Source organism: Flavobacterium sp. CS20 (assembly GCF_018080005.1).
Classification (GTDB): Bacteria; Bacteroidota; Bacteroidia; order Flavobacteriales; family Flavobacteriaceae; genus Psychroflexus.
Map to the genome: position 1 here is coordinate 2,589,213 of NZ_CP073015.1, position 115,343 is coordinate 2,704,555.

The following is a 115,343-nucleotide window of genomic DNA, read 5'->3' on the forward strand; positions in this document are numbered from 1 at the left end:
TTGGAAATGCTAAGGCGTCACTCATCGCAAAATAAGGACGGACATCGTCTTGAAAGCCTGTGGTGATGATGTTGGGATTAACTTCTATTTCTTTAAGCGTTTCGGGTAATAACGGGTCGAGTTCGGATTCTAAGGGACCAACCAGTAGGAGCCTCTCCCTAAATCCCTCTCCAAAGGAAAGGGACTTAAACGCACTGACTAATTCATTAATGCCTTTATCGCTGACTAAACGACCGACGAAAATGAAAACAAAATCTTCTTTTTGAATGCCTAATTGCTGTCTTAAGTCTTGGCTTTGTTGTTCTGAAAAATGGGCTGGACTGAAATAGGTAGTGTCGATGCCGTTGGAACTGCCATTGGCGATGAGTTTTAGTTTTTGATCTTTACAATAACCTTGATTTAGAATGATTTTATAAAGCCCTTTAGAGTTGGGATATACTTTGGTAGAGCATTTGTAAGTCAGTTTTTCTACCGCATCAAGCAACATACGTTTTAAGCCTGATGCTTCTAATAAGGGTAAACCAGCTACGGTGTGTAAACGGATTGGAACTCGTGCCATTATAGCGGCAAGCATTCCCAGAGTACCAGCTTTGGGAGTGTGTGTATGCACGATGTGTGGTTTTTCTTTGATAAAGAGCTTGTAAAGTCGCCAAACTGCTTTTAAGTCTTTCAACGGTGTAATGGCTCGGGTCATTTCCAATTGGTAAGTGGCAACTCTTTCTCTGTTTTTGACTTCCTTTAATTCACTTTCAGAGCTCGAGGATACGGCCAGTATCTCATAATGATTTTTCATAAACTTTAACTGCCCTTTTAATAGGACGTTTAAGGATATTGGCACCGTGGTGATGCGGAGGAGTTTAGCAGTCATTAATCTTTTTAATTAATTTTGCTGGTAATCCACCAATTAATGATTTTTCTGTAAACGATTTATTCACAACTGCACCTCTTGCAACTACAGAACGTTTGCTTATTTTTACACCTGATAATATTCTCACACCACATCCAATCCAAACATCATCTTCAATTATAATTTTATCAAAAGTTTCTGGATTATACTTTATTGGAAGACTTTCATTATCCCATGTATGGTTTGTAGATATTAATGATGTTGAATGAGCAATAGAAACATTATTACCAATTTTTATGCCACCTGCACCTTCTATGTAGCACATTGGGTGAATACTAACATTATTTCCTATTTCTATATTTTTAATATTTAATAAAAATACTCCAGGGTGAATAGCAACGTTTAAGCCTAATTTTTTTATAATATTCTTTAAAAAAATATATCTTAGTATTAGACCACTATAACCACCTGTCCATCTAAATAAATTAAAAAATAATAAGTTAAGTTTCTTTCCAAATATTCCAAAAAATAATACTAAAATATTTATAACACTATTGTATTTTTTAAATTTTTGTCTACCTGTCATACTACCCCTTTTTTATTTGTAAGTTCTAAGTATATATAAAAAATAACACTAAACGGGAAAACCAATAATGTAAGGGTCTTTGACGTATTAACTTTAAATGGATTAACTTTTGCGTAAAAACAAGTGTAAACCAAGTGGAAATAGTTTTTAAGAAGATCTTTATTATCCCTAGCTAACTTTATTCTCTCTTTTCTGTAAAAAATAAATGAATTAGGATTATTCCTAAGCTGATTAAATTTATTACTTGAAATACCATCATCTAAATATTCCACTACACAAAGGGCTTCATTAATTAATTTCAATTTATAATTTATATCTATTAGCCTATAGATATATCCAGGTGCTGGAAATTTTTCTTTCTTAATTTGAGGATATTTATATTTTTTAATAATTTCAGTTTTATATACAAATTTTTTATCTCCATATATGTTATTTTTTTTAAAATCAGAGAAGCAAAGTATATCTATATTGTCGGGAAATTTACTCCCAACAATACTTCCATCTTTATAAACATCAAGACCTACAATTCCTGCAATTTCAGTTGAGTCTATTTTATACCATTCATTAAGAATAATTTCAACAGCGTTATCTAGGAGAAAATCATCTGAATCAACGCAAGTATTTAGAACTGTATCTATTAAGGCGTGAGCTACATTTACTGTTGCTTGTTTACCTATATTAGCATGATAAACATACTTGATATTTATTTTTCTCTCATCAATCCATTTTTTAACCAGTTCACTGGTATCATCAGTAGAGCCATCATCTAAAACTAGCCATTTGAAGTTTTTATTTGTCTGCCTTAGTAAACTTTTATATAAATGGGGCAAACGATAAGCTCGATTATAAGTTGGTGTATAAATAGTAAGTTTCATCTAAAACTTAATTTTATTAAATGCATTACATTGGTTTTCTTCAGTATAGTTATATTTAATTAAGTTTCTTGAGTTGTTTGATAAATAGTTATACAAGTGTTTATCATTCATTATTTTATAGATATAAAACAAATAGTCATCAACGTCATTAAAATTGGTTATATATCCTGTGAAATCGTTAACAATAAAATCTGTCATTCCACCTGCGGGGTTACCAATTACAGGTTTCCCTAACATCATTGCTTCCATAACAACTCTTGGCAACCCTTCTGTGTGGGTTGGATGCACTAAAACATCCGCTTGTTTGAAATAATCCAACACTTCTGTTTCATTTAGAATAATTTCAATATCATTATTTAATTTATTTTCATTTATAAAGTTTTTTATTGATGCGTAATATTTCTGTGAAACACCACCTTCATATAATATACCTACTAGAATAACTTTAAAATCAAGTTCTTGTTCTTTAAGTTTTTTTGCGATTTCAACAACCACATGTTGCCCTTTCGTCTCCAGAAAACCTCCACAATGTAAAATTGTAAAGGGTTTGTTATGTTCTTTTTTTAAGGAGCTATTTGCCTCATCCACAGCTTGGTCTTTAACAGCATTTGGTATCACATAGATTTTATCTAAACTTGCAAAACCACCAGAAAAAATTGCTTGTCGAGTAGATTGTGAAACTGCTAAAAAAATATCAACCTTTTTTCTTATCAAAAGCTTGTTTATTAAAGGAATTGTATTAGGCAAAAACCAACCTCTAGCAAAGTAAGCAATTTTGTAATTATTTGAATTTGAGAGTATAGATAAAGTCTTAGCATTATTTACAATGACAAGATCAGCTTTAAAATCATTTATCTTTTTTTTAATGATGCTCCTATATTTTAGCCACATAAAATAATACTGAATGTAATTAAAAAACATTCGAATTTTATTTTGATTGTACAATATAAAAGGTGTATCTCTTTTATCAATTAAATCAACAGGAACTTTATATTGTTTTGCTTTATTAACAAAAGGAGTACAGCTACCCCAAAAATCAACCACCAATACTTCATTGCCAGTATTTGATAGACGCATGGCAAGCTCCAAGGTGCTTTTTCTTGCTCCTCCAAAATTTTGTACAGCTTCTAAAAAGAGAATTTTCATTATAAACGAATATGAATTATCTAAATTTAGTTTTACTAAAATAGACTCCTAATAAAATAAATAATGATATATACACAGTCTTATTTAAAGAATATAGTATAGTTGCTCTGGGTATATATATACTATAAGACAAAACACAAAAACAACAAACAATAAGAAAAATTGAAGGAATTGATTTTTTAAATGATACTATTTCTAAGTATCTCGTTACAAAACCAAATATGGAGAATATTATTAATACACCTAAAGTGCCAAAATCTAAGTAAACATCTGCCACGCAGGATGTTCCTACTCCCTAACTAGCATAACTGCCTAAGTTGTAAAATGTTAAAAATTGAGCAGAACTCGTAAGAGGTTTAGGAATATCATAAAAATTTATAAATGTTCCCTTAAGCATAGGAATTAAAAGCATTAAATCTTGTAGTGCAAATAAACCATAAAATCTCTGTTCAGATTCAACAGCTAAATTTAGAGTCCTTGCAGTAGAAGCTAACTCTCTAGTATTACTAGAAAAAGATTCTGGGTAATAATGATTTTTTTCTTCAACATTATTGGCTTGTTGTATTTTTGTTATAAAATTTGATTCTTCTTTAAATCTTCTGGCAATTCCTAAGATTGTTATAATAAAAGCACTTAAGACAAGCAAAACACTTAATTTAACAACTGAAATTTTCTTTTTAGTTACATATATATATCCAAATAATACAAATACACTATTATAAATCAATGGTCCTCTATCTCCACTTATCATAACACTAATTAAGTAAATAATTAAAAGGAATAATGTAAATTTTATGCCGTATATATATTGCATTATGGTTTCAACTTTTTGGTTGCTGATTATGATGTTTCTACAGTTTAAAATAATAATTGCATTAATTAAAGATTCAAAAAGTAATGAAAAATAACCAGCTTCATGTTCTATATTACTATTCCCATAACCTCCAAATAAGTAAGCTTTGTTAACAAATATTAGATATAAAAGCAATAAGATTGAAGCTATAACATTAAGTAACTTTATATTAACATTTTTTAAACCTTTTCTTTCTCTTTGTTTTAAATTCACGTCAAAGTTAGGTCTTATATCATAAAAAAAGATGTACGAAATCAGTGCCAATGATGACAAGCTTAAAGCTTTGCTAACAACTCTATTGTTTATCCACAGAAAAGTATGTGAAGAATTAACATTACCTAATAAATAGTCTATATATATTTGAAAATGTGCTATACAAAAAGTGATTATAAAAATCACAGATATTTTGAAATATTGTTTTTTTATATTTAAGTTTTTTTCCTTCCTTATAAAAAAATGTGATAGTAGGGATACAAACGTAAGAAATAGAATTAACTGAAAAAATGAACTATCAAAACCAACAGGTATATTACCTAAATGAATTAAAATAGATATTAACAAAACTATTAATTGAATTATCCTATTCATTCTTAGTTAAGCTTTTATCTTTTGAATGAAGAATTAATATTTTTATTAATTTAAACTCTTTAGGTTTTAGCATATAAACTATAAAAATATATAAAATAAGCGAGATACTGAGAAATATAAGTAAATCAATAAGAATATAGTTTGTAGAAAAAAATACTAAAAATTTTGACATAATAATTGCAATTAAAGAAACAAATAAAGGAAATATAATATCTCTTAATTGATTTTTAATCAAATAAATATTTGAATTATTAACATAATAGATAGCCAACAAACAGGAAATAAGGTTAGTTAACACAACTCCCCAAAGTAAAACAGTTAAACTAAAATTTATGGTAACACCTAAAATTATAAACCCAACAATAGTTCTAATAACACCAACCTTAAGGTAAAGCTTAGCATTTCCAAATGATTTAAGAGTATTTAAATTTGCCATTTCAACAAGTAATATGAGGACTGCAATACTTAGAATCTTTAAAATCGGGGTGGCTTCTATCCATTGTTCCCCTAAAACAATTTCAATTATTAAATCAGCTTTAAAAGGTATAAGTAAAAGCAAAGGGAACGACAACATATAGACCGATCTACTAATTTTTGAGCACATTGAGCTAAACTCTTCATTATCATCAATTTTGGATAAAATTGGAAAAGCGACTCCATCATAAATTGATCTAAAAATATTTAACGGGAAACTAATTAATTTTTGAGATTGTGTATAAAGACCTGTTATGTTAATAGAATAGACCTTTGAAATAATTAATGCAAAAATGTCATTATAGGCGGTTTGTAAAAATGAGGATAATATAATACGTCCGCCAAAACTAAAGAGTTTTTTAAATTCTATAAAAGAAAAAATCAGTTTTGGAAAAAATCTTACTTTAATAAAAACTAACAATGAATATATAAAGGTATAAAGTAAACGTTGTGCTACAAGTGCCCAAACACCAAAATCTAGTAAAGCTAATCCAATAGAAAGCACAACAGAAAATAGAAAAGATATTAAACTTATGTAGGTTTGGATTTTGAACTTTAACTCTCTAATTAAATGAACGCGTTGTGTTAAGGTGAATGCATTAAAAAAAAACATTAATGACATTATTCTTATAATGTTTTTTAATATTGGTTCTCCATAAAAAGTGGATATAGGTATTGCTCCATAAAAAATAACAACATACAAGAGACTGCAAATGAGTAGGTTAAAAATAAAAACAGTTGAATAATCAATTTCAGTTACATTTTTTTTCTTAACTAATGCAACACCAAAGCCTGATTCAATCATCATTGTAGAAATAGAAATAAAAATAGCTATAGTGCCTACTAAACCAAAATCATAAGGAGTAAGCAACCTTGCCAGGATGATTACTGAAATAAAGTTAAGAATACTATATCCAAACTTTTCTATCAATACCCATAAAATACTACTTGCGACTTTTGAATTAGATACAGTTTTGGACATTTAAATATATTATTTTTTTATTTTCACTACTTTCCCAGGTATTCCTACTACAACTGCTTTTGGTGGGATATTGTCTATAACTACACTATTAGCACCAATAACTGCATCATCCCCAATAATGATACCACCTAACACACAAGCACCAGCACCTATGAAAACCCTTTTGCCAATTATTGGTGTACCTCTATTATTTCTACCTGCAATAGATACGTTTTGATAAATTTGTGTATTATCACCTATAATTGCTTTCGGATGAATAACGACACCTAAACCATTATGCTTTAATTTGACACCTTGACCTAAATTACATTTATAGGGTAAATCACAAGAATAAATTATTCTTATCAGTCTCATAATTAAACCTGGTAAAAATGGTATTTTTTTTATATATAGATATCTCATTATTCTATATGTCCTCATCAGTGAGTTTTTTTCCTTAAATATCATATAAATTTACTTATTGAATTATACACTTAAGTCCTATTTTACTTGACATTGATATTTAGGTTTGCTTTCCATCGTGCCAAGATTTAACTTGTATGATCACTGGGTGTAGTTGTTTGAAATTAGCTGCATTGTTTTTTGGGGTTTGCTTGATATTATATAGTTGTTTTAACGGTCTGTTCCCGCTCCATTTATCCAACATTATTTTGGCAGATTTACTGATGTTCTTCAAATATTGGAGTTAAGGCTTTAGCCAAATATTCATCAGTTGATTTAATATAAACACTTTTTACTTTATTGACATTGGTCAATTCTGTAGCAATTACAGTCTTTTTCGTTTCATCCAACAGTAAACTTGTCTATGCAAATCAGGATTTCTATCGGATACTTTTCATTGCTTTTTTGACTTTATGAAAAAGCGTGTTTGCAGTAGCATTTTTAAGGTGACGATGGTTATAACAGTGATTTGTGCAATTAGATGTAACACTGGCTTTTGTATATTTGTTATAGCTAACTCAACTTATTTCTTTTGTCATCTACCATCTTTTCAGAATATTCTCAAACCCTCTTGCTTCCTTATCTTTACCCGAAATAATAGCTTCCTCTGCTGAAACACCCCAATTGATGTTTAAGGTTTTATCTAAAGGATTGACGCCTGTTTCGGCGACTTTGTGATAATAGTTATCGCATTTATAAGAAAATATGGCTGTTTCACTTAACACAGAAAAGCCATGCAAAAAGCCTTTTGGCACGTAGAGTTGTGTTTTGTTGTCTTCAGACAATTCAATTTCAAATTTTTGTTTAAACGTCGGTGAATCTTTTCTCATATCTATCACCACATCTTTAACTTTCCCTTTGATGACTCTGATGAGTTTGGCTTGAGACCACTTGCCAGTTTGCATGTGTAAGCCTCTTATGGTGCCGTATTGCGATTGAGATTCGTTGTCTTGAACAAAATGAGGTGATATGCCTGTAGCTTCTTCAAACCTTTGCTGATTGAAACTTTCAAAAAAATAGCCCCTTTCATCTTTAAAAATATCGGGCTGAATAATTAGGCAATTGTTCAAGTTGGTTTTAGTAATATGCATTGTTAAATAAAATGATTTATGTTTTCTCTATTTCACCAGTATTTGGCAAGGCTCAAATATTTCTGATTACAAAATTATTGTGTAATTTATTTAAAATTTTGCACTACGACAGTGTGTTTTTAATTTTTTAAGGAAAATCATACTTTTTAAAACAGGCTAACATTTTATCTCGCTACTTGGCACGGCTTCGCCAAAGCGAGTCCCATTTGAAATCGCTAAAATTTTGATTATAAGATGATTAAGATGCTACCGTTTGACCTTAATCAAATAACCAAGCCGATTTAAATATATATAATAATGCGACTTGGTTTTGTATTTTATTTGTCCATCTTTCTCTTCTATCCCAAATCCTTTTAATTTGACTTCAGAGCTATTAGGACTAATCTGTTTTATATCAATGCCTTTGTAATTGCTTGACAAGGCTTTTTTAAGATTATCAATTTCGGTTTCTGTTACTTTTGCGGGTTGGTTCAACCAAAATAAATATCGCATCACTGTTGTGACTTGAAACACACTGTTTCTCTCTTTTTCATTGATGTAAACCAAAACCATAGAAGGCAAGACAGGGATGTTTATCTTCTTTTTTCTATCGCTCCATTGTCTTACAACAGTTTGGGTAGGGCAATAGTTTTTTATGCCTATTTCCGATAGGTGCTGAGCGGTTTTTTTCTCTGTATTGGGTTTGCAATAAATCACAAACCAATGTTTTGAAGATGATACTTTTGGGTTTGCCTTTATATACTGTGGCTTAGATTGAGCCATATAAACAATAATTGATACTAAGATTAATATTGAACTTCAAAAGGATTGGATTAGTTAGTGCAAAATTAATAAAAATTAAATAAACTTTAAACTTTAATATTAAAGGCTTTTGAGGGAGTCTTGCCAGTGTAAAATTTCTATCCCAAAAACCGTTTTGAATTTATTTTTATCCATAACCGAATAGTGAGGACGTTTAGCTTTTGTTGGATAATCTTTTGACAATATAGGAATTAATTTACAGTCAATAGCTTCCTTATCAAAAATAGCTTTAGCAAAATCATACCATGAGGCAACGCCTTCGTTGGCATAGTGATAAATACTTTGTTTATTTTGCCAAATCATATATTGGCTTACACAAGTCATCATGGCTTTTGCCAAATCTCGTGCATGTGTTGGCGTGCCGATTTGATCATAAACGATTTGAAGCTGATCACGCTCTTGCCCCAAACGCAACATTGATTTCATAAAATTATGACCATATTTTGAATACAACCAAGAAGTACGAACAATTAAACTGCTCGCTTTTGAATTTAAAATAGCCTCTTCACCTGCACGTTTAGATTGTCCGTAAACACCAAGAGGGCTAACCGCATCATCTTCTGTGTAGGGTTTGTAATTTTGACCATCAAACACATAATCTGTTGAAAAATGGATTAAGGCTATTTGATGTTTTTCACAAATATTAACCAAGTTATATATAGCATCGCGATTGATACTCAATGCCTTTTCAACATCGTCTTCTGCTTGATCTACAGCGGTATATCTGCACAATTGATAATCAAATCAATATGATTTTTGTTAAAATAAAAATTTAATGCCTCGATATCTGTAATATCTAAAGTTTTGGAATCTGTAAATTGAAAATGATGTTCACTATCTTCTTCAAGACATTTGAATTCTGAACCCAATTGACCTTTTGAGCCTGTAACAAGTATATTCAATGCTTAAGTTTTTGCGAATTTAATGATTTTTAAAAATAAATGATGTTTATCGAATAGTAATTTTTTTTATGGTTAAAGCTATATCGCAATTTTATAAAACCGTCAAATTGAGTGATTTTTCGAAGTAAAACAAAGAATCCCGAAATTTGTTGGAATTATCGAAACTATGCTTTATGATGAAAATATTCTTTATCTTATATGTTAAAAAGTCATTATATGTTGTTTGTCAAACTCACGTTTATAAGAATTTTTTTTAAGCCACTAATTCATTAATGACTACAAGATTTTTAATGCATTAGTGGCAAAAGAGAAAAATATTGAATAATTATATAAACGAAAACGATATAGTTTGATACTTTTGCAAAAAAAAATCTATTATGCCTACATTACAACACATCGATATTCAATTGTCAGAGCAAGCCAAAATGAGCAAAACAGTTGCTCAACTCATCAAAATTGTGCAAGATTTATGGTTTGACCGAGCGGTTGAACTCGTTCTTTTTAGAAATTCACTTATCAACAAAAGTGTTGCTGAGGTTTTAGATTTGCACCATTACACACGTGCATTTGTAGAAAAACCCATCAGTGTCTTTGAATCTTTAAACATAGCTGAAGCACTGCTTGAAATGGAAACGCCACCAGCTAAAATAGATTTGGGCAAACTTACCCACGAATTTCAACATGAAAGTCAAGACTACGAAGATGTCAACGATTTTTTAGTCTCTAAACTTATAGGCATTGAATACCATTCTGATATCACACCAAAAGATGTTATTCTCTATGGTTTTGGAAGAATTGGTCGGCTTTTAGCTCGTGAACTCATGACCAAAACGGGAAGTGGCAACCAACTTAGGTTAAGAGCCATTGTAACTCGAGGAAATATCACCGATGAGATTATTGACAAACGCTTGTCTTTGTTAAAAAACGACTCCATTCACGGCGAATTTCACGGCAATGTGGTTGCAGATTATGAAAATCAAGCTTTGGTTATAAACGGTACTACAGTTTATTTGATCACCTCAAATTCGCCAGAAAATATCGATTATACACAATATAGCATTCAAGATGCCTTGGTTTTAGACAATACCGGAGCATTTCGAGATAAAGAAGCTTTGAGCCGACATCTCAAAGCCAAAGGCGTGTCAAAAGTTTTGCTTACCGCACCTGGCAAAGGCGTGCCTAATATCGTTCACGGTGTCAACCAAAACCAATTTGATTTAGACCAACACGATATCTTTTCGGCGACCTCTTGCACAACCAATGCTATTACGCCTATTTTAAAAGCCATTGAAGATACATTTGGCATCGAAAACGGTCATCTTGAAACCATTCATGCCTATACCAACGACCAAAACTTGGTTGATAATATGCATAAAAAATACAGACGTGGTCGTGCTCTTGCCATCAATATGGTGATTACCGAAACAGGTGCGGGCAAAGCGGTTGCCAAAGCACTTCCTCAATTAGAAGGCAAATTAACTTCTAATGCTATTCGGGTTCCTGTGCCAAATGGCTCTTTGGCAATTTTAAATCTCAACCTAAAATCTGAAGTGAGCCTTGAAAACATAAACAAGTGTATCAAAACTTATGCACTTGAAGGCGAATTGGTTGAACAAATTAAATATGCCATCAACAATGAAATGGTGTCAAGCGATATTATTGGCAACGCAAAACCATCTATTTTTGACAGCAATGCAACAATATCAGAACATCCAAAAAACTGCATACTTTATGTTTGGTATGATAATGAATACGGCTACAGCCATCAAGTTATCCGTCTGGCTAAACACATAGCGAAAGTCAGGCGGTTTACGTATTATTAATGATAAACAAAATTTTTTAGAAGCAGAAAAACTTTAGTCTTGTTTGCTAAGGTCGGTTCCCGCTTTCCGCTATAGTTGTTTGTCTTTTGTTTTTTTTTGTCTGTGCGTTTCGTGGCTTCCGTTGGTCGCCACGCCTCGTCCACAAAAAATAACTATTAAAAACCGTTGAAACGCTTAGGATTGTGCATTTTCCATAGCCCACGGTTTAAACCGTGGGCTATGGATTGCAAATATTCGATGGTGAATGGATTTATCCATTTTCTATGATTTCAATTTCTTCCCTGTAAGTCATTCGAATAAATTTTAACACATTCATCCCAAGGAAAATGACAGGCTAATTTTATCCATCTATTATTTTGACTTAAATTCATTTGGCAAAAATCACCAAATTCTTCAAGTTTAATAACTGAAATTTAGTGGTTTATAGAAGAATGAGGATTCCCTATTTAAGGTGAGTTCGATATAAATTCCAATAAAATATAGATATTTAATCATTTGTCAAGTCGATAGAGCGAAGCACGAGCGATGAGACATCTCAGTAGGATGAGATTTCTCCTCATTCTTCGTTCGAAATGACAAAATTTGCTAACAAAAAGATGTTATCATCTGATTTACAGCTTTCAATAAATCGAACTCACGTTACTTAACCTTTAACCATTGACTAAAATTACCCTGATTTATAATTTAACAAAATACCGTCAGATATTTGACGGTATTTATATAATTAAAGTTACAATTAAGACGGAATTACATCTTATTAAAAACCTTAGCAACCTTTTCAGCCAAAGCCTTAAACTCATCATCAGACATTTTGACTTTGTGCTGAAACGTCATATCTTTCATAGCATTGATGGGAATCAGGTGCACGTGTACGTGTGGCACTTCTAATCCTACAACTGACATACCAATTCGCTTGCAGTCAACAACTTGTCGTAAAGCCAAAGCCACTTGTCTTGAAAAGGACATCAATTTGATGTAAGTCACTTCATCTAAATCAAATAGTTTATTGACTTCTTTTTTTGGCACGCAAAGCGTATGGACTTTGGCATTAGGGTTAATGTCTAAAAATGCAATGAATTCTTCATTTTCAGCAACTTTGTAGGACGGGATTTCGCCATTGATAATTTTTGTGAAAATTGTAGCCATAATTTTATTCTTTTTGTTGTTGTTGAGCTTCAAGTTCGGCTTGAAATTCTTCTAAAACAGGTTTGACGGTGCTTTCGGGCAAATCTTTAATTCGGATATACATCAAACCATCAACCGAGTTGTTAAATAAAGGATCAACGTTGAAAGCCACAACTTTAGCGTTTTGTTTGATGTATTTTTTTATCAAAACAGGTAAACGCAAGTTGTCAGATTCTAATTCGTCAATGAGTTTGTCAAATTTATTTAAATCGGCTTGAGTGGCATCAAATACAAAATCTTTATCCACATCTTTGAGTTTGACTTTAAATTCTTTTTTTGGATGAACATATTGTGCTAAATACGGGTCGTAATAATTAGATTTCATAAATTCAATCATAATCGATTTAGAGAAATTCGAAAACTTATTGCTAATGCTCACACCACCGATTAAATATTTATGCTCTGGAAATCTCAACGTGCAATGCACAATACCTTTCCATAGCAAAAACAACGGCATGGGTTTTTGTTGATATTCTTGTATGATAAATGCTCGACCCATTTCAATAGCTTCACTCATCAAGCGATGAGATTCGGGTTCAAACCTAAAGAGTTCGCTGAGATAAAACCCTTCTATACCGTATTGTTTATAGATTTCTTTACCCAAACCCATACGATATGAACCCACAATTTTTTGGGCATCGTGATCCCATAAAAACATATGGTGGTAATAGTTGTCGTAATCATCTAAATCTATAGGTTTGTTTGTTCCTTCGCCAATCGATCTAAATGTGATTTCTCTTAACCGCCCTATTTCTCTGACCACATTAGGAATTAATGCTCGCTTTGCAAAAAAAACTTCGTAATTTTTACTTTTTAGCAAACATTTTTTCTGCGTTCTGCACACTTCAATTTCTTTTAAAATAAGCTGTTGAGAACCTTCTGAAACAATTTTTTTAACTTTGTTTTGAATTGGAAATTTGATTTGTCTTGGAAAGCTTTTGATTAAACTTGTTTTTTCAAAACTGCTTGACATCATATAAGTTTTCTTTCGTAAAAAAGCCTTGTAATCTTGTAAGTTCTCAAATTGGTTTTGATCATTGAGATTTATAGGATAACCTATTCTGACTTTTATATTTCTGTGGCTTTGAGTAAGCATTTCACTTGGTAGTTTGGCTGTTCTTAAGCTATCACTAATTTTAGCTAAGTTGTAAAACGCCAAGCTGTTTTTAGCGTGAAAATATACAGGCAAAACAGGAACTTCTGCTTTTTTAATCAATTTTATGGCTTCATCAGTCCAAGGTTTATCAACAATATCATTATCTACTTTGTAAGTTGAGACTTCACCAGCAGGAAAAATACCTAAGGGATATCCGTTTTTAAGATGTTGTAGAGCTTGCTTGAGACCTATAACACTTGATTTGACTTCTTGTCGTGTTTCAAACGGATTAACCGGCATGACTTTATCTTCGATAGGCTTTAAACGTTGCAATAAGAAATTGGCAATAATTTTGTAATCTTCACGTGCTTCAAGCATAAGTTTGAGCAAAATCAAGCCATCAATGCCACCAAGTGGATGATTTGAAATACTGATAAAGGCTCCATTTTTAGGGATACGTTTTAAATCTTTTTCAGGAATTTCAAAAGCAACACCTAACTCAATCAACACCGCATCTATAAAATCTACAGCATCTAAATGCTTATAACGATCATAGACGGTATTGAGTTTGTTTAACTTAGAAAGTCTTAGGAAAATATGACCAAAAAAAACACCAAAAGCACCAAATTTATTTAAATTTAAGCCTTTAGACACTTCTGTTGCAGTTACAATTGGCATCGTTGGTTTGGTTTTTTTGTTAGTGTAAATATAAACAACTTTATTGAGAAGACTTTACCACAAGCTGAACCGTTTGTTGTGTATATTGTTTGAGTAAGATTTTCTTTTGTTTAGTCATCTCTTTTAATGTTTTGTCTGTATAATGACGAATAGTGAGTAAAGTTACATCTTTTTCATATTTAACCTTAAATTTAGCTTTGAGATGCTCAATCAATTTCTCGGCATTTTTAAATTTATTATCAATACAAACCGAAAAGCTTATTGCTGAATTTTGGATCAAATCTACTTTAATTTGATATTTATGGAACAAGGCAAAAATTTCACTGATATTATCTTCCACAAAAAACGAAAAATCTAAAGTTGACAGCGACAACATAATCAAATTGTTTTTGACAATATAACACGGCACTTTTGGTTCAATAGCTTTACCTTTAGAGACACAAGTTCCAGGCGATTTGGGGTTGTAAAAAGATTTGACAAACAAAGGAATTTCCTTTTGTTGTAATGGTTGCAAAGTTTTAGGATGAATGACAGAAGCACCATAAAATGCCAATTCAATAGCTTCTTCGTAAGAAATTTGATTGAGCAATTGTGTATTGTTGAATACATTTGGATCGCCGTTTAAAACCCCAGGAACGTCTTTCCAAATAGTTACGCTTTCGGCGTTAAGGCAATAGGCAATAATACCTGCTGTATAGTCACTACCTTCTCGACCTAAAGTGGTTGTGAAATTGTTTTCATCTGAGCCGATAAAACCTTGGGTGATGCTGAGCTCTTCAGGATTGATATGTGCTTTAATTTTGGTTTGGGTTTGCTCCCAATTCACTTCGGCATCACGATGTGTGCTGTTGGTGTCGATAAGATTTCTGCAATCGTGCCAAGCATTATCAATGCCTTTATGGTTTAAAAATTGACTGACAATGCTCGTGCTGATCAACTCGCCAAACGCCACGACTTGGTCATAAACAAAGTCGTAATTCGGCGATTTATTTCGACTTAAAAAAATCTCTAATTCGTCAAAAAAGTAATTGGTTTTGGTGTAAGCTGGATGTTGGTTGGTTTCAAATAAATCATCTAAAATGTTATGATGATATTGTTTTAATTTCTCAATTTCAGATTTTAAGGCTTTATTTTGAGAAAAATACAGATCGATGATGTGTTCAAGTGCATTTGTGGTTTTACCCATAGCTGAAACCACAACCACCTTATGAGTTTTGCCTGTAAGCTCAATAACCTTAGCTACATTTCGTACGCCTTTGGCATCCTTTACCGATGCACCACCAAATTTAAACACTTGTATCATTTTATTTTAAAAATTTTGAATAGTCTCTTTATCCATTTGAACCGTTCGCCATTCTTGAAACACTTTAGCACCATAAGATTCATAGAATTTAATGGCATCAATATTCCAATCTAAAACCACCCATTCTAATCGGTTGATATTTTCTGTTTTGGCGTGTTTGATTAAAGCTTCAAAAAGTGCTTTGCCAATGCCTTTTTTTCTGTGTTTTTGCTTTACTATCAAGTCTTCAAGATGAATGCTAAGTCCTTTCCAAGTTGAAAATCGATTGTAAAACAAAGCCATACCTAAAATTTCATCATCTTCACTTTCAGCGACTAAGCAATCAAAAGCTTTGTGTTTGCCAAACCCGTATTTCAAAACATAATTCTCGTCTATTTCTACAGCATCAGGTTCGTTTTCATAGACTGCCAATTCGTGTATAAGTTGCATAACACTTTTGACATCTTCGGGTTTTGCAAATCGGATTTTAAAATTCATAGTTAACACAATATTATTTAAAAAACAAATGTATTTAAAAAACCAACTTCAATAAGTTGTTAATGAAATGATTTTATATTTTTGCACAAACTACAACGTTTTCGTTATGACTCAACCACATCAAACGCTAGGTGAATTTATCATTGAGCATCAAAAATCTTTTAAGTATTCCTCAGGCGAGCTTTCAAGATTGATCAACTCCATTCGCTTGGCGGCTAAAGTTGTTAATCACGAAGTCAATAAAGCAGGTTTGGTCGATATTCTTGGTCAACATGGAGAAACCAATATACAAGGTGAAGAACAACAAAAACTGGATGTTTATGCTAACAATTTATTTATAGAAACCTTGACCAATCGTGAAATTGTTTGTGGGATTGCTTCTGAAGAAGAAGACAGTTTTATAACCGTTCAAGGTCATAACAAAGCTCATGACAACAAGTATGTGGTGCTAATGGATCCGTTAGATGGCAGTTCAAATATTGATGTTAATGTATCTGTTGGAACAATTTTTTCAATTTATAGACGCGTTACACCAATCGGACAACCTGTTGAGATGCGAGATTTTCTTCAGCCTGGTCATCAACAAGTGGTCGCGGGTTATATCATTTACGGCACTTCGACAATGTTGGTTTACACCACAGGTTATGGTGTGAATGGGTTTACACTTAATCCGGCTATCGGAACTTATTATTTGTCTCATCCTAATATGAAATTTCCTGAAACTGGACAGATTTATTCAATTAACGAAGGAAATTATGTGCATTTTCCACAAGGCGTTAAAGATTACATTAAATACTGTCAAGAAGAAAAAGACAACAGACCTTACACTTCTCGATATATCGGCTCATTAGTGTCTGATATTCATAGAAATATGATAAAAGGAGGCATTTATATTTATCCTAAAAGTTCAAAGGTAACTGATGGTAAATTGCGCCTGTTATATGAGTGCAATCCAATGGCATTTATAGTTGAACAAGCTGGCGGAAAAGCCAGCGATGGCAAACAACGCATTATGGATATCCAACCTACTGAACTTCATCAGCGTGTGCCGTTTTTTTGTGGGAGCAAAAAAATGGTGGAAAAGGCTGAAGCGTTTATGGCTAAAGAGGTTTAATCTTTTCTGTGGATTTTATAAAATTTGGATAGAGTATTTCTATTTTACACCTTTCATATTTAGCTCTATACTGTACAATGAAGTTTGAGCGGTAATAAAAAGTTTATTCCTATTTTTTCCGCCAAAGCAAACATTTGTAGGTACTCAGGGATTTTTAAAGTTTTAAGATGTTGTCCATTTTTAGAAAAAACATCAATTTGAGACTTATCTTTAGTTGTGATATAAATATGATTAGCTTGATCTATAGTCATGCCATCACTACCCAAATTGACAAAAAGGGTTTTATTGATTAGTGAGCCGTCTTTTTTTATGTGATATTGATAAGTTTTGCCAGCACCACGGTCAGAGACAAAAAGGGTTTTTCCGTCAGGGGTGCCAATTATTCCATTAGGTCGGGTTAAGTCTTCACAAACTTTAATGACTTTGCCATATGGAGTGATATAAAACACGTGCATTCCACCTTGAGGTAAAATATTTATATTACCATCATATTTTGGGTCTGTAAAATAAACGCCACCTTTTTTGTCAGACCAGAGGTCGTTGGTTTGGTTAAAGGGCTTGCCTTGATATTGTGATGCTAAAGTTTTATAATCTCCAACAGGGTTGGTAGAAGTAATACGAGCCTTTAGACCTTCACAGGCTAAAAGATTTTGGTTGTTATCAAAAAACAAACCATTTGAGCCATGACTGTTTTCTCGATAAAGTTTAAGGCTATCGGCAGTAGTCCAGATCCAAATTTTAGAGTTTGGAATATCAGAAAAATAAACATTGCCTTTGGCATCAACAGCTGGACCTTCTGTAAATTTAAAGCCTGAAACCAATTTTTTAACAGGTTTGACCATCTCTATTTTTACATTTAGCTCTTTGGATTTATTTTGGTTTTTAGATTGCTTTTTGCAAGCTATTAGCGATAGTATTAAAAATAAAGCTATTTGTTTCATAAGATTTTATTTTTCCATATCGGATAATTGAATATTGAGAGCTTTGACGCTGATTTGAATTTCAATAATAGACAAAGCTAGGGAAACCATGAGCAAAACAAGAGATAGCCCAAAAACTAAGTTTCCATAAAGGCTTACTTCTTCAAAAATCAAAAACATACTTAAGACGCATAAAAATAGGGAAAGAATACCAAAAATTTGCATATTTTTAATCAAAACCACCCGTTTTTTTAAATTTGAGATTTGAGCTCTAATACTGTCTTTAGGGTCAGATTTATAGCCATTGTATAGATTTCTTATCAGTCCAGCGATAGTCAAAAACCTATTGGTATAAGCTAAAAGCAAGAGAGATATGGCAGGGAAAAGTAGTGCTGGTGTAGTTAATGAAATATTCATTAATCAAATTTTTGTAAATTTAAGATATTATGATTACAAATAAGGCATCAAGTTTTAAAATAAGTCTTAACAATTTAATAATAAGTTTTAGAAAGTTATCAACAAAGATTGTTTGACTTTTGCAGATTATTTTGTCAAAATTGATATGGAAACATTTTACAGCATTATTATTATACTGATTTTTGGTCTGGCCATAGCAGATTTAATAGTTGGTGTAAGTAATGATGCGGTTAATTTTTTAAACTCTGCTATAGGGTCAAAGGCAATTCCAATGCGAACCATATTGACGGTTGCAGGTATAGGTGTTTTGGTTGGTGCTGTGTTTTCTAGCGGTTTAATGGAAGTAGCTAGAAAAGGTATTTTTATGCCTGAGCTTTATTTTTTTGATGAAATTATAATAATTTTTTTAGCGGTATTGGTCACCGATATTTTACTTCTTGATGTTTTTAACTCGTATGGGATTCCGATATCAACAACGGTTTTAGTTGTATTTGAGTTATTAGGAGCATCGGTATGTTTAGCTTTATTAAAAATTAATAGTCGATCTGAAGTCGATAAGGTGTTGAGTGAATACATCAATGTTGGTAAATGCACAGACATTACCTTAGGTATTTTGTTATCAGTAGTTTTGGCTTTTGTTGTTGGAGCTATTATACAATATATAAGCAGATTGATTTTTACTTTTGAGTTTAAACAGAAGCCCATTTGGCTAAAAGCTTTATTTGGTGGCGTTTCGTTTAGTGCTATCACCTATTTTATACTCATCAAAGGGATTAATACCATACAATTTATAGATGATGATTTTGTAAATATTGTTAAAAGCAATGCTAGGGTTATCATTTTGTTTAGCTTGTTGATATGGACAATATTGTCTTGGATTGTTGAACAAATTTTAAAAATCAATCTTTTTAAATTTATTATTGTGTTTGGCACATTTGCATTAGCATTGGCTTTTGCGGGTAATGATATGGTCAATTTTATTGGCGTGAGTGTTGCTGCTTGGCAATCTTTTGAATTATGGAGTGAAGCTTATCAACTTACAGGTGTTTTGCCATCAGATTTTAGCATGAAAGCTCTCTCTGGCGAAGTAGAAACCCCTGAATATATTTTAATTATTGCAGGTTTAGTGATGGTTTTTACGCTTTGGTTTTCAAGTAAAGCACAATATGTGGTTCAAACTGGGGTAAACTTGAGTCGTCAGGGAGAAGGCGAAGAGCGTTTTAAAGCCAACACATTATCTCGAAAAGTTGTTAGACTATTTTATCATGTTGGTGTAGGTGTAAAATCTATCATACCAAAATCTTTTAATGAATTTGCCAAGGCAAGATTTGAAAAGGGGCAAACTCAAAAGCTAAACCAAGGTATTACAAAACCATCTTTTGATATGCTTCGGGCATCAATTAACTTGGTGTTAGCCAGTATTTTAATTTCTATCGCAACTAATTTTACTTTACCGTTATCAACAACTTACATCACATTTATGGTTGCTATGGGAACATCATTTGGCGACAAAGCTTGGGGAAGAGAAAGTGCGGTCTATCGTGTTTCTGGAGTGCTTAACGTGATAGGGTCTTGGATGATTACGGCTATAATTGCTTTTAGTCTGCTGCAGTGATGGCTCTTATTATTTATTATGGTAGATTTATGCTATGGTTTTTTAACGGCTTTTGTTGTATTTTCTTTAATAAGAAGCGGAATTAAACATTCAAAACGCATAAAATCTCAAAAACAAAATAAGCGTTTTAAAAGAAGTGATATTATAACCATTAATGATATTACAGCAGAATCTTCTCAAAACATTGTTTCTGTTATAGAAGGCATAGACGCGAGATATACTGAAATGGTGAATGGCTTAGGTTATCATGACTTATCTAAACTCAAAAAAATACTTAAAGATTTACCCGAACTTGAAACCGAAATTGACGATTTAAAGGATAACGTGTTTTACTATATCAAATCTCTTGAAGATGATACCGTTGAAGCAAGCAAGTTTTACATTCTTACTTTAGATTACTTACAAGAGATGGTCCAATCTATGGCTTATATGATACGGACAAGTTTCAAATATGTGAATAATACCCATAGGAATTTAAAATTTAATCAAATACGAGAACTGAAAGGCATCAGCCGTGATTTGTCAGCTGTTTTTGCTCATATCAAATCGGTTTTTAATAAAAACGAGTTTGATGATATCGAGTTTTTGATAGAACAGAAAAAAGAACTCCAAGAAAAAGTATCAGATTTGATACAAAAACAAATTGAACGCATACGAACCACTGATATGGGTCAACAAAATACCAAATTTTATTTCGGGTTGCTTTTAGAAACTAAAGATATGATTACAGCTGGAATTAATATTCTCAGCCTTTTTTACGATTATTACTCAGAAGCCAAAGAAGAATTTTAAATTAATCTCAACATAAAGTTTTTGATAATTTAAAATTAGTTTATATTTGCATCCGCATTTTGGGGTGCGTAGCTCAGTTGGTTTAGAGCATCTGGTTTACACCCAGAAGGTCAGGGGTTCGAATCCCTTCGCACCCACAAGCCCAAACTTAGTTTGGGTTTTTTTATCTCGGGTCATTAACTCAGTTGGTTTAGAGTGTTACCTTGACAGGGTAGAAGTCACTGGTTCGAATCCAGTATGACCCACGGCAAGCAGAATCTCAACATCGTCGGTGTTGGGATTTTTAATTTAATCAACGCAAGGCTCAAAACATAGCTTTAAACCTTTTAACAAGACCTTTCTGTATTTGTCTTCAGCAAAACCACAAATCAAGCAAAAAAGTTGTGGGATTAAAATAAGCTATTGATACTAAAAGAAAAATTATTCCCTTAAAATATCTCCCAAAGCTTGCTCAACATGAACAAATTCAAATACAAATCCATGATCTTGAATTTTTTGAGCACTGACCAATTGGTCGCCGAGCACAATTTGAGCCATTTCACCAAGCAACAACTTTAAAGCAAATTTTGGCACGGGTGGAAGTAGTATGGGTTGATCCAAAACTTTAGCAATAGCTTGGGTTAATTTTTTATTGTTCATTGGATTGGGTGCAACGGCATTGTAAACGCCCGTTAATTCTTCATCCATAACGTAACAAAACATAGACGCCAAATCTTTAATATGTATCCAAGATTGCCATTGTTTGCCAGAACCTAAAACTGCACCAACATAATTTTTAATCGGTTTAACCATTTGTTCTAAAGCACCACCATCACCAGAAAGCACAACACCAATGCGAAGTTGAGCTACATTTATATTTAAGTCTTCAAATTGGTTTGAAGCTTTTTCCCATTCTTGAACCACTTGACCTAAAAAATCATCACTTAACTCTGTCTCAGTTTCATCGTAAAGCTTGGTTAATGAACTGGGATAAACCCCAACAGCACTCGCTGAAACTAAATGCTTGATATTGTGCTTAATTTCTGATAGGCTTTTATGTAAAAGATTTAATGTATCAATCCTGCTATCTAAAATGGCTTTTTTGTGCTCCTTTGTCCAACGTTTTGCGACACTTGCACCAGCTAAATTGACAATACAATCAACGTCTTCAAAACAGGCTTTATCAATCTTTTGTTTATGAGGATTCCATTGAAAACCTTTTAAATTATCCTTATTTTCGACTTTTGATTCTCGTGTTGTAAGGTAATTCACTTCATCACCGCGTTCTAAGAGTTGTGCGGTCAAGGCTTTCCCCACCAATCCTGTTGCCCCTGTTATCAATACCTTCATTTTCTTTTTTATCTAAATGTAAAGCATATTTCTTTGGCACTTTCCTAAGGAATGATTAAAGTTTTTTAAACACGAAGGTTTAAACGCTTTAAAATCATAGGCAACAGACTAATTTTCAATTGATTTTTAACAAGTTAAAGTCAAGAAAAAACTATTTTTAACTTTTAACCAGACCTTAACAAGCTCAATACAAATATTTTATCAATTTGCGTTGCTAAATAAAATAGTAAACACATCGCCTATGGATGCTCAAAATACCAATGTTGATATTGCACAAATCAATGAAAAAATTGAAAAAGAAAGTGCCTTTGTCGAAATTCTCACCCAAGAAATGAACAAAGTCATTATCGGGCAAAAACAAATGCTTGAACGTTTGCTTATCGGACTCATCGGTCGCGGTCATATTTTGCTTGAAGGAGTTCCTGGTTTGGCTAAAACCCTTGCTATCAACACCTTGTCAAACGCTGTTGACGGGTCTTTTAGTCGTATTCAATTCACGCCAGACTTATTACCAGCAGATGTTGTAGGGACGATGATTTACAATATGAAAGTCAATGATTTTAGCATTAAAAAAGGACCGATTTTCGCCAACTTTGTCTTGGCAGATGAGATCAACCGTGCACCTGCTAAAGTGCAATCCGCATTGCTGGAAGCTATGCAAGAAAAGCAAGTTACTATTGGCGATGAAACCTTTATTTTAGATAAACCTTTCTTAGTTATGGCGACTCAAAACCCCGTTGAACAAGAAGGAACTTACCCACTGCCTGAAGCACAAGTGGACAGATTTATGCTTAAAACCGTAATTGATTATCCAAAAATAGAAGAAGAACAACAAGTGGTTAGAGCTAATTTGGCTGGCGATTACAACAAGGTCAAATCCGTTGTTTCTATCGATCAAATCCTAAAAGCACAAGAAGCTGTTAAGCATGTTTATATGGACGAAAAAATTGAGAAATACATTTTAGATTTGATTTTTGCAACCCGATATCCAGACCAATACAAACTCAGTGAAATCAAACCCCTCATAAGTTTTGGAGCTTCTCCACGTGGTAGCATCAACTTGGCAATTTGTGCCAAATGCTACGCCTTTATCAAACGCCGTGGTTATGTGATTCCTGAAGATGTCAGAGCTGTTGTGATGGATGTATTAAGACACCGTGTTGGCATTACCTACGAAGCCGAAGCCGAAAATGTAACCTCAGAAGACATCATCGCCAAAATTGTCAACGAAGTCGAAGTGCCATAACCAATCACTTTTTACTTTATCAAAAAACAAATTTAGTATGAACATAAACCAATTTTTAACAAGTTAAAAATTAAAGTCTTTCCACTTGGCGTCGCACTGAGCGAATTCGAAATGAAGGATTTAGGACAAGTAATTTATAGTTTTTTAATGATAAAAACATTTAAAAAATAATCAAAATTAAAGTCCTTCCCTCTGGGAAGGATTTAGGATGGGCTACTATGGATACCAAAGAACTTCTTAAAAAAGTTAGAAAAATCGAAATCAAAACCCGTCGTTTGAGCAATCACGTGTTTGGTGGCGAGTATCATTCGGCTTTTAAAGGACGTGGAATGACGTTTAGCGAAGTTCGCAGTTATCAATTTGGCGATGATGTGCGTGCAATTGATTGGAATGTTACGGCACGTTACAACGAGCCGTTTGTCAAGGTTTTTGAAGAAGAACGCGAACTGACTATGATGCTTTTAATAGATATTTCGGCTTCAGAAACTTTTGGCACACAAACCACCTATAAGCGAAATATTTTGGTAGAAATTGCGACAACTCTTGCCTTTTCTGCTATTCAAAATAATGATAAAGTGGGTTTGATGCTCTTTACAGACCAAATTGAACTTTACATTCCTCCTAAAAAAGGACGTATGCACGTCTTGAGAATTATTCGTGAACTCATTGAATTTAAACCTCAAAACAAAAAAACTGATATTTCTTTGGCACTAAAATCTTTAAGTAATATGATTAAAAAAAGAGCAATTGCCTTTGTGATGTCAGATTTTATGGACGATGATTATGAGCGAAGTTTAAAAATTGTAGCACAACGCCACGATGTGACTGGGATTAGAATTTATGATAAACGCGAAACCGAATTGCCCAATGTCGGGCTTATCCAAGCTCAAGATGCCGAAAGTGGGAAGTTGGTATGGCTCAATTCTGCTTTAAAAAGCACAAGACAAGCCTATAGAAAACAGTATTTAGACCGTGTAGAATATTTTGATAAAACTTTTAAACTGAGCGGTGCTGGTCGCATTTCTACTCAAGTAGAAGAAAGTTACGTCAAAAAATTATTAAGTTATTTTAAAGCCAGATAAGCCATTAATGAGATTAGATCAACTTACATATCAATTAATTTTAACACTAGTTCTACTGATATCTAATTTTGAAATTAATGCACAAGAAGTCTCGGCAGAAATAGACCGCGATACTATTAAAATTGGCGAACAAATTAAATATAAAATTACAGCAAAGGTTCAACCTGAAGATGTTATTGTTTTTCCTGAAGGACAAACTTTTACGCCATTAGAAATGGTAGAAGCTTACAAAATTGACACCACACAGCTCGAACCACTTAAAATTTTATCTAAAACTTATGCTCTAACTCAATTTGATTCAGGAAGTTATACCATTGGGAAACAAACCTTAAAGCTCAACGACAGTTTTATTGAAACCGACAGTATCAAAGTTCGTGTCAACGATGTGGTGGTTGATACGACTAAGCAAAAACTTTACCCCATTAAAACTTATATCGATTTTGAGAAGCCTTTCGAAATTCAATCCTGGATTTGGTGGACTTTGTTGGCTATTGTTGTGGTCTTATGTTTAATTTTTCTCATTTTTAAATTTAAAAAGAAAAAAGACGAGAAGAAAAAACGCATTCCGCCGTATCAACGCGCCATTCAATCTTTGCAAGAATTAGACAATTCTAAATTGATTGACGATAGAAATTTAAAAGAATATTATTCTCAACTCACCGACATCAGCCGAAGATATCTTGAAGAAAAAGTTGAAATCAAGGCTTTAGAATATACCAGTAATGAGTTGGTAGATGAGCTTGAAAACAGACGCCAAAATCAAAAACTCAACATCAGTCAAGACCTGATTGAAGACTTTAAAAAAGTTTTGCGACGGGCTGACCTTGCTAAGTTTGCCAAATCTGCACCTGATGTTTTGACGGCAAAAACGGATCGTAAAAACGTTGAAACATTCACCAACAGTATGCAAACGGCAATTCCTGAGCCAACCGACGAAGAGAAAAAACGCGATGAAGCCTATCAAGCCATTTTGAAAAAGCGACGTCAACGTCGAAAAATCGCTTTTGCTATTTTGGCTGTATTGGCTAATGTGACAATTTCTACCGTTGCTTTAGTCGCCACCAAAGGTTACGACTATGTCAAAGATGCTTATTTCGGCAATGCTTCAAAAGAGCTCTTAGAACAAGATTGGATCACCAGCACTTACGGCTATCCGCCAGTTCAAATTTCTACACCTGAAGTTCTCGTGAGAAAGCCCATTGATAGCCTCAATCAAAACATCAAACAAAATGATATGGTTCTCGATACCGAAACTTTTGTTGACGGTTCATTATTTTCAAACCTTTATGTGGTGTTGAGCACCGTAGAATTTAAAAAAGAAACCAAATTTGATCTCAATCAAGCCATTGACGGCATTTATAAAAATTTAGAACAAAAAGGTGCTATTAATATTTTGAGTAAAGACGAAGAAATTGAAACTTTAGATGGCACCAAAGGCATCAAAGTCTATGGAAGTTTCAAAATTAAAAACCCAATTACTGGCAATGAAATCGACAAATCTTATCATATTTTAAATTTTGGCGTAGGTGGCAATTATCAACAAATCACTATTGTTCATAATGAAAAAGATAAGTTTGCAGACGAAATAGCCAATAGAATTATAAATACAGTAGAATTTAAATTGGAAAACAACTAAGTATGTTCAACAACTTGACTTTTGAAAATCCCGCTTGGTTTTGGCTTTTGTTAGCCATTCCATTGTTTGTGGTTTGGTATTTAATCAAGCGTAAGGAAAGTCAAGTGCCAGTCAAATTCACTTCAACGCAGGCTTTTTCAGGCTCATCATTTTGGGGCTACATTAAACATACGATGTTTGCCTTTAAAATTTTGGCTTGGGTGTTTTTAACTATTGCAATGGCAAGACCAAGAACCGTTGACGTGACTACAGATATCAAAAAAACACGCGGTATTGATATTGTGATGTCTATTGATATTTCTGCCAGTATGTTGGCTAAAGATTTTGAGCCTAATCGGATGGAAGTCGTCAAAGAAGTGGCTTCAGAATTTGTTAAAAATCGTCCAAACGACCGTGTGGGTTTGGTGGTGTTTTCTGGCGAAAGCTATACCAAAACCCCTGTAACATCAGACAAAAGTATTGTTCTGAACACCCTTAAAGACATTTCATATTCCAGTCAAATAGAAGGTGGCACTGCCATTGGAATGGGACTGGCTACAGCTGTTAACCGACTTAAAGACAGCAAAGCCAAAAGCAAAGTCATTATTTTGTTGACTGATGGGGTCAATAATTCTGGTTTTATTGAGCCAAATACCGCGACCGATTTAGCTTTAGAATACGACATAAAAGTTTATGCCATTGGCGTTGGTAGTATGGGCACTGCACTTTCGCCTGTTGCGATTGATAGAAATGGACAATTTCAATACCGCAATACTAAAGTTGAAATTGATGAAGCACTTCTCCAAGATATTTCTACTAAAACTGGTGGACAATATTTCAGAGCGACCAATGAAGATAAGTTGAAATCAATTTATGAAGAAATCAACAAATTAGAAAAAACAGAAATCAAAGAGACCAAATACTATAATTATGATGAAAAATATCCCATTTTCGTCATTATTGCAGGTTTATTAATGGCATTGGTTGCTTTGATGAAATATACCATAATGAGAAGTTTAGTATAAATGATACAGTTTGAACACCCATATTACTTTTGGTATTTCGCCCTTGTCGGTGTGATTGTTTTATTGTTTATTTTTTATAGACTTTGGCAAATCCGTGCACAAAAACGTTTTGCCGACCCAAAATTGTTTAAGTTTTTAGCACCGCAACGCTCGGTTTTTAAGCTTTGGATAAAATTTATCTTCTTTATTTTGGCTTTGTCCTGTTTCATAATTGCTTTAGCTAATCCTAAAATGGGCACAAAAATGGAAACGGTAAAACGACAAGGCGTTGACATCGTGTTTGCACTTGACGTGTCAAAAAGTATGTTAGCCGAAGATATTGCACCCAACCGTTTAGAAAAAGCCAAACAAATAATTTCTCAAACACTAAACGCCTTAGTATCTGACCGTGTGGGCATTATTGGCTATGCTGGTAGTGCTTTTCCGCAATTACCCATAACAACTGATTACGGAGCCGCCAAGACGTTTCTACAAGCAATGAATACCGATATGGTATCCAGCCAAGGCACAGCCGTTGCCGATGCTATTGATTTGGTCGCCACTTATTACGACCGCGATGAGACTACCAATCGGGTTTTGATTATAGTCGGTGATGGCGAAGACCACGGCAATAAAGCTGATGCGACCATTGAGCGTGCTGTAGAAAATAATATCAGAATTTTTACCATTGCCGTTGGCACTTCAAAAGGTGGTCCAATTCCTATCAAACAAAATCGCGGTATAACTTATAAAAAAGACAATCAAGGTCAAACGGTAATTACTCGGGCTGACAAAATGACTTTAAAAAATATCGCCGAAAAAGGCAATGGTGTATTTATTGATGAAATGAGAACCGACGAAATTGTTAAAACTTTATTAGAAAATTTACAAAAAATTGAAAAATCGGAGTTCGAAACCAAACAATTTTCAGATTTTAAGACCCAATATCAATGGTTTGTTGGTTTTGGCATGCTTTTTATACTATTAGATATATTGATTTTAGAAAGAAAAACCCAATGGTTGCGACGACTTAACTTGTTTAATGAAAAAGACTATGATGATGAAATTTAGTTTATTAGGTGTTTTAATGTTTTTGTTTGTTTCGGTCAACGCTCAAGACAAAAACATCAAAAAAACACAAAAACAATATCAAAAATATTCTGCATTGGCCGCAGAAGAAATTCAAAACGGCGATTTTGCTCAAGCAGAAGCCTTGTATAGAAAAGCTTTAGACAAAAACCCTGAAGGCGATAAAGCCGCTTATAACTTTGGAAACTTATATTTTGAAAACCAAAAAAACAAACAATCGGCTTTGCGGTATTTAGAATCCGCAAAATCTTCTGAAGATAAAACCGTAAAACACAGGAATTATCACAACCTCGGCAACTTGATGATGAAAGAAAAACAATACGCCAAAGCCGTTGAAGCTTATAAAAATGCCTTGAGAAACAATCCTACGGATGAAGAAACACGATATAATTTAGCCTTAGCCAAGCAAAAAAGAGAAAAACAAAAAAACGAAGGTGGCGGTAAAGACAAAAACAAAGATCAACAAAAAAAGAACAAGAAAAAAGAACAAGATAAAGGTGGCGAAGGCGATAAAGACGAGAAAAAACAAGACCAACAAAACCGTAAAGACGGCGAAGAAAAAAAGGAAAACAAGCAAAGACAAGACGATGCTAGAAAAGACCCAAAAGAAGGTGATAGCAAAAAGCAAAAGCAACCGTCTCAACCAAAACCTCAAAAAGGAAAAATGAGCGAGCAACAAATTAAAAACCTGTTGCAGGCCATTCAAAATAAAGAAAAAGATACACAAGAAAAACTCAATGCCCAAAAAGTAAAGGGTGTAAAAATCAAAACAGAGAAAGACTGGTAAATGAAAAAATTAATTTACATATTGATTTTTATAAGTTGTGCTTGGAGTCAAGCTCAAGTTAAGTTTACTGCTGAAGTCAGCCGTGAAAAGCTTGGAATTAATGAACGCTTGCGCGTTGAATTTAGCATGAATAAAGATGGCGACAACTTTATACCACCATCTTTTGAAGGCTTTAAAAAAATTGCAGGACCAAATCAATCTGTGAGCCAAAGTTGGATAAATGGCAAAAGCAGTTTTCAAAAATCATATACCTTTTTCTTGCAACCTTTAAAACGCGGTAAACTCACCATTGGTCAAGCCGAAGTGACCATTGACGGTCAAGTTTATAAAACCTCACCTCAAACTATTGAAGTTACAGCGACTGTAGATAACCCAAGTGAAACCGCTGATGCTTCACCAGAGTCTAAAGCTTTGGATGGCATTCATTTGGTTGCTGAAGTTTCAGATACAAGCCCTTACCTCAACGAAGGAATTTATGTGGTCTATAAGCTGTATGTCAGTCCATCAACAGATATTAGAAATTGGCGGGCACTTGATAATCCTAAATATGAAAACTTTTGGAGTCAAAGCATTGACGTGAAACAGCTTGAAGTTAAAAATGGAGAATTTGCTGGCAAACCCTACCGCTATGTAGAGTTGCGAAAAACCATTTTGTATCCGCAAAAAACAGGAAAGCTCAAAATTGAACCGCTTACCCTTTCTATTGGTGTTGAAGTGCCAACGAACCGCAGAGACCTTTTTGGCAGAAGACTTTATGAAACAGTTGATAAAACCTATTCTGCTCAAACAAGAACAATTGATGTCAAACCATTGCCACAAGAAAATAAACCCGCCAGTTTTACTGGTGCTGTAGGAAAGTTTGATTTTGATGTGAGTGTTGACAAAAACAAACTCAAAGCAATGGAATCACTTCAGGCTGAAGTCAAAATAAGTGGTGAAGGCAATTTGAGTTTATTTGAGTTGCCAGCTTTAAAAGCTCCAAATAATACAGAAATATTTGAGCCTGAAAAACAAGATAATATCCGCACAACCACTAAAGGAATGGTGGGAACAAAGCGAAATATTTACACTTTAGTTCCACAACAAGCAGGAAAACAGGTGTTGCCAAGTTTAGAGTTTTCTTATTTTGACCCGTCCCAAAAAAAATACGTGACTTTAAATTCAAGTAATATTTCAATTGAAGTTGAACCCAATACAAGTTTGACCAATATCATTTCAAATTCGGATACTACGGGAAACAATTATTCATTTATAAAACCACCTGATGCACAATTCAGTTTTATCAAGCTTGATACTAATTTAGCTCCAATAGAGAAAAAACGCTTTTTTAAAAGCACAGCCTTTTGGGTGATTTCTTTTTCTGCTTTGGCATTATTTCCTTTCTTCATTGTTTTTAGAAAAGTTCAAAACCGTGAAGGTTTGTCAGAATCTGAAAGAAATCGTAAAAAGGCAAACAAGTTGGCTAAGAAGTTTTTGTCGGAAGCTAAATCTCACCAAAATGATTCAAAAGCTTTTTATTTGTCTTTAGAAAGAGCGCTTCACAATTATCTAAAAGCCAAGTTGCGTATTACCACAAGTGAAATGAGCAAAGAAAAAATAGAAGAATTATTATTAAAAAAAGGTGCAAAATCAGATGATGTCCATGCCTTTTTAGAATTGCTCAAAAATTGCGAAATGGCAAGATATTCGCCGTTAACCCAATCCGAAATCGATCAAGATTATCAACAAGCCAAAACAACATTAGCACAACTCGATAGAAGTTTATGAAAATAATTGTTTCCATATTGTGTTTTGCCTTAAGCCTTTCTGTTACGGCTCAAAACGATTCTATTTTCAGTCAAGCCAACGATGCTTATGCTGATGGTAACTACAAAGAGGCTCAAAGGCTTTACCAAAATATTTTAAAAAATGGTCAAGCATCAAGCGAGCTGTATTTTAATTTAGGGAATACGTATTACAAACTTGAAGATCTCGCCAACAGCATTTATTATTATGAAAAAGCGTTAAAGCTCAACCCCAAAGATAAAAGTATTCAAAACAATTTAGCCTTTGCAGAGCGAATGCGTTTAGATCAATTTAAACGTTTACCAGACTCCGAAGTTGATAAAACTTTAGACGATTTTATCACCACTTTTTCAATAGATACTTGGTCTATTATCGGAATTGTATTTCTATGTATTTCGGCCTTGTGTTTTGGTGTCTTTTTGTTGTTTAAACGCACGTTTGTTAAACGATTAGCTTTTGGAATTTGTATAGCTTTTTTGCTTTTATCAGGTGGTTCATTTGCAATGGCACAACTACAACTTCAGCGGGTTAAATCTTCGGTTTACGGCATTATTTTTCAAGAAGAAAAAGCTTTATTAGAAGAACCCAATCCCAAAAGCAATACTTTATTTCAACTGCACGAAGGCACAAAAATTAAAATTCTTGATCAGTTTCGTTCTTTCTACAAAGTTGAACTGCCTGACGGTACAATGGGTTGGATGACGACAGAAAATGTTAAGAAAATATAAATCTCAATTCCTCACCTATTACCAAAAACAAAGTTTCAAATTCACATAATTATTATATCTTTGAAACATGAAAAGAATTTATGCTACATATTTGTTATTTTTATTTATAGCTTTTTTGGCAACACCTACTGTTGTTAAGCTTATAGATGAAAATGCAGATGTAAGCATAGTTTACAACCTTGCAGAAGAGGAAAGATCTGAAAACCCTGTAAGTTCTTTTTTTGATTTTGATATCAATAAACAAGACTTTGAAGCTTTAAGTGTGCATGAAACTAAAGATGCTTTAGTTTTTGACAACTATCAATTTGCAATAAAGTCTAACCATATCCGAATTCCTTCACCACCACCTGATGCTTTAGCATAGACTTTAAAAGCATTTCATTTCTTTTTAATTTCATTTTTTATCCTGCCTGAAAGGGCATTAAATCTTATTTTATGTTTAAATATTTAAAAAAAGACCTTCCTGCAAGTGTCGTTGTTTTTTTTGTAGCTCTGCCATTATGTTTAGGAATAGCATTAGCATCTGGCGCACCTTTATTTTCTGGATTAATTGCTGGTATCATTGGTGGCATAGTAGTTGGGTCGCTAAGTGGCTCACAGGTTGGTGTAAGTGGACCAGCAGCTGGATTGGCAGTTATTGTGCTGAGTGCTATTGCTAGTCTTGGCAGTTTTGAGAACTTTCTTGTAGCAGTAATTATTGGCGGTGCTATTCAGATATTGTTGGGTATAGCCAAAGCAGGAGTTATAGGTTATTATTTTCCAACTTCAGTGATTAAAGGTATGTTGGCTGGTATAGGAATTATTATTTTTATTAAGCAAATTCCATTTGCACTTGGCTTGAGCGATAATGTAGAGTTTTCAGAATATGTCACAGATGATCACGTGGCTTTTGCAGAATACTTTCAAACCCTATTAGATAATATTTCTATAGGAGTAATTTTTATTACCTTTATCAGTCTTGGTATTATCATTTTATGGTCTAATGTTCTTGAAAAAAGATCTAAATTTTTTAAAATTTTCCCAGGACCAGTCGTAGCAGTTATTGTCGGGGTTTTATATTATGTTTTAATACCAGAAGGTTCGGTTTTAGCTATTTCAACACACAACCTTGTGAATGTTCCAGTACCAGAAAATACATCTGACTTTATAGGTCAGTTTACATTTCCTAATTTTTCAGTGATTACTAATCCAAACGTTTGGATTACGGGAATTACCATTGCCATTGTAGCCAGTTTAGAAACTTTGCTTAGTGTTGAAGCAACTGATAAACTTGACCCAGAAAAACGCATAACACCAACCAATAGAGAACTGTTTGCTCAAGGTACGGGCAATATACTCTCTGGTCTTATTGGTGGATTACCAATTACACAAGTAATTGTAAGAAGTACAGCTAATGTCACATCAGGAAACAAAACTAAGTTATCTGCAATTGTTCACGGTTTTTTATTGTTGATTTCAATCATCGTTATTCCTAAGTTGCTCAACCTTATTCCGCTTGGTGTTTTGGCTGCTGTTTTATTTGTTGTTGGCTATAAGTTAGCTAAGCCAAGTTTATTTAAACAGATGTATTTTCTCGGCAAATCTCAGTTTTTACCTTTTATTATCACTGTCTTAGGAATTGTATTCACTGATTTATTGATTGGTATTGGTTTAGGCTTGGGTTCTGGACTTTTAACAGTGCTTTACAACAGCTATAAAAACTCACACTTTTTACACATAAAAGGACAAAATGGCAATAAAAAACACATCAATATGACTTTAGCCGAAGAAGTTACTTTTTTCAATAAAGGGGCAATTATGAGAGAATTAAAAAATATTGAAAATGATTCTTTTGTAGAAATCGATATACGAAAAACAAAGTTTTTAGATTATGATATTTTAGAAATTCTGGACGATTACGCCTTTAAAGCCAAAAACAGAAATATTGATATAAAATTGATTCATAAAAAAGGAGAAGTTAAAAACCCAGATAGTTTTAAAGAGTATTTTGATAAAATTGCATTAACAGATAAATAAAATAAACATTATGGATAAAATCATTTCTAAACAAGAACAAGTATCTATGACACCAGAAAGTGTGCTCAAAGATTTACTAGAAGGCAATCAGCGATTTGTAAAAAACAACTTAGAGCATCGCGATTATAACTTGTTAAAAACAAGCACCTCTGATGGTCAATATCCCAAAGCCATCGTCTTATCTTGTGTGGACAGTCGTGTGCCTGTAGAGACCGTGTTTGATCAAAGTATTGGCGATATTTTTGTGTCTCGTGTAGCTGGCAATTTTGTCAACATTGATATTCTTGGCAGTATGGAGTTTGCTTGTAAAGTAGCTGGAAGCAAATTGGTTTTTGTACTTGGTCACGAAAAATGCGGAGCCGTAAGTTCAGCTTGTGATCATGTTAAATTAGGGCATATTACCGCTATGTTAAAAAACATTGAACCCGCAATTGAACAGACAAAAACCAAAGGAGAACGCAACTCTAAAAACGCTGAATACGTTCAAGCCGTAGTAGAAAAAAATGTGATGCTCAATATTGAACGTATTAGAAAAGAAAGTCCTATTTTAAAAGACCTTGAAGATTCGGGTCAAATAAAAATTGTAGGAGGAGTCTATTCTTTAAAAACAGGTGAAATTAAGATGCTGTAATCAATTTGGTGGCATTGGTGTGATTCTGTTTTGAAGAACCACTCTGCCACCAAATATGTATGGATTTTAGCCTCGGAAATCATATTTTAATATTATGTGATTTTAATCGTTTAATATATTGATTTTCAGTATATCAAATCCGAATTATGCATTACCAAAATCAAGTGGAATCAAGCAAAAAGTTTGTGGAGTAAGGTAAATTTTTAATCTCCCAACTTTTTTGCTTGACCCAAAATCATCTGTAAAATTACTACTTCAACATTAACTCAAAAAAAGCTTTTTGCCAATGCTTATTTATTTTGATTTAAATTAATCGAAAATCAAAGCCCATATAACTTCGCATTACGAGACTTTACTTATCTTTGTTTTTTGCTGAATTATGACCATCCAAAACTTACAATTTGAACTTTTTATCACACAAGACGATATAAACAAACGTGTTGAAGAGTTGGCTAAATCCATACAAAAAGATTACAAAGGCAAAACCCCAACGTTCTTAATCATTTTAAATGGAGCATTTATGTTTGCTTCAGATTTAATCAAGCATTACCAAGGCGAATGTCGTATATGCTTTATGCGTCTATCTTCATATCGTGGCACACGTTCCACTGGCAATATCAGCACCTATTTAGAAGCTGAACAGCTCGACAACCAAGATATCATTATTGTAGAAGATATTGTCGATACAGGCAATTCTATTGAATACATCATCCAAAACCTCAAGACCAAAAATCTTAAATCATATAGCATTGCAAGTCTGTTTTACAAACCTGATGCCTACAAAAAGCCCTATTCTATAGACTATATTGGTTTCAAAATACCAGATAAGTTTATTGTAGGTTATGGATTAGATTACAACGGTTTAGGTCGAAATTTACCAGATATCTATCAACTCAAAACTTCATAAATTATGACAAACATTGTTTTATTTGGTCCACCAGGAGCTGGCAAAGGCACACAAGCCGACATTCTAAAAGACAAGTATAACCTCATTCACCTCTCAACGGGTGATATGTTTAGATACCACATCAAAAACAAAACCGACTTAGGTCAACTCGCCCAATCATATACCGACAAAGGCAAATTAGTTCCAGACAAAGTTACTATCAAAATGCTCAATGCTGAAGTGGACAAACATTTACCGTGTAATGGCTTTCTCTTTGACGGTTTTCCACGCACAGAAGCCCAAGCCCAAAGCCTCGACCAATTGATGACCCAAAAATCAACTCAAATCAACGCTATGATTGCCTTAGAAGTCGATAACAAAGTTTTGATTGAGCGTTTACTCGAACGTGGCAAAACCTCAGGCAGACCCGACGACGCCAACGAAGATGTCATCAGAAAACGCATCAAAGTCTATTATGACGAAACTGCTATTTTAAAAACCTATTACCAAAAAGCTAACAAATATTATGGCGTAGATGGTGTCGGTAGCATTGAAGAAATCACAGCACGAATCAGCAAAATTATAGATAAAATTTAATGAATTATTTTAGCTTTATATGGTCTATTCGCTAAATTCTCGTATTAGACGGGATTTGCCACATATCTTGTCCGAATATATATATATTTTTATTCAATATTTTTTGGGAATCCATAAGCTAAGTACGGCTTTCAATTCACCATTTTTATTATACATCTACCACGAATTAAAAAAGTTAATTATATTTGAATACTAGAAACAAATACATTTGATGGAATACAAATTAGAACACGATGGAAAATTTAAATTTATTGAAATAGGTGAAGGAACACCCATAATTATTCTACATGGTTTAATGGGTGGTCTCAGCAACTTTGATGGCGTCGTTGACTTTTTTCCAAAACAAGGTTACAAAGTCGTCATCCCAGAATTACCCATTTACACTTTGCCGATTTTAAAAACCAATATCAAAAATATTTCTACCTACATCAAAGAATTTATAGACTACAAACAATACAAAGATGTCATTTTGTTAGGCAACTCTCTCGGTGGTCATATCGGATTATTAACAACAAAATTATATCCAGAATCTGCAAAAGCACTTATCATTACTGGCGACTCTGGACTTTACGAAAGTGCTATGGGCGAGAGTTATCCCAAACGTAGTAATTATAATTATATCAAAAAGAAAGCAGAAAATGTTTTTTACGATCCTAAAATTGCTACCAAAGAAATCGTTGACGACGTTTATAAAGTCGTAAATGACAGAAGTAAACTCATCAGAACATTGGCTATAGCCAAAAGTGCTATAAGACATAATATGTCTAAAGATTTACCCAATATACATCAACCAACATGTATAATTTGGGGAAAACAAGATAATGTTACACCACCAAATGTTGCAGAAGAATTTCACGAAAAACTCCCCAACTCAGATTTGTTTTGGATAGATAAATGCGGTCATCTTGCAATGATGGAACATCCCGAGCAATTTAATAGTATTTTGCACAGTTGGTTACAGAAACGTGAATTATAAATTATGGATATCACCCAATCCAGATTTGTTATCAGTAATTCTAAAGTTGAAGATTGCCCCAACTCTCAATTGCCCGAATACGCTTTTATAGGGCGAAGTAATGTTGGTAAATCTTCACTCATCAATATGTTAACGGGTAAAAAAAACTTAGCCAAAGTCTCAGGAAAACCTGGTAAAACCCGATTGATAAATCATTTTCTGATCAATGATACTTGGCATTTGGTTGATTTACCTGGTTATGGTTATGCTAAAGTCAGTAAAAAAGAAAAAAAAGTCTTTCAAAAATTTATCACTGATTATTTCAAAAAACGAAAACAACTCGTCAATGCCTTTGTATTAATTGATTCTCGTCACGAACCGCAAAACATTGACCTTGAATTTATGCAATGGCTTGGTGCCAATGCTATTGCGTTTTCGATTATTTTCACTAAAACCGATAAGTTAAAACCTCAAGCCTTAGACAAAAACATTTTACACTACAAATCTGTATTAATGGAATATTGGGAAGAATTGATGCCCATTTTTTTGTCATCATCCAAAGATAAAACAGGTAAAGATGATATTTTAGACTATATCCACAATATCAATCAGAGTTTGAACTAAAAAATCTAACCATTAAGAAGTTAAGACAGATTAAGACTTACTGACTTCCTTAATGACCTTCATTTCTTAATGGTTCAAAAATAAATGCCAACCATTAAGAAGTCATGAAAATTCTTATTGACATTTATTGTTGCTTTCTAATAAAAACACAAAACACCTTAAAGGAATAAAACACCTCAAAGCAATTAAAAAGTTAATGAAGTTTATTTAAAAATGCTTTTACCAAGAGGTTGCTTCTATATAAATTAAAAGTAACTTTGCAATTTATTTTCTGATTTTCTTAGGCAGAAATTAAAATTATTAAATGCCACAAAAAAATAAAATAGTCAAGAATTTTTTAATTTGGAGATATAAAAACATCAGCGACGAAACGTTTTTATATATTCTTAGTGCTTTTATAGGACTTTTGGCTGGATTAGGAGCTGTAGTTATCAAAAACGTTACTTATGTATTGAGTTTGTTGTTTAAAAATGAATTTATCAGCATTTACTTTAGGGAGTTTTATTTTTTCACACCAGTCATCGGATTTTTATTAGTTGTCTTAATTTCAAAATATATTTTAAAATCAAAAGTCGGTCACGGTATTCCTATGGCTTTAGCTTCTTTATCAAAGCACGATGGAAGAATGAAAGTTCAAAATATATTTAGTTCTATCATTACCGCACCAATCACAGTTAGTTTTGGAGGTTCTGTAGGTTTAGAAGGACCATCAGTAGCAACGGGAGCTTCAATAGCTTCAAATGTGTCAAGTTTTTTTAGACTTAAAGCTAAAACCAGAAAACTAATTTTAGTCTGTGGTCTTGCAACTTCGCTTTCCGCAATTTTTAAAGCTCCAATTGCCGCTATTCTATTTGCTATTGAAGTTTTTAGTTTAGATCTTACTTTAGCATCTTTACTTCCTCTACTTTTTGCTTCAATTTCTGCTGTTTTTACAAGAATATTATTTCTAGGAGAGCAATATATTTTAGACTTTCATAATCTTGACAATTTTAATATAAACAATATTTTATACTTTATTGCCTTTGGAATTTTGACAGGAATATTGTCTTTGTATTTTACAAAATCCTATGTTTTTATAGAAGAAAGACTAAAAATAATTAAAAATGAATATAAAAAAGCAGTGATAGCTGGTGTTGGTGTTGGTGTTTTGGTTTTTATAGCATATCCTATTTACGGAGAAGGCTTTGAATTTATGAACCAACTCATTCAAAACAATACGATAGAATTTAAAGATGATTTTATTTTATTTCAATATTTTGATAACTCTTGGATTTTTTTAGTCTTTATCCTTTTCTTAATTCTTGTTAAACCTATTGCAACATCTCTAACTTTAAACGGTGGCGGAGTTGGTGGTATTTTTGCACCAACATTGTTTTTAGGCGTTTTAGCAGGTAATTTTTACACCAAATTTCTAAATTTATTTGATGTTTATTTACCCGTTAGTAATTTTGCAATGTTAGGTATGGCAGGCTTGTTGGCTGGCATACTTCAAGCACCACTTACAGCTATTTTTTTAATTGCTGAAATTACAGGTGGCTATGGAATCATCATTCCGTTAATGCTGACGGTATCAATTTCTTTTTGGATTTCAAAAAAATATGTCGATCACAATATTTATACTCGTCAACTCAAAAAAAATAATCAGTTGATTACCCACAACAAAGATCAAACAGTTTTGATGTTATTAAATCTAAAATCACTAATTGAAACTCATTTTATAGCGGTCAACCCCGAAATGACCTTTAAAGAAATGTTGCTTAAAGCGGTTTCAAAATCTCATAGAAATCTTTTTCCTGTTTTAGATCAAGAAAACAAACTTGTGGGTGTAATTACCTTAGATGACATCAGAGAATTTATGTTTGATGAAGATTCTCAAAACAACCTAAAGGTTAAATATTTTATGCATCAACCTCCTGATTTTATTGATATAGATACTGATAATGTAAGAAAAGCAATTCAAAAATTTCAAAAAACTCAGGCTTGGAATTTGCCAGTTATCCAAAACAATCGTTATATTGGATTTATATCAAAATCAAAACTTTTAACAGCTTACAGAGAAAAACTTATTGAGCTGACAGTTTAAAATATGAAGTGAATTCAAAAAAATAAACAATCATGAAAATAATAATATGGATTTGTTTTGTCATTATGCTCGGTGGTTTCGGCACGGGATTTTATATTAAAATTGTGGAAACCAATCCTGAAATAGGCGATAAAATTATTGGACTTTCTGTGCTATTTACCTCTTTTATTTTTATGCCTCTATTTCTATATCACCGTTGGAAAGGCAAAGATATCAAAGATTATGTGCTTGATAAAAAAAAGCTAGACGAAATGCGGGAGAAAGATTTGTAATTTTTATAAATCACGAAAAGACACCAAGGCACAAAGATTTTATACTCATACTGAAATGCTTAAACTTAAAATATGAATCCATTGGAGAAAATAGCTGAACAACTTTATACAGCTGAAATTCAAAACAAACCAATACAACCCATTAGAACAGCATTCCCTAACGAAAGAGATATTGATGTCGCTTATCAAATTCAGCAACTTGTTACTCAAAAAAAATTAGCCGAAGGAGCTAAATCAGTAGGTAAAAAAATTGGTTTAACTTCCTTTGCTGTGCAAAAACAACTCGGTGTTGACGAACCCGACTTTGGCGTTTTAACCGATGAAATGCAAATTAAAAATCACGCTAAACTATCTTCTGAAAACTTAATGCAACCCAAAGCCGAAGCCGAATGGGCGTTTGTTTTAAAACACAATTTAGATGTTGAAAATATAACACTAATCGATGTCAAAAATGCCATTGATTATGCTGTTGTAGCTATTGAAATTGTAGGTAGCCGTATTAAAAATTGGAACATCAAAATCACTGATACCATAGCTGATAATGCTTCGGCAAGTCATTTTGTTTTAGGTTCAAAAAAAATTGAATGGTCTAAAATTGATATGGTCAATTGTGAAATGAAAATGTTTAAAAATAGCAACATCGTTTCTGAAGGAAATGGTCAAGCTTGTATGGGCAATCCGCTCAAGGCTGTTTTATGGTTGGCTCAAACTATGCAAAAACACCATCAACCATTACAAGCAGGTGAAATTATTTTGTCGGGTGCTTTAGGTCCGATGACTGTAATTGAAAAAGGTGATAGACTTAGTGCAAGTATTGATGATTTTGATTCGGTTGAATTTCAAGTCGTTTAGTTTTTAGCACCCACAATCACTTTGACCACAAGCTTTTTTTGTTTTTTTCTTGAAGAAAAATTTTTTAATTAAAAAGCCAACGGCAGTTATAAATGTTATCCAAACGAGTATTTCTTGTATTGACATAATTTATTTTAAGATTTGATAAGCAATTAAAGACACAATATAAGCAAAACTTGTCATAAAAACAAGTTGTAAGATAGGCCATTTCCAAGTATTGGTTTCGCGTCTGACTACGGCAAGTGTGCTCATGCATTGCATTGCAAAAGCGTAAAACAGTAATAAACTAATACCGCTTGCCAAGTTAAATAGTTTACCACCAAACACAGGATTTACTTCTTTAGACATTCGTTTTTTGATGGTTTCTTCATTTTCATTACCAACACTATAGATGGTGGCGAGTGTTCCTACAAAAACTTCTCGTCTTGCAAAAGAGCTGATAACAGCTATCCCGATTTTCCAGTCATAACCCAAGGGTTGAACTACAGGTTCAATGCCTTTGCCCATATAACCAATATAGGAATGTCTTAATTTATAGGATGAAATTTTGGTATCTAATTCTTCAGGTGTTAAAACTAAATTTTCAGTTTTAACTTCGGTTTTGACGATGTTTTCTGCGTTTTTAAATTTTTCATTAGGCCCATAACTTGCTAAAACCCATAAAATAATAGAAATAGCCAAAATAATTTTTCCAGCACCAAATACAAATGATTTGGTTTTGTCAAGAACCGTAATCAATACATTTTTAGCAATAGGCATTTTGTAGTTTGGCATTTCAACTACAAAATAAGTTTTATGTGAAGTTTTCATCACTTTGTGCAAAAGCCATGCTGAAAACACTGCCATGCCAAATCCTATAAAATACAGCAACAGCAAAACTAAACCTTGGTAATTTACCCCAAGAAAGCTTTTATCTGGAATAACTAAGGCGATAATGATTAAATAAACAGGCAATCTGGCAGAACAAGTCGTGAACGGGATGACTAAAATGGTGATGAGTCGTTCTTTCCAATTTTCGATGTTTCTAGACGCCATCACGGCGGGAATAGCACAAGCCGTTCCTGAAACTAAAGGCACAATGCTTTTTCCACTCAACCCAAATTTCTTCATAATTTTATCAGTGAGAAATACGACACGACTCATATAGCCACTTTCTTCAAGAATGCTAATAAAGAAAAACAAAAATGCGATTTGTGGGATAAAAATCACAATACCACCAATTCCTGGTATAATACCTTCGGCAATAAGTTTTGTGAACTGCCCTTCAGGTAGTGTGTTTCTTGTCCATTCACTGAAATGTGCAAAACTTTCATCGATAAAATCCATCGGATAGGCGACCCAATCATAAATCACTTGAAAAATTAAAAGCAAAATCACTGCAAAAATAAGATAACCCCAGATGCGATGCATCAACAATCGGTCTAAACTCGCCCTTAAACCTTTTGCCATATTGATGTCTTTGGTCATCGTTGATTTTAAAGTGTCGTTGATGAAAGTATATCGGGCAATAATTTCTTTTTGCTGTAAACGCTTGAGTTCAGAATCGCTTTTGGGTTCAAAACTTTTGGCTTTGTTTTTGATCTGATTGCGATCTAAATTGCCAAAATTGACATCTTGAGTAATGACTAACCAAAGCTTATAAGTGTTTTGATTCGGGAATGTTTTTTTGAGATTACCAAAATATTCGGTATCCACTCTCGATGCGTTGCAACAGGCTTCTGTAGAAAGTTGTTTATAATTTGTAATGAGAGTTTTAAGTTTGTCAAAACCCGTTTTTTTTCTTGCACTAATCAGTGCAATTTTGGTTTTGAGTTGTTTTTCAAGCTTTGGAACATCAAGGCTAATACCTTTTCGTTCCATTCTATCAGCCATATTGATGGCTAAAATTGTAGGAATTCCAAGGTCTTTAATCTGAGTGAAAAGTAATAGATTACGTTTCAAGTTTTCAACATCACTGACAACTACAACAACGTCGGGATAGTCTTTATCATTTTTGTTAAGCAAAAGCTCAATGACTATATTTTCGTCTAAAGAAGAAGCGTTTAGACTGTAAGTACCAGGTAAATCAATGATATGGGCTTTTAGAACCCGATTGAGCTTAGCGACGCCTTCTTTTTTTTCAACCGTTATGCCAGGATAGTTACCAACTTTTTGATTTAATCCTGTTAAGTTGTTAAAGACAGAGGTTTTCCCTGTGTTAGGATTGCCGACAAGTGCTACATTGATTTGCCTCATGATTATTCTTCTATGAGTTTTACTAAAATATCTCTTGCCGTTTCAAGTCTGATGGCTAAAAAAGTATCGTTGATATTAAGATATAAAGGATCTTTTATTTTAGCAATTTTGATTACTTCAACTGCATTACCTGGCAAACAGCCCATTTCGAGAAGTTTTAAAGGAATAGTCTCAGAAGAAATATCAGTAATGGTTGCCTTTTGTCCGCTTTTTAAATCGGCAATGCTCATCATTTTTATTTAGATTAAGTTGAAACAGTGCAAATTTAAAAAATCTAATTGAAGTGGACTTTAAAGTTGTGATTTTAATTTAAAGTTAACGCCCGAACTTGATTTTGGTCAGTTTTTGGTGTTTTTAATCTGCAAATAAGTATAATGTCTTGATTTCATCAGATCATTTCCAGTTGATTTTTTAGGTTAGATTTTTATAATGCTTATTGGAAAGACTATCAGGTTGAGACTCGAACAAATATGGTTTGTAATATCACTTACCTAACTTCTCAGCAATCTTATCACAAGCCTGATCAAGCATTTCATAAACCCGTTTAAAACCATCAATGCCACCAGTGTAAGGATCTGGAACGTCGCAGTTTTCACCAGGCAAAACTTCATTTAATATCAGATGAACTTTGTTGCGGTCGTTATCGTTTCTTGCCAAACTCAAGACGTCTTCGTAATTTGAATTATCCATCACATAAATGAGATCAAATCGGTCAAAATCTGAAACTTTAAATTGTCTGCATCGTTGGTCAGTGATATCTATATGGTGTTCTTTAGCAATTTTTATAGAGCGTTCGTCAGGTTTTTGACCTACGTGATAGTCATCAGTACCTGCGGAGTCTATAAAAACTTTGTTGGTGTTGACTTTGGTTTTTAAAATGCCTTCGGCGAGTGGCGAGCGACAAATATTTCCAAGGCACACCATAAGAATTTTAGTGTTCATAAATTTACTCTACTAAGCGTTTGTCAAGGTCTTCAACAAATTTTTTGAATTGCTTGTCCGTTGAAGTTAAATTGCTAACGGTTTTACAAGCGTGCAGAACGGTAGCGTGATCTCTATCGCCAATTTGTTTACCAATGCTAGCCAGCGAAGCTTTGGTCATTTTTTTGGCAAAATACATTGCTATTTGTCTGGCTTGAACGATGTGTCGTTTACGGGTTTTAGATTGTAATGTGTCCGTATCCATTTGAAAATAACTGCTTACCACTTTTTGAATGTGGTCTATAGAAATTTCTTTTTTAGAATTGTGGACATAATTATCTACGATTTTTTTTGCCAAAATCAAATCCACCTCTTCTTTATTAAATGAAGAATGAGCGATTAAGGAGATAATAGCACCTTCAAGTTCTCTGATATTACTCTTGATGTTTTGGGCAACAAAATCTATAATGTCTTTACCTATTTCTACACCATCGCGATAGAGTTTGTTGCTAATGATTTTCTTACGGGTTTCGTAATCAGGTTTGAGCAATTCTGCTGATAAGCCCCATTTAAAACGTGATAGCAAGCGTTTTTCTATTTCTTGCATATCAACTGGTGCTTTATCACTGGTTAAAATGACTTGCTTGCCATTTTGATGTAAATGATTAAAAATATGGAAAAAAACATCTTGTGTGCCTTTTTTGCCCGACAGCAATTGAATGTCATCCACAATAAGTACATCAATGACTTGATAGAAATGGATAAAGTCGTTTCTGGTGTTTTTCCTTACCGATTCTATATATTGTTGAGTAAATTTTTCAGCCGAAATGTAAAGCACAGTTTTGTTGGGGTGTTTGTCTTTAACATCAACACCAATAGCGTGAGCCAAATGTGTTTTGCCCAAACCTACACCACCAAAAACAAGTAGTGGATTAAAAGACGTGCCACCAGGTTTTGCCGAAACTGCTTTTTCTGCAGAACGAGCTAAACGGTTAGAATCGCCTTCAAGAAAATTATCAAAATTATAATTAGAATTGAGTTGTGAATCAATTTTTAAATTTCTAATACCTGGTATGACAAAAGGATTTTTTAACTCGGGATTTTTTGTGTTAAGTGCCATATTAACGTCTTGAGAATTGACTTTGCTTCGCTGTGAACTTGGTATTTTTTCTGTAAAAGCTGGCTTTTTGCCCCTTGCATTTTCCATTCTTATCACATAAATAAGCTTAGCATAATCGCCTAAAGTTTTATTAAGTGCTACGCGAAGCAATTTGACGTAGTGTTCTTCAAGCCATTCATAAAAAAATTTAGAAGGCACTTGAATACTTAATGCGTTATCAGATAGCTTAACAGCTTTTATGGGCTCAAACCATGTTTTGTATGCTTGTGGTGTGATGTTATCTTCTATAAAAGACAAACAATTTTCCCAAACTGATTCCGCAGTTTTATTCATAATTAATCTTAAATTTACAATTTTTGGAGGTGAAAATTACCCCGTTTTGATATGGCAAATATGTGAACAAATCATTTCATAAAAAAATAAAATTGCTATTGAATTTTAAGTTTTTTTTGCCTATACAAAACTTTTATAAAAATAGAAAAATAAAAGTTATTAACGTTATAAAACATGGAATATTTATATAAAATCCGCTATGCAGAAACCGACCAAATGGGTGTGGTTCATCATGCCAATTACTTGCTATACTTAGAACAAGCAAGGATTGAATGGCTCGAAAAAAAGGGTGTAAAATACTCCAATTTAGAACAAGATGGCATAATGCTACCTGTTTATAAAATTGAAATAGATTATAAAAAACCTTTGGTGTTTGGCGGTAGCGTTAAGGTTCAAGTTGAATGCTCAAAAACTCCCGATGTCAAGATTGGATTTGACTATAAATTATTAAATGACGCTGATGAAATTGTTGCGACGGCAAAAGTGATTTTAGTTTTTATATCCGCACAAACTCGCAGACCTATAAGATGTCCAAAATACTTATTTGAAATTTTGACAACTTAAGCCAATTTTAGGACGAGTCGATTAAATGCTATTATAATTTTATAGCCTAAACATTGTAGTGGAGAATGTTTAAGCTTCAATTTCCTCTTCAAGATCTTCCACCAAATCAATTTCTAACCTAAGATTGTCAATGATAAACTCTTGACGGTCAGGTGTGTTTTTGCCCATATAAAATTTTAAAATCTCTTCGATGCTTTTGTTTTTGTCAAGCATAATTGGATCAAGACGGATATCGTCACCGATAAAGTTTTTAAACTCATCAGGCGAAATTTCACCCAGACCTTTGAAACGTGTGATTTCTGGGTTTTTGCCGAGTTTTTTTATCGCTTCTCTTCGCTCATCTTCAGAGTAGCAATAAATGGTTTCCTTTTTATTTCTAACTCTAAATAAAGGTGTCTGCAAAATATACAAATGCCCTTCACGAATCACTTCTGGAAAAAACTGCAAAAAGAACGTGATGATCAACAAGCGAATATGCATGCCATCTACATCGGCATCGGTGGCAATCACAATATTGTTGTAGCGCAAATCTTCAAGCAGATCTTCAATGTTTAAAGCGGCTTGAAGCAAGTTGAATTCTTCATTTTCGTAAACAATTTTTTTGCTTAAACCATAACTATTCAAAGGCTTTCCTTTCAAGCTAAATACTGCCTGAGTATTCACATCACGAGATTTGGTAATGCTTCCACTCGCCGAATCGCCCTCAGTGATAAACAATGTGGTTTCTAAGTTTCCTGCTTTTGAAGTATCGCCCAAATGAATGCGACAATCTCTTAATTTCTTATTGTGCAAACTCGCTTTTTTAGCTCGTTCTTTTGCCAATTTTCTGATGCCAGATAAGTCTTTTCGTTCTTTTTCGGCTTGAAAAATTTTGCGTTGAAGTTTTTCTGCTGTTTCTGGATTTTTGTGCAAGTGATTGTCTAATTTTCGCTTGACAAAATCCAAAATATAAGTTCTTACCGTTGGCAATTCGCCACCCATATCGGTTGAGCCAAGTTTGGTTTTTGTTTGACTTTCAAAAACGGGTTCCATCACTTTAATGCTTACCGTCTTTGCAATAGATTTTCTAATGTCGCCAGGGTCGTATTGTTTGCCGTAAAAATCTCGAATGGTTTTTACGATAGCTTCTTTAAAAGCGGTCAAGTGCGTGCCACCTTGAGTGGTGTGTTGACCATTCACAAACGAATGATATTCCTCGCTATATTGGGCTTTGCTAAAGGTCATCGCCACCTCAATATCTTCACCTCGCAAATGTATGATTGGAAATAGTCGATCTTCAGTTCTAATATTGTCACTCAACAAATCCTTTAAACCATCTTCAGAATAAAACTTCTGTCCATTAAAAACTATGGTCAATCCAGGATTGAGATACACATAATTTTTAAGCATTTTTTCCACATATTCACTGCGGTAATTGTATTTCTTAAAAATTTCAGTATCAGGCACAAAAGTTACTTTCGTACCGCGTCGGCGAGAGGTTTCGTCTAAGTCTTCTTTGTTTTTAAGCTCGCCCAATTCAAACTCGGCTACTACCGATTTATTATCCCGATTAGACTCTACTCTAAAATATTCAGACAACGCATTCACCGCCTTTGTTCCAACACCATTCAGCCCCACCGATTTTTTAAAAGCCTTGGTGTCATATTTTCCGCCCGTATTCATTTTAGACACCACATCAACCACTTTGCCCAACGGAATGCCACGACCGTAATCTCGCACAATCACACGGTTATTTTGAATAGACACCTCAATGGTTTTGCCCACGCCCATCACATATTCATCAATCGAGTTGTCCAAAACTTCTTTCAGCAAAATATAAATGCCATCATCCGCACTCGAGCCGTCGCCAAGTTTGCCGATATACATTCCAGGACGCATGCGGATGTGCTCTTTCCAGTCCAGCGATTTAATATTATCTTCCGTGTAAGCCGTTTCTTTAACCATCAAATCAAATTTTAATGCCAAGATAAGACATGTTTTTAAAATCACGAAATTTCAAAATATATAATTTGGGGCTTCCGTCGCTCCAAAGTCGCATCGGCGGGCTTTCGGCAGTCGCTTTGCCACGCTTATGGCGTGGCAAGAGCTCCGACAATGCCTCAATCCCTAAGCCAGACCAACATAGAATGGACGGTTGTTATTGTCACTTTGTTAACTAACACAAAAAATTATATTTTAAAGAAATATCAATAATTTGCCAATAACTTTACATAATTCTATAAAAACCCTTATTTTTAGACTTCAATTTAAAGATATTACATTCTATGAATTCATATATTATTGACGGTATCAGAACACCTATTGGAAATTACAAAGGCACACTTTCACCCGTTCGTACCGACGATTTAGGGGCTTTAGTTATCAACGAAATAGTCAATCGAAATAATAACATACCAAAACATGCTTTTGATGATGTCATTTTAGGTTGTGCCAATCAAGCTGGCGAAGACAATCGAAATGTAGCACGAATGTGTTTATTGTTAGCAGGCTTGCCGTATTCAGTCCCAGGTGAAACGGTTAACCGCTTGTGTAGTAGTGGTTTATCAGCAATTATTCATGCCCATCGTGCCATAAAAACAGGCGATGGAGATTTGTTTATTTCAGGTGGCGTAGAACACATGACGCGTGGAATGTTTGCTATATCCAAAACCTCTTCGGCTTACGGAAATGACGCTAAACTCTACGATACCAGTTTTGGCTGGCGATTTGTCAACCCAAAAATGCAAGAAATGTATGGCACCGACGGTATGGGTATGACCGCTGAAAACCTTGTTGATATTCATAAAATATCTCGTGAAGACCAAGACGAGTTTGCTTATAACAGTCAAATGAAAGCTACAAAAGCTCAACAAAATGGTCGATTAGCAAAAGAAATTATTGAAGTCAAAATCCCTCAGCTTAAAAAAGACCCAATCATTTTTAAAGACGACGAGTTTATAAAACCACAGACCAAACCTGAAATTTTAGCCAAGTTAAGACCAGCTTTTCGTAAAAACGGAAGTGTTACCGCTGGCAATTCCTCAGGTTTAAATGATGGAGCAGCGGCAACAATTATAGCTTCAGACAAAGCCGTAAAACAATACGGTTTAAAACCCAAAGCCAAAATATTAAGTTCAGCCGTAGTCGGTGTTGAACCCAGAATTATGGGCATTGGACCCGTTGAAGCTTCAAACAAAGCTTTAAAAAAAGCAGGTTTGAGTCTAACAGATATGGACATTATTGAGCTTAACGAAGCCTTTGCAAGACAATCTTTGGCTTGCATACGTGCTTGGGGTCTAAAAGACAACGACCCACGTATCAATCCCAATGGTGGTGCCATAGCCATCGGTCATCCACTTGGCGTCACAGGGGCAAGACTCGCCAATACCGCCGCCTTAGAATTAGAACAAACCCAAAAAAAATACGCCCTAATCACTATGTGTGTCGGTGTCGGACAAGGCTACGCCTGTGTAATTGAGAGATGCTGAGCGTAGCGAAGTCCCGAGAGCGAAGCGATTCGGGATGTGTCGGTGTCGGACAAGGCTACGCCTGTGTAATTGAGAGATGCTGAGCGTAGCGAAGTCCCGAGAGCGAAGCGATTCGGGATGTGTCGGTGTCGGACAAGGCTACGCCTGTGTAATTGAGAGATGCTGAGCGCAACGAAGTCCAGAGAACAAAGAGATTCGGGGCTGAGCGCAGCGAAGTCCAGAGAGCAGAGCGATTCGGGAAAGTTCCAAGAGCATAGCGATGTATAATTTAAAGAAAACGAATTTTAAAACGATCTCGATGTTTAAAAAATATTTATAAATTATATTTATATTTTTTAAATATGATTTATATTTGAATAAATGCAATATTATGGCAACTTATACTTCAACACTACCTGACAAGTTATTGGCAGAATTAGACCAAACCGCCAAACAGCTTAAAATTCCAAAAAATAAGTTGATTGAAAAAGCTATAAGCTTTTATCTTGAACAAATGGATAAAGCGACTTATAAAGCTTCATTTCAAAGAGCCTCTAAAGATCCAGATATGATAGAAATGGCCGAAGAAGGTCTACAGGATTATGTAGAAATGCTTGAAAAATTTGACAATGAAGATTAGACAATCAGAAATTTGGCAAGTCTATTTTGATCCAGTTGTAGGAAACGAACAAGCTGGTAATAGACCTGCAATAGTCGTTAGTGGGAATACTATGAACAAATATTTTAATGTGTTATTAGTATGTCCATTAACTTCATCTTTAAAAAATTACAAAGGTCATCCTATTATCAAACCATCGCCAGAAAATGGTCTTCAAGCTACTTCAGAAGCTTTGGTTTTTCATATTCGCTCAATTTCTAAAAAGCGGTTTAAGAAAAAAATTGGACAAATAAACCAAACCGAATTAGGCAAAATAAAAAATACTTTAAATAAACTTTTAGATTATTAATTTCATTTAAAAACAACTATGCAAACCACACAAAGTTATATCAAAGGACAATGGACGCAGGGTCAAGGAGATGGTCAACCTATCTATGACGCTGCAGCAGAGAACATTTTACCAATATCAATATAGAAGGATTTGATATTCCTGAAGTTTTAGCTTACGGGCGAAAACACAATAAAAGTTTGAGTCAAATGACCTTTCAGGAACGTGGATTAATGCTAAAAAAACTCGCTTTTTATCTTCAAAAAAAACGAAGAGATTTATATGAAGTCAGCTATCGCACAGGAGCTACCAAACGCGATTCTTGGTTTGATATTGACGGCGGTATCGGCAACTTATTTGCCAATGCTTCGTTGAGAAAACTTTTTCCCAATTCACCTTTTGATGTGGAAGGCGACCCGATAGATTTGTCTCGTGGCGGTCGATTTATGGCACATCATATTCTTGTGCCAAAAGAAGGTGTGGCAGTGCATATCAATGCGTTTAATTTTCCTGTTTGGGGAATGTTAGAAAAATGTGCGGTCAATTGGATGGCTGGCGTACCAGCCGTGGTTTTGCCAGCACCACAATCAGCCTATTTGACCGAAGCAACTGTAAAACACATCATTGCATCAGGTATTTTGCCCGAAGGTGCACTTCAACTGATTAGTGGCACGGCAAAAAATATTTTAGACAGTGTTCAATCTCAAGATATCGTGACGTTTACTGGCTCAGCTTCTACAGGTAAATTGCTTAAAAATCATCCGCAATTACTCGAAGAGTCCGTGCCGTTTACGATGGAAGCTGATTCGCTTAATGCTAGTATTCTCGGTGAAGATGCCAAATTAGGCACGCCAGAATTTGATTTATTTATCAAAGAAGTTCGCAATGAAATGACTGTGAAGTGTGGTCAAAAATGTACTGCCATTCGCCGTATTATTGTACCTGAAAATTTGATAGATGATGTGCAAAAGGCTTTAAGTCAAGCTTTAGACAAAGTTACGATTGGCGACCCACGTTTAAAAGAAGTTCGGATGGGTTGTTTGGTGGATAAGCAACAACTGGAAAGTGTAAAATCTCAAGTTGAAAAAATCACCAAAACTGCAGAAATGGTTTATGGTGATTTTGAAAGCACCAAACTTATTAATGCTGATTTTGAAAAAGGTGCATTTATCAAACCTATTTTATTAAGAGAAAACGAACCTTTTAAAAACGAAGCCGCTCATACAACAGAAGCTTTTGGAATTGTAAGTACCTTGATGCCATATAAAACGATTGATGAAGCTGTAGAGCTATCAAAAAAAGGTAAAGGCTCTTTGGTGAGCTCAATTTTTACCAACGATGATAAAATTGCTACAGCTTATACCATTCAAGCAGCATCTCACCACGGTCGAATTTTAGCGATTAACAGAGAATCAGCCAAACAAAGTACGGGTCACGGCTCGCCATTGCCAAATTTGGTTCACGGTGGACCAGGTCGTGCCGGTGGTGGAGAAGAAATGGGCGGTAAACGCGGGATTAAGCATTTTATGCAACGTTGTGCCATTCAAGGCAGTCCAACAACATTAACCGAAATCACAGGTATTTATCAACCTAAATCGGCTTATAAGGCGTCAAAAAAACATCCTTTTGCTTACCATTGGGAAGACATTCAGCCTGGTATGTCGCTTGAAACGCATAAACGCACTTTAACCGATTCGGACATCATTAATTTTGGAAATTTAACTTGGGATCACTTTTATGCTCACACTGATATCACTTCACTTGAAGGTAGTATTTTTGAAAAACGCACAGCTCACGGCTATTTCATCATATCAGTCTTTGCAGGATTGTTTGTTTATCCCAACAAAGGACCCGTTGCCGCCAATTACGGACTCGATGATATTAGGTTTTTAAGACCTTTGTACCATAATGATACCATTTATGTGCGATTAACTTGTAAACAAAAAGTTGATCGAGAGCCAAAAGGTAAGGAGTTGCCTAGCGGAATCATTAAGTGGTATGTTGAAGTTTTTGATGCGATGGAAGACGATCCCGAAGACAAATTAGTTGCCGTGGCGACGATACTCACTATGGTTCAAAAAAAGCAAACCACTTTTCCTGAAATAAGTCGGAATTATTTAGAAGAAAAATTAAAACTACTCAAGCCTGACACCAAACCCAAATGGGGAATGATGACGGCTCAACATATGATTGAGCATTTAGAATACGGTTTAAAAATAGCCAAAGGCGATATTCAAGATTTTGAAATAGCTACTCCAGAAGATCATCTTGATAAAGTTCAGGAAACTTTGTATAATTATGAAAAAATGCCAAAAAATTATAAGATGCCATTGATGAATGAAGGAAAGTTAGAAGACTTGCAACACGGTGATTTAACAACGGCAAAAGAAGCCTTATTAAAAGCTTATGACAAATTTCATCTTTATTTTAAGGAAAACCCAGATGCTATTACTAAAAATGCGGTATTTGGAGAACTCAACTATTTTGAATGGAAACTCTTAAACCGTAAACATTTTCATCATCACTTTGAGCAGTTTGGATTGGTCTAAATATATCTATTTAACAGTTACAGAGTCATTTTTGTTTTCAAATTGAGCTTTGTACAAGTTGTTATAATATCCGTTAGCATTTTTTAAAAGTGTGTGATGTGTTCCCGTTTCAACAATATGCCCTTCGTGCATGACAATGATTTTGTCTGCATTTTTCACAGTTGCCAATCGATGAGCAATGATGATTGATGTGCGATTTTGTGTGATTTTATCGGTTGCGTTTTGAATCAGTTGCTCGCTGTAACTATCAATAGAAGATGTAGCTTCATCCAAAATTAGAATACTGGGTTTACAGACGTAAGCTCTTAAAAATGCAATCAGTTGACGTTGACCAGAAGACAGCATCGCACCGCGTTCTCTTACATTGTAGTTATAGCCACCAGGAAGACTCATGATAAAATCATGAACACCAATAGATTTTGCGGCATTTATCACATCTTCTTTTGTTATTTTTTCGTCGTGCAAAGTGATATTATAAAAAATACTCTCTGCAAATAGAAATACATCTTGCAAAACAACGGCAATTTCTTTTCGCAAAGCAGAAAGCTCGTAATCTTTAATGTTTTTATTGTCGATCAAAATTTGTCCATCTTCGATATCGTAAAATCGTGTCAGCAAATTGATTACGGTGCTTTTGCCAGCACCTGTAGCACCAACAATTGCAATAGTTTCACCAGGTTGAACCATAAATGAAATGCCTTTAAGCACATCTTCATCTTTAATATATTTAAAGCGAACGTTTTTAAATTCAATATGACCATTGAGTTTTTGTGGAATTATTTTTCCGTGATTAGGAATATAGGCTTGAGTATCTAGTATATTAAAGACTCTATTGGAAGCTACCATGCCCATTTGAAGTGAATTGAATTTATCAGCAATCTGTCTAAGCGGTGCAAATAACATTCTAACATATTCTATAAAAGCCACAATTATCCCTAAACTCAATGTATCAGATTCTACGATGCGTAAACCACCATACCAAACTAACAAACCTATAGTAACAGAGATTGACATCTCAGCAATGGGAAAAAAGATAGAATTGTAAAGTACTGTTTTATTCCATGCTTTTTTGTGTTTTTCGTTAATGTCTTTAAATTTTTCATATTCTTTTTGTTCACGATTAAAAATATGAACGATTTTCATTCCTGTTAAGCGTTCTTGAACAAATGAGTTGAGATTAGAAATCTGGGTTCTCACTTCTTCAAAAGCGACTTTCATTTTCCTTTGAAAAATCCTAGTAGCTAGAAACACAAACGGTAAAACGGTTAGCACTATTAGTGTAAGATGCCAACTTTTATAAAACATAAAGAGGAGAACAGCAAGCATTTTGAGCAAATCGCTCAAAATCATGAATAAGCCTTGACTAAAAATACTTGCTATTGTTTCTATATCGCTTACAGCTCTTGTTACCAAACGTCCTACGGATGAGGTGTCAAAATATTGCTTTTTAAAATTGATCATGTGATTAAAAAGCTTAACTCTGATATCTCTGATAACCTCCTGTCCAAGCCAATTTGCAAAATAGATAAAAGAGAGTTGAAAAATCACTTCTCCTAACAGGACAACTATCATCCAAATGACCATTTCAACTAACAGATCTTGGTTTTTTTCAGGTAGTGCATTGTCAATAATAAGCCCGAGTAGATGCGGTCTTAACATCCCTAATGCGGCAAGTGCAAGTGCAGAAAATAACACAAAATAAAAAGTGCTTCTGTAAGGTTTTGTAAAACCTAAAACACGCTTAAATAATTTGATATCAAATGCTTTACCTGTCTTGTTTTGAGCCATAAATAGAGTTTAGTGGATAAGGATAAACTATTTCTGTAAGGTATAAACCTTTTGCGGGTACAGATTTGCCTGCATTTCTTCTATCTTCTGATTTTATGATATTTATAAAGTCTTCAAAAGTGTTTTTCCCCAAGCCAACATCAACAAGGGTTCCAGATATTGCTCTGACCATATTTCGCAAAAATCGATTTGCTGTAAGTTCAATAGTTATAACATCACCATCTACTAAAATGTTAGTAGAGATGATGTTACAATTAAAATTTTTTACAGCGGTTTTCACTTTACTAAAACTTTTAAAATTATGAAAACTGGTCAGTTGTTGAACGCATTTATGCATAAGTTTAACATCTAACGAATTTTTGATGTAATATGCAGAATCTTTTTCAAATGGATTTTTTTGAGTTGAAATACGATATTGATAAGTTCTCGAAACGGCGTCAAATCTGGCATGTTGATGTAAACTGACTTCAAATATATCTTGAACAGCAATATCATGAGGTAAGATAGTGTTCAATTTGTAAATAAGATTGGGATAAGTATTTTTTAAATCTGAAGTTGTATCAAAATGTGCTATAAATTTTTTGGCATGCACGCCTGTGTCTGTTCTACCAGCTCCCATAACTTCAATATTTTCTTGTAAAGCGGTTGATATAGCTTGGTCTAAACTGGCTTGAATGCTTGGTTTTTCTGGTTGTTTTTGCCAACCTTTATAAGCTTTACCCCAAAATGAGCATTGTATAAAATAGCGTTTCATATCATGGTTATTTATAAAAAAACCCTAAGTCTAAATAACAAATTCTATAATGATTTTTAAATGATAAAAATAATTAATCATCATATAGCAAAACCCAATCGTTATGGAAAAAGTAATCCCATTCGGCTTTTGCCATATCTTGTTTAGGGTCTATTAGTGTTTTGTAGGGTTTGCCATTAACGCTCACTTTAGAGCTGACATAAATTTCGATGTCTTCACCTTTTGCTTCATATTCTTTTTTTAAACGTTGAGAAAACTGCCATATACCATCAGGTTTAGCTAACATACGTTGTTGTTTTTCTGTGAGATAGTCGTTTTTTTTGACGTAAAAACTTTTGCCTGAGTTTTTATTGACAATTTTTATAAGGGTTGATGAATTTTTGGATCTCAACATCATTCGCCAACTCATACGGTGACCTTCTTCTGTCCATAGCACATCGCCTTTTATAAACCAATGTCTTAATGGCAGACAAAACTGAACAACAAACCATAGACCGATAAAGCCAGTTAAAGCCTTATGATATTTAGGTAAACTGATTTCAGCTTGATTATAAAAAGGTTTTGATTTTAAAAATTTTCTATGGATAAAATCTTTTGGATAAAAAAACAAGGTGAACGCCAATGACATATAAGGAAAGATGCCTATTTGAAAAATAAAACTGTTAAACAAATGAAAGAAAATGCTGATAAAAAACGCCACATTTCTTGTTTTTTTCCACAGTAATGCTGGTACGATGAGCAAATCAAACAAGATTCCGAAGTAAGCGATAACATAATGAACCCAAGTTTGCTGCAGGAAATCACCAACCAATAAAAAATGTGATTTGCCTTGCATAAGTTGTTTTGGGACGGTGGCATCCAACCAATCAGGATATATTTTGGCAACCGATGCATAAGTGTAAACTATCCACAATTGAGCAATGATGAAAATGATCACCCAGTTGGGCATATGATGGCTTTTTAATTTTGGATTTAATTTAACGTCAACAGATTTATACCGATGTGCAGGAACTATACACATAAAAATCAGTATTAAAATAAGAAGATAGTAATGATTGTTGTATGAACTTTTTTGCATTAAATATACAGCAATCCACATCAGTGTATAAATAATGATGTTTAACCTGTATTTAAAGCCAATCATGACAAAAAAACCAGCCAAACCCATGACGATGTAATAGACATACATCCAATGACCAGGTAGAGGTTGTAAAAAATCAAAGCCGATAAAATTAAAGGTGAATTCAGGTTTGATGAGTGTTTGCTTGATCCAACCCGTAAAAATGGCTCCCCAAGCTTCGGCAGTGATGAGAAAACCGAAGATGATTCTAAACACAATTAATGGTGAATTATCTATTTGTTTGAATAGAATAGCTTTCATTGAAGGGTTTTGATATAATTTATTGAAAAGGCTTTATCTTTTTGCATTGCAGCTTTTAGAGCGACCAATGAGTCAAATTTTCTTTCATCTCTGATGCGTTTTAGCAATTGTATTTCAAGAGTTTTACCGTATAAATTCCCTTCAAAATCAAAAAAATAGGTTTCTACAGACTTCCTGTTGTCTTTAGCAATCGTAGGATTGTGACCAATATTCATCATACCAAAATACGGTTTAGAGTCTATTTCAGCACAGACCACATAAACACCTTCTTTAGGAATAATTTTGTAGTTTTCTTCTATATATAGATTAGCTGTTGGATAACCTAAAGATTTACCAAGTTGCCTGCCTTTGACCACTTTTCCTGTCAACACAAAAGGTTTTGATAAATATGTATTGGCTAAATCTATTTGACCTTCTGTGATGGCTTTTCTTATTTTTGTTGAACTTACGGCAACATCATCAATATCTTGCTTTGAAATTTCTTCAACTTCAAAATGATAAGTTTTTGCAAAAGCTTTTAAATCTTCAATATTAGCTGTGCGATTTCGTCCAAACCTGTGGTCGTAACCTACAATGACAACTGCTACGTTTAGTTGGTCAACCAAATATTGTTTGATGTAGTCTTCAGCTTTGAGTCTTGAAAATTCTATGGTAAAAGGTTCAATGACTAAATAGTTTAATCCAGTATCAGATAAAAAACGAATCCGTTCGTCTATGGTGTTGATGAGTTTCAAATCTTGATTTTGTTGTAAAACCATTCTGGGATGCGGAAAAAAAGTCAATAACACAGAGTCTAAATCTTTGGTTTTAGCAACCTGATTTAATCGATTAATGATTTTGCGATGCCCCAAATGCACACCGTCAAATGTGCCGATGGTTACCACCGTTTGACGTTGAGGTTTAAAAGCAGATGCAGATTTAAAAGTTTTCACATTAAGTTATTTTCCATTAAAATCATTCATAGTGTTGTGTATGCCAGCTAATCCAAAGCTAATAATGGCTTTTGAGGCTTTCTCTAAACGTTCATCTAAAGATTTTTTTTCATCACTATTCCAAGTGCCTAAAACATAATCAATTTGTTGACCTTTAGAAAACTGGCTACCAATACCAAATCTAAATCTCGGGTATTGGTTAGTGTTTAGTGTATCTTGAATGTGTTTTAAACCGTTATGCCCACCGTGGCTACCTTTGGCTTTAATTCTTAATGTGCCAAAATTTAGATTGATATCATCTGTAACGATGAGGAGATTTTCTATTTCAATATTTTCTTGTTGTAACCAATAATTTACTGCTTTTCCGCTGAGGTTCATATAAGTGTTAGGTTTGACTAAAACAAAAGTTCTTCCTTTGACTTTTAGTGTGCAAATATCTGCAAGTTTTTCTGTTTCAAAAGTTAGTTCATTTTCTTTTGCCAGAGTGTCAAGGATTTCAAAACCAATATTGTGTCGTGTATTTTGGTATTTCAAACCTGGGTTTCCCAAGCCAACAATCAAAAATTTCTTCATTAGGTTTTATAAAAAAATGATATTCAAATTTAGGGTAAAAAAAACAATAGCTCAAAAAACACGGGGTTAATTTCTATTTGGTCTGGCATAAAAAAAGTCGCCTCAATTAAGATTAAGACAGCTTTAAAAGTATTGAATAGCGTTGGTTTATTCTTCTTTTTTCTCTTCAGAATCTTCACTTGCTTCTGCACTTTCTTCTCCTTCAACAGCTTCGCTTTCTTCGTCTTCGTCAGCACTTTCAAGTAATTCAATATTACGAGATGTTCTCACTTGACAAATCACGGTGTTGTCTGGGTGAAGAATTTTATAGTCATCACTTTTAACAGCCGTAGTGTAAAGTTTTTGACCAATTTTAAGTGGTGTAACATCTGCAATGATATAGTCAGGCAAGTCTTTAGCCAAACCTCTTACAGACATTCTACGTAAGTTAAATCTCAATACGCCACCATTTTTAACCCCTTTTGGAATACCTTCAGCGTGAACTGGAATTTCCATAGTGATTTCTTGGTCATCTTCAAATTTATAGAAGTCCATGTGCAAGATTTCATCTGTTACTGGATGAAATTGGATATCTTGCAAAACGGCGTTGATTTTTTTACCATCGTCAAGCACCAAATCTACGGTGTGAACATCTGGTGTGTAAACCAAATCTTTGAAGGCAATGCTTGGTGCTGAAAAGTGCATGACATCATTCCCTCCGTATAATACGCAAGGAACCTCTCCAGCATTACGTAAGGCTTTTGTTGCTTTTTTGCCTACGCTTTCTCTTTTAGATCCTTTGATCGTAATTGATTTCATAGTTGTTTAATTGAATTTATTTACATTAAAAATTTTGAACTTATTGATTTGTTGTGATGCACAGCTTTCATAACATCAGCAAATAAAGTCGCTGAGCTCACCACTTTTATTTTTGAACTCTGTTGTCTAAGTGGAATACTATCTGTAACAATGAGTTCTTCTAATTTTGAATTTTCTAGTTTTTCGTAAGCATTGCCAGACAAAACAGGGTGCGTACAAACAGCTCTTACCGTTTTTGCACCACGCTCAATCATTAGATTGGCAGCGTGAGTTAATGTTCCAGCAGTGTCCACAAGGTCATCGACTAAAACGACATTTTTTCCAGTCACATCACCAATCAGCTCCATATGCGAAATCACATTGGCTTTTGCTCTTTGTTTATAGCAAATCACAACATCAGATTGTAAAAACTTAGAATAGGCATAAGCTCGTTTTGAACCGCCCATATCTGGTGAAGCTACTGTGAGGTTGTCGAGATTGAGATTTTTTAAATATGGAAGAAAAATAGTAGAAGCATATAGATGATCGACGGGTTTTTCAAAAAATCCTTGAATTTGGTCGGCATGCAAATCCATTGTGATAATACGTGTAGCACCAGCGGTTTCAAGCATTTTAGCTACCATTTTAGGCGCAATAGGCACACGTGGCTTGTCTTTTCTGTCTTGTCTCGCCCAACCAAAGTAAGGCATTACAGCCGTGATATGTCTGGCTGATGAACGCTTAGCGGCATCTAACATCAAAAGCATTTCCATCAAATTATCACTGCTTGGGTGAGTAGATCCAATAATAAAAACGCGAGTTCCTCTTACCGATTCTTCGAAAGAAGGTTGAAATTCGCCATCACTAAAATTGAGACGATTAACTTTACCTAAGGGAATACCATAAGATTCTGCAATAGCTTGGGCTAAAGTTTCACTTTGTGAACATGGAAAAATTTTAGCAACTTTTTCTATTTCAGACATCTTTAAAAATACTTTCTTTTTATGGTTTGCAAAAGTAAAAAATAAATTTGAGCTATTGGAGGTATAGTCACTTTAAATTCTGAAGTCACAAAATGGCGAAAATACATGATTCAATAGGGTTTAAAATATTGATTTTTTTATTGGATTAATCAACTGTTCGATAAAATTAACCATTCATCGACACCAAAAACTCTTCGTTGCTTTTGGTTTGTTTGACGCGTTCGTTGATAAACTCCATAGCTTCTATTGGGTTCATATCGCTCAGGTATTTTCTCAACACCCACATTTTTTGTAAGGTATTTTCATCGAGTAAAATATCATCGCGACGTGTGCTTGAAGCATTAAGATCAATAGCTGGAAATATTCTGCGGTTTGCAATTTTGCGATCTAACTGCAATTCCATATTACCTGTGCCTTTAAATTCTTCAAAAATCACTTCATCCATTTTTGAGCCTGTATCAATAAGTGCAGTGGCAATAATAGATAATGAGCCTCCGTTTTCTATGTTTCTTGTCGCACCAAAAAAGCGTTTAGGTTTGTGCAATGCATTGGCATCTACACCACCACTTAACACTTTGCCACTGGCAGGTTGAACCGTATTGTAAGCTCTAGCCAAACGCGTGATAGAATCTAAAAGAATAACTACATCATGTGCACATTCTACCAATCTTTTGGCTTTTTCAATAACAATATTGGCAACTCTAACATGCTCATGTGCTTCTTTATCAAATGTTGAAGCTACAACTTCGCCTCTTACATTTCTTTGCATATCGGTAACTTCCTCAGGGCGTTCGTCGATAAGCAATACAATTTGATACACCTCGGGATGATTGGCCGCAATGGCATTTGCTATATCTTTAAGCAACATGGTTTTACCCGTTTTAGGTTGAGAGACAATCATGCCTCTTTGACCTTTTCCAATGGGCGAAAACATATCAATAATCCGAGTTGAAATTGTAGAATCTCTATCCGCTATATTTAGTTTTTCCTGTGGAAATAAAGGCGTTAAATGTTCAAAAGACACACGATCTCTGACCACTTTAGGGTCAATACCGTTTATCTTTTTTATTTTAATCAAAGGAAAATACTTTTCACCTTCTTTTGGCGGTCTGATTTCACCAAGAACGGTATCACTTGTTTTTAGACCAAAAAGTTTAATTTGAGATTGAGACAGATAAATATCATCAGGTGATGACAAATAATTGTAATCTGATGATCTCAAGAATCCATATCCATCTTGCATTATATCCAAAACTCCTTCAGACTCAATTAAGGCATCAAACTCATAATTAGGATGTCTGTATTTATTTTTGTTTTGAGAGTTATCATTTGGATGAGAAGGTTTTGACGATGGCTGATCCGTATTTTGCGTTTGGTCTTTAGATGGAGTTTTAGGCTGGTTTTGTTTGCTATTACTCCGATTAGACTCTTTTGATGTTGGTTTTTGAGACTCTTGCTGATTTTGACTTGGGCTTGAAGACGACCTTTTATGACCTTTATTTTGATTATCAGAAGGAGTGTTTTGTTTGCTTTTTGGTGACTGTTCAGGTTTTGATTCCTTCTGCTGGTTGGTGGGTTTTGATCTGGAATTATTATTCCGCCTTGCATTTGAACTACTCGATTGAGTTGTTTTAGACTTTTGATTAGGCAAATGTTTTTGACTGTCTTTCAGCCTGTTACCATTATCAGATTTGGTTTCAGATGTCGAACCGTTTTTTTGATTTTCCAAATAAGCTTTTACATCTTGTGGATTTGTGGCTTGATAGTCTAATATCTTGTAAACCAAATCCAGTTTTTTGAGTCCTCTAAATTTAGGAATAGATAATTCTTTAGAGATTTGTTGTAATTCAGTCAGTTTTTTTGACTTTAAATCTATGATTTCAAACATGTATATAAAATAGGTTTGTTGTTAGCAATTGTAAAATTGTTCAATTTAATTCAGGAAGAAAATTTTTGTTGAAAATAAAATGATAAGTTGTGTATGAGATACATACAACTTTGCAGTGCAATTATACAACTTTATTTTGTTTTCCCTATAATTTTTCAAAAATAATCCTCTATTTTTGCATTCAAATTAATTTAAATATGATTCAACGCATTCAAAGTGTGTACTTGTTTTTAGTAATTTTAGCCAATGCTATTCTGCATTTGCTCTTGGGGAATTGCTCAACAAAATTGCTAGTTTTATTGAAAACTTTGAAATTGAATACGTTATCTACTTTTTATTAGTTGCTGTGTTGTCGCTATGGAGTTTGATTACTTTCAAAAAACGAAAGTTTCAACTCAAAATAGGTCGACTTAATTTATTTGTGAACTTTGTCGCCTTAGGCTTTTTGACATATTGGTTGCTAATTCTACCTGGAGAAATTAATTTTTCTGAGAAAGGTATTGGGCTAGTCATACCCGTCATTTCTATCGTTTTTATTGTTTTGGCTCAAAAGGCTATCAAAAGGGATGATGAGCTCGTAAAATCTGCTGACCGATTCAGATAGCCTTTGCCTTAGTATATTAGTGCACCCTGACGATGCTGTCAGGGTTTTTTTTGAACTAAAATCGAAGCAACCCTGACGATATTGTCAGGTTTTTTTTTTTTTTTAACACTGGGAGTGATTTCAGAGAATTAATACAACCCTGACGATACTGTCAGGGTTTTTTTTATAAGAAAGATTTATATGTCATAATTTCAATCAACTCATAATTACATTATCTCAAATCAAATTTCACTAAATTGCATAAAAATAAAAAGTTATGAGATTTCATACCCGAAAATGGATAAAACCTGAAGACCTCAACCCCAACGGCACTTTATTTGGCGGTCGATTATTAGAATGGATAGACGAAGAAGCCGCACTTTATGCTATCATTCAACTTGAAAATCACAAAACCGTCACCAAATACATTTCAGAAATTGACTTTGTAAGCTCAGCCAAACAAGGCGAAATTGTAGAAATTGGCATTGAAGTCGTCAAGTTTGGCACGGCTTCACTCACCTTAAAATGCGAAGTTCGCAACAAAATGACACGGCAAACCATCGTCAAAGTCGATAAAATAGTCATGGTCAGTTTAGACGACCACGGCAAAACCAAACCCCACGGCAAAACCAAAATAGAATTTGTAAAAAACCGCCTCAATGACGACTAAACAGTTTGTTTTAATCGTTGATTTCCCAAAATCTTTGTAATTTAACTTGTAGTTCTTAACCACTGACCGCAAAACGACAAATGCCCAAAAGAGCTTCCGTTGGTCGCTTTTTGTGCAAGTCGTTTAAAACGCGTTCATTGGTCAAGAAGCTACCGCTACAATACCTGTCGCAATTTTGAGAATGATAAAACATTATCGTAAATAAAATCTCAATTTATAAAAAAACAAGACAATTTTCACATATAATTTTGCTTGTAAAAAACACGTTGTGGTTTAGAAAAATCAAATATATCCTATATCTTTACTTCAAATTTTATGTCATGCTAAAATCAAGTTATACTTTAAGTGTTATGTGCATCATATTTTCATTAGAAATTTTAGCACAAAATTCTGAAATTAAAGACATTAACACACAACTTGAGTATTTAACATCTAATGATTTAAACGGTCGCTTAACTGGCACAGAAGGTTCAGATAAAGCCGCAACATTCATATCAAAATACTTTCAAGAAATTGGCATAAAACCTTATTATGAAACTTACAGAGATACTTTTTACATCACAAAACAAACCATGACTTACAATGTCATTGGTCATATCAAAGGCAGAGATCCACTTTTAAAAAATGAACCGCTCATTATAGGTGCACATTTTGATCATATAGGTATCAAAAAGGCTATTGATGGCGACAGCATTGCCAACGGTGCCAACGATAATGCATCTGGAACGGTTGCCGTTATGCAATTGGCCAAAGCTTTAAAAGATACCAAACCCAAACGCCCTATTTTATTTGTGCTTTTTGATGCCGAAGAACAAGGTTTACTCGGCTCTAAATATTTTGCCGAAAAACTAAAAAGCGAAGACATCAAACCCTATGTGATTTTTAATGTTGAAATGATTGGTATTCCTATGAAAGATAAACCTCATCAAGCTTATCTCACAGGTTATGAAAAATCAAACTTTGCTGAAATCTTTAATGCTTATGCTGACAAAGAAATTCTTATCTTTTTACCACAAGCAAAAGACTATAAGCTTTTTAAACGAAGCGACAATTATCCTTTTTACCAAAGTTTTGAAATTCCTGCACATTCGGTTTCTACATTTGATTTTACCAATTACGAATATTATCATCACGTTGACGACGAAACCCAACTACTCAACCCTGAACACATTCAAAACTTAGTCAATTTATGGGTTGAACCTCTTTTAAAAATAGCAAATCATTCAGAAAAACTTATTAAACTCAATAATTAATGTCTAAACACATTGTCATCACAGGCACAAGTCGTGGCATCGGTTTTGAACTCGTAAAGATTTTAGCAGGTCAAAGCTATCATATTTATGCCTTATCTAGAAACTCACAACCCGTTGCAGAGCTTAACCTTGAAAATGTCCACAGTTTATCAATAAGGCTATTGAGGATGAGTTGTCTGAAGTAACTATTTGTTCTATAGTCCAATCATGATCTGTAAATGGTTATATTTGCGCAGAAAGTGAAATAGACAAAATAAAAAGAATAAAAATATATGCGTTTCTCATAATGTCTGCTTTTAATTTATGATAAGATTCTCTGTTTCTATTATCTCAGCATTGGCAAATAGGACTGACAAGGTATTTGCAATGAAACATTTGATATACAAACATGAAAATTAACACATTATCACATTAATTATTTCTTAACCAACTTATCCCTTAAAACCCCAACAGCTGTTTCAATTTCTAAAATATAAACTCCTTGCTGTAATTGACTCACATTGATTTGATGTTCTATTTTACCTTTTTCAGACACCAATCTTCCACTTAAATTATAAATTCTTAAACTCTCTATTGCTATAGTTGAACTTTCTACATGCAACACGTCTTTTGCAGGATTGGGGTAAATAGATATAGATTCTTTTAAAAATTCTTCCTGACTAAGGTTATTAGCGTAAAAAGTCGCGACACTTCCAGCCAAATTGGTAATATGTAAATAGACCAAACCTCCAGAATATGTAAAATCATAAGAAAAAGGACTATAAACCAAACCATCAGGGGTTGTGGTTTCTCCGCCTTCTTGTAATATAAAGATATTATGGAAGTGGTCTGCTATATTGGTTAGATTAGGTGTTGTGATACAGCCAAATGTATGCTCAAATTGTTGATTTTGGTTGTCAAAATTATACTCACCTATGCAACCTGAAAAATCAAAAACGTATTGTTCAAGAAAGCCATCATAAGAAATTAATAATTGATCATAAAACCCACTTGGAGAAGGGTCAGCTAGAATCGTGATACCTTCAGATGTTTCAATTTTTTCTATTGTCCAATCATGGTCCGTAAATGGAGCTATTTGGGCTTTTAAAGAAATACTTATTAATAATATAATTGATAAAAATAGAGTCTTCATAACAACGATTTAATTGATGATTAAATTATTTCTTAACCAACTTATCCCTTAAAACCCCAGCGACTGTTTCAATTTCTAAAATATAAACTCCTTGCTGTAATTGACTCACATTGATTTGATGTTCTATTTTACCTTTTTCAGACACCAATCTTCCACTTAAATTATAAATTCTTAAACTCTCTATTGCTATAGTTGAACTTTCTACATGCAACACGTCTTTTGCAGGATTGGGGTAAATAGATATAGATTCTTTTAAAAATTCTTCCTGACTAAGGTTATTAGCGTAAAAAGTCGCGACACTTCCTGCCAAATTGGTAATATGTAAATAGACCAAACCTCCGGAATATGTAAAATCATAAGAAAAAGGACCGTAAACCGGACCCTCGGGGGTTTGCGTTTCTCCACCTTCTTGTAATATAAAAACGTTTACGAAATGATCCGCTATGATGGTATGAGGAGGATTAGGAGTAATTGCACAACCAAAATAAAGAATTTCAAATGATTGGTTACTATCATTAAAATTAAAAAAACCTTGACATTCGGAAAAAATATATGTATAGCCTACAAAAATAAAGTCTTCAAAAAAGATATACATTTTGTCATAATCTCCATTTTCGTTAACATCGGCTAAAATGGTAGTACCGTTAAAGGTTTCAATTTTCTCTATTGTCCAATCATGGTCCGTAAATGGAGCTATTTGGGCTTTTAAAGAAATACTTATTAATAATATAATTGATAAAAATAGAGTCTTCATAACAACGATTTAATTGATGATTAAGTTTTTAGTATCTAAAATTTCTCCATTGGCAACTAGGTTGACAATGTAGTTGCCTTGAGGTAGTTGGTCTACGGGTATTAATTGGTTACTATTGTTTGAATTAATGACATAATTATAGCTTAAGCCTGTATTAGAATGTGTTAACATAATATAAGCGTTGTCATTTTCTGCTATTTTATATCCTATATCCAAACTTGTTGTTGCAGGATTTGGACTCAAATATTCTATTTGCCTTTTGTCCTCAGTTTCTACCGTTTTATAGTCTATGTGACTGTCATAATTGGCTATAACTTCTAACTTATATTCTTTTGCTACTAGGTTGCTTACCGTAAAGTCAGAACCACTATACACTAAAACCCCATCTTCGTCATACCAATTATACTTTGCACCTTCATTAATGTTTTGTGCATAAAAGGTTTCAGAACCATCATTATTTTCAGTGCTCTGGTCTCTGCATCGAATTCCTGTCTTTGGTTATCTCTATTAAAGGTAAAACTAAACCCTCCAAGAGATTCTTGAGTATCTGTGTATAATTGTTGGACATGTAGATTGTACTCTTCCTGAGCATCAACTTGATGAATTAAAAAATTAACGCCAACTGTTGCAATACCCCATTCATCATCTCCCATTTCTATGTCATTAAGACTGGCATGATTAGACATCACCATAATTTGTCTTCGACTTGGATCAAGCACTCTTATGAAATCTGACTGTGCACCGCTATCTTGCCATAAAGTCCATAAATCTTCATTCAGTTCTACCCTAACTTCTGCATCTTGCCATAAGTTATCATCATTTGGCGTATTTGTAAAAAATTCAATATCAGAAATTATAGTAGAATTATTACCAATATTACCAGCGACAATTGAGCCTTGATTATTGGGTTGATTAACATTTATAACCGTAGCATTATGGTAGGCAATATTATTGTTATTTCGAGTATTGGTAGCCGCATTTGGCCCTTCAGGAAAGGTCATTGGGTCATCTGGTGTAACTATCCTACTTAAAAAGCAAAACATCCAGGGTTTTTCAAAGCCGGCATTTTCATAAGCTTCAGGGTTTTGAGGATACCATTCAAATTCTAATATTTCATATTTTCCAGTTTCTATCTCAGGTATGCTTTGAACACCAACTTGATTGCCAATGTCAAATTGTTGACCTGAGCCGTTGGGTGCATCCATAGGGTTTGAAGACCCGTCCCACACAATTGACCAAGTCTGGTTAAGACCACCTTTAGCCCAATACAATTCTAACTGTTCTGTACCTGAAGAAGGATGACAACTGTCATTGGTTACCCTGACATATACATACACAGGTGTATTACTATCTACAAAATGTAAGTCTTCACTTTCTTTATAGAGAAACCCATCATTAGTATTTCTTACCCATATGTCCGGACTATTCCATATTGGATCATTCTCTGGATATGGCTCAACGCCATAATCTTCTTTGGTGTCCTGCATGTTCAAATCTAATCCAATGGGATTACCATTATATTCACATTGGGCTTTAAGTACTGCACCGTATGCATTTAACCTGCCTGCACCTAGTAAACCATCATAAGGGAAATTCTCTGGAATATCATAAATTTTATCATCAGCTGTTTCTTGTAATATCCTTAAAACATCATCTGGATGAATTGTAGGATACACATCATACATCAAAGCGACAGTACCTGCAACCATTGGTGATGCATAAGACGTACCCCAGCCTAACTTATACCCGCTAAATCCTACAAGACGAGCCACAGAATATCCAGGAGCAACAAGATCAATGCTATCATTATGCTGATGTGTATAATCTGGATGACCTAAAGCAACTTCATGAACATCTCTTACATCATACTGTTTGCCTTGATTATCTATAAAACCATACTTATGATAACTGCCTACACTACTAACTGATATAACATGTTCATAGGAAGCAGGCTAAAAATAATTATTGGAATTTGTTCCAGATTGGAATACTCCATTTCCAGCTGCCACAGTAGTTGTAACTCCATAATTATTCCATACATCTTTAAAAATATCAGCTTCTACCTGGCTAAAGTTTCCCGTAGAACCTAAACTAATATTTACAACCTTAACATCAGGATAGTTTTGAGCTAAATAAAGTACTGCACCAGCATGTCCAAATTGTGTTATTGCTATTAATTTCAGATCGTATCCTATTGCAGAAATTCCTACTCCATTATTATTCGTTTCTCCTCCAGCAATACCAGCTACACTTAAACCGTGATGACTTGTATTATTACCTGTTGCAGTACCAACAGTTGCAACTATCTTATCATCTATGTCAGGATGACTATTAATAAAGTTTATATCTTTAATTCCTATAACTACATTAGGATTACCCTGTGTAATATGCCATGCTCGTCTAGCATTGACGAGTTCTAAATGCTCATAAGCTTTAGGTTGGTTTATTGGCACATACCCATCTGGATGCGGAAACCAATGTTGTTGTAAAGTGTCATGGTCAAAATAGTCACTTGGCGTACCTAAGGTTTCATATTCCCTTATACCCACATATTCTGCAAATACCACGGCATTAATATTTTGTAATTGTTGTGTTTTATCATCAGAATCTAATCCTATTAGATAATATTTATGGTGTTTAGGATCCGTTGAAAATCCAAAAATTCTCTCATAAGAATGTATTTTAAAACCCTCAAAAAAAGTCGTAATGTATTCATCCGCAAATTCTAAAGTCACTGTGCTGTCTTGCCTTTCAATAGTTTTCGTAGGCTTTAGCAAATCATAACTTGCTTCCTCAATATAATAATAGTGGGTTTGTGTTTGATCTTGCTGTGCATTTGCTTTAAATAAAAAGACCATAACAAACACTAAAAAACATATCGAGTACTGGGTTGGTAAGTTTCTATGGTGTTGCGGTGTTGCGGTGTTGCGGTGTTGCGGTGTTGCGGTGTTGCGGTGTTGCGGTGTTGCCTAGTTTTTTTGAGGTACATAACGTATTGGTTTTAAACAAATTTAACTAAAATATTCTAAAAATTTGCTTTATAATGTTAAAATATGTTTTTTATTCAAAATTCACAACTATCCGAAACTTGTTAAAAAAAATCAGTCTTCACATTTTTGAAAATAACAACAAGCCAATTATTCTATGAATTATTGACTTAATTCCTTCTCACCTTTGAAATATATTCCTGAAAAAACCTTGTAATTTGGCAAGGTTTTTTTTCTTGGATTGGACAAATATGACATTGAAAGCCTAAAAAACAAATATCTCATTCATTTTATATGTTATAATCTAGGATGAGTTTCAACACAACATTTACAAACCTTATAGTTTGAAGCTTAGGTTTTAATGAATTTTTGGTAAATAGTAGTTCTGAAATTTACACAAAATAAAAATATAATCTATTTTTTATAAACCAACTCATATTTTTAATTCATACATTTATTAATATAGTCTGGAAATTCTTTTATAATCCAGCACTTTTACGACTTGGTAAATTATATTTGTAATCAAAGTTAATAGCATCAATTTGTATTCAATCTTAACAAATGCATTGTTGCCTTTTACTTTAAAAAAAATAACTATCATTTAAAAAATGAAGCGACTAAAACAATGATCTAAACTTTCAAAAATCATTCAAAAAATCACAATATAATGTCTAAACATATTGTTATCACAGGCACAAGTCGTGGTATTGGATTTGAATTGGTCAAAATTTTATCAAATCAAGGTCATCACATTTATGCCTTATCTAGAAATCAACAACCCGTAGCTGAACTAAATTTACAAAATGTTCACAGTATATCCTGTAATCTTAGCGATGAATTGTCTATTGATAATGCAATAAAAAAAATCAAAACTCAAACGTCTCAACTTGATATATTAATTCATAATGCTGGTCAATTTCTCAATCAGCCTTTTGAAAAAACAAATATTGCTGACGTAAAAGCGGTTTATGAGACCAATGTTTTTGGGGTTTTTAATTTGACTTCAAGGCTTTTAAACGCTTTTTCAAAAATAAATCATACCGTCAATATTTCCAGTATGGGTGGCATTCAAGGCAGTGTAAAATTTCCTGGATTAGTCGCTTACAGCACCAGTAAAGTCGCATTAATTTGCTTGGCAGAAATTCTCGCTGAAGAATACAAAGATACTGAAATGGCTTTTAATTGTCTAGCCTTAGGAGCCGTGCAAACCGAAATGTTTGAAGAAGCTTTTCCAGGAATGCAAGCACCGATTAATGCTAAAGAAATGGCAAGTTATATTGCCGATTTTGCTTTAACAGGACAGCGGTTTTACAACGGAAAAACCCTTCAAGTATCTAATTCAACCCCATAAATATGTCATCGGTTTTAAAGACATATTTGCCTGCTAAATCTGTAACTTCGGTTGAAGAATTGCTCAAAGTTTATAAAGTTCATCTCAAGATTGTCAATGAACGTCAATCTAAACACGGCGATTACCGACCAATGCCAGATGGCAGACATCAAATAACCATCAATGCTAATTTGAATCCCTATCGATTTTTAATCACTTTGATTCACGAAATTGCACATTTGTTAGTGTTTATCAACTATGGTCAACACATCAAACCACATGGTATAGAATGGAAATTGACTTTTCAAAAATTAATGTTACCATTGATTAATCCACAAATATTTCCAAAACAATTATTGCCTGTGATTGCCAATCATTTTAAAAATCCTCGAGCCAGTAGCGATACCGATGCAAGGCTGTCTATTGCCTTAAAAGCTTATGACCATCATCCTTCTGACAAAAGTTATATCTTTGAAATTCCTAAAGGCACACAGTTTTGTCTGCCTAACGGTAAAATCTTTATCAAAGAAGAAAAGTTGAGAAAGCGTTATAAATGCAGAGAACTTTCAACGGGCAAACACTATGTATTTCAACCTAATGCACAAGTAGAAGTGTTGAAGTGATAAATTATAAGTAACAAATGAATACTTAAATTACTAATGCATTTGTCACAAAAAAAGATGTTAATATAAATTTTTGATTTTACTTTAAAATCTATTTAAAACCATGGAATCTAACGAAACTGAAAACAATAAAGACAAAACTCAAGACCAAAACGAAGAAAAAGTAAGAAAGAGCTTTAAAGAATCTTACGGAAGCTTGCGTTCTTACCTCTTACATTTATTAGATATAAGAAGTGAAACCGACCGAGATTCTACTATGGAAGCCATCTTAAAAGATATTCCATTTAGAGGACATAATGCATGGATCTTGATTTTTTCAATCATCGTGGCTTCAGTTGGGCTTAATGTGAGTAGCACCGCTGTGGTGATTGGTGCAATGCTTATCTCGCCTTTAATGGGACCAATTGTCGGTCTTGGATTTTCTGTGGCTATAAATGATTTAGATACACTGAAACGCTCGCTCGTAAATTTAGGCGTTATGGTGGTTTTAAGTATTCTAACTGCTTTTGCATATTTTTCAGTATCACCATTAACGGAATTGACCCCAGAATTAGCGACCCGAACTTCACCTACAATTTTAGATGTTTTGGTCGCTATTTTTGGTGGTCTTGCACTGATTATCGCTAAAACCAAAAAAGGAACTATTGCTTCTGTGATTTTTGGTGTTGCCATTGCTACTGCCTTGATGCCGCCACTTTGTACCGCAGGTTATGGATTGGCGGTTTGGGATATGAGCATATTTGGCGGTGCGATGTATTTGTTTACTATCAATACCATTTTTATTGCTTTGTCAACATTTATAGTATCAAAAATTTTACGTTTTCCTCTGGTGCGATATGCTAATTCTTTAAGAAGGAAACGCGTTTCGCAATTAGCTACCGTTATCGCTATTGTGGTTATGCTACCAAGTATTTATTTGTTCTACGTTTTGCTAAAACAGTCTTATTTTGAAAAAAGTGCAAAAAGGTTTGTAACCGAAGAATTAATGGTTTACAAAGATGCTTATTTACAAAAAAATGCAACAAATATTGAATATCACGAAGAGGGTAATTCAATAATAGAAGTCTCTTTTTTGGGAAAAGAAATTCCAGCTGAAGTAATCAATTTATGGAACTCAAAAATGAAATCTTATGAAAATTTAAAAGACGTCAAACTCAAAATTTTACAAAACAAAAACACTGATAATTTTAATCAATTTCGATATATGAAAGAATTGAAAACCAGAGATTCACTTGAACTTTTGACAAGTCATAAGCAAATTCAACTTTTATCTCGGCGATTAGATTCTATAAACAAAACAAACCAAAAGCAAAGCATTCCATTTACAGATATTGTCAAAGAAATAAAATTGAATTACGAGAAAGTTAGTGATGTATCATTTGCAGAGATGGTTATTGCCAAAAACAACATTGTTGATACATTGCCTACTTTCAAGTTAACATGGGACGACAAAATGACACTAACAGACAAGACCACCTTTGAAAACAGACTATCGAATTGGTTAGCTTACAAAATAAAAGCGAAAAAGGTAGATGTAGAAATTCAGCCGACAAGTTTGATTACAGAAGAAAATTAATACCCCTTTTGCTGAGCAATTCTTACTTTTCTAAATAAATATGAAGAATAAACAAAATCGGTTACGGCTTTGTTATCGGTTTTATAAATCAGATCTTTGTTGCCTTCCCAAGCGAGATAGCCATTTTCGATATACACAACTTTTTCGCCTATTTCAAACACAGAGTTCATATCATGGGTGTTGATGACTGTCGTGATTTCATATTCGTGTGTGATTTCTTGAATTAAATTATCAATAATTGTGGCTGTTCTTGGGTCTAAACCTGAGTTAGGCTCATCGCAAAACAAAAAGTTTGGTTGGTTAACAACAGCTCTAGCAATAGAAACACGTTTTTTCATACCGCCACTGATTTCAGAAGGAAATTTATCGTTTGCATTAGTGAGATTGACGCGTTTCAACACTTCGTTAACTCGATCTCTCATTTCAGATTTGGAAGTTTTGGCAAACATACGCAAGGGAAACATCACGTTTTCTTCTACAGTCATAGAATCAAATAAAGCACCACCTTGAAACACCATACCGATTTGTTTTCGCAATTGGCGTCGTTCAGATGGTGTGAGCTCTTCATAACTATCAGAATCATAGTAGATATGACCTTTTTCTGGAGTAATTAAACCGAGCATACATTTGAGAAGAACTGTTTTGCCTGCACCTGATTGCCCGATAATAAGATTGGTTTGTCCTTTCTCAAATGTGGTGCTAATGTCTTTTAAAACATCTATACCATCAAAAGATTTATATAAATTTTCTACTTTAATCATTAGCTTAACAATAATTGAGTGATGATATAATTACAAACAATAATGATAACACTTGTCCAAACAAAAGACGTGGTTGCGGCTTTACCTACTTCTAAAGCACCACCAGTCATATAGTAACCATGAAAAGACGGCACTGTGGCAAGAATAAAAGCAAAAATTATTGTTTTAATAAAGGCATAAACTAAGTGAAATGTTACAAAATCATCCTGTAATCCCGTTAAAAATAAATCACTTTCGACAAATCCACCAAATACTCCAGCAACATAAGCACCTAAAATACCCATAAACATAGATATCGATATGACAAACGGATAAAACATCATGACTACAATTTTGGGAAATACTAAATAATTTAAAGAGTTAATGCCCATAACTTCTAAAGCGTCGATTTGCTCGGTAACTCTCATCGTTCCAATACTTGATGTGATAAATGAACCCACTTTACCTGCCATAATGATAGAGACCAATGTTGGGGAAAACTCTAAAATAATAGATTGCCGAGCCGCAAATCCAATCAAAGATTTTGGAATAAAAGGATTGCTGAGATTTAATGCAGTCTGAATAGTAACGACCGCACCGATAAAAAATGAAATAAAAACCACAATCCCGAGAGACTTTACCGTGAGATCATTCATTTCTTGAATGATTAATTTTCTTAAAACACTTCCTTTGGTAAAGCGTTTAAAAGTATCTCTTATCATTATAAAGTACTGACCCGTACTTGAAATGTAGTTCATACAACAAATTTAAAGGCTAAAAATAGAAAAAAATATTAGCTTGCAATTTAACTTTAGGATAAACTTTAAATTCTCTTTGGTTTGTATTTTTGACTGATATAAAAAATTTCTTATGAAAAAATCATTTTCACTCTTATTCATCATCATTGTTTCTAATTTTATAAATGCCCAAACTTCATCACAAAAACCAAAGTTAATCGTCGGTATTGTGGTTGACCAAATGCGTTATGAATATCTTCACCGCTTTGAAAAACACTATTCAAATCAAGGCTTTAAACGCTTGATGCAAGAAGGATTTTTTGCTAAAAACACCCACTTTAGTTACATCCCAACTTATACTGGTCCTGGACATGCTTCGATTTATACGGGTACAACACCAGCCAATCACGGTATTATTGCTAATAATTGGTATGATAAATTTGAAAACAAAAGCGTGTATTGTGTGCAAGACAACAACGCAAATTCTATCGGTGTTGAAGGTGAAGCTGGTCAAATGTCGCCACACCGAATGCTAAACACTAGTATTGCCGATCAAAACAGATTGGATACACAATTTAGAGGACAAACTTTTGGAGTGTCAATCAAAGATCGCGGTGCCATTTTGCCTGCTGGACACACCGCTAATGCGACGTATTGGTTTGCTGGTGGCAATGATGGTAAATTTATCAGCAGCGATTTTTATATCGATGAATTACCAAAATGGGTCAAAAAATTTAATAAGAACACTAAACAATACATTAAAACTTGGGAAACCTTATATCCTATTGAAAATTATATAGAAAGCGGAAGCGATTTAAATGATTACGAATTTGGTTTCAAAGGAAAATCTACAGCAACTTTTCCATATGATTTGAAACAATTAAAATCTGAAAATAACAATTTTGATATTTTAAAACCTACACCTTTTGCCAATACAATGTTGACGGATTTTGCAGAGAAACTAATTAAAAATGAAAACTTAGGTCAAGATGATGACACCGATTTTTTGACCATTAGTTATTCAAGTACTGATTATGCTGGGCATAATTTTGGGGTAAATTCTAAAGAAGTTCAAGATATGTATATCCGTTTAGACCAAAATATTGCAGATTTGCTTAACTATTTAGATCAGAATGTTGGCAAAAACAACTATACTTTGTTTTTGACAGCCGATCACGGTGCTGTTCACGTACCCAACTATTTAAAAGAAAAAAACATCCCTGCAGGTTATTTTGATGCTAAAAAATTAAACAAAGCAATGAATGAATTTGTGAATGAAAAATTTGGAAGCTCAAAATTAATTGAAGGTTTTTCTAATCAAAATATCTTTTTTGACTATGAAGAATTAGAAGAACAAAATGTTGAAGTTGATGATTTACAAGAAGCTTTGTATTATTTTTTGTTGCAATACGATAAAATTGACCGAGTTTATACCCGAGAAATGATTGAAAACTCAAGTCATTCAACGGCATTTTCAAGAAATGTAGCCAATGGTTTTCATCCTAAACGCAGTGGTGATGTCATTTATATTTTAGAACCTGCTGTGATTTCATATCCACAAAAAGGCTCTACTCACGGTAGCTATATGAGTTATGATACACAAGTGCCATTGATCTTTTACGGTCAAGGTGTTCTACAAAAACAGTCTTATCAAAGCTATTATATCAAAGACATCGCACCAACTATAGTAGCTTTATTAGGTATAGCTCAGCCTAACGGTACTACGGGTAGTGTGATTAGTGAAGTTTTGAAATAACTTTAGTTTAAAATGCTAAAGTTGTATATTTAGATTTATAATAAATTAAATCTATTCAAAATCAAAATTTTCACATTGATAAAAATTAAAGTATAAAATTATCAATTTACTGTAATTAATCCCATTTTTTTCACCTTTTGTTAAATATAATTCAATTTATGAGACTTTCTGTTTGAGATAATTTAATTGATATGTAATTTTTTTTTATATTTGTGATATTTATTAGACTGATTATTCACATTAAATAAATTTTAAATTATATGGCATTTGACATTGAAATGATTAAGACTGTTTACAGCCAAATGGCTAGTCGTGTTGAAAAGGCAAGAGAAGTAGTAGGAAAACCACTAACACTTTCAGAAAAAATATTATACTCCCATTTGTCTGATGGTGAACCTCAAAAAGGCTTTGTTAGGGGTAAAGATTATGTAGAATTTGCCCCAGATAGAATAGCCTGTCAAGATGCCACAGCACAAATGGCTCTTCTTCAATTTATGCAAGCTGGGAAAGATAGTGTAGCTGTTCCAACAACAGTTCATTGTGATCATCTTATTCAAGCAAAACAAGGAGCGACCAAGGACTTAAAACGTGCAAACGAAACCAAGAATGAAGTTTTTGATTTTCTTGAATCTGTATCTAATAAATATGGCATAGGTTTTTGGAAACCAGGAGCAGGTATTATTCATCAAGTTGTATTAGAAAATTATGCCTTTCCTGGCGGTATGATGATAGGAACAGACTCACATACTGTCAATGCAGGAGGTTTAGGGATGGTAGCTATTGGTGTAGGTGGTGCTGATGCTGTTGATGTTATGGCTGGAATGCCTTGGGAATTAAAATTTCCAAAACTGATTGGTGTAAAATTAACTGGTAGCCCTCAAGGCTGGACTGCCGCCAAAGATGTTATTTTAAAAGTTGCTCAAATCTTGACCGTTAAAGGTGGCACGGGTTGTATAGTAGAGTATTTTGGAGATGGAGCTAAAAACTTATCCTGTACAGGAAAAGTACCATTTGTAATATGGGTGCAGAAATTGGTGCAACCACTTCAACATTTGGATATGATGACTCTATGGAGCGGTTTTTAAGAGCTACAGATAGAAATGAAATTGCAGATGAAGCTAATAAACTAAGGGAATACCTGACAGGCGACCCTGAAGTTTATGAAAACCCTGAAGAATATTTTGACCAAGTTATTGAGATAGATCTAAACACTTTGAGACCTCACTTGAATGGACCTTTTACACCAGATTTAGCAACACCCGTAGGAGAACTTGGCAAAAAAGCCAAAGAAAATGGTTGGCCAATCAAAGTGGATTGGGGCTTAATCGGCTCTTGTACAAATTCTTCATATGAAGACTTAACCCGAGCGACTTCTATTGCTGAACAAGCTATTAAGAAAAAATTAAAACCAAAATCAGAATTTGGTATTAACCCTGGTTCTGAGCAAATTCGATATACGGCCGAAAGAGATGGATTACTCAAAGTTTTTGAAGACCTTGGAGCAACAATTTTTACTAATGCTTGCGGACCATGCATAGGTCAGTGGGATAGAAGTGATGTTAAAGAAGGAGAAAAAAATACCATTGTTCATTCTTTTAATAGAAACTTCTCCAAACGTGCAGACGGTAACCCAAATACACACGCATTTGTGGGCTCGCCAGAAATGGTAGCGACTATTGCTATAGCAGGTCGATTAGATTTTGACCCGATGAATGATACCCTTATTAATGAAGATGGTGAAGAAGTTAAGCTTGATATGCCTAAAGGAATTGAGCTTCCTGAAAAAGGGTTTGAAGTAGAAGATAACGGGTATATACCTCCCAAAGATGACGGAAGAAATGTTGAAATTAAAGTTGATAAAAATTCAAACAGAATTCAGCTTTTAGAACCATTTGAGCCTTGGGATGGTGAAAATCTGTTGGGTGCTAAACTTTTGATCAAAGCTTACGGCAAATGTACAACTGACCATATTTCTATGGCTGGACCTTGGTTAAAATACAGAGGTCATCTTGACAATATATCTGACAATTGCTTGATTGGTGCTGTTAATGCATTTAATATGAAAACTAACTTTGTAAAAAGTCAAATCACAGGAAAGTATGATGCTGTACCAAAAACACAAAGACAATACAAAGAAAAAAACATTCCTACAGTGGTTGTAGGTGACCATAATTATGGTGAAGGATCATCTCGTGAACATGCAGCTATGGAGCCTCGCCATCTCGGTGTTAAAGCTGTAATTGTAAAATCCTTTGCCAGAATACACGAAACCAACCTTAAAAAGCAAGGGATGTTAGCTTTAACTTTTGATAATGAAAATGATTATGACCTCATTCAAGAAGATGACACATTTAACTTTATCGATCTTAAAGATTTTGCAGAAAATAAACCTCTAAGCCTTGAAATTGTTCATAAAGACGATTCTGTAGATAAAATTAAACTTAACCACACCTATAATGAAACTCAAATCAATTGGTTTAGAGAAGGTTCTGCATTAAATTTAATTAAAAAACAAAATAATGCAAATTAAAATATAAATCGGCATAATACAAAGAATATCAAAGTTTTAGGAATATCGAGATCAGGTTTTAGTTTGAAAAATTTCTTGTCATCTACACAATTTTCTATCGAAAATCAATGTTGCTGACTCAAATTTTATTAGTCAAACTTAGCCTAAGTATTTTTTGAATGTTAAATCATAGTTATTCAATTAAATATCAACTTATTATCCCAAAAACTTCAAAATATGTCCTGTAATAAATTCAATTTGTTCTTCATCCAATTCCGTATGCATTGGTAAAGAAATGACCTCTTCACATAACTTGTTGGTTACTTTGAAGTCTTTATCATCATATCGACTATCTCGATAGGCTTTTTGTTTGTGAAGTGGAATAGGATAATAAACACCATGTGGAATATCTTGTGATTTGAGAAATTCAGCCAAAGCATCACGCTTTTCGTTTTTAATTCTAAGCGTGTATTGATGAAACACATGACAAGAGCATGTACCACAAATCCCAAGGTTCTTGGTGTCGCAATTTTTATGGGTTTTGGTTGTTGGTGTCACAATATCTTTATGACCTTGTAAAGCTTTAGTATAAGCTCTTGCGACTTCTTGACGTTTTGAATTATATTCATCAAGTTTCGGCAATTTAATTTTCAATACAGCGACTTGAAGTGAATCTAATCTTGAATTTACACCAACCACATCGTGATGATAACGCTCATACATCCCGTGATTGACAATGCCTCGAATGGTATGTGCCAAATCATCATCGTTAGTAAAAATCGCTCCACCATCACCATAGCAACCTAAGTTTTTTGAAGGAAAAAATGAAGTTGCAGACACGTGTCCAATCGTGCCTGTTTTTTGAGATGTTCCGTTTTTAAAATGATATGACGCACCAATACCTTGTGCATTATCTTCTATAACATAAAGTTTATGCTTTTTGGCAATGTCCATAATGGCATCCATATTAGTAGCGTGGCCAAACAAATGAACTGGCACAATGGCTTTTGTTTTGGGCGTAATGGCTTTTTCAATCGCCTCAGGACTGATATTAAAAGTATCTTCTTCTACATCGACTAAAACAGGCGTGAGTTGAAGCAAAGCAATGACTTCAACTGTAGCGACAAACGTAAAATCGGCAGTGATTACTTCGTCACCGGGTTTTAAATCTAATCCCATCATGGCGATTTGCAAAGCATCGTGTACCGTTAGCACATGGAATCACGTTTTTAACATCGAGATATTTTTCGAGGTCAGTTTGAAATTGATGAACATATGGGCTATTAATAAAAGCAGCATTTTCCATAATTTCAGCAAAAGCCGTATCGATGTCGTCTTTTATAGCTTCACGCTGACCAACAAGGTCAACCATTTGTATTTTTTTCATAGATGTGTTTTGAATGTCATTGTAACAAAATTAGTAAATATAAATGGTATTCAGGCGAATTCTTTATTTTAGCCTTTTAGTCTCTCAGAATATATAATTATTCTACATTATGAAATGGCTTTACAATCTATCTATAAGTAGCTTCAAATTTCTACTGCCTATTTTAGGTCTGTTTTTCAAACGCCTTAAAACTTTTCGCCAAGAAAGACAACAGACCAAAAAAGAATTAGAAACATTTATAAATCAAAACCAGCATCCAATCATTTGGATTCACGTGGCTTCTCTCGGCGAATACGAGCAAGTTGTGCCTGTCATCAAGGCTTTAAAACCACACTTTAAACCTCATAAATTTCTATTGAGTTTTTTTTCTGACTCAGGCTATCACATCAAAAAAAATAAATCCATAGCTGATTTTGAAACCTATTTGCCTTTAGACACCAAACAGCAATCTCAAGATTTTGTAAATCTCATCAAACCCCAATTCGCCATTTTTGTAAAATACGATATTTGGCCAAATTTTCTAAATCAACTCAAAGCACAACACATCAAAACATTCTTAGTTCTGCAAGATTTAGACCTCAACAGATTTATTTTAAATTTTATGGGTCATTCTTTAAACAAGCTTTGGGGAGTTTTTATCATATTTTTGTGCAAGATCAAGCCTCAGGTTACTTGCTCAACAGCATCAATTACACTGATTGGACGCAAGCTGGCGACACCAGATATGACAGAGTTTACCAACAATTAAGTCAAGATAACAAGCTTGATTTTATGCAAAATTTTACTCAAAATCAAAACTGTATGGTTTGTGGCAGGACTTGGCCAGAAGACGAAAAAGCACTGTTGCCAACCTTAAACGATAAAACGATTAACCTCAAATTCGTCATCGCACCACATCAAATCAAAGCTGAAAATATTGACCAATTTCAAAAACAACTTCAAAAGCCAAGTATCAAATATTCAGAAATTAAAACCCAAGATTTGTCCCAATACGACATTTTAATTTTAAACACTGTCGGTCTGCTGACCAAAGTTTATGCCTATGCCGATATAGCTTACGTAGGTGGAGCTATGGGCAACACTGGACTACACAACATTTTAGAACCTCTCGCTTTTGGCGTTCCGATTATCATTGGTTCTAACTATGACAAATTTCCTGAAGCTAAAGCCCTAAAACAAAAAGGCGGTTTGGCTGTAGTCAACAATACTTTAGAGCTTCAAAACATAGTCCGTAAGCTGAATGATGAAGAAGAGTTTAAGGCTAAAATGAGTAAAGCGACCTATGATTTTGTTCAAGATAAAAAAGGGGCAACAACTTTAACTTACGAAGGGATTTTGAGATATACTGCTTAATTAGAACTTTTAAGAAAGGATGTTTTTAGACCAAAATAATGCGAAATGATAAGATTGCAAACACAATTATTAGACATGTCTAAAAAAATATTTATTTTAGCATAAAATATACTTTAGATGTTAAGCCTTGCAGAAGAAAATTACCTCAAAGCCATTTATCATTTACAAGATGAAAACAGCAAAGCCGTTAGCACAAATGATCTGTCTTCTCTTTTAGAGACCAAAGCTTCATCAGTAACCGATATGCTCAAAAAGTTAGCAGACAAAAACTTAGTTATATATAAAAAATACCAAGGCGTTAAATTAAGTGATCAAGGAGAAACCACAGCTCTAAAAGTGATAAGAAAGCACCGACTTTGGGAAGTCTTTCTCGTGGAAAAACTCAACTTCAATTGGGACGAAGTCCACGACATAGCCGAACAGCTTGAGCACATTCAATCTGAAAAACTCACCGACGAGCTCGACCGCTTTTTAGAACATCCGCAACGCGATCCACACGGCGACCCAATTCCAAATAAAAACGGACAGTTTGCAGTAAATAACAAAACAATATTATCAGATTTAGAAATCGGTGAATCAGGAATTTGTGTAGGTGTGAAAGATTCAACACCAGCATTTTTAAATTACCTTGACAAACAAGATATAGCTCTCGGTAAAACCTTGAATATCAAAGGTAAGGAGAGTTTTGACCAATCTATGCTTGTGGCTTATGACGATAAAGTTTTACGATTATCAGAACAAGTAACACAAAATTTATACATCAAACCAAACACATAATTTATGGAAACTATTATTGCATATTTTGAACAATTAGATCCAATTCTTGCAAGACTTTATGCCACTTTATTTACTTGGGGTGCAACAGCCTTAGGAGCGTCGTTGGTATTTCTGTTTAAAAAGATGAATCGTATTGTGTTTGATGGTATGCTAGGTTTCACTGGTGGTGTGATGACGGTCGCCAGCTTTTGGAGTTTGTTAGCACCAGGCATTGAAATGAGCGACGGTCTTGGGTTTATTAAAGTTATCCCAGTCGCAACAGGATTTCTAGGCGGAGCTTTATTCATTTTTGCTTTAGATAAAGTTTTACCACATCTTCACGTCAATTTTAAAGAAAGTCGTAAAGAAGGGATCAAAACGCCTTGGCACAAATCAATATTACTCACTCTGGCTATCACATTACACAATATTCCTGAAGGTTTGGCTATTGGTGTTTTGTTTGGTGGTGTTGCAGAGGCATTGAAGGTGCAAGTATTGGTGGTGCTGTGGCATTGGCAATAGGAATCGGAATTCAAAATTTTCCAGAAGGATTTGCTGTGGCTATGCCCTTAAGAGGTTTGGGCAAGAGCCGTTGGAAAAGTTTTAACTATGGGCAACTTTCAGCTATTGTTGAGCCTATAGCAGCGGTAATTGGTGCTTGGGCGGTTTTAACATTCGAACCTATTTTGCCTTATGCTTTGTGTTTTGTTGCAGGTGCTATGATTTTTGTCGTGGTTGAAGAAGTGGTACCTGAATCTCAACTCGAGCATAATACAGATATCGCTACCTTAGGTTTTGTTGGTGGTTTTATTGTAATGATGAGTTTGGATGTTGGTTTGGGGTAAATAATTAATCTATAGCGATTGTGGTTTTACACGAGACTTGATAATGCTTTCAAAAATTGGCCACAATATATGTTGTCCTTTTCTTACCAAAATAGCAGAATAAATTGAAAACGAAAACTCGAGAATATTTAGAACCACAACCAAACCGAGATAATAAAAAAAGACATTGGGAATGGGTTTTTCAAAAAAATATTTGGATATTAACCACCATAAAGCGGTGCTATTAAACACAAATAAAATTAATTGAGATAACAAAGACTGAATAGCGTGCCATCTCACAAAAGCAGTTGAGCGTCTATTGGCAACATAATAGAATAATGTAGCCAAAAGTGCAAAGCAATAGGAATAGGCAAGGCAACGGCAATAACTACAGTAGAAACAACATAAGCATAAGAAGCCTTTTCACATTCTTCAAGAGAAGGGCGATATGAAAATTCAGCTTTATGTATCATAGATTATAAAATGGCTCTGTTAAAATTTTCTAAATTTCGCTCTTTAGTTATGCCCATAATTAAAAACCAATCAACAATAGTCCAAATGCCAAGTCCGCCACAGGTCAATAATTTAGCAACGCCCAATCCAACATCTCCAATCAAAAAGCGGTCGATGCCAATTCCACCAACAATTACTGAAATGACAAGCATCATAGTTGGGTCTTTAAATTGAAGACTTTGAATTTGAAATTTTTTACTTTCATCTAAAGTCATAAGGCGTTCGCGAACATAAGATAACTGATGAGATTCAAAATACTTTGAATTAGTCATTAGAAAACTATCGACTTGTTGTGTGTCCATTTATTTAAATTTTTGACGAATTAACAACTTTTTTATAATTTAAGAAAATTTAATTCTGAATTAAGCTAAATACTACTGAAAATATAATGAATAGCCACAATAAGATTTCTGATAAAAGTTTTTTGCGTAAGCGAAAAATAAAATCTCCTAAATAGATACTCACTGGCATAATAGAAATCATCCATAAGCCCGCAAGATTTGAAACTGAAAACCAGCTTGATAAAAAAGCAAGCAAAGCTAAATACAAAAAGCAAGTCGCTAGTTTTTGATGATATAATGCTCGTTTCTGAAGAACTTTAATGGCTTGATATGCAAATAATAAGATAGATAAAAACCAAACAACAATAGAAAATATTTGAGCCGTTGAATTGAATTCTATAACCTGAAAATGCCACTCAGGCTAAAAGAACTCGGCGTGCAAAAGCTTATCATGCCAAAGTATATTAAACATTTGCGATAAAATAATAACAGCACTTATAGCAAAAACTGGAACTACAAAATAACGCCAGTGTGGATTGACGAATACTAAAGTTACTATAAGAACCATTAGTAAAACAAACAATAAAGGATGATAAAATAAACTTGCTAAAAACAAAAAAAACACTGCTTCAAAAATAGCTAAGGTTGGTCGTCCTGACTTTATCAAATTTAAAAGACGCAATAAACCTATAAAAAACAGTATAAAGCCATAAATGATATAAGAATTAAAAATTTCAGGGATTATAAAACTGGAAAATAAAACAAAAAACAAGCCCCCGAAACTGTGTGCTTTTTGAATTTCAAAATGTTTTAAGGTATAATCAAACAAAATATAGCAACCTATTAGAAGAATATACTTTATAACTATAATGCCAATTGTCGCCCAATTTATAGGAAGCGTGATAACTTGAAAAGCTTCAATAAAAAAAAGAAAACTCAACAAAGCAACTAAAATCACAAAAACAATAGGCTTAGATTGTTTAAAAAAAATGGCAATCATAACAGACAAATGATTATTTTTGCAAGGTAATTATAATTAACAAAAGCCATGAAAGATTTTTTTGAAGGAATAGCTTCTTTGTTTCAAGATTTTTTATTCATCCCATTTGACTTTTTGAGAATAGATATTCAACCTGAGTCATGGTTTGCGACTAATGTGGTTAATTTTATCTTTTTGCTAATTGGTCTTGTGCTTTTTATCTATTGGATGAAGCAATTGAAAATCTTTAGCAAATCCGAAAACACCGAAGAAGACGAAGAAGTTTTTTTGATATAAGCTTTATCAGAACTATTGTTCTCCCCACTTATTGATATTTGTTTATCAATTATTACCTTTTTCCCAAATTACAAGCTTTGATTATTTCAGAATATTTATAGAAATGTAAATACACTGTAAATCAGAAGTTAGTTTTGAGCTACTAAACCACTACTTTTTCACCTATATCTTTAATTTTCAATTACCTTTGCAAAAAAATGAACGATATGAAATCGGATAAATCGAAAGGAAAAGGAAAGAAGTTTGCTCAGAAACCAAAAAAAGCGACTAAAGTCGATCAACAAATTAAAGACCCCAAAGCAGGCATGCGACTTAATAAATACATTGCTAATGCTGGGATTTGTTCGCGTCGTGAGGCTGATATTTTTATTGAAGCAGGAAGCGTGAGTGTGAATGGCAAGCCAGTAACTGAAATGGGTTATAAGGTTAAACTTGATGATGAAGTAAAATTTGACGGTAGAACGATAAATCCTCATCCTAAAGAATATTATTTGCTCAATAAACCGCAGGGTTTTTATACCTCGGGAAAAATTGAGCATCAAAATAAAACGGCACTTAACCTATTGCACAAAGTGACCAATGCCAAACTTGAACCTATTGGTCGTCTTGAAAATAGTGCTTGTGGATTAATTCTTTATACCAACGACGGAACCTTAGCCAAAAAATTAGGCAATGCTAAAAAAGGTATTCCTCAAGTTTATGAGCTCCAACTCAATAAAGTATTTACTGCTGAAGATATGGATGCTTTAAAAGCTGGTGTGTTGATTGAAGGCTTTAAAGTTTACGTCGATGAGGTGTCATATGTCAATAATAAGTCACATCACCACATCGGTCTTGAATTGAAAAGTATGCGTTCTAAAGTCGTTCAAAAATTAATGACTAAATTAGGTTATGAAATCATAAAAATGGATCGCACGGTGTTTGGAAATTTGACTAAACTCAATCTGCCACGAGGTCATTTTAGAGCTTTAACCAAAGAGGAAGTGATTCATTTGGGGATGATCTAAAAAAATCTCTCATAAAGTTAAAACTTTTTAATGTTACATTAGTACTGTTATATTGTTCAAGCAGAGCCTTTCTATAAATTCAAGACAAGTAAAGCCGAAATTATACCCATTCACATCAACTATCCCGTCGATTGCTATCGGAACGAATAGAGATACTACCCCACAATGTTCACAATTTTACCTGGCACAACAATCACTTTTTTAGGCGTGCGACCTTGCAATTGTTTTTGTGTGCGTTCGTCTTGCATCACGTGTTTTTCTATTTCGTCTTTTGATAAACTCAAATCCAAATCTAAAGTAAAACGCATTTTTCCATTAAAAGAAATAGGATAAGTTTTGGTGTCTTCTACCAAATATTGTTCGTCATGTATAGGATATTTTGCAAAACTCACTGAATTTTCGTGTCCGAGTTTTTCCCAAATTTCTTCAGCAATATGCGGTGCAAAAGGAGCAACTAAAACACATAAAGGCTCTAAAACTTCTCGGCTATTACATTTCAACTGGTTCAATTCGTTCACACAAATCATAAAACTCGATACCGAAGTATTAAAACTAAAGTCTTCAATATCAGTATTGACTTTTTTGATGGTTTGGTGTAAGATTTTAAGAGCCTTTTTATCGGCTTTGTCTTCTGTTACTGTAAAGTTATCCCCATCGTGATAGAGTTTCCATAATTTTTTAAGAAAACCGACTACACCTGATAAACCAGCAGTATTCCAAGGTTTGGCTTGGTCTATCGGACCGAGAAACATTTCAAATAATCGCAAAGCATCAGCACCATATTCATCACACACATCATCGGGATTGATGACGTTGTATTTAGATTTTGACATTTTTTCGACTTCGCGAGAGACTTTGAAAGAAGCCCTATCAGAAGCCCCATCCATCTTCTCCAAAGGGGAAGTGACGGCACTGTATAAACTTCCGTCTTGAAGAATGAATTTGGCATCTCTGAATTCTGGTCGCCATTTTTTGAAGCCTTCAATGTCTAATTCGTTTGATGTATTGACTAAATTGACGTCGGCGTGGATGTGATAACTTTTAGGACTAAGAAAACTTATTTTTCCTTTCTTATCTTTTTGCTTTTCGTTATAAAAAGCACACTTCTCATTTGCAATTATTTTTAACTTCTCGATGACTTTCTGGTACTTTTTATATTTCTTTATACTATCTTCATCTTTAACCTTTTTCAAATCAGTAACTTCTAAAATATCAGAAGAAACAAAAATGTTTAATTGTTCAGGTATATTTTTATTATCTAAATCATCAAAATTATCAAGTTCATTTATGAATTTAATATTGTAATTAACTACAAACGCACTTTCCCCTAAAATCATGCCTTGATTAATCATCCTTTGAAAAGGCTCTTCAACGCTTAAAAATCCACGGTCTTTTAAAAACTTAGTCCAAAATCTTGAATACAACAAATGTCCTGTGGCATGTTCGCTTCCACCAACATACAGATTGACATTTTGCCAATAGTCTAATGCTTCTTGAGAGGCAAACACCTCATCGCGATGTTCTGTTTCCATATAGCGAAACATATACCACGAACTGCCCGCCCAACCTGGCATGGTGTTGAGCTCTAGAGCCCCACCTAGCCTCCCCAAAGGGGAGGAATTCTCAAATGTTTCTTGTGATACTACTTCTGCTGTATCGCCATATTGGAGCCAGTGCCATTTTTTGGCTCTGCCTAAAGGTGGTTCGCCATCTTCGGTGGGCAAATATTTTTCAACCTCTGGCAATTCTAATGGCAAATGTTTTTCCTCTATCATTTTGGGCAATCCATTTACATAATACACAGGAAAGGGTTCACCCCAATAGCGTTGCCGAGAAAACACCGCATCGCGTAATCTATAATTGGTTTTGGCTTGGCCAACACCTTTGTCTTCTAAGGCTTGAATTGCAACTTTTATCGCCTTTTTAATAGGCAAATCATTTAAAAAGTCTGAATTGGTAATCAGCGTATTGTCTTTTTCTCCAAAGGTCGCTTTTGAAATATCTGTGTCTTTAAAGATATTAGGAATAGGAAGATCAAAATGCTTAGCAAAATCGTAATCCCGTTGATCGCCACAAGGCACAGCCATAACAGCACCAGTGCCATAACCTGCCAATACATAATCGCCAATCCAAATCGGAATAGGCTGTTTGGTCAACGGATGTTCAGCATAAGCCCCTGTAAACACACCACTGATGGTTTTTACATCGGCAAGACGATCGCGTTCACTGCGTTTCGCGGTTTCTGCAATATAATTCTCAACCGCTTCTTTTTGTTCAGTCGTAGTGATTTTCTGCACCAATTCGTGCTCTGGTGCAAGCGTCATAAATGAAACACCAAAAATGGTGTCAGGTCTTGTAGTGAAGACTTCAATGATATCGTTATGTTCTTTCACTGCAAACTTTACCTGAGAACCTATTGACTTCCCTATCCAATTCCGTTGTGATTCCTTGATAGAATCTGACCAATCTAAATTCTCTAAACCTTGTAGCAAACGCTCTGCATAAGCAGAAATACGCATACTCCATTGTTTCATTTTTTTACGCTCTACTGGATGACCGCCACGTTCTGATAAGCCGTTAACAATTTCGTCATTAGCCAAAACTGTGCCGAGTGCAGGACACCAATTCACTTCCGTTTCAGCCAAATAAGTCAAGCGATATTGAAGTAAAATCTTCTCTTTTTTGTCATCAGAAAATCCTTTCCAATCTTCAGCTGAAAATGCTGTAGTATCTTCATCACAAGCCACATTAAGATTTGCATTGCCCTGTTTTTTAAATACTTTGACCAAATCATCAATAGGTTTGGCTTTTTGTTCGTCAAAATCGTAATACGATTCAAACAATTGAATAAAAATCCACTGCGTCCAACGGTAATATTTCGGGTCGCTCGTACGAACTTCTCTATCCCAATCAAATGAAAATCCAATGCGGTCAAGCTGTTTACGATAGCGTTTAATATTAGCTTCGGTTGTTTTCGCTGGATGTTGACCTGTTTGAATAGCATACTGTTCGGCTGGCAATCCAAACGAATCATAACCTTGTGGATGCAACACATTGTAGCCTTGATGACGTTTGTAGCGTGCATAAATATCACTGGCAATATAGCCCAACGGATGCCCAACGTGCAAACCCGCTCCCGATGGATACGGAAACATATCCAAAACATAAAACGGTTTTTTAGATTCTTGGTTTTCTGATGGTTGTAGAGCTTTAAAGGTTTTATTTTCAGCCCAAAACTTCTGCCATTTCGCTTCGATGTCTTTAAATTGATATGCCATAATATCCACAAAATTTTCCTTGCAAAAGTAAGGTTTTAAAAAGAAAATAAAACCCCAAAATATATTGTAATTATTTGGGGCTTCCACTGACATAGCTAAGCTATCGCCAGTGTCGGGCTTTCGGCAGTCGCTTTGCCACGCTTATGGCGTGTCAAGAGCTCCAACAATGCCTCAATCCCTAAGCCAGCCTTTTTCACTAAAAAATCGATTACGTATTATCCTAACTCAATAACAGTTATTTCAGGCCAAATTCCAACGCGACCAGGATAAGCTATATAGCCAAAACCGCGATTGACATTGATAAGTCGCTTATTGTGTTTGTAAATCCCAGCCCATTGTTTATAGCGATATTGCACTGGACTCCACTTGAGCCAACCTGGTATTTCTATGCCAAATTGCATACCATGTGTGTGACCGCTTAATGTGATTTGAAAGTTTTTAGGATGATTTTTTACTACTTCATCCCAATGCGATGGATCGTGACTCATCAATATTTTAAAGTCTTCAGGGTTTAAGTTATGTGATGCTTTATCAATATCGCCATATTTCACAAATCCGCCTTTACCCCAATTTTCTACACCAACAATATGAAGTTTTTCTCCTGCTTTTTCAATACTTACATTTTCATTTCTAAGCATTTTCCAACCCATTTGCTTATGAATATTAAGCAATTGATTAAAATTTTTGGTTTTATCAGCTTCGGTGTCCCAATCGTGATAATCGCCATAATCGTGATTTCCTAAAACTGAATAAATCCCAATTTTAGCTTGAAGTTGATTAAAAATATCAAACCAATTATTCATTTCACTAGCAAGGTTGTTCACCAAATCACCCGTAAAACAAATAATATCAGCATTTTGAGCATTAATCAAATCGATGCCGTATTTCACCTTGTCTTTATTATCAAAGCTTCCTGAATGTATGTCGCTGATTTGCAACACTTTAAATCCTTTAAATGCTTGTGGTAAATCATCAAACTCCAGTTTATATTTTAAAACTTTATAGTTGTATTTTCCTTGATACATCCCGTATAAAAGCGATAAAAATGGAATAGCACTCACCCCAAGTGCTAATTGACTTACAAATTTTCGTCTTGATGGAAAACTTTTTTTAGAAGACGGAAAGATTAACCGATAGATATAGCGAAATATTCTCGTGATATCTTCGGCAAACATAAAAATTAGAAGCCCAATTTTTAGAGTTATCACACTTAAAAATAAACCAATAAACAAATCCCTTGGCTGTCCAAATGTGCCACCTTGAACTTTAGCAAAAAAGCTACCAATCATCAATCCATAAACCAATAAGCTGACAACGATGTAAATAATTGTTGCTTTCAATTTTGAAAATAAACGTCTAAAAGCTTGTAGTGCGTAAACTTCAATAATTAATAAAATACTAATGCCAATAATCCAACCCATAAGTTATGAAGCTTCTTCCATATAGTCTTCTATAGGATTGCATGAGCAGATTAAATTTCTATCGCCATAACCTTCATCAACTCTTCTAATTGAAGGCCAAAATTTGTTATCGGCAACATAATCTAATGGAAATGCCGCTTGCTGTCTGGAATAACTGAATTGCCATTCATCTGCGGTTAACATCGCTTGGGTATGCGGTGCATTAGTTAACAAATTGCCATCATCTTCTGGTTGGCATTCATCAATTTCTTTTCTTATGCTAATCATGGCATCGCAAAAGCGATCGAGTTCTGCTTTGCTTTCGCTTTCAGTAGGTTCAATCATCATTGTGCCAGCAACGGGAAACGACACAGTGGGCGAATGAAAACCGTAATCGATTAAACGTTTCGCGATATCTTTCACTTCAATACCATTTTTCTTAAATGGTCTGCAATCTATAATCATTTCGTGAGCGACTCGTCCGCATTCGCCAGCATATAAGGTTGGATAATATTCTTTTAATCGCTCTTTGACATAATTGGCATTTAAAATGGCAACTTCTGTAGATCGTCTTAGACCTTCTTCACCAAGCATTCTGATATAGGCGTAAGAAATGATACAAACAAAAGCAGAACCCCAAGGTGCAGCTGAAACTGCAGAAATTGCATTCTCACCACCAGTCTGAATTAACGGATTACTTGGCAAAAACGGTACTAATTGTTTAGCCACACAAATTGGTCCAACGCCTGGTCCACCACCACCGTGTGGAATGGCAAAGGTTTTGTGTAAATTCAAATGGCAAACATCAGCACCAATAACTCCAGGACTGGTCAAGCCCACTTGAGCGTTCATATTAGCACCATCCATATAAACTTGCCCACCATATTGATGAATACAGTCTGTAATTTCTTTAATGCTTGACTCAAACACACCGTGAGTAGATGGATAAGTGACCATCAATGCAGCTAAATCATTTTTGTATTTTTCAGCTTTTACTTTTAAATCATCAACATCAATATTGCCTTTTTCCGTTGATTTGACAACCACGACTTTCATTCCCGCCATAACTGCACTTGCAGGATTGGTGCCGTGAGCTGAAGATGGTACTAAACAAATATGCCTATGACCTTCATCTCTGGATTGATGATAAGCACGTATCACCATTAAGCCTGTATATTCACCTTGAGCACCAGAATTAGGCTGTAAAGATGTCGCAGAAAAACCGGTGATTTCAGTTAAATATTTTTTTAAATCAGCAAGTATTTGATGATAGCCTTGGGCTTGATCAACAGGAACATAAGGATGCAAATTTCCCCATTTAGGATTGCTCAATGGTAACATTTCAGTAGCGGCATTTAGCTTCATTGTGCAAGACCCAAGAGAAATCATAGAATGGTTAAGCGATAAATCTTTGCGTTCTAAAGATTTAATATAACGCATCAATTCCGTTTCTGAATGGTAAGTATTGAAAACAGAGCTTAGTAAATAATCTGTAGTTCGGTTAAGATGATGTTTTGTAATGATATCAAAATTTTCTAATTTATTGATGACAACATCTTTTGCTGATTTATATTCCTTAAAAACTTTTAAAATTGCATTCAAGTCTTCAATTGAAGTCGCTTCGTTAATAGAAATACAAACCGATTCTGCATCAGGATAATAAAAGTTGATCTGATGTTTTTCGGCTATCGCTTTAACTTTTTTAGCATTTGCTTTTAGTAAAAGCGTGTCAAAATAGGCTTCATTGGCTTGAAAAATACCAAGACGCTCTATAGCATCAGCAAGGTTTGCGGTTTTTTGATGAATTTGTTTGGCAATAAATTCTAAACCTTTTGGACCGTGATAAACCGCATACATGCCTGCCATAACAGCCAAAAGCACTTGAGCAGTACAAATATTAGAAGTCGCACGGTCGCGTTTAATGTGTTGCTCTCTGGTTTGTAAAGCCATTCTCAAACCACGATTGCCATCCATATCTTTGGTTACGCCAATAATACGACCTGGGATTTGTCTTTTATAGTCTTCTTTGGTGGCATAGTAAGTCGTGTGCATTCCGCCATAGCCCAAAGGAATGCCAAATCGTTGAGTTGTGCCGACCACAACATCAACACCCCAACTGCCAGGAGCTTCAAGCAACACCAAACTCATCAAGTCTGTCGCTACAACGGTTTTGATGTCAAGTGTTTGAGCTTTTTCTACAAAGCTTTTAAAATTATAAACTTGTCCTGTTTTGCCAGGATATTGTAAAAACGCTCCAAAGTAATCTTCAGAAAAATCAAAGTCTTCGTGACGACCGACGATGAGCTTTATATTTTGCGGCTGTGCTCGAGTTTGCAAAACCGCCAAAGTTTGTGGGAAAACGTCTTCAGAGACAAAGAATTTTTGAGCTTTTTGTTTCTTTTTTGCTCTTGACCTAACGGCAAACAACATACTCATAGCTTCTGCAGCAGACTGTGGCTTCATCGAGTAGCGACGCATTAGCTATTTTCATGCCTGTTAAATCACTGACTACGGTTTGAAAATTCAACAAAGCTTCTAACCGACCTTGGGCAATTTCGGCTTGGTAAGGCGTGTAAGCAGTGTACCAACCTGGATTTTCAAGAACATTTCTTTGAATGACCGCTGGCAAAATAGCTTCATGATATCCTAATCCGATATAGGTTTTAAAATGTTGATTTTTTTCAGCTAAAGCATTGATATATTGACTAAATTGATGTTCACTCATGGCTTCTGGCAAGTTGAGCGATTGTTTTAGCCTGATGTTGTCTGGTAGGGTTTCAAAAATCAACTCTTCAATTGAAGAAACGCCTATGGTTTTGAGCATATCGTTGTAGTTTTCACCACGCGGACCGATATGTCTATTGGCAAATACCGAAGTGTTCATACGTATCAAATTAGGTTTTTGCAAAAGTAAGATTTTTCACACAAAACACTTGTTAAATACTAACACACATTCGTTAAGATTTACAACACTCTTTGAATTAATGTATTTTTGATTTATGAAATTTTTTAAAGCTCTATTTCGGTTTTATATCAATTCAAGTATTCACGTGGCTTTGGCAGTTGTTGCCTTGTTGGTTTTTACATGTCTGCAATTTAAAATCACTTTTGATTATGGCTTGAAGAGTTTTGTGTTTTTTGGCTCAGTAACAGGCTATAATTTTGTAAAATACGCCCCAGTTGCCAAGTTGCATCACCGAAGTTTGACCAATCAATTACGGCAAATTCAAATCTTTTCGTTTTGTTGCTTTTTAGGTTTATGTGTCTCGGCTTTTTTTGTGAATTATAAAGTGCTTTTTGTTTGTGGAGTTTTAGGGCTTCTGACTTTACTGTATGCTATTCCCATTCAAAATAAAAATTTAAGAGAAACTTCTGTGTTAAAGGTGTTTATCATTGCATTGATTTGGGCCACGGTAAGTTTTGTGTTGCCTTTTTTACAAGAAAATGCTTTGGCAAATAATATCAATTCAATGTGGTGGTTCAACTACACTGAGCGTTTTATTTGGATATTATTATTAATGATTCCCTTTGAAATTAGAGATGTGCGTTTTGATGAAACTTATCTCAAAACTTTAGTCAGTATTTTTGGAATACCTAAAATTAAAATGATTTCAGTTTTAGTTTTAATTGCATTAGCAACACACAAATATTTTGGTAATAGTTATCAACACAATTTGACATACATCATCATTTATATGTCACTTACGGGATTTATCTTGGCTTCAAAAAAAGTTCAAAAACCGTATTTTGCTTCGTTTTGGGTAGAGGCTTTGCCTATTTTTTGGGTAATTACTTGGTATCTATTTAACGTGAGTTCGATATAAATTCCAATAAAATACAGATATTTAATCATTTGTCATGTTGATAGAGCGAAGCATGAGCGATGAGACATCTCAGTAGGATGAGATTTCTCCTCATTCTTCGTTCGAAATGACAAAATTTGCTTACAAAAAGATGCAATCATCTGATTTACAGCTTTCAATAAATCTAACTCACGTTACTTAACCTTTGATTTTTTGTTTTGCTCTTTTACATATTTTTCAAGAGCCATTGTCATAGAAGGTGTTTTGGGTGTAGGAGCTTTAATGTCTATTTTTAAGCCTTTCTCTTTGGCGACTTTTAAAGTAGAGTTTCCAAAGACAGCGATTTTAGTATCTTTTTGCTCATAATCTGGAAAGTTTTCGTAAAGTGATTTGATACCGCTTGGGCTAAAAAACACGAGAATATCGTAAAAAACATCTTTTAAGTCCGATAAATCGCTTACCACGGTTTTGTAAAAAATACCGCGTTTCCAATCTACACCAATTTTATCGAGTTGTTGTGGAATAACAGGTTTTAATACATCAGACGATGGCAATAAAAACTTCTCACCTGAATGTTTTTTGATGTTGACAATTAAATCTTGAAAAGTGCGTTTGCCCACATAAATTTTACGTTTTCTGTAAACCACATATTTTTGAAGATAGTAAGCCACCGCTTCACTTTGGCAAAAATATTTTAAGGTGTTAGGAATTTTGTAGCGCATTTCTTCAGCAATACGAAAAAAGTGATCCACAGCATTTCTACTCGTCAATATGATGGCAGTAAATTTTGATAAATCTATTTTTTGTTGCCTGACATCTCTACTATCTACACCTTCTACGTGAATAAATGGAATGAAATCTATTTTTACATTGAGCTTTTCTTCAAGTTCAGCATAAGGAGAATTTTCAATTTTAGGTTCAGGCTGTGAAATTAGAATTGTTTTCACTTTCATAGAGCACTAATTTTCATATTTTTAGTCAACAGCAAAGATTTTATACATAAAAAAATACGGTGCTATTTCAAGGGTGCAAAGGTATAAAATAAAATAAAACCAATGACGCATTATCAAACTAAGGTTTTTATATGCAAAAACCAACAGGCTAATCACAAAGAAAAGCCCCATTATCACTAAGCTAACATTCATAAAATTAATTGATGAAAATGGTGCATAAACTTCTAAAATCAGAAAAGGAAGTCCTAAAAAAATGGCATAAGACCAAATTGTCAACTTATAAAACAAATAATAGTTTAAAAATGAACTATTACAAAATGAAAAATTCACAAATTTTTCAAAATAATATTTAACGGTTGAAAACAAGCCTAAGATGATAAAAACAATCAAAACATTTAAAAAAGAATTCAAATTTAAACCAATATCTATTCCTTCTTTTTGAATATATAAATAAACAAATTGTGCCAATACAAGATGAGAAAGTATAAAAATTAAAATTTCAAAATTTGTAACATATCGCAATTCTTTCAGTTTATCAGAAAAATAGGTTTCTGAAAAAACAAGCTTTACAAATTGAATATATTTGATGCTATACAACTGCTTAATCAACACAAAGCCAATAAGTAATAAAACAAAACTTAAGGTAAACCAATCATAAGAAACAGATTCTCTAAGCATAACAAATTGTAAGTCTTGACAAAATTACGCCAAATCTCAAGCAACAAAGAAATTCTATATAGAATATTGTTTTATTTTTGTTTTTTTATGTGCTTTTGCTATGCCTGAAAGAATTGTTATTATTCCGACTTACAACGAAATCGAAAATATCGAAAGAGTTGTCAGAAATGTTTTTGCTCAAGATGTAAATTTTCACATTCTAATTGTTGATGATAGCTCGCCTGATGGCACTGCTGATAGAGTAAAAACACTTCAAGAAGAATATCCCGAGCGTTTAAATTTGCTTGTAAGAACAAAAAAAGAAGGTTTAGGTCGGGCGTATATTGCAGGTTTTAAATGGGCATTGAATCACAATTACGATTATATTTTTGAAATGGATGCCGACTATTCACACAACCCAAATGATTTGATTCGACTGTACAACGCTTGTTTCAAACAAGGTGCAGATTTGTCGATTGGCTCAAGATATTCAAAAGGTGTCAACGTCATCAACTGACCAATGAATCGCGTGCTTTTGTCTTGGATAGCATCATGGTATGTCAGGGTTGTTACTCAAATACCTATTTGCGATACCACAGCTGGTTTTGTCTGTTACCACAGAAGTGTTCTTGAAAAAATCAATTTTGATAAAATTAAATTTGTAGGTTATGCTTTTCAAATTGAAATGAAATATAAAGCTTACAAACTTGGTTTTGATTTAAAAGAAGTCCCTATAATTTTCACCGATAGAACCAAAGGAAAATCAAAAATGGACAAACGCATTATTTGGGAAGCTGTTTTAGGCGTCATCAATCTCAGGCTAAAAAGTATATTTTTTAAACAAAAGTTCAATTAATTATGGCTTATCTGATCAAAAATGCTCAAATCGTAAATGAACAAAGTATTTATACCGCTGATATTTATATCGAAAATGACACTATCCAACGAATTGATAAAAATATCCATCTCGAAAAAAATCATCAGCTCATTGATGCCAACGGTCAATATCTGATTCCAGGTGCTATAGATGATCAAGTGCATTTTAGAGAACCGGGATTAACCCATAAAGAAACTATAAAAACAGGCTCATTAGTCGCAGTAGCTGGCAAGATTACGTCTTTTATGGAAATGCCCAACACCAATCCGCAAACCGTAACGCATCAGCGTTTAGAAGAAAAATTTGCAATGGCCGCAAAGTCATCTTATGCTAATTATTCCTTTAAATTTGGAGGAACAAATGACAACTTAGAAGACATCAAAAAAATCAACCCCAAAACTACCGCTGGACTGAAGCTATTTCTCGGCTCTTCTACGGGAAATATGTTGGTTGATGATTGGAAAGTTTTGGAAGAGATTTTTAAACACTCTCCTGTTATTATTTCAACACATTGCGAAGATGAAGACACCATCAAGAAAAATATGGAAATCTATAAAGTTAGATACGGCGATGATATACCAGTCAAATATCATCCAAAAATCAGAAGTGAAGAAGCCTGCTATTTATCGTCATCTCGAGCGGTAGAATTAGCTAAAAAAACTGACGCCAGATTGCACGTTTTTCACCTATCAACAGCCAAAGAAACGCATCTTTTTGACTCGGATATTCCCTTAGAGAAAAAGAAAATCACTTCAGAAGTTTGCATTCACCATTTGTGGTTTTCAGACGAAGATTATGCCGAAAAAGGCACGCACATCAAGTGGAATCCCGCCATAAAAACCGCTCAAGACCGAGACCAATTACTCAAAGCCTTGCTTGACAACAAAATCGACGTCTTAGCCACAGACCACGCACCGCATACTTTAGAAGAAAAAAATCAAGTTTACACCAAAGCTCCAAGTGGCGGTCCGTTAGTGCAACACGCCATACCTGCTTTGCTTGAGTTTTTTCATCAAGGCAAAATCAGACTTGAAGATATTGTTCAAAAGTTTTGTCACAATCCAGCTTTACTGTTTGACGTGCATAAACGCGGATTTATCAAAGAAGGCTATAAGGCAGATTTAGTTTTATTGAACACCAAAAAACCTTGGACCATTACAAAAGATAATATTTTATACAAATGCGGTTGGTCTCCTTTTGAAGGCACAACTTTTCAATCACAAATAGAAAAAACCTTTGTCAACGGACAATTGATTTACGATAATTTTAAATTTAATGATATTAAAAATGCACAACGCCTTGAATTTGATAGATAGAAAATATATCTGTGTTTTAACTTTAGCGATTTTTGTTGTTTGGTCTTGCGACGATGTTCAAAAACAAACCAAACCTGACAAGTTGCTCTCTCAAGATAAAATGGTAGAAATTTATACAGATATGCTGATATTAGATGGGGTTTACAGAACAAATTCTAAAAAATTTGAAACTTACGGAATAGAACCAACGGAGCATATTTATAACAAATTTGATATCGACAGTTTGACTTTAGCTCAAAATATGAATTATTACAATTTAGATTTTGAAGCCAATATAAAAATATACGAACAGGTTCAAAAAAATATTGAAGCACAAAAACAAATCATAGATTCTATAGATCGCGTCAATGATAGCTTAAGACGTCTCAAGACCGAAACCCGAAAACCTATGCTCAAAGACAGCATTTCACTATCCAAAAAAATGATGAAGGTTGATTAAAAAAAACTTTATGACCAAAATATCTGGATTTTCAAAATTGACTAAAGCCGAAAAAATTGATTGGGTTTGTAAACAATATTTACAAGGTCAAGACCAAGCCAAATCAATTTTAAAACAATATTGTAATTCTGACAAAAAGCTCCAAAAACTTCACGACGAGTTTGCTGAAAACACCGTTTCAAACTATTATTTGCCATTTGGCTTAGCTCCAAATTTCATTATAGATGATCAAGTTTATTGCATTCCTATGGCGATAGAAGAAAGTTCTGTGGTGGCGGCAGCAAGCAAAGCCGCAAAATTTTGGGGAAACAAAGGTGGTTTTAAAACACAAGTTCTTGGCACCACCAAGGTTGGGCAAGCACATTTTAGTTGTCAAAGTGAATATCATCAACTTAAAGATGCATTTGAAAAACACAAGGCTCAATTTTTTGAAGACGCAAGCGACATCACTAAAAATATGAAAAGGCGTGGTGGCGGCATTAAAAACATTGAGCTGGTCAATAAAACTGATCAACTTGAGCATTATTATCAGTTGCATTGCACATTTGAAACGGTTGATGCTATGGGTGCCAACTTCATCAATTCTTGTTTAGAACAATTTGGCAAAACCCTTGAAAAAATAGCACACCATTTAAACGTTGAAGTCATTATGTGCATTTTATCTAATTATGTACCAGAATGCACCGTGCGTGCTGAAGTCTCTTGCCCGATTGAAGACTTGGCAACCAATGCTGAAGACAGCAAAAATTTTGCACGCCGATTTAAACAAGCCATCGATATTGCTAATGTTGAGCCTTATCGTGCTGTAACACATAACAAAGGTATTATGAACGGTATTGATGCTGTGGTTTTGGCTACAGGAAATGATTTTAGAGCCGTTGAAGCTGGCGTTCACGCTTACGCCGCTAAAGACGGTCAATATAAAAGTTTAACTCACGTCAATATTGAGAATAATCAATTTAAATTCTGGATTGAAGTTCCTATAGCAGTTGGTACTGTTGGCGGTTTAACCAGTCTTCATCCTTTAGTTAAAGTGACTTTATCTATACTGGGTAATCCATCGGCTGAACAACTGATGCGTATCATTGCTGTTGCTGGTTTGGCACAAAACTTTGGTGCTGTAAACTCTTTGGTAACCGACGGCATTCAAAAAGGTCATATGAAAATGCATTTATTAAACATTTTGAATCAATTTGACGCCACGAATAGCGAAAAAGCTCAAGCTATAGAATATTTTAAAACCCATTCAGCCACGCATAATGCGGTTGTAGATTTTATCAATAGAATTCGGTCTTAAATGCAAACGCAAAACTTTTACAGTCACGGCAAACTTTTACTCACAGGAGAATATGTTGTTTTAGATGGTGCAAAAGCCTTAGCCTTGCCTTGTAAATTAGGACAATCTTTAAGTGTTAAAAGCATTTCTGGTCGCCAAAATCAATGGATAAGCTATTTAAAAAATGCTCAGGTTTGGAAAACAATTGATTTTGATTTAAAAGAAATTCTTGAGAATAAAACAAGCGATAATTTTAAAACCCGATTATTTCAAATTTTAAAAATTATATATCAGGAAAAACCCGAATTGTTTGAAAAAACTTATGTGTTTTCAACCCGATTAGAATTTAATAACAATTGGGGTCTCGGTTCATCTTCCACATTGATTAATAATTTGGCACAATGGTCAAAAATTGACCCTTATTTTCTATTGGAGCAAAGCTTTGGCGGAAGTGGATACGACATTGTCTGCAACTCAACAACAACAACCTTTTATATATCAAAGGCTTGATGGAAAGGTAACAACACAATCAGTTGAAATTTCTGAGCAACTCAAACCCTTTATCTACTTTATTTATTTGAACCAAAAACAAAACAGTCGAGAAGCCATTTCAAATTATCTAAAAAACTTAAAATCTGAACGAACTCAAAATATTGAAAAAATATCAAATTTAACGCTTTCCATAATTCATTCATCTGATTTAAAAGAATTTGAAAACCACCTCAAAACACACGAAGAAATTATTTCAAAAATCATAAATCAAACTCCTATTCAAAAATTAAAATTTAGAGATTACACCTCTGGGATAGTTAAAAGCCTTGGTGCTTGGGGTGGCGATTTTGTTTTAGTAACCGCACAAAACGAAGAAGACTTAGAATATTTTCGGCTAAAAGGCTATGATATTATTTATAAATATGATGAACTTGCATACTAATACTTGACCGGTCATAATATTGGTATAAATTATCAACTTCATCAAAACCCGTTTATAACTTTCAAATTTTTCAACACAATTTTTGAACTCTATTTTATAAATTTACCTCAAACTTCAGCAACCTATGTATATCATTTTTGACACCGAAACCACAGGCTTACCCAAACGCTTTAACGCCCCAATTTCTGATGTTGACAACTGGCCAAGAGCAGTTCAAATTGCCTGGCAAGTTCACGACCAATGGGGTAAACTCATCGAACATCAAGATTTTTTAATTCAGCCTGAAGGTTTTGATATTCCTTACGATTCCGAAAAAATTCACGGCATTTCAACCACCTTAGCTCATCAAGAAGGCAAACCCTTAAAAGATGTTTTACAAGCTTTTAATGAAGCCTTAAAAAAAGCTCGATTTGTAGTCGGTCAAAATGTGGATTTTGACATCAATATTATGGGTGCTGAGTTTTATCGCTCAGAAATTGAAAGTCCTTTGGCAGAAATGCAAGTTCTGGATACCTGCACAGAAAAAACAGCCAAACTCTGTCAAATTCCTGGCGGTCGTGGCGGTGGTTTTAAATTGCCAACCCTAACAGAACTTCACCAATTTCTGTTTAACGAACCTTTTAATGAAGCCCATAATGCCACAGCAGATGTTGAAGCCACAGCAAGATGTTTTTTAGAATTGCTCAGAAAAGCACATTATTCTGAAAATCAACTCATGGCAGAAGCTGGCTACATTACCGAATTTCAAAACAAACATCCTGAACCCTTTCAGCTTATTGGTTTAAAGCATACAAACCTTGAAAAGGCTTCTAAAAAACTTGAAGAACAACAAAAACCCGACGAAATTGAAAAACCGAGTCAGAAAGATTTAGATGAAAACTTAAAAACCCTTTCAGACGAAACCTTTGTACATCTACATAACCATAGTCAATTTTCAATTTTACAATCCACAATATCGGTTCAAGATTTAATTGAAGCGACTTCAAAAAACAACATGCCAGCGGTTGCACTAACCGACCACGCCAATATGATGGGTGCTTTTCATTTTGTCAATGCCGCTAAAGCACACAATAAAGCTTTAACCGAAAAACAACAAGACCAATCAGTTAAGCCAATTATCGGTTGCGAATTTTTTGTATGTGAAAATCATTTAGACAAAAGTCATAAGGACAACGGCTATCAAATTGTGATGCTCGCCAAAAACAAAAAAGGCTATCATAACTTGGCTAAAATGTCTTCTATCGCTTATACCAAAGGCTTTTATTATGTCCCCAGAATTGACAAAACCATCATAGAACAATACAAAGATGATATCGTTGTGTTGTCTGGAAACCTCTATGGTGAAATTCCTTCAAAACTATTGAATGTTGGCGAAAATCAAGCTGAAGAAGCCTTATTGTGGTGGAAAGAACAATTTGGCGATGATTTTTATATCGAACTCAACAGGCATCAACAAGAAGATGAAGACCGTGCTAATCAAAGTTTAATCAAATTAGCCCAAAAGCACGATGTAAAATTAGTAGCCACCAATAATGTGTATTATGAAAATCAAGAAGATGCCAACGCTCACGATATTTTATTATGCGTAAAAGATGGCGAAAAACAATCTACACCCATTGGTCGAGGTCGTGGTTATCGCTATGGTTTGCCCAACGATAAGTATTATTTCAAGTCAGCTGAAGAGATGAAAAATCTTTTTAAAGATTATCCTGAAGCGATTACACACACTAAAGAAATTGCCGATAAAATTGAATTTTATGATTTAGCGAGAGAGGTGTTATTACCTGCTTTTGAAATTCCAGAAGAGTTTAAAGATAAAAAAGACGCTGAAGACAAAGGCAAACGAGGCGAAAATGCCTACCTCAAACACATCACTTATCAAGGTGCAAAAGAACGCTATGGCGACATTACTAAAGACATCAAAGAACGTCTTGATTTTGAGCTTTCCGTCATTGCCAAAACAGGATATCCAGGCTATTTTTTGATTGTAGAAGATTTAATTCGTGAAGCTCGAAAAATGGGCGTTTCCGTTGAATATGTACGTGGTTCTGCAGCTGGTAGTGCCGTAGCCTATTGTCTAAAAATCACCAATATAGATCCTATAAAATACGATTTACTGTTTGAGCGGTTTTTAAATCCGGAGCGAGTCAGCATGCCTGATATTGATATTGATTTTGACGATGAAGGCCGAAGTAAAGTGTTGAATTATGTCATCGACAAATACGGCGAAAATCAAGTTGCTCAAATCATCACTTATGGCACAATGGCAGCTAAATCTGCTATCAGAGACACCGCTCGTGTTTTAGATTTACCTCTTTACGAAGCTGACAGAATTGCCAAATTGGTGCCTGATATGACCAAACTTTCTAAAATTTTTGGTAAAGACGAAAAAGAACTCAAAGCTAATTTTAGAAGTGAAGATGTTGATAAAATTATGCAGTTGCTCCAACTCAGCGAAAACGGAGACGAACAAGCCGAAACTGTCAATCAAGCCAGAATTATTGAAGGTTCTGTCAGAAATACAGGAACTCACGCTTGTGGCGTTATCATTACACCCGATGATATCACAAAATTTGTTCCCATAGCAACTGCTAAAGACTCAGACTTGTATGTTACTCAGTTTGATAACAATGTAGTTGAATCTGCTGGTTTGCTAAAAATGGATTTTTTAGGACTCAAAACCTTAACCCTAATTAAAGACACCGTTAAAATTGTAAAAGCAAAACACGGTAAAGATTTAGACCCAGAACAATTTCCGCTTGATGATGAAAAAACCTACGAGCTTTTTCAACGTGGCCAAACTGTTGGTATTTTTCAATACGAATCGCCAGGTATGCAAAAGCATATGAAAGACCTCAAGCCTACTGTTTTTGAAGATCTTATCGCTATGAATGCACTATATAGACCTGGACCAATGGAATACATTCCGAGTTTTATCAAGCGTAAACACGGCGATGAAGAAATCACTTACGATTTACCTGTGATGCAAGAAATTTTAGAAGAAACCTACGGCATCACGGTTTATCAAGAGCAAGTGATGTTGCTTTCACAAAAATTAGCCGATTTTACCAAAGGCGAAGCTGATATTTTGCGAAAAGCTATGGGTAAAAAGAAAAAAGACGTGTTGGCAAAGCTAAAACCTCAATTCATTAACCAAGCAAAATCTAAAGGTTTTGAAGAAAAAAAACTTGAAAAAATATGGAAAGATTGGGAAGCTTTTGCCAGTTATGCGTTTAACAAATCGCACTCAACTTGCTATGCCTTTGTGGCTTATCAAACCGCTTATCTCAAAGCTCACTATCCTGCTGAATATATGGTCATGGTATTGTCAAACAATATGAGCGATATCAAAAAAGTGACGTTTTTTATGGAAGAATGTCGCCGTATGGGTGTTCCTGTTTTAGGACCTGACGTGAATGAATCGTTTTATAAGTTTTCAGTCAATAAAGACAATGCCATTCGATTTGGTATGGGTGCTATTAAAGGCGTTGGGCGAAATGCCGTAAAAACCATTGTCGATAATCGGAAAGAAGATGGTGAATACAAATCTATATTCGATTTGGCAAAACGTATAGATTTGAGAGCGACCAACAAAAAAGCCTTTGAAAGCTTGGCTTATGCTGGTGCATTTGATAATCTTGGCAATGTTCACCGTGCACAATTTTTTCACAAATCCGATGAATCTGAACAAACTTTTATCGAAAAGATACTCAAATATGCTTCACGGTATCAAGAAAACAAAAACTCAGCTCAAGTCAGTTTATTTGGCGATGCCAGCGAAGTTCAAATTCCTGAACCAGAAGTACCGCCTTGCGAACCTTGGCATAATATGAAAACTTTAAAAGCCGAAAAAGAAGTGGTTGGTCTATTTCTTTCTGCTCACCCTTTAGACGATTTTAAACTCGAACTCAAACATTACTGCAATACTGATTTACAAGCTTTTTCTCACCTTGAAGATTATATCGATAAAGAAATAAAAATTGCTGGCGTGATAACTGATGTGAACCACAGAGTGAGCAAAAATGGCAAAGGTTATGCTGTTTTTATTTTAGAAGATTACAAAGACAGTCACGAATTTAGAATTTTTGGTGAAGAATATCTCAGAAACAGACATTATTTAATACCTGATCATTTTGTGCATTTAAAAATACAACTATCTCAATTCACCAATCGCGATACAAGTGAACCAGGAAAGGTTAATATTAAATACTTGTCTTTTAAGCAGTTACAAGATGTTATATCTGATTTTACTAAGAAAATACAACTGCAATTAGACATCAATTCAATTGAAGACAAACAAATTGACAAGCTCAATGAAATTTGTAAAACTTATTCAGTACTAAAAACTTTAGACTTTGTGATTTATGACAAAGAGGAGAAAATCAAACTCAACGCATACAGCAAAACCAGACAAGTAGAAATATCGGCTGAGCTATTGCAAAGTCTTCAACAAAACGATATCAAATACAAGTTAAACTAATTTGTAATACCGACGTATATTTATTAACAATATTCATCAAATTGGTTTAAGCTAAATTCAAAAAATAAACCACTAATTCCGACGAGTAATTTAAGACAATGTCTGTGTTTGCTGATGTTATAATTAAGTTAAAACACTTGTTCTTTTATGTTATTAAACAATGATAATCAGAATATTAGATTTAATCATTTCCTAACATTGATTTTTGTTTTTTTTAAAATATATGTCATAATATTGGGCATTAAATGAAATAAAATGAAAGGGTTTAAATATATAAATTTCAGAGTTATAGCTTTTGTGGTTATTTTAGGTTTTTTAACCACGCAAAACAGTTTTGCTCAGATTATCAGTCAATATGTAGAAACCGATAGCGGGACATCCCCAAAAGGTCTCGAAATTTGGAACAACACAAGTGTAGCAATTGATTTTTCAGTTGATAATCTCATCATAGAAAAAGGAACCAATGGTGGAGCTCCAAGTTCAGATTTTACTATTGATAGTGGTGTTTTACAACCTGGAGAAGTTCTTGTTGTTGGCACCATTGACATGCAACCTGTAGCCACTTCAAATGGTGCTTTGTTTTATGAAAAAGCTTTTACTTTTAACGGTGATGATGCTTTAGTTCTGAAACTTGGAACGACAACTACCGATGTTTTTGGAAGTCCCAATACCGATCCTGGGAGTGCTTGGGAAGGTAATGGCGTTTCAACACAAAACCAAAATATTGCATTATTAAGCAGTATTACTACTGGAGAATTAACGGGTTTCACAGATCCAAGCACAAGATTTGAAACCATCAACACTACGCCTTCAGATATTGCAAATGGTGGTTTAGATGGTTTTGGTGTTGCACCAAGCGGTACGCCACCACCATCAACTTGCTCCATATCCGATATCGGTCTTGGTAGCATCAGTTGTAACGACAACGGCACGCCTAGTGATGGCTCAGACGATATCATTTCATTTGAGCTTGATCCCACAGGGAGCAATCTCGGCACGACTTATACCGTAGAAATGACCGATAATATTGCTGGAACTGAAATAAGCACAAATCTTGCAGGTCCGTTTTCATCCTTTACAGCAACAGGAACTTATGGCACAGCAACCACATTTTATTTAGCTCCTGGCAGTGCAGGTTCAGGCGATTTAAATATATCCGTAACTGATGGTGTAGATGCAACTTGTTCGGCTACTGGCATAGTTACAGACCCTGGAAGTTGTTTGTTTGTAGTCTCTGCCATTTTTGAAGATTTTAATGATGGGGATTTTACGTCAAATCCTGTTTGGACTGGCAATACAGCAGGTTTTTCTGTCATTACTAATGCTACTATTCCTAATGGTATTGCTACAACTGATGGTAGTTATTTAGCAAGTAATGCCAATACAGGCAATATTAGTTTAGCTGTGCAGAGTTCAGAAGTTTCAGAATGGCAATTTTCTTTAGCAACGCCTGATTTTGTCCCATCTGGCTCAAATTATTTTGGAGTTGTTTTAATGGCAAATGATTCCTTTTCTGGAGATATCATCACAGCAAGTAACTTTCAAGGCTATTATATTAAAATAGGAATAAATAGTTCTCCTGATCCAATAGAATTATGGCGTAAAACAGGAGCTGGACAAACAATAGTTGGAGACTTCCCGTCAAGCCCAGATTTTAATACTGGTGCATTAAAAGACGGTTTAAACATTAGAATTACACGAAGTGATGCTGGTGTGTTTGAATTGTTTTATAGCACTGGTTTTGAATATTCTACTACTCCCACAACTTCTGCTGGTACTGTAACAGATAATAATTATTCAACATCTACTTATTTTGGTGTTTTTCAAAAATTTGGTAGTCCAAGTACAAGTAGAAGAGTTTATTTAGACAACATAGATTTAGGAAGTGCATTTGTTGACTCCGACTCTAAGATTAACGCTCCAACAACACAAGTCGCATCAGGAACAATAATTGCCGATGCAGCAACAAGTGTTTCAAATTCTGTTCCTGTGCTTAAATTTGAAATCGAAGACTTAGCTACTTCTGATACTGTGGTAACAGAAGTTACGAAACTCCACCTTGTGCCAGGAGCTAATAATACCGCATCGTGGAGTCAAGTGATTCAAGGCATAAGTATCATTAGCTCTGGAGCTGGTGGTGTTTTAGCACAATCCAGTCAAAGTGTGAGTATTTCTGATACAGGAATCATTGTTGATGTTTTAGATAACACAGACACAGAAATGACTGTTCCTAATGGTGTTGCTCAAGAATATACCATAGATGTTTTTTTAAATACTTCAGGTATTACTGACCAAGAAGTGATTCAGTTTGCCATTCCAAGTAGTTCAATAAATTGGCAAACTGCAGCTGGAAGCTCTCAATTTGCACCAAGTTTTACCCCTATTGAGGGCAACACTTTCACCATAGATGTTAATGGAAATCAATACAGTTTTATTTCTCAGCCCACTAATGCTAATGTAAACTTAGGTATGCCAACCGATGTTAAAATTGCTTATGTAGATAACAATAATAATATAGATTTAACATATGCATCATTCACAAGTGATGTTTCAATTACTTCAAGTGGAACTTTGCAAGGGACACCTCTAACAGCTACGCCAATTGGCAATGTAGTAACCTTTGATGGTAGCAGTATAATTCATACCGTTGTAGAAAATAATGTTACATTAACAGCCACATCAACCGCAGCTGGATTTCCTGCAAATCTTGTAAGTAATGCTTTTGACATCATCTCTGCACCCGAATTATTGATCACAGAAATTGCTGATCCAGGTGATATTCAAACGGCTAAATATGTTGAGATTTTTAATGCAGGCGTTACGGCAATAGATTTCAGTTCATCAGATTTCTTTTTAACAAGAGAAGCCAATGCTGGTAATACTTATGAAATCAATCAGCTTACAGGTTTTTTGCCTCCTAAGGGATATTACATCATTTCAAATCAATCCCTAACTGATTTTAGCTCAACTTATAATGGTGCAACAACTGATATAGATGCTTTTGCTTTAGGCGATGGCAATGATACTTACATTTTATCAACATCTGGTGCTAATCCTACAGAAGCCATCAACACACAATTTGATGTGTATGGCGAGATAGGCATCAATGGGTTTACAGGAACAAATTCAGAGCTTTCAGAAAATACAGACGGAACTGCTAACGACGAACCTTGGGAATACGAAGACAGCAGAGCCTACAGACTCAATCCTGATGTTAAATTTGCTAACACTATCTGGACAAGTTCAGAATGGGTGGTTGATCCTGATGGGGCAAATACTACTGATATGACACCTGGTTACGGCGATCAAGATTATGTTTATGTTGATGATACATCGGGTTGGACAAGTATTGGTTTAGGCAATCCTGAAGGAAACTCAACTGGTTCACAAAATATATTTGTGCGTTCTGGCGAAGCGACTTTTAGTTCAGATATAACAGTAGGTGATTTGGTTGTAAGATCTGGAGCCACTTTAATCTTGTCACCAAACGTTAAACTTACCGTTACAGGAGACATCGTCAACGAAGGGAAAATTATTTTTCAAAGCGATAGCAGTGGCTCTGCTGTGCTTGAACCCGTGGTGGCAAATACACGTATTGAAGGTAGTGGTTTTGAAACTCACCGCTTTATACCTAAGTCTAATCGGGCTTATAGATATTTATCACCAAGTGTTTCTACAGATACTTCTACTCAATCTACAATTAGAGACAATTGGCAAGAAGGCGTAAACAATATCTCCCAATCTGATGCTGACAACCAAAATCCAAATCCAGGTTTTGGTACACACATCACAGGTTCTACAACAGGTGCCAATGGTTTTGATGCTACATCAACAGGAAATGCATCGATGTATGAATGGAATATAAACACACAATCTTGGAATGCTATACCAAACACCGACACAAAACCATTCTTTGCAGGTGAAGCCTATGCCATAATGATTCGTGGCGACAGAGCGACCACTTTAAATTCTAATACAGCCGTTGGGGATCCAACTACTCTTAGAACAACAGGCAAAATGCACTTTGGAGATTTTGTTGTATCTAATTTAAGTTCAACTTCAGAAGACTTTAATCTAATCGGAAATCCCTATCAATCGCAAGTTGATTTAAAAGATTTGTTAGATAATCATGCATCGGGAATCAATAATAGTAGTGCTTATATTTATGATCCTACATTGGGCACAATTGGCGGTTATGCCACAATTGATTTAGAAAATTTAAGCTTTTCATCGGTTCCAGCAGGAACTTCTGCAAACCAATATCTTCAACCTAATCAAGCATTTTTTGTTAAAACCACAGCTACTTCACCTTCCATAACATTTGAAGAATCTGTAAAGCAAAATTCTACTGCACAAGTTGGAACGTTTAGTGAGTCTCAAAGCACTTTGCCTTCACATCTCAATATCGACCTTATAAATGAAGACGACCAAGTTATTGATGGTGTCAGAATAGTCTATGACAACACTTATAGCTCAACTGTAAATCAAAAAGATGCGGTAAAAGCATGGAATTTTAATGAAAGTCTGACTATCTATTCAGAACAATATTACCTATCAATAGAAAAACGGGGTTTGCCCATTGCCTCAGATACCACTCAACTTCAAATATACAGCTATACCAAAAATGACTATAGCCTAAATTTAGATTTTCAATCAAATGGATCTCTCAATGTTGATGTGTTTTTATTAGACCAATATACACAAAGCATCACACAGGTTATGCCTGATCAAATCACGACCTATAATTTTTCTGTAGATCAAAATATACCAGAATCAATATCTGCTCAACGTTTTGAAATTATATACAGTGAAACAACTTTAGGTCTAAATAGTTTTGATACAGGGGTTTACAAAGTTTATCCTAATCCTATTACATCTAATATTTTTTCGATTTCAGCTGATAACCTAAGCCTTATTGATGAAGTCAATGGCTTGCAATTATTTTCTCTTCAGGGACAATTAATCGATGAGTTTAGCAAAAATGATTTTATCACAGGAGAAGGTCAAATCAAAATCAGATTGGACAATAAATACAGTGATGGTTTATATGTTTTTAAGGTATTTACAGAAAATGAAATTTTTACGTTAAAAGCTATAATAAGTCAACAAAATTAGAATTCAAAAAACTGAAGATCAAATATTTACTAAAAGACCTATGAAATTAAATCTTAAATATATCATTTTAATTGCCTTTGTTTTTCTGTCTATCAATGTCGTTTTAGCTCAAGGACCGCCACCGCCAGATGGTGGTGGTGGACCTGGCACTACAAATGATGTTGGTATCAACTTTTTGATTTACCCATTTTTGATTTTAGGTTCTGTTTTAGGTTATTTCTTTTTTAATAAAAGAAAAACAGACTAAAGGCTTTTTTCTTTCTGAGAGATTGTATGGCAGTAAAACTTAGAACTTACAGGGAAGAAATTGAAATCATAGAAAATGCATAAATCCATTCACCATCGAATATTTGCAAACCTTAGCTATGGAAAATGCACAATCCTAACCGTTTCAACTAATGAAATTTAGGTCACTCAGAGTGATTTTAGATAGAATATTCTTCATGCCGAATATTGTTTTTAAATGTCTCCTGTATGAATCCTTAAAAAAAAATAGCCTGCCTTTGGCATGATATCTTCATCTTTTTTTGTTTCTTTTCTTTTTGAAGTAATTTTTATTAAAGTGACGTTTATCTCGATGATATCTCAACTTTTTATTTCTATTGTTATTGATTAAAACCAAAACAAACAGTATTGCAATAGCCACAATGAGAATAATAAGTTGCGTTAATTCAGAAAGGTTTTTTAAAAACTCCATAGTTTCGGGTTTAAAACAAACAACGGATTTTAAAATCTTGTTTGCTCAATTCGGGTTTAAAAAAGACAATACCCCAAAAATACAAATCTAAACTCACTTTGACCTCTTTATCTTTGCAAATCAACTGCCAAGCCTCTTGCATTTCTTTAGACCAATAAATATCGTCTAAAATGACAATAGAATTATGATGGGTATGTTTTTTTAGTTGACTAAAATAATCAAGTGTAGCTTTTTTTTGGTGATGACCATCAAGATAAATTAAATCATAAGTTTTATATGCTGACAAATTATTTATATAAGACTGAAAATCAGTGTTGTGAGTTTTGATATTCTTCAGACCATAGGTATTGAAACAACTTTTAGCAAAAGCAAAAGTATTTGGACAAGCTTCAACGGTATCTACACAATTTTGAGGTTGGTTGACTGCCATACTCAAACTTCCTAAACCCACAGATGTTCCAAGTTCTAAGGTATTTTTAACTTCAAAATAATCTATAATTTTATTCATCAGCTGAGATTGATGAAGTCTCATGCCTGCGTTTTTGGCTATTGTTTTTACTCGGCGTTTTGATGTTTTAAAGTGCTGAGAGCCTTCGCCAATATCAATCATTTGTATGATATCATCAGATTTTAAGATAGGTTTTCTCGCATCTTGAAGCTTATCTAATGCCGTTTTTGATATTTTAGAATACAAACACTTGGTGATGAAATGATACACAAACGGTGAATGCACGCCGTGTTGGTTTTTTGATTTTAATAAAAAATTAAAGAAAGTTTTAATCCTGAACCAATCCATGAAACCTTATAAGATTAAAAATAAGACGTAAAGGTAAGATTTGTTGATAAATAAAATACAAACTTTCACCATATCAACTGTTCTCTCGCTTCCTTGCCCGTTTCCTACTAACCATAAAAACACCAACAAACACGAGAATTCCCGCAATCACCTTTATAAAATTGAGTTGGTCAGCTCCTGAAATAATGGCAAAGGCAATGGCGATTAAAGGTTGTAAATATACAAACACGCCAATTGTTGATGCTGAAAGTTCTTTAAGGGCATAAATATTGAGTAAATAGGTTAAAACCGTAGTTCCTAAAACCACAAATCCCATTCGCCAAATGGCTGAAAATGGCAAAGACGCCCATTCTACGTCAGTAAATTCACGAATACCAATCGGAAAATTGATGATGACGGCAATCAAAAAAAACCATTTTAATAAAGTAATACTACTGTAGCGAGCTGTTAGTGGTCGGACAACTATGAGATATAAACCGTATGATAAAGCATTGACAATTATCATGGCATTACCAAGTGGAATATTTGGAGCATCAGCGGTAGAAACTGTACTAAAAATGACCAACATCAACGCACCGACTAAACCTAAAACGGCTCCTGAGGCTTTAAGCCAAGTGATTTTTTCTCGAATTAAAACCGCTGACAATATAAACACTAATATCGGCGAAATTGTAACAATCACTGAAGAATTGATAGGTGTTGATAAACTCAAACCTTTAAAAAACAACAGCATATTGACAAACATTCCTAAAACCGTACATAAAATAATTCGCGACCAATCACGACGTTGAATAGGTTCAGATTTTACAAAAAGACTGATCAGCCAAAAAATGACTGCCGCACCCAAAACGCGAAGCATCACAAATCCAAAAGCTTCTATTTGATCTGGCATTAAACCTTTAGCAAGAGTATGGTTGACTCCGTAAATAAAACTTGCTCCTGTAGCGACAAGAATTGCCCAAATGCGCTTATTCACCAAGATGAACTTTTAAAGCTTCTACAACTTTTTTAGAATTGCCTATAAAAACTTGATTCCCATCAATAAAAATCGGACGTTTGATAAAAGAATAGTGTTCGAGCAACAATGCTTTATAATCTTCTTCTGATAGGTCTTGATTTTTAAGCCCACGTTTTTGCCAAAGCTGTGCCCGACGATTAATCAGAGCTTCATAACTATCGACGTGTTGTCTTAACAACTCAATATCTTCTTTAGATGCTGGTGTTTTTTTAGTGTCTTGCAACTCAAAACCTTCGGTGTTGACTTCAGATAAAATACGTTTACAGGTATTACAAGTCGAAAGGTAAAGGACTTTTTTCATATTTTAATAGTATTTGGTTTTAAAATTTCTTTGCAACAAAGGTAAAACTATTGAACTAAGAATCACAAGACGACATAAAGTTGAAATAAGAAGTTTTGTCTGTTTTATGATTTTTGTGAATGCTTTGTGTTTTGTGAAACAGTTGACATGGCTTTATTTTTTTGCCAGAGAAAAATTATTAGCATTAAAATTTAATTAGGGCTTTTATTTTTCTTTTGCTTCTGATGCGTTCTATAGATATAATAGCCCAAACCACCCATGAGCAGATAAGGAAAAGCCATTAAATAGACAATGCCATTATTAATGCCTTCGGCGGCAGAATTATCGGCGTTGCTTTCTAAAACCGCTCGACACATTGAACATTGGGCAAATGTTGAATCTGCCATTAAAATCAAAATAAATATGAAAAATAGTTTAAAAACTTTCATAGGACTACAAATTTAATCAATAATATGGTTGCATAAAAACATACACCAAAACTCCTGTTATTGCAACATACATCCAAATTGGGAACGTCCATTTGGCAATTTTTTTATGTTTTTCATATTGTCCTGTTAATCCGCGATACATTGTAAACAAAACCAGTGGTATGATGATTCCTGACAATACAATATGTGTGATTAAAATAAAAAAGTATAAATATCGCATCCAACCTTCACCACCATAAGGCACAGGTTCGTGGCTGATTTTTGAAATGACATAACTCACTAAAAACACCACCGAAAGCCCAAAAGCTGAAATCATCACATTGCGGTGTAAAATTATTTTTTGATTTTTAATAAGCAGATAACCTACAAACAACAAAATGGCCGTCAAGCCATTAATAACGGCGTGAAAAAAAGGAAAAGTGCCAACATCCAAGCCGAGAATATTGGTTCTGGTATCGAGGTTCATCAATAAGATAACAATCAAAGGCACAGCTACTGATAAGGCAATTATCAAATAAACGGTAAAGCGATTAGGTGAAATTTTAGATTTCATAATTATTCTTTAAGCAATTGGTTGATATCTTCTATCAAAATATCGATTTGTTGTTTTTCGCTAAAGCGATTTTGGTCTGCATCATATTCTACTGCACCTTGATAAAATACAATAGGGTTGCCATTGGCATCGCGTCGGCTTCTCAAATAGCCTTGTTTATCAATCAACGCAAAAAATCCAGAATGCTCAAAACCACCATCAGCTCGGGATTCTTGTTTGGCATACAAATTAAAACCGTTGTTGACCAACGACATAATTTTATTCATTTCGCCAGTCATCAAATGCCAGTTAGGATGTTTCACACCTATTTTTTTAGCATATCGTTTAAGTTGTGCTACGGTATCATTGAAAGGATCAATGCTGATTGATGCGATTCCGAATTGATCTTGGCCGTAAAATTTACGTTGAATTTGCACCATATTTTTATTCATAATCGGACAAATGGTTGGGCAAGTTGAAAAGAAAAATTCAACCACATAGACTTTGTTGTTATAATCTTGGTTGGTGATGGTGTCTCCATTTTGGTCTATAAGTTTAAATTGCGGCACTTGTCGTTTTTGACCATTAAGAGTGATATAAGCCAAGTCTTCTTGTTTAGAACGGCTTTGAGATTCTTTGAAAACCCAAATCCCAAAGATTATCACAACCACTGCAAGTCCGCTGTATTTGATATATTTTTTCATCCTACTTTACTCTTTTTCATCCTTATTGTATTTTTTTAAAGCCAGACGGTATTCTGCCAAAATCACTTTAACGTCATCATTCATTTCATCACTGAGTTCAGCGACGGAAGACATATCATAGGCGTAACGTTTAGTGCCGTCTTCATCTTCCAAACGCCCTCTGAGATTTCTATTTTTATCAATGATAAATGCCTGGTTGGTACTTTGAAATTTATCGAGCTTCAAGTCAGTTTCTAAACTTTCAAAAAGAGCTTGAGTTTGCTGTTTATCGAGCTCAACAAAAAACCACTTATCAGCATCGGAAGTATAATTTAAAGCTTCTACAAAACTCTCAACCTCAGCTTCTTGGTCAGGAGCAATCACACTGATAAATTGTAGATCTTTAAAATCTTTATAACGGTCGTAAATTTTTTCTTTAAGGTTGAAAGCAAATGCTTTTTTGGTATCGACATCAGAACCCAAAAAACTGAGAATGGTGATTTTGTCATCAAAACTAACTACGCTATCTTTGAAT

General features: G+C 34.3%; 99 protein-coding genes, 2 tRNA genes and 8 pseudogenes (2 of these 109 cut by a window edge). 54 read left to right on the plus strand and 55 right to left on the minus strand.

What is annotated here, in order from left to right; all coding sequences use genetic code 11:
- The 12 genes and pseudogenes from IGB25_RS12315 to rfbD all read right to left on the minus strand — a co-directional run.
- Nucleotides 1-868, minus strand: partial view of a glycosyltransferase family 4 protein gene (locus IGB25_RS12315; protein ID WP_247653515.1) — the 5' portion only. It extends 302 nt beyond the left edge of the window; 868 of the gene's 1,170 nt are visible here — the first part of the coding sequence; its start codon is at nt 866-868; the stop codon falls past the left edge of the window.
- The gene (locus tag IGB25_RS12320) at nt 858-1,433 is read right to left on the minus strand and encodes an acyltransferase (protein WP_211065256.1); all 576 of its coding nucleotides are present in this window, start codon (nt 1,431-1,433) and stop codon (nt 858-860) included. The genes IGB25_RS12315 and IGB25_RS12320 overlap by 11 nt, the downstream gene beginning before the upstream one ends.
- Nucleotides 1,430-2,308 (minus strand): glycosyltransferase family 2 protein, encoded by an 879-nt coding sequence (locus IGB25_RS12325; protein WP_211065257.1) that lies wholly within the window; start codon nt 2,306-2,308, stop codon nt 1,430-1,432. Before IGB25_RS12325 ends, IGB25_RS12320 begins: the two co-directional genes overlap by 4 nt.
- Entirely contained in the window at nt 2,309-3,454 is a 1,146-nt protein-coding gene (locus tag IGB25_RS12330; protein ID WP_211065258.1) for a glycosyltransferase family 4 protein, read from the minus strand. It lies immediately after the preceding gene.
- A gap of 16 nt (nt 3,455-3,470) precedes the next feature.
- Nucleotides 3,471-3,737, minus strand: a pseudogene (gene wzy / locus IGB25_RS15700) (O-antigen polysaccharide polymerase Wzy); the annotation flags it as partial.
- A gap of 12 nt (nt 3,738-3,749) precedes the next feature.
- On the minus strand, nt 3,750-4,895 hold the full coding sequence (locus IGB25_RS12340) for an O-antigen polymerase (RefSeq protein ID WP_211065260.1): 1,146 nt from the start codon (nt 4,893-4,895) through the stop codon (nt 3,750-3,752).
- Entirely contained in the window at nt 4,888-6,351 is a 1,464-nt protein-coding gene (locus tag IGB25_RS12345) for a lipopolysaccharide biosynthesis protein (protein ID WP_211065261.1), read from the minus strand. Before IGB25_RS12345 ends, IGB25_RS12340 begins: the two co-directional genes overlap by 8 nt.
- Nucleotides 6,352-6,360: 9 nt before the next feature.
- Nucleotides 6,361-6,771 (minus strand): serine O-acetyltransferase, encoded by a 411-nt coding sequence (locus IGB25_RS12350; RefSeq protein WP_211065262.1) that lies wholly within the window; start codon nt 6,769-6,771, stop codon nt 6,361-6,363.
- A gap of 239 nt (nt 6,772-7,010) precedes the next feature.
- On the minus strand, nt 7,011-7,142 hold the full coding sequence (locus tag IGB25_RS15215; protein WP_256437225.1) for a hypothetical protein: 132 nt from the start codon (nt 7,140-7,142) through the stop codon (nt 7,011-7,013).
- A 189-nt stretch (nt 7,143-7,331) separates the two neighbouring features.
- Nucleotides 7,332-7,883 (minus strand): dTDP-4-dehydrorhamnose 3,5-epimerase, encoded by a 552-nt coding sequence (gene rfbC, locus IGB25_RS12355; protein ID WP_211065263.1) that lies wholly within the window; start codon nt 7,881-7,883, stop codon nt 7,332-7,334.
- Nucleotides 7,884-8,129: 246 nt separating this feature from the next.
- Nucleotides 8,130-8,645, minus strand: coding sequence for a transcription termination/antitermination NusG family protein (locus tag IGB25_RS12360; protein ID WP_211065264.1), 516 nt, complete (start codon nt 8,643-8,645; stop codon nt 8,130-8,132).
- 99 nt (nt 8,646-8,744) lie between these two features.
- Nucleotides 8,745-9,586 (minus strand): annotated as a pseudogene (rfbD, locus tag IGB25_RS12365) (dTDP-4-dehydrorhamnose reductase).
- A gap of 377 nt (nt 9,587-9,963) precedes the next feature.
- Here rfbD and IGB25_RS12370 point away from each other — a divergent pair.
- On the plus strand, nt 9,964-11,409 hold the full coding sequence (locus IGB25_RS12370; protein WP_211065265.1) for a glyceraldehyde-3-phosphate dehydrogenase: 1,446 nt from the start codon (nt 9,964-9,966) through the stop codon (nt 11,407-11,409).
- 747 nt (nt 11,410-12,156) lie between these two features.
- Here the strand turns inward: IGB25_RS12370 and IGB25_RS12375 are convergent.
- From IGB25_RS12375 to IGB25_RS12390, 4 genes are read right to left on the minus strand one after another with little or no spacing between them, the layout of a single operon-like run.
- The gene (locus IGB25_RS12375; RefSeq protein WP_211065266.1) at nt 12,157-12,555 is read right to left on the minus strand and encodes an HIT family protein; all 399 of its coding nucleotides are present in this window, start codon (nt 12,553-12,555) and stop codon (nt 12,157-12,159) included.
- A gap of 4 nt (nt 12,556-12,559) precedes the next feature.
- A complete protein-coding gene (locus tag IGB25_RS12380) occupies nt 12,560-14,368 on the minus strand; it encodes a GNAT family N-acyltransferase (RefSeq protein WP_211065267.1) in 1,809 nt (602 codons plus the stop codon).
- A gap of 40 nt (nt 14,369-14,408) precedes the next feature.
- Nucleotides 14,409-15,668, minus strand: coding sequence for an aspartate kinase (locus tag IGB25_RS12385; protein WP_211066919.1), 1,260 nt, complete (start codon nt 15,666-15,668; stop codon nt 14,409-14,411).
- Nucleotides 15,669-15,677: 9 nt separating this feature from the next.
- Nucleotides 15,678-16,148 (minus strand): GNAT family N-acetyltransferase, encoded by a 471-nt coding sequence (locus IGB25_RS12390; protein ID WP_211065268.1) that lies wholly within the window; start codon nt 16,146-16,148, stop codon nt 15,678-15,680.
- A 106-nt stretch (nt 16,149-16,254) separates the two neighbouring features.
- On the opposite strand from IGB25_RS12390, the gene fbp reads away from it, so the two are divergent.
- Nucleotides 16,255-17,262: a class 1 fructose-bisphosphatase gene (gene fbp / locus IGB25_RS12395; RefSeq protein WP_211065269.1), complete on the plus strand. Its 1,008-nt coding sequence runs from the start codon at nt 16,255-16,257 to the stop codon at nt 17,260-17,262.
- A gap of 65 nt (nt 17,263-17,327) precedes the next feature.
- Here fbp and IGB25_RS12400 read toward each other — a convergent pair whose 3' ends face one another.
- Together IGB25_RS12400 and IGB25_RS12405 are read right to left on the minus strand one after the other, a co-directional pair.
- Complete coding sequence (locus IGB25_RS12400) at nt 17,328-18,203, minus strand: SMP-30/gluconolactonase/LRE family protein (RefSeq protein ID WP_247653516.1); 876 nt, start codon at nt 18,201-18,203, stop codon at nt 17,328-17,330.
- Between the two features lie 6 nt (nt 18,204-18,209).
- On the minus strand, nt 18,210-18,599 hold the full coding sequence (locus IGB25_RS12405; protein ID WP_211065270.1) for a DUF2721 domain-containing protein: 390 nt from the start codon (nt 18,597-18,599) through the stop codon (nt 18,210-18,212).
- Between the two features lie 145 nt (nt 18,600-18,744).
- Between IGB25_RS12405 and IGB25_RS15705 the strand changes: the two genes are divergently transcribed.
- From IGB25_RS15705 to IGB25_RS12420, 4 genes are all read left to right on the plus strand, one after another.
- Complete coding sequence (locus tag IGB25_RS15705) at nt 18,745-20,214, plus strand: inorganic phosphate transporter (RefSeq protein ID WP_371815908.1); 1,470 nt, start codon at nt 18,745-18,747, stop codon at nt 20,212-20,214.
- Between the two features lie 18 nt (nt 20,215-20,232).
- On the plus strand, nt 20,233-21,006 hold the full coding sequence (locus IGB25_RS15710; RefSeq protein ID WP_371815909.1) for a hypothetical protein: 774 nt from the start codon (nt 20,233-20,235) through the stop codon (nt 21,004-21,006).
- Nucleotides 21,007-21,068: 62 nt separating this feature from the next.
- Nucleotides 21,069-21,143: transfer RNA gene (locus tag IGB25_RS12415), tRNA-Val, on the plus strand.
- A 33-nt stretch (nt 21,144-21,176) separates the two neighbouring features.
- Nucleotides 21,177-21,251: transfer RNA gene (locus IGB25_RS12420), tRNA-Val, on the plus strand.
- Nucleotides 21,252-21,426: 175 nt separating this feature from the next.
- Here the strand turns inward: IGB25_RS12420 and IGB25_RS12425 are convergent.
- Nucleotides 21,427-22,335 carry a TIGR01777 family oxidoreductase gene (locus IGB25_RS12425; protein WP_211065271.1) on the minus strand — a complete coding sequence of 303 codons (909 nt, stop codon included), beginning with the start codon at nt 22,333-22,335 and terminating at the stop codon, nt 21,427-21,429.
- Nucleotides 22,336-22,576: 241 nt separating this feature from the next.
- Here IGB25_RS12425 and IGB25_RS12430 point away from each other — a divergent pair, with 241 nt between their 5' ends.
- The 18 genes from IGB25_RS12430 to IGB25_RS12515 all read left to right on the plus strand — a co-directional run bounded on the left by IGB25_RS12430 (nt 22,577) and on the right by IGB25_RS12515 (nt 40,587).
- Nucleotides 22,577-23,581: a MoxR family ATPase gene (locus IGB25_RS12430; RefSeq protein ID WP_211065272.1), complete on the plus strand. Its 1,005-nt coding sequence runs from the start codon at nt 22,577-22,579 to the stop codon at nt 23,579-23,581.
- Nucleotides 23,582-23,799: 218 nt separating this feature from the next.
- Nucleotides 23,800-24,663 (plus strand): DUF58 domain-containing protein, encoded by an 864-nt coding sequence (locus IGB25_RS12435; protein ID WP_211065273.1) that lies wholly within the window; start codon nt 23,800-23,802, stop codon nt 24,661-24,663.
- Nucleotides 24,664-24,670: 7 nt separating this feature from the next.
- On the plus strand, nt 24,671-26,299 hold the full coding sequence (locus tag IGB25_RS12440) for a hypothetical protein (protein WP_211065274.1): 1,629 nt from the start codon (nt 24,671-24,673) through the stop codon (nt 26,297-26,299).
- Between the two features lie 2 nt (nt 26,300-26,301).
- Nucleotides 26,302-27,303, plus strand: coding sequence for a VWA domain-containing protein (locus tag IGB25_RS12445; RefSeq protein WP_211065275.1), 1,002 nt, complete (start codon nt 26,302-26,304; stop codon nt 27,301-27,303).
- Nucleotides 27,304-28,353 carry a VWA domain-containing protein gene (locus IGB25_RS12450; RefSeq protein ID WP_211065276.1) on the plus strand — a complete coding sequence of 350 codons (1,050 nt, stop codon included), beginning with the start codon at nt 27,304-27,306 and terminating at the stop codon, nt 28,351-28,353.
- On the plus strand, nt 28,343-29,158 hold the full coding sequence (locus IGB25_RS12455; protein WP_247653517.1) for a tetratricopeptide repeat protein: 816 nt from the start codon (nt 28,343-28,345) through the stop codon (nt 29,156-29,158). The genes IGB25_RS12450 and IGB25_RS12455 overlap by 11 nt, the downstream gene beginning before the upstream one ends.
- A complete protein-coding gene (locus tag IGB25_RS12460) occupies nt 29,159-30,925 on the plus strand; it encodes a BatD family protein (RefSeq protein ID WP_211065277.1) in 1,767 nt (588 codons plus the stop codon).
- The gene (locus IGB25_RS12465; RefSeq protein ID WP_211065278.1) at nt 30,922-31,671 is read left to right on the plus strand and encodes an SH3 domain-containing protein; all 750 of its coding nucleotides are present in this window, start codon (nt 30,922-30,924) and stop codon (nt 31,669-31,671) included. Before IGB25_RS12460 ends, IGB25_RS12465 begins: the two co-directional genes overlap by 4 nt.
- 67 nt (nt 31,672-31,738) lie before the next feature.
- A complete protein-coding gene (locus IGB25_RS12470) occupies nt 31,739-32,035 on the plus strand; it encodes a hypothetical protein (protein WP_211065279.1) in 297 nt (98 codons plus the stop codon).
- 71 nt (nt 32,036-32,106) lie between these two features.
- Nucleotides 32,107-33,687, plus strand: coding sequence for a SulP family inorganic anion transporter (locus IGB25_RS12475; protein ID WP_211065280.1), 1,581 nt, complete (start codon nt 32,107-32,109; stop codon nt 33,685-33,687).
- 10 nt (nt 33,688-33,697) lie between these two features.
- Entirely contained in the window at nt 33,698-34,318 is a 621-nt protein-coding gene (locus IGB25_RS12480) for a carbonic anhydrase family protein (RefSeq protein ID WP_371815910.1), read from the plus strand.
- 379 nt (nt 34,319-34,697) lie between these two features.
- Complete coding sequence (gene hpt / locus IGB25_RS15275; RefSeq protein WP_211065281.1) at nt 34,698-35,225, plus strand: hypoxanthine phosphoribosyltransferase; 528 nt, start codon at nt 34,698-34,700, stop codon at nt 35,223-35,225.
- A 3-nt stretch (nt 35,226-35,228) separates the two neighbouring features.
- On the plus strand, nt 35,229-35,801 hold the full coding sequence (locus tag IGB25_RS15280; RefSeq protein ID WP_211065282.1) for an adenylate kinase: 573 nt from the start codon (nt 35,229-35,231) through the stop codon (nt 35,799-35,801).
- Between the two features lie 211 nt (nt 35,802-36,012).
- The gene (locus tag IGB25_RS12495) at nt 36,013-36,777 is read left to right on the plus strand and encodes an alpha/beta fold hydrolase (protein ID WP_211065283.1); all 765 of its coding nucleotides are present in this window, start codon (nt 36,013-36,015) and stop codon (nt 36,775-36,777) included.
- Between the two features lie 3 nt (nt 36,778-36,780).
- A complete protein-coding gene (yihA, locus tag IGB25_RS12500) occupies nt 36,781-37,380 on the plus strand; it encodes a ribosome biogenesis GTP-binding protein YihA/YsxC (RefSeq protein ID WP_211065284.1) in 600 nt (199 codons plus the stop codon).
- 304 nt (nt 37,381-37,684) lie between these two features.
- Nucleotides 37,685-39,463 carry a chloride channel protein gene (locus IGB25_RS12505; protein ID WP_211065285.1) on the plus strand — a complete coding sequence of 593 codons (1,779 nt, stop codon included), beginning with the start codon at nt 37,685-37,687 and terminating at the stop codon, nt 39,461-39,463.
- A 32-nt stretch (nt 39,464-39,495) separates the two neighbouring features.
- Nucleotides 39,496-39,735: a hypothetical protein gene (locus IGB25_RS12510; protein ID WP_211065286.1), complete on the plus strand. Its 240-nt coding sequence runs from the start codon at nt 39,496-39,498 to the stop codon at nt 39,733-39,735.
- Nucleotides 39,736-39,807: 72 nt separating this feature from the next.
- Nucleotides 39,808-40,587, plus strand: a complete 780-nt coding sequence (locus IGB25_RS12515) for a 2-keto-4-pentenoate hydratase (RefSeq protein WP_211065287.1) — start codon at nt 39,808-39,810, stop codon at nt 40,585-40,587.
- A 129-nt stretch (nt 40,588-40,716) separates the two neighbouring features.
- Here the strand turns inward: IGB25_RS12515 and feoB are convergent, their stop codons facing one another.
- From feoB to dnaA, 4 genes are all read right to left on the minus strand, one after another.
- Entirely contained in the window at nt 40,717-42,825 is a 2,109-nt protein-coding gene (feoB, locus tag IGB25_RS12520; protein WP_211066922.1) for a ferrous iron transport protein B, read from the minus strand.
- Nucleotides 42,825-43,055, minus strand: coding sequence for a FeoA family protein (locus IGB25_RS12525; protein WP_247653519.1), 231 nt, complete (start codon nt 43,053-43,055; stop codon nt 42,825-42,827). Before IGB25_RS12525 ends, feoB begins: the two co-directional genes overlap by 1 nt.
- 250 nt (nt 43,056-43,305) lie before the next feature.
- Nucleotides 43,306-43,764: a low molecular weight protein-tyrosine-phosphatase gene (locus IGB25_RS12530; RefSeq protein ID WP_211065288.1), complete on the minus strand. Its 459-nt coding sequence runs from the start codon at nt 43,762-43,764 to the stop codon at nt 43,306-43,308.
- A 4-nt stretch (nt 43,765-43,768) separates the two neighbouring features.
- A complete protein-coding gene (gene dnaA / locus IGB25_RS12535; protein WP_211065289.1) occupies nt 43,769-45,196 on the minus strand; it encodes a chromosomal replication initiator protein DnaA in 1,428 nt (475 codons plus the stop codon).
- 174 nt (nt 45,197-45,370) lie between these two features.
- Here dnaA and IGB25_RS12540 point away from each other — a divergent pair, with 174 nt between their 5' ends.
- Complete coding sequence (locus IGB25_RS12540; RefSeq protein WP_211065290.1) at nt 45,371-45,760, plus strand: thioesterase family protein; 390 nt, start codon at nt 45,371-45,373, stop codon at nt 45,758-45,760.
- Between the two features lie 69 nt (nt 45,761-45,829).
- On the opposite strand, the gene IGB25_RS12545 is transcribed toward IGB25_RS12540, so the two are convergent.
- Nucleotides 45,830-47,704 carry a DNA topoisomerase IV subunit B gene (locus IGB25_RS12545; protein ID WP_211066924.1) on the minus strand — a complete coding sequence of 625 codons (1,875 nt, stop codon included), beginning with the start codon at nt 47,702-47,704 and terminating at the stop codon, nt 45,830-45,832.
- Nucleotides 47,705-48,024: 320 nt separating this feature from the next.
- Between IGB25_RS12545 and IGB25_RS12550 the strand changes: the two genes are divergently transcribed.
- The 4 genes from IGB25_RS12550 to paaZ all read left to right on the plus strand — a co-directional run bounded on the left by IGB25_RS12550 (nt 48,025) and on the right by paaZ (nt 52,702).
- Nucleotides 48,025-49,227, plus strand: a complete 1,203-nt coding sequence (locus IGB25_RS12550; protein WP_211065291.1) for an acetyl-CoA C-acyltransferase — start codon at nt 48,025-48,027, stop codon at nt 49,225-49,227.
- A gap of 370 nt (nt 49,228-49,597) precedes the next feature.
- Complete coding sequence (locus IGB25_RS12555) at nt 49,598-49,846, plus strand: ribbon-helix-helix domain-containing protein (RefSeq protein WP_211065292.1); 249 nt, start codon at nt 49,598-49,600, stop codon at nt 49,844-49,846.
- Entirely contained in the window at nt 49,836-50,174 is a 339-nt protein-coding gene (locus IGB25_RS12560) for a type II toxin-antitoxin system PemK/MazF family toxin (RefSeq protein ID WP_247653520.1), read from the plus strand. Before IGB25_RS12555 ends, IGB25_RS12560 begins: the two co-directional genes overlap by 11 nt.
- Nucleotides 50,175-50,311: 137 nt before the next feature.
- Nucleotides 50,312-52,702 (plus strand): phenylacetic acid degradation bifunctional protein PaaZ, encoded by a 2,391-nt coding sequence (gene paaZ, locus IGB25_RS12565; protein WP_247653761.1) that lies wholly within the window; start codon nt 50,312-50,314, stop codon nt 52,700-52,702.
- A gap of 6 nt (nt 52,703-52,708) precedes the next feature.
- Here paaZ and IGB25_RS12570 read toward each other — a convergent pair whose 3' ends face one another.
- From IGB25_RS12570 to rho, 8 genes are all read right to left on the minus strand, one after another.
- Nucleotides 52,709-54,490, minus strand: coding sequence for an ABC transporter ATP-binding protein (locus IGB25_RS12570; protein ID WP_211065293.1), 1,782 nt, complete (start codon nt 54,488-54,490; stop codon nt 52,709-52,711).
- Nucleotides 54,468-55,244 carry a tRNA pseudouridine(38-40) synthase TruA gene (truA, locus tag IGB25_RS12575; RefSeq protein ID WP_211065294.1) on the minus strand — a complete coding sequence of 259 codons (777 nt, stop codon included), beginning with the start codon at nt 55,242-55,244 and terminating at the stop codon, nt 54,468-54,470. Before truA ends, IGB25_RS12570 begins: the two co-directional genes overlap by 23 nt.
- A gap of 73 nt (nt 55,245-55,317) precedes the next feature.
- Nucleotides 55,318-56,625 (minus strand): HTTM domain-containing protein, encoded by a 1,308-nt coding sequence (locus IGB25_RS12580; RefSeq protein WP_211065295.1) that lies wholly within the window; start codon nt 56,623-56,625, stop codon nt 55,318-55,320.
- Complete coding sequence (locus tag IGB25_RS12585) at nt 56,622-57,557, minus strand: bifunctional riboflavin kinase/FAD synthetase (RefSeq protein ID WP_211065296.1); 936 nt, start codon at nt 57,555-57,557, stop codon at nt 56,622-56,624. The genes IGB25_RS12580 and IGB25_RS12585 overlap by 4 nt, the downstream gene beginning before the upstream one ends.
- Nucleotides 57,558-57,563: 6 nt before the next feature.
- Nucleotides 57,564-58,130, minus strand: coding sequence for an aminoacyl-tRNA hydrolase (gene pth / locus IGB25_RS12590; RefSeq protein WP_211065297.1), 567 nt, complete (start codon nt 58,128-58,130; stop codon nt 57,564-57,566).
- A 147-nt stretch (nt 58,131-58,277) separates the two neighbouring features.
- Nucleotides 58,278-58,928 (minus strand): 50S ribosomal protein L25/general stress protein Ctc, encoded by a 651-nt coding sequence (locus tag IGB25_RS12595; RefSeq protein ID WP_211065298.1) that lies wholly within the window; start codon nt 58,926-58,928, stop codon nt 58,278-58,280.
- Nucleotides 58,929-58,948: 20 nt separating this feature from the next.
- On the minus strand, nt 58,949-59,890 hold the full coding sequence (locus IGB25_RS12600) for a ribose-phosphate pyrophosphokinase (RefSeq protein ID WP_211065299.1): 942 nt from the start codon (nt 59,888-59,890) through the stop codon (nt 58,949-58,951).
- A gap of 166 nt (nt 59,891-60,056) precedes the next feature.
- Nucleotides 60,057-61,778, minus strand: coding sequence for a transcription termination factor Rho (gene rho, locus IGB25_RS12605; RefSeq protein WP_211065300.1), 1,722 nt, complete (start codon nt 61,776-61,778; stop codon nt 60,057-60,059).
- Between the two features lie 274 nt (nt 61,779-62,052).
- Between rho and IGB25_RS12610 the strand changes: the two genes are divergently transcribed.
- From IGB25_RS12610 to IGB25_RS12625, 4 genes are all read left to right on the plus strand, one after another.
- Nucleotides 62,053-62,382, plus strand: a complete 330-nt coding sequence (locus IGB25_RS12610; protein ID WP_211065301.1) for a DUF4293 family protein — start codon at nt 62,053-62,055, stop codon at nt 62,380-62,382.
- Between the two features lie 256 nt (nt 62,383-62,638).
- The gene (locus IGB25_RS12615) at nt 62,639-63,031 is read left to right on the plus strand and encodes an acyl-CoA thioesterase (protein WP_211065302.1); all 393 of its coding nucleotides are present in this window, start codon (nt 62,639-62,641) and stop codon (nt 63,029-63,031) included.
- Between the two features lie 320 nt (nt 63,032-63,351).
- A complete protein-coding gene (locus tag IGB25_RS12620; protein WP_211065303.1) occupies nt 63,352-64,284 on the plus strand; it encodes a M20/M25/M40 family metallo-hydrolase in 933 nt (310 codons plus the stop codon).
- Nucleotides 64,284-64,469 carry an SDR family NAD(P)-dependent oxidoreductase gene (locus IGB25_RS12625; protein WP_211065304.1) on the plus strand — a complete coding sequence of 62 codons (186 nt, stop codon included), beginning with the start codon at nt 64,284-64,286 and terminating at the stop codon, nt 64,467-64,469. The genes IGB25_RS12620 and IGB25_RS12625 overlap by 1 nt, the downstream gene beginning before the upstream one ends.
- A gap of 230 nt (nt 64,470-64,699) precedes the next feature.
- On the opposite strand, the gene IGB25_RS12630 is transcribed toward IGB25_RS12625, so the two are convergent.
- From IGB25_RS12630 to IGB25_RS15220, 5 genes and pseudogenes are all read right to left on the minus strand, one after another.
- Nucleotides 64,700-65,416 (minus strand): T9SS type A sorting domain-containing protein, encoded by a 717-nt coding sequence (locus IGB25_RS12630; RefSeq protein ID WP_211065305.1) that lies wholly within the window; start codon nt 65,414-65,416, stop codon nt 64,700-64,702.
- Nucleotides 65,417-65,441: 25 nt separating this feature from the next.
- On the minus strand, nt 65,442-66,170 hold the full coding sequence (locus IGB25_RS12635; protein ID WP_211065306.1) for a T9SS type A sorting domain-containing protein: 729 nt from the start codon (nt 66,168-66,170) through the stop codon (nt 65,442-65,444).
- A 9-nt stretch (nt 66,171-66,179) separates the two neighbouring features.
- On the minus strand, nt 66,180-66,545 hold the full coding sequence (locus tag IGB25_RS12640; RefSeq protein WP_211065307.1) for a hypothetical protein: 366 nt from the start codon (nt 66,543-66,545) through the stop codon (nt 66,180-66,182).
- Nucleotides 66,545-69,028, minus strand: a pseudogene (locus IGB25_RS15035) (S8 family serine peptidase). The gene IGB25_RS12640 and the pseudogene IGB25_RS15035 overlap by 1 nt, the downstream one beginning before the upstream one ends.
- An 8-nt stretch (nt 69,029-69,036) precedes the next feature.
- Nucleotides 69,037-69,159, minus strand: a complete 123-nt coding sequence (locus tag IGB25_RS15220; protein WP_256437226.1) for a hypothetical protein — start codon at nt 69,157-69,159, stop codon at nt 69,037-69,039.
- Between the two features lie 665 nt (nt 69,160-69,824).
- On the opposite strand from IGB25_RS15220, the gene IGB25_RS12655 reads away from it, so the two are divergent.
- The 3 genes from IGB25_RS12655 (at nt 69,825) to IGB25_RS12665 (ending at nt 72,686) form a co-directional block, all read left to right on the plus strand.
- On the plus strand, nt 69,825-70,508 hold the full coding sequence (locus IGB25_RS12655; protein WP_211065309.1) for an SDR family oxidoreductase: 684 nt from the start codon (nt 69,825-69,827) through the stop codon (nt 70,506-70,508).
- 2 nt (nt 70,509-70,510) lie between these two features.
- The gene (locus IGB25_RS12660) at nt 70,511-71,110 is read left to right on the plus strand and encodes a SprT-like domain-containing protein (protein ID WP_211065310.1); all 600 of its coding nucleotides are present in this window, start codon (nt 70,511-70,513) and stop codon (nt 71,108-71,110) included.
- Nucleotides 71,111-71,213: 103 nt separating this feature from the next.
- The gene (locus IGB25_RS12665; RefSeq protein WP_211065311.1) at nt 71,214-72,686 is read left to right on the plus strand and encodes a DUF389 domain-containing protein; all 1,473 of its coding nucleotides are present in this window, start codon (nt 71,214-71,216) and stop codon (nt 72,684-72,686) included.
- Here the strand turns inward: IGB25_RS12665 and IGB25_RS12670 are convergent.
- Together IGB25_RS12670 and IGB25_RS12675 are read right to left on the minus strand one after the other, a co-directional pair.
- On the minus strand, nt 72,683-73,447 hold the full coding sequence (locus IGB25_RS12670; RefSeq protein ID WP_211065312.1) for an ABC transporter ATP-binding protein: 765 nt from the start codon (nt 73,445-73,447) through the stop codon (nt 72,683-72,685). The two genes, IGB25_RS12665 and IGB25_RS12670, sit on opposite strands and share 4 nt — an antisense overlap.
- Nucleotides 73,447-74,184 carry an ABC transporter permease gene (locus IGB25_RS12675; RefSeq protein ID WP_211065313.1) on the minus strand — a complete coding sequence of 246 codons (738 nt, stop codon included), beginning with the start codon at nt 74,182-74,184 and terminating at the stop codon, nt 73,447-73,449. Before IGB25_RS12675 ends, IGB25_RS12670 begins: the two co-directional genes overlap by 1 nt.
- A gap of 112 nt (nt 74,185-74,296) precedes the next feature.
- Between IGB25_RS12675 and pafA the strand changes: the two genes are divergently transcribed.
- Nucleotides 74,297-75,919 carry an alkaline phosphatase PafA gene (gene pafA, locus IGB25_RS12680; RefSeq protein WP_211065314.1) on the plus strand — a complete coding sequence of 541 codons (1,623 nt, stop codon included), beginning with the start codon at nt 74,297-74,299 and terminating at the stop codon, nt 75,917-75,919.
- Between the two features lie 260 nt (nt 75,920-76,179).
- Nucleotides 76,180-78,449, plus strand: a pseudogene (locus IGB25_RS12685) (aconitate hydratase).
- 195 nt (nt 78,450-78,644) lie between these two features.
- Here the strand turns inward: IGB25_RS12685 and IGB25_RS12690 are convergent.
- A pseudogene (locus tag IGB25_RS12690) lies at nt 78,645-79,815 on the minus strand (DegT/DnrJ/EryC1/StrS family aminotransferase).
- A gap of 109 nt (nt 79,816-79,924) precedes the next feature.
- Between IGB25_RS12690 and IGB25_RS15715 the strand changes: the two are divergent.
- From IGB25_RS15715 to IGB25_RS12710, 4 genes and pseudogenes are all read left to right on the plus strand, one after another.
- Nucleotides 79,925-80,563, plus strand: a complete 639-nt coding sequence (locus tag IGB25_RS15715) for a 3-deoxy-D-manno-octulosonic acid transferase (protein ID WP_211065315.1) — start codon at nt 79,925-79,927, stop codon at nt 80,561-80,563.
- Nucleotides 80,464-81,168, plus strand: a complete 705-nt coding sequence (locus IGB25_RS15720; RefSeq protein WP_211065316.1) for a 3-deoxy-D-manno-octulosonic acid transferase — start codon at nt 80,464-80,466, stop codon at nt 81,166-81,168. Before IGB25_RS15715 ends, IGB25_RS15720 begins: the two co-directional genes overlap by 100 nt.
- A gap of 117 nt (nt 81,169-81,285) precedes the next feature.
- On the plus strand, nt 81,286-81,945 hold the full coding sequence (locus tag IGB25_RS12705) for a metal-dependent transcriptional regulator (protein ID WP_211065317.1): 660 nt from the start codon (nt 81,286-81,288) through the stop codon (nt 81,943-81,945).
- A 3-nt stretch (nt 81,946-81,948) separates the two neighbouring features.
- A pseudogene (locus tag IGB25_RS12710) lies at nt 81,949-82,769 on the plus strand (ZIP family metal transporter).
- A 275-nt stretch (nt 82,770-83,044) separates the two neighbouring features.
- Here the strand turns inward: IGB25_RS12710 and IGB25_RS12715 are convergent.
- The 3 genes from IGB25_RS12715 to IGB25_RS12725 all read right to left on the minus strand — a co-directional run bounded on the left by IGB25_RS12715 (nt 83,045) and on the right by IGB25_RS12725 (nt 84,542).
- Entirely contained in the window at nt 83,045-83,221 is a 177-nt protein-coding gene (locus tag IGB25_RS12715) for a hypothetical protein (protein WP_211065318.1), read from the minus strand.
- Between the two features lie 3 nt (nt 83,222-83,224).
- On the minus strand, nt 83,225-83,563 hold the full coding sequence (locus tag IGB25_RS12720; RefSeq protein WP_211065319.1) for a TM2 domain-containing protein: 339 nt from the start codon (nt 83,561-83,563) through the stop codon (nt 83,225-83,227).
- Between the two features lie 400 nt (nt 83,564-83,963).
- Complete coding sequence (locus IGB25_RS12725; protein WP_211065320.1) at nt 83,964-84,542, minus strand: hypothetical protein; 579 nt, start codon at nt 84,540-84,542, stop codon at nt 83,964-83,966.
- Between the two features lie 48 nt (nt 84,543-84,590).
- Between IGB25_RS12725 and IGB25_RS12730 the strand changes: the two genes are divergently transcribed.
- The gene (locus IGB25_RS12730; RefSeq protein ID WP_211065321.1) at nt 84,591-84,818 is read left to right on the plus strand and encodes a uracil phosphoribosyltransferase; all 228 of its coding nucleotides are present in this window, start codon (nt 84,591-84,593) and stop codon (nt 84,816-84,818) included.
- A gap of 206 nt (nt 84,819-85,024) precedes the next feature.
- The gene (locus tag IGB25_RS12735) at nt 85,025-85,825 is read left to right on the plus strand and encodes a pseudouridine synthase (RefSeq protein WP_247653521.1); all 801 of its coding nucleotides are present in this window, start codon (nt 85,025-85,027) and stop codon (nt 85,823-85,825) included.
- A gap of 155 nt (nt 85,826-85,980) precedes the next feature.
- Here IGB25_RS12735 and IGB25_RS12740 read toward each other — a convergent pair whose 3' ends face one another.
- From IGB25_RS12740 to gcvP, 3 genes and pseudogenes are all read right to left on the minus strand, one after another.
- A complete protein-coding gene (locus tag IGB25_RS12740; protein WP_211065323.1) occupies nt 85,981-89,103 on the minus strand; it encodes a leucine--tRNA ligase in 3,123 nt (1,040 codons plus the stop codon).
- 215 nt (nt 89,104-89,318) lie between these two features.
- Complete coding sequence (locus IGB25_RS12745; RefSeq protein ID WP_211065324.1) at nt 89,319-90,524, minus strand: metallophosphoesterase; 1,206 nt, start codon at nt 90,522-90,524, stop codon at nt 89,319-89,321.
- 3 nt (nt 90,525-90,527) lie between these two features.
- Nucleotides 90,528-93,387, minus strand: a pseudogene (gene gcvP / locus IGB25_RS12750) (aminomethyl-transferring glycine dehydrogenase).
- 115 nt (nt 93,388-93,502) lie between these two features.
- On the opposite strand from gcvP, the gene IGB25_RS12755 reads away from it, so the two are divergent.
- Nucleotides 93,503-94,327, plus strand: coding sequence for a hypothetical protein (locus tag IGB25_RS12755; protein WP_211065325.1), 825 nt, complete (start codon nt 93,503-93,505; stop codon nt 94,325-94,327).
- Nucleotides 94,328-94,500: 173 nt separating this feature from the next.
- On the opposite strand, the gene IGB25_RS12760 is transcribed toward IGB25_RS12755, so the two are convergent.
- A complete protein-coding gene (locus IGB25_RS12760; RefSeq protein ID WP_211065326.1) occupies nt 94,501-95,259 on the minus strand; it encodes a uroporphyrinogen-III synthase in 759 nt (252 codons plus the stop codon).
- Nucleotides 95,260-95,280: 21 nt separating this feature from the next.
- Nucleotides 95,281-95,937 carry a DUF4271 domain-containing protein gene (locus IGB25_RS12765; protein ID WP_211065327.1) on the minus strand — a complete coding sequence of 219 codons (657 nt, stop codon included), beginning with the start codon at nt 95,935-95,937 and terminating at the stop codon, nt 95,281-95,283.
- A gap of 100 nt (nt 95,938-96,037) precedes the next feature.
- On the opposite strand from IGB25_RS12765, the pseudogene IGB25_RS12770 reads away from it, so the two are divergent.
- The 9 genes and pseudogenes from IGB25_RS12770 to IGB25_RS12810 all read left to right on the plus strand — a co-directional run bounded on the left by IGB25_RS12770 (nt 96,038) and on the right by IGB25_RS12810 (nt 110,600).
- Nucleotides 96,038-96,772: pseudogene (locus IGB25_RS12770) on the plus strand (polyprenol monophosphomannose synthase).
- Complete coding sequence (locus IGB25_RS12775) at nt 96,772-98,109, plus strand: dihydroorotase (RefSeq protein ID WP_211066927.1); 1,338 nt, start codon at nt 96,772-96,774, stop codon at nt 98,107-98,109. The pseudogene IGB25_RS12770 and the gene IGB25_RS12775 overlap by 1 nt, the downstream one beginning before the upstream one ends.
- Complete coding sequence (locus IGB25_RS12780) at nt 98,081-98,548, plus strand: DUF4296 domain-containing protein (protein ID WP_211065328.1); 468 nt, start codon at nt 98,081-98,083, stop codon at nt 98,546-98,548. The genes IGB25_RS12775 and IGB25_RS12780 overlap by 29 nt, the downstream gene beginning before the upstream one ends.
- A gap of 10 nt (nt 98,549-98,558) precedes the next feature.
- A complete protein-coding gene (locus IGB25_RS12785; protein ID WP_211065329.1) occupies nt 98,559-99,845 on the plus strand; it encodes a hydroxymethylglutaryl-CoA reductase, degradative in 1,287 nt (428 codons plus the stop codon).
- The gene (locus IGB25_RS12790) at nt 99,846-100,334 is read left to right on the plus strand and encodes a hypothetical protein (protein WP_211065330.1); all 489 of its coding nucleotides are present in this window, start codon (nt 99,846-99,848) and stop codon (nt 100,332-100,334) included.
- Nucleotides 100,267-100,758, plus strand: coding sequence for a hypothetical protein (locus tag IGB25_RS12795; RefSeq protein WP_211065331.1), 492 nt, complete (start codon nt 100,267-100,269; stop codon nt 100,756-100,758). The genes IGB25_RS12790 and IGB25_RS12795 overlap by 68 nt, the downstream gene beginning before the upstream one ends.
- Before the next feature lie 124 nt (nt 100,759-100,882).
- The gene (gene dnaE, locus IGB25_RS12800) at nt 100,883-105,238 is read left to right on the plus strand and encodes a DNA polymerase III subunit alpha (RefSeq protein ID WP_211065332.1); all 4,356 of its coding nucleotides are present in this window, start codon (nt 100,883-100,885) and stop codon (nt 105,236-105,238) included.
- Nucleotides 105,239-105,493: 255 nt separating this feature from the next.
- Nucleotides 105,494-110,353 carry a T9SS type A sorting domain-containing protein gene (locus IGB25_RS12805; protein WP_211065333.1) on the plus strand — a complete coding sequence of 1,620 codons (4,860 nt, stop codon included), beginning with the start codon at nt 105,494-105,496 and terminating at the stop codon, nt 110,351-110,353.
- Between the two features lie 40 nt (nt 110,354-110,393).
- Nucleotides 110,394-110,600, plus strand: coding sequence for a hypothetical protein (locus IGB25_RS12810; RefSeq protein ID WP_211065334.1), 207 nt, complete (start codon nt 110,394-110,396; stop codon nt 110,598-110,600).
- 460 nt (nt 110,601-111,060) lie between these two features.
- Here IGB25_RS12810 and IGB25_RS12815 read toward each other — a convergent pair whose 3' ends face one another.
- The 7 genes from IGB25_RS12815 to IGB25_RS12845 form a co-directional block, all read right to left on the minus strand.
- Nucleotides 111,061-111,783 carry an O-methyltransferase gene (locus IGB25_RS12815; RefSeq protein ID WP_211065335.1) on the minus strand — a complete coding sequence of 241 codons (723 nt, stop codon included), beginning with the start codon at nt 111,781-111,783 and terminating at the stop codon, nt 111,061-111,063.
- A gap of 136 nt (nt 111,784-111,919) precedes the next feature.
- On the minus strand, nt 111,920-112,822 hold the full coding sequence (locus IGB25_RS12820) for a DMT family transporter (RefSeq protein WP_211065336.1): 903 nt from the start codon (nt 112,820-112,822) through the stop codon (nt 111,920-111,922).
- Nucleotides 112,815-113,165, minus strand: a complete 351-nt coding sequence (locus tag IGB25_RS12825) for an arsenate reductase family protein (protein WP_211065337.1) — start codon at nt 113,163-113,165, stop codon at nt 112,815-112,817. The genes IGB25_RS12820 and IGB25_RS12825 overlap by 8 nt, the downstream gene beginning before the upstream one ends.
- A 191-nt stretch (nt 113,166-113,356) precedes the next feature.
- Complete coding sequence (locus IGB25_RS12830; protein ID WP_211065338.1) at nt 113,357-113,593, minus strand: hypothetical protein; 237 nt, start codon at nt 113,591-113,593, stop codon at nt 113,357-113,359.
- Nucleotides 113,594-113,609: 16 nt separating this feature from the next.
- Nucleotides 113,610-114,146 carry a DUF420 domain-containing protein gene (locus IGB25_RS12835; RefSeq protein ID WP_211065339.1) on the minus strand — a complete coding sequence of 179 codons (537 nt, stop codon included), beginning with the start codon at nt 114,144-114,146 and terminating at the stop codon, nt 113,610-113,612.
- Nucleotides 114,147-114,148: 2 nt separating this feature from the next.
- Nucleotides 114,149-114,829 carry an SCO family protein gene (locus IGB25_RS12840; protein WP_211065340.1) on the minus strand — a complete coding sequence of 227 codons (681 nt, stop codon included), beginning with the start codon at nt 114,827-114,829 and terminating at the stop codon, nt 114,149-114,151.
- 6 nt (nt 114,830-114,835) lie between these two features.
- Nucleotides 114,836-115,343, minus strand: the 3' portion of a protein-coding gene (locus IGB25_RS12845) for a hypothetical protein (protein WP_211065341.1). It continues 149 nt past the right edge of the window; only the last 508 of its 657 coding nucleotides appear in the window; the start codon falls outside the window, past its right edge; it ends in the stop codon at nt 114,836-114,838.

Coding starts and splice junctions, on each gene's coding strand:
- IGB25_RS12440 (WP_211065274.1), top strand. CDS start 24,671: ATGAGATTAGATCAACTTACATATCAATTAATTTTAACACTAGTTCTA.
- IGB25_RS12675 (WP_211065313.1), bottom strand. CDS start 74,184: ATGAACTACATTTCAAGTACGGGTCAGTACTTTATAATGATAAGAGAT.
- IGB25_RS15705 (WP_371815908.1), top strand. CDS start 18,745: ATGGAAACATTTTACAGCATTATTATTATACTGATTTTTGGTCTGGCC.
- yihA (WP_211065284.1), top strand. CDS start 36,781: ATGGATATCACCCAATCCAGATTTGTTATCAGTAATTCTAAAGTTGAA.
- IGB25_RS12825 (WP_211065337.1), bottom strand. CDS start 113,165: ATGAAAAAAGTCCTTTACCTTTCGACTTGTAATACCTGTAAACGTATT.
- IGB25_RS12445 (WP_211065275.1), top strand. CDS start 26,302: ATGTTCAACAACTTGACTTTTGAAAATCCCGCTTGGTTTTGGCTTTTG.
- IGB25_RS12345 (WP_211065261.1), bottom strand. CDS start 6,351: ATGTCCAAAACTGTATCTAATTCAAAAGTCGCAAGTAGTATTTTATGG.
- IGB25_RS12430 (WP_211065272.1), top strand. CDS start 22,577: ATGGATGCTCAAAATACCAATGTTGATATTGCACAAATCAATGAAAAA.
- IGB25_RS12665 (WP_211065311.1), top strand. CDS start 71,214: ATGGAATCTAACGAAACTGAAAACAATAAAGACAAAACTCAAGACCAA.
- hpt (WP_211065281.1), top strand. CDS start 34,698: ATGACCATCCAAAACTTACAATTTGAACTTTTTATCACACAAGACGAT.
- IGB25_RS12545 (WP_211066924.1), bottom strand. CDS start 47,704: ATGGTTAAAGAAACGGCTTACACGGAAGATAATATTAAATCGCTGGAC.
- IGB25_RS12615 (WP_211065302.1), top strand. CDS start 62,639: ATGAGATTTCATACCCGAAAATGGATAAAACCTGAAGACCTCAACCCC.
- IGB25_RS12505 (WP_211065285.1), top strand. CDS start 37,685: ATGCCACAAAAAAATAAAATAGTCAAGAATTTTTTAATTTGGAGATAT.
- IGB25_RS12840 (WP_211065340.1), bottom strand. CDS start 114,829: ATGAAAAAATATATCAAATACAGCGGACTTGCAGTGGTTGTGATAATC.
- pth (WP_211065297.1), bottom strand. CDS start 58,130: ATGAAGAAATTTTTGATTGTTGGCTTGGGAAACCCAGGTTTGAAATAC.
- IGB25_RS12475 (WP_211065280.1), top strand. CDS start 32,107: ATGTTTAAATATTTAAAAAAAGACCTTCCTGCAAGTGTCGTTGTTTTT.
- IGB25_RS12530 (WP_211065288.1), bottom strand. CDS start 43,764: ATGAACACTAAAATTCTTATGGTGTGCCTTGGAAATATTTGTCGCTCG.
- IGB25_RS12455 (WP_247653517.1), top strand. CDS start 28,343: ATGAAATTTAGTTTATTAGGTGTTTTAATGTTTTTGTTTGTTTCGGTC.
- IGB25_RS12470 (WP_211065279.1), top strand. CDS start 31,739: ATGAAAAGAATTTATGCTACATATTTGTTATTTTTATTTATAGCTTTT.
- IGB25_RS12725 (WP_211065320.1), bottom strand. CDS start 84,542: ATGATTGCCATTTTTTTTAAACAATCTAAGCCTATTGTTTTTGTGATT.
- IGB25_RS12435 (WP_211065273.1), top strand. CDS start 23,800: ATGGATACCAAAGAACTTCTTAAAAAAGTTAGAAAAATCGAAATCAAA.
- IGB25_RS12325 (WP_211065257.1), bottom strand. CDS start 2,308: ATGAAACTTACTATTTATACACCAACTTATAATCGAGCTTATCGTTTG.
- IGB25_RS12740 (WP_211065323.1), bottom strand. CDS start 89,103: ATGGCATATCAATTTAAAGACATCGAAGCGAAATGGCAGAAGTTTTGG.
- IGB25_RS12630 (WP_211065305.1), bottom strand. CDS start 65,416: ATGAAGACTCTATTTTTATCAATTATATTATTAATAAGTATTTCTTTA.
- IGB25_RS12465 (WP_211065278.1), top strand. CDS start 30,922: ATGAAAATAATTGTTTCCATATTGTGTTTTGCCTTAAGCCTTTCTGTT.
- IGB25_RS12480 (WP_371815910.1), top strand. CDS start 33,698: ATGGATAAAATCATTTCTAAACAAGAACAAGTATCTATGACACCAGAA.
- rho (WP_211065300.1), bottom strand. CDS start 61,778: ATGTTTGAAATCATAGATTTAAAGTCAAAAAAACTGACTGAATTACAA.
- IGB25_RS12550 (WP_211065291.1), top strand. CDS start 48,025: ATGAATTCATATATTATTGACGGTATCAGAACACCTATTGGAAATTAC.
- IGB25_RS12715 (WP_211065318.1), bottom strand. CDS start 83,221: ATGATACATAAAGCTGAATTTTCATATCGCCCTTCTCTTGAAGAATGT.
- IGB25_RS12555 (WP_211065292.1), top strand. CDS start 49,598: ATGGCAACTTATACTTCAACACTACCTGACAAGTTATTGGCAGAATTA.
- IGB25_RS12580 (WP_211065295.1), bottom strand. CDS start 56,625: ATGAAAGCTATTCTATTCAAACAAATAGATAATTCACCATTAATTGTG.
- fbp (WP_211065269.1), top strand. CDS start 16,255: ATGACTCAACCACATCAAACGCTAGGTGAATTTATCATTGAGCATCAA.
- IGB25_RS12835 (WP_211065339.1), bottom strand. CDS start 114,146: ATGAAATCTAAAATTTCACCTAATCGCTTTACCGTTTATTTGATAATT.
- IGB25_RS12525 (WP_247653519.1), bottom strand. CDS start 43,055: ATGATGAGCATTGCCGATTTAAAAAGCGGACAAAAGGCAACCATTACT.
- IGB25_RS15710 (WP_371815909.1), top strand. CDS start 20,233: ATGGTAGATTTATGCTATGGTTTTTTAACGGCTTTTGTTGTATTTTCT.
- IGB25_RS12785 (WP_211065329.1), top strand. CDS start 98,559: ATGACCAAAATATCTGGATTTTCAAAATTGACTAAAGCCGAAAAAATT.
- IGB25_RS12495 (WP_211065283.1), top strand. CDS start 36,013: ATGGAATACAAATTAGAACACGATGGAAAATTTAAATTTATTGAAATA.
- IGB25_RS12350 (WP_211065262.1), bottom strand. CDS start 6,771: ATGAGGACATATAGAATAATGAGATATCTATATATAAAAAAAATACCA.
- IGB25_RS12705 (WP_211065317.1), top strand. CDS start 81,286: ATGTTAAGCCTTGCAGAAGAAAATTACCTCAAAGCCATTTATCATTTA.
- IGB25_RS12370 (WP_211065265.1), top strand. CDS start 9,964: ATGCCTACATTACAACACATCGATATTCAATTGTCAGAGCAAGCCAAA.
- IGB25_RS12560 (WP_247653520.1), top strand. CDS start 49,836: ATGAAGATTAGACAATCAGAAATTTGGCAAGTCTATTTTGATCCAGTT.
- IGB25_RS15220 (WP_256437226.1), bottom strand. CDS start 69,159: ATGTACCTCAAAAAAACTAGGCAACACCGCAACACCGCAACACCGCAA.
- IGB25_RS12405 (WP_211065270.1), bottom strand. CDS start 18,599: ATGAATATTTCATTAACTACACCAGCACTACTTTTCCCTGCCATATCT.
- IGB25_RS12745 (WP_211065324.1), bottom strand. CDS start 90,524: ATGGGTTGGATTATTGGCATTAGTATTTTATTAATTATTGAAGTTTAC.
- IGB25_RS12635 (WP_211065306.1), bottom strand. CDS start 66,170: ATGAAGACTCTATTTTTATCAATTATATTATTAATAAGTATTTCTTTA.
- IGB25_RS12595 (WP_211065298.1), bottom strand. CDS start 58,928: ATGAAATCAATTACGATCAAAGGATCTAAAAGAGAAAGCGTAGGCAAA.
- IGB25_RS12625 (WP_211065304.1), top strand. CDS start 64,284: ATGTCTAAACACATTGTCATCACAGGCACAAGTCGTGGCATCGGTTTT.
- IGB25_RS12600 (WP_211065299.1), bottom strand. CDS start 59,890: ATGTCTGAAATAGAAAAAGTTGCTAAAATTTTTCCATGTTCACAAAGT.
- IGB25_RS12755 (WP_211065325.1), top strand. CDS start 93,503: ATGAAATTTTTTAAAGCTCTATTTCGGTTTTATATCAATTCAAGTATT.
- IGB25_RS15715 (WP_211065315.1), top strand. CDS start 79,925: ATGAAATGGCTTTACAATCTATCTATAAGTAGCTTCAAATTTCTACTG.
- IGB25_RS12380 (WP_211065267.1), bottom strand. CDS start 14,368: ATGCCAATTGTAACTGCAACAGAAGTGTCTAAAGGCTTAAATTTAAAT.
- IGB25_RS12805 (WP_211065333.1), top strand. CDS start 105,494: ATGAAAGGGTTTAAATATATAAATTTCAGAGTTATAGCTTTTGTGGTT.
- IGB25_RS12720 (WP_211065319.1), bottom strand. CDS start 83,563: ATGGACACACAACAAGTCGATAGTTTTCTAATGACTAATTCAAAGTAT.
- IGB25_RS12655 (WP_211065309.1), top strand. CDS start 69,825: ATGTCTAAACATATTGTTATCACAGGCACAAGTCGTGGTATTGGATTT.
- truA (WP_211065294.1), bottom strand. CDS start 55,244: ATGAAACGCTATTTTATACAATGCTCATTTTGGGGTAAAGCTTATAAA.
- IGB25_RS12340 (WP_211065260.1), bottom strand. CDS start 4,895: ATGAATAGGATAATTCAATTAATAGTTTTGTTAATATCTATTTTAATT.
- IGB25_RS12375 (WP_211065266.1), bottom strand. CDS start 12,555: ATGGCTACAATTTTCACAAAAATTATCAATGGCGAAATCCCGTCCTAC.
- IGB25_RS12730 (WP_211065321.1), top strand. CDS start 84,591: ATGAAAGATTTTTTTGAAGGAATAGCTTCTTTGTTTCAAGATTTTTTA.
- IGB25_RS12790 (WP_211065330.1), top strand. CDS start 99,846: ATGCAAACGCAAAACTTTTACAGTCACGGCAAACTTTTACTCACAGGA.
- IGB25_RS12780 (WP_211065328.1), top strand. CDS start 98,081: ATGCACAACGCCTTGAATTTGATAGATAGAAAATATATCTGTGTTTTA.
- IGB25_RS12830 (WP_211065338.1), bottom strand. CDS start 113,593: ATGAAAGTTTTTAAACTATTTTTCATATTTATTTTGATTTTAATGGCA.
- IGB25_RS12510 (WP_211065286.1), top strand. CDS start 39,496: ATGAAAATAATAATATGGATTTGTTTTGTCATTATGCTCGGTGGTTTC.
- IGB25_RS12670 (WP_211065312.1), bottom strand. CDS start 73,447: ATGATTAAAGTAGAAAATTTATATAAATCTTTTGATGGTATAGATGTT.
- IGB25_RS12760 (WP_211065326.1), bottom strand. CDS start 95,259: ATGAAAGTGAAAACAATTCTAATTTCACAGCCTGAACCTAAAATTGAA.
- IGB25_RS12460 (WP_211065277.1), top strand. CDS start 29,159: ATGAAAAAATTAATTTACATATTGATTTTTATAAGTTGTGCTTGGAGT.
- dnaE (WP_211065332.1), top strand. CDS start 100,883: ATGTATATCATTTTTGACACCGAAACCACAGGCTTACCCAAACGCTTT.
- IGB25_RS12425 (WP_211065271.1), bottom strand. CDS start 22,335: ATGAAGGTATTGATAACAGGGGCAACAGGATTGGTGGGGAAAGCCTTG.
- dnaA (WP_211065289.1), bottom strand. CDS start 45,196: ATGAATAAAACTGCGGAATCAGTTTGGGAAAATTGTTTGTCTTTTATA.
- IGB25_RS12620 (WP_211065303.1), top strand. CDS start 63,352: ATGCTAAAATCAAGTTATACTTTAAGTGTTATGTGCATCATATTTTCA.
- IGB25_RS12570 (WP_211065293.1), bottom strand. CDS start 54,490: ATGGCTCAAAACAAGACAGGTAAAGCATTTGATATCAAATTATTTAAG.
- pafA (WP_211065314.1), top strand. CDS start 74,297: ATGAAAAAATCATTTTCACTCTTATTCATCATCATTGTTTCTAATTTT.
- IGB25_RS15280 (WP_211065282.1), top strand. CDS start 35,229: ATGACAAACATTGTTTTATTTGGTCCACCAGGAGCTGGCAAAGGCACA.
- IGB25_RS12450 (WP_211065276.1), top strand. CDS start 27,304: ATGATACAGTTTGAACACCCATATTACTTTTGGTATTTCGCCCTTGTC.
- IGB25_RS12515 (WP_211065287.1), top strand. CDS start 39,808: ATGAATCCATTGGAGAAAATAGCTGAACAACTTTATACAGCTGAAATT.
- IGB25_RS12400 (WP_247653516.1), bottom strand. CDS start 18,203: ATGAAACAAATAGCTTTATTTTTAATACTATCGCTAATAGCTTGCAAA.
- IGB25_RS12660 (WP_211065310.1), top strand. CDS start 70,511: ATGTCATCGGTTTTAAAGACATATTTGCCTGCTAAATCTGTAACTTCG.
- IGB25_RS12810 (WP_211065334.1), top strand. CDS start 110,394: ATGAAATTAAATCTTAAATATATCATTTTAATTGCCTTTGTTTTTCTG.
- IGB25_RS12540 (WP_211065290.1), top strand. CDS start 45,371: ATGGAATATTTATATAAAATCCGCTATGCAGAAACCGACCAAATGGGT.
- IGB25_RS12390 (WP_211065268.1), bottom strand. CDS start 16,148: ATGAATTTTAAAATCCGATTTGCAAAACCCGAAGATGTCAAAAGTGTT.
- IGB25_RS12735 (WP_247653521.1), top strand. CDS start 85,025: ATGAAATCGGATAAATCGAAAGGAAAAGGAAAGAAGTTTGCTCAGAAA.
- IGB25_RS12765 (WP_211065327.1), bottom strand. CDS start 95,937: ATGCTTAGAGAATCTGTTTCTTATGATTGGTTTACCTTAAGTTTTGTT.
- rfbC (WP_211065263.1), bottom strand. CDS start 7,883: ATGCATATTACTAAAACCAACTTGAACAATTGCCTAATTATTCAGCCC.
- IGB25_RS12320 (WP_211065256.1), bottom strand. CDS start 1,433: ATGACAGGTAGACAAAAATTTAAAAAATACAATAGTGTTATAAATATT.
- IGB25_RS12360 (WP_211065264.1), bottom strand. CDS start 8,645: ATGGCTCAATCTAAGCCACAGTATATAAAGGCAAACCCAAAAGTATCA.
- IGB25_RS12330 (WP_211065258.1), bottom strand. CDS start 3,454: ATGAAAATTCTCTTTTTAGAAGCTGTACAAAATTTTGGAGGAGCAAGA.